The organism is Paenibacillus sp. FSL K6-1566 (genome assembly GCF_038050475.1).
Taxonomy (GTDB): domain Bacteria; phylum Bacillota; class Bacilli; order Paenibacillales; family Paenibacillaceae; genus Paenibacillus_AQ; species Paenibacillus_AQ lactis.
This window is the reverse complement of the sequence record NZ_JBBOSR010000001.1, coordinates 4,084,187-4,199,529: the sequence shown is the minus strand read 5'-3', so window position 1 is coordinate 4,199,529 and position 115,343 is coordinate 4,084,187. Positions and strand designations below refer to the sequence as shown.

Sequence of the window (115,343 nt, the reverse complement as noted above, 5' to 3'; positions counted from 1 at the left end):
AGTGTTCTCATATCAATCACCTCACGAAAACTTATTTCATGATATTTGCATTATAATTTGCCAATCTTAAAATAACCTTAAATTCATAGAATTAATCAGCATCAATTTTATGAGATTGACAGTTTTGTGAACAGTCCGATCTGGCCCCATTGGAGGCGGAAATCCATTATAATTGATACACAATTAGTTCATAGGGAGCATGCATAACCACCCAAAAATAGGAAATGGGGATTATGTCACAAATTGACAGAGCGAACCCCAGAATGATATAGTTACAATAATGTAACTATTTTTTATATCTTATGATATAGGTGTTTCGGCTTTACGCATGGAATATTCAAGGAATGATGTTGAATTCGAAAGGCAGGGTTGACCGGATGATTCTTACCGTAATCAGCGGGCGTAACGAAGAAGAATGGTTTGATATCGATGTTCCAGACGAATGCTCCATCGAACGGCTGGTCGAGCTGCTGGGCTTGCGTTTGTTTCATGGACCGTCGGGGGACGGAATTCAATATATATTGGAAGCGAAGTTTCCTGAAGGCTTGTGGTTCAAGGTTGAAGGCCGTTCAAGCCTTGTCGAGGCAGGGTTGAGAGAAGGTTCTTACATCCGCCTGCAGCGGGCATATTCCACCACCACGGAGGAGGCGCCCGTCTATGGCAGAAGATCGTTGTTTCAAGAAGGCTGAATTTGGGTAAATAACCCCTTGGTTTTGGTTGAAACATGCTAGATCAACAACATACATAATTAATGAACCTACCAGATGCTCTCGATTAGGAGGAAAGTGACATATGAACGTGTTATATCAACGTTCGCCGCGTATTAAACCGGCTTTACCCGATGAAGACATGGAGATTTTGAGGCCGCCGTCCGAGCCCAGCAAGCCTTCCTTCTCCTTGATCTCGATCATAATTCCGATCATAATGACGGCTGCGACGATCGGATTCTATGTATATATCAGCATGAGTGGGAAAATGGGGGCTGGGAGTCCTTATATCGTGCTGTCCATTATGATGATGCTGACCTCATATACCCTTCCGTTCTTTATGTACCTGAGCAACAAGAAGTCGTATCAGAAGAAGCTTGAGGAGCGCAATCAGAAGTATCGGGCCCAGCTCGAGCTCCATCGCGAGGAGCTTAAGGAGCGGCAGAAAGAACAGGTTGAGACGCTGTTCGATATTCACGGCGATCCCGACGTGTGCTTTCACGTTGTGAAGAACCGCAGCAGCAATCTGTGGGAGCGTTCCCCGGAGGATTCGGATTTTCTTGAAGTGTGCGCCGGCAAAGGGCAAGTGCCGTTCCGCATCCGGGTCAAGACGCCCCGTGCCGACGGGTATGACAAAGACCCGCTGATTGAAGCTGCAGAAGGCTTGGCCTCCGAGTTTCAAACCGTCGAGGATGCTTCGATCGCGCTTCCGTTATTCGAGTCGAAGGTGATCGGAATCGTAGGAGGAAGAGACCAGGTCTTGAACACGCTGAGGGTTCTTATGGCACAGTCAGCTGTAAGGCACTCACCTGATGAAGTAAAAATTGCAGCCTTTTATGAAGAAAAGGAGTCCACCGAGTGGCAATGGCTGCGGTGGCTTCCGCATACATGGGACGATGACCGGTCAAGCCGCTATTTGGCGGACCGCCGGAGCAGCGCCCACCAGCTGGCCGACGAAATCTTCACGCAGCTGCATCGCCGCAAGAACAATCGGTCTGAATACGGTAACAAGTCGATCGTGACACCGGCCTATGTCGTCATTTTGTCCGGCACTCACCTTATCGAGGAAGAGCCGCTTTTGCCATTGCTTATGGAGGATGGCGAAGCCATCGATGCGGTAACGATTGTCCTGTCCGACCGCAAGGAAAGCCTGCCGATGCACTGCCAGCTGATCGTGGAGGTGGGACGCGACCAAGCGGAATATACGGTGAAGAAACCGGACGGCACGGTGTCCCGTCAAGCCTTCCAGCCCCATCATATCAGCCGTGAACAGATGGAGGCCTTGGCGCGTTATATGGCGCCTATCCGGCTGAAGCGCTCCTCTGCATCGGATATTCCGAGCATCCTCCCTCTGTTTGAAATGATGGACATTCAGTGCATCGGGGATTTCGATGTTTACCGTCGCTGGCAGCAAAACCGCTACCCGGACACGCTGCCGGTTCCAATGGGCGTCCGCGCCGGAGGCAAGAAGATTAATTTGAATCTTCATGATAAAATAGAGCGTCAGGGACATGGGCCCCACGGATTGATTGCCGGAACGACAGGGTCGGGGAAGAGTGAGGTCATTCAATCGATCGTGGCTTCGCTGGCCGCTGAATTCCACCCGCATGATCTTGCGTTCATGCTGATCGACTACAAGGGCGGGGGCATGTCCAATACGTTCGTGAACCTGCCGCATGTCGTGGGTACCATTACGAATCTGGACAACAATCTGATCGAGCGCGCAAAGGTATCTCTTAAGGCCGAGCTGGTGCGGCGTCAGAAAATATTAAATGATGCGGGCAATCTCCAGCATATCGACGAATATTATAAGCATCTCCGCAACCGTCCGGGCGAACCGCTGCCGCATCTGGTCATCATTATTGACGAATTCGCGCAATTAAAGAAGGATCAGCCTGAATTCATGGACGAGCTTATCAGTATCGCTGCGATCGGGCGGACGCTCGGCGTCCATCTGATTCTTGCGACCCAGAAGCCGGCAGGTGTCGTGGATGACAAAATCTGGAGCAACTCCCGTTTCCGTATCTGTCTCCGTGTTCAAAGCGAGGGGGACAGCCGGGATATGCTGAAAATACCGAACGCAGCCTGGATCAACAAGCCGGGTCGGGGGTATTTTCAGGTCGGAAGCGACGAGGTATTCGAGGAGATGCAATTCGCTTGGAGCGGTGCTCCTTATGTAGAGGAGATGGACTCCGATGGCGCGATCGTGATCCGCGAGGTGCGCCTGAACGGAAAAACCGAACCGCTGCTTGCTTCCGAACACAGCGCGGGAGCTCAACAGGAGCAGCCGAAGCAGCTCCAAGTATTTATCGACCATTTGGCCCAAGTGGCCGAGCGGCAAGGAATTGAACGGCTGCAGGGCCCATGGCTGCCCCCGCTGCCTGAGACTCTGGACCTCGACACGGTCATGGCTGACGTGGAGGAGCCGATGCTGGGCGCAGCGATTGGCCGCAGACCGCTTGAGTCTTATGTAGGAACGGTGGACGATTTACCTAATCAATGCCAGCGTCCGCTGGTCCTCAATTTGGAGCAGGGGCATTGGGCCGTATACGGCATGCCTGGACTTGGGAAGACCACCTTTATTCAGACGATGCTGATGTCGCTGGCTCGGCGCTATACGCCTGACGATTGGCATGGCTACGTTGTCGACATGGGCCGTATGATGCGGGACTTCACCGTGCTGCCTCATGTCGGTGCGGTTATGACGGCGGAGGAAGAGGACCGGATTAAACGCCTGTTCCGTTATCTTGCCAAAATCGCGGGTCAGCGCAAGGATATGATCGCGGAAGCCGGGGTGAAGACGGTCGCTGCATACCGCAGAGCGTCGTCCGAGCCCGTGCCTCAGCTGATCGTTGTCATCGACGGGTATTTGAATTTCCGCAATACGTACACGGAAGAGAACGATATGCTCGAGTATTTGCTGCGTGAAGGCGGCAGTCTTGGCATTACGTTTGTTATGACGGCAAACCGGGTGTCGGATATGTTCGAAAAGGTGCGGAGCAATATTGCCCATGCGGTTTCTTACGAACTGGCCGATCCGGCTGATTATTACTATGCCGTAGGCCGGCCGGCGAAAGCGCCAAGCCAGCTTCCGCCAGGCAGGGGGCTTGTGAAAGGCCAGGTTCCGCCGCTGGAATTCCAGACGGCTCTGCCGGCTCCGGGACAGGAGGAGGGAGACCGCTCTTCGGCGCTTCGCCAGCTCATCCGTGACATCGCGAAGTCCTGGCAAGGCGAGGAAGCACCTCCGATTGAATCCCTGCCGGAACAGATCCCGCTCCATCAGCTGCTGAAGGTGGACGAGCCGTTCGAACGCGGCGGGATGGATCCATATGAGGTTCCGGTCGGCGTTGCAACGGACGACTTGTCGCCATTTACGATCAACCTATCGGACGGACCTCATTTCATCGTCGCAAGTCCGATGGAGGGCGGCAAAACTTCATTCCTGCTCAGCTGGATGCTGGCGCTTGCCTACTATACGCCGCCGGAGGCTCTCGAAATATATACCGTGGATACACGGTACGGGAGCAGCGGCCTGAGCCGGTTGAATCATCTGCCGCATGTCCGCGGTCATGCCGAGAATGAAGAGGAGCTTGCTTCCGTGATCTCCGGCCTGCATGAGCGGATTCAGGGCAGGTCCAAGGACAGCGAAGATCCAGCCATCGTGCTTCTTATTGACGATGCCGACGTGCTGAGCAAGCAGCTTAACGATTTTACTTTGAAGGATCAGTTGTCAGCCATTGTAAGGCAAGGGCGGGACCGGAATGTCCATGTTATCGTGGCCGGCGTGCCTGCTGACTTTCCGACATACGGCGTCGACTGGTTTACCGATATAAAAGCGGCGCAAAATGGGTTTTTATTCGGAACCCTGGATTCGAACGATTTATCCTTCTTTAGAATTCCTTTTTCCGAATCTGCGAATAGTCCTGGAGGACTAAAGATTCTTCCTCCGGGACAAGGGTACTATGTAAAACGCAAATTTTCCAGAATAAAAGGCGCAATTCCGTTTCATGAAGAGTGGAATGCCCAGAGATGGGTCTCAGAAATTCGCGACCGATGGCATGTTGTAGTTTGAGGGGAGGTGGCTCATAATGTTGACAATTCATGCTTCCAAACAAGAAACAATCACTCTGAACGATAAGGAATTTTTCTTCTTGGCTGGAATTATCGGATCGGACAGATTGCTTGGCGTTGAGGATCCCTTTGTCGGGTACTTAACCGAAGAAATTGCAGAGGAATGGGAAAATGCCAAACAATCTTTGTTAAGCAAGCAATACTTGATACAAGAAGAGGGCGGGGAATTGTCAATTCCTCCTGAAGTGTTTTCGAGAGTTGCTATTGCGGGACTTGCGGAGCGTGCATGCTGGTTGAAATACGAAACTCAGGTTAAGTCATTTGAAGGATATCTGCATGTTACCGACGAACGAGTAATACAAGTGTGCAGAAGCAGCGAAGACAACCGGTGTTATATGCTTAGCGAGCTCGGGACGATTGAACAGGCTTGTGATCAGTTGGTCGAGGATCTTGCGCTCAGCGATCACAACTGGGGAGATATCCCCGCACTCCTGTTAAGCCGGAAGGAGTTCGGCGACATCTATACCTCGGCACCCCTGCACAGCGGGGAAGAAATCGGTGATCGGCTGGCCCGGTTAACCGATGATGCGGAAGGATCGATCGCACTGGCCAAATGCATGAAGAACAAAATTTCCTCGGGGGAGCTCCAGCTGTCGATTTGGAACGGAACCAGCTGGGAGAGTCAAAATGCAGCGTTTATTGTGAATGAGTCCATGAATTGGCTTCTGCGAATGAGCCTGGAGGGAGACCAGGACTGGCTTACCGCAGCGCCAGCAACCAAAGAGCAGTTTCGTCATATGCTTCTCATGTGGCTGAAACAGTAACAGAGCCCGTATGAAAGGTGAGGACCAATGCGTATTTCTGTCGAGCCGGAATCACTCCGGACGTTAAGCCGTCAGCTGCAACTCAGTGGCGAAGAATACTTTGCGATGACGAGAAGATTGGGTCAGGCGATGAATTCGCTGATATGGGAAACTTCTCTCAAAGCGGCGGTTATCGATGAGTGGCAGTCTGCCCAGAAGCTGGGGGAGCATCTGGGAGCCCTTCTAGTTCAGCTGGGCAAGCATCTTCAAAACAAAGCGGATCAATTTCAAGAAACGGATCACCAGTACCACAGCATTTTGGAGCATGCGATCATCACGGTATCCCCTACGGCGCTGTTCTCTGCTTCCGGTATGGAAGACCGTGTCTCCATACTGCCCGAGCATAGCTCGGTCTCGGTCATTTCGAATCCGAGCTCGGTGGCAGCCGCTGTCGGGATGACGAGCGAAGAGAAGGGGAATTCGGTGAAGCAGGCCGCACTGGCAGGTCAAAGCTGGACTTTTACCGATCCTTCTTCCCTCAGCATAGCCAATTGATTTCCAAAACTTAGGACGAACGGATAAAGATTAGGTTTCAACTTGGGACGTATAGGGTAACTGGAAATTAGGTCTGAGGACATTTTGATAAACCTAGGCCTGTAGGCTAAGATGTCAAGTGTCACCAGAAATTGAATTTCAAGGAGGTTACATACATGGCAGGTCGTATTTTAATTACGCCAGAACAGGTAGAACAAGTAGCAAATCAATTTAAGCAGAGCGGTGAGCAAAGTCAGCAGATCGTTAACAGTCTGACCCAATCCATCAACGGAATGGAAGGACAATGGGACGGTATGACAAAGCAGCGCTTCTTCCAAGAATTCCAGGAAGCAAGCCGTCTGATGCAATCCTTTGTTCAGACTCTTGACAGCATCAGCAACGAGCTGAGAGCGATCGCTCAGAAATTCCGTATGGCTGACGAATCTCGTTAATCCATACAAGGATCTTTTGTTTTATAATAGATTCATAGGGCAGATAAACCGGGTGCCAGACAGCCCGGTTTTCTTGCAATCCAGGATCTTTATATAGTGAAACCCGCCTTCAGAAGGCGGGTGATGGTGTTTAAGAGAGGGTGATTGTTCGTGACTTTTCAGCCTAACCCTGGCGACGGAATCGTAATCAATGGTAAGGCCTATACGGTAGGACAGCATCCTGCCGCTCCCGGCGTAGCCTATGCCCAAGCAGGAAGGCAGGGAATTGTATACCAGCTGATTCCTGTTGACGGTGAGATTTATCAAGCCAAAGCGCTCAAAGTCTTTTTTCCTAAATTCAGAATTCCCGCGATGGTATATCAATCCGAGCATCTGGGCAGCTATCAAGAAATGCCGGGTTTGCGGGTATGCAACCGTGAGGTGCTCACTCCCGAAAGAAACGGAGATTTGATAGCAGAATACCCTGATTTGCTGTATGCGGTCATTATGCCCTGGGTCCATGGATGCACCTGGTTCGATGTGATCAGTGATCAGCGGAATATCGGGCGTTCTGAAAGTCTTATGCTTGCCAAGGCGCTGGCCGCTATCGGCTCAAGCATGGAGCAGCGCGGATTGGCGCATTGTGATCTGTCTGCGCCTAATGTCATGCTTCCGTTTTTTTCGGAAGTGAAGCTGCCGGAAGGAGCAGCCGCCGTAGAGCTTGTGGACGTGGAGCAAATGTACAGCCCCAAGATGGACCGCCCGGACGTCCTGCTTGCAGGGTCCCCGGGTTATGCCGCTCACCGGACGGTGCACAGCGGTTTGTGGAGCGCGTATGCGGACCGGTTCGCAGGCGCTGTCATTATCGCGGAGATGCTGGGATGGAGCGATCCGGCGATCGTCAACCGTGCCTGGGGCGAAAGTTACTTCGACCAGCATGAAATGCAGACGCCGTGCGAGCGATATTTCCTGTTGAAAAAATCGCTCGGTCAACGCTGGGGCTCCCGGATCGCCGACCTGTTCGGCAGAGCTTGGGACAGCCAGGACCTGAGCAGCTGCCCGACGTTCGGCGAGTGGCTGATCGCCTTGTCCTCCGTAAGCGAGGAGGAGGTGCAGGAAGCCCCGCCGGCTGCTGCGGCCGTTGAGGTTGCAGATACGAATACGCAAGAAAAGCCAGCCGAATCGCCTTCCGGAAGTCCTGCAGAAGTGCCTGCTGAATTGATGGAATCGCTGGGCATCCAGCCTGGAACCCGGGAAGTTAACGACAATGTGGTTTCCCGCCTGTTTCATCAGGCCCGGGACTTGGAGGCTGCGGGCAATTTGTCCGGGGCGCTCGAAATATTTCGTTCGGCCTATCATTTTGTTAAGAAGGACAGTCCGCTTGAGGTGGAGCTTGCTGCAGCGATCGCAGGTCTGGAGAAGGAGCTGTTTCCTCCGGAGGACCCTGGTAAAAAAGGGCTAAAGGCGCTGCTGACCTCCCGCAAGTTCATGATCTCCGCGGCTGCGGCGATTGTTATCCTGGCCGGGTCGGCCTTGACGGTTAACCAGATCCTGGCGGAGAAGGCGGAGAGCAAGCAGCTTGAGGCTCAGCGTCTGGCCGAGCAGCAGGCCAAGGAACAGGCGGAAGCTGCACGCAAGCAGCAGGAAGAGGAAGCGGCGAAGAAAGCCGAGGAAGCTCGGAAGGCCGAAGAAGCGAAAAAGGCCGCGGAAGAAGCGAAGAAGGCAGAAGAAGCCAAGAGGGCGGAAGAAGCCGCGAAGAAGGCGGAAGAAGCCCGCAAAGCCAAAGAAAAAGCGGAGCTTCAGGCCAAATACGAGAGGCAGGCAAAGTATGAGGCCTACCTCGCATCGCTGGAGGAGAAGAAAAAGAAGCAGGAGCTTCAGGAAAAGTACGATAAACAGGCGAAATACGAAGCCTATCTTGCTCAGCTGGAAGAGAAGAAGAGAAAAGCCGCGCAGGAGGAGGCCGCTGCCAAAGCGGCTGCCCAGGCTGAGGCGGAACGAAAAGCAAGAGAGCAAGCTGCTCGGGCGGAACAGCTGCAGAAGCAGCGCTCCCAAAATATTGTGGAGCTGGTGGCGTTATACAACAAAGCGTATAATGCGCAGGTCGCGGGTAATAAGGACCGCGCCAAAAACTTCGCCCGTCAGTTCATGACCCTGTACAACAAGGATGCTGCTTATAACCGGACGGTTGGCAGTATGATCAGCCGCCGCAACAATTTGAACAAGTTCTTAGAGGACGACAGCTTCTGGATACCTAAGCTGTAGGAAACATTAACTGAAGAATTAGCAGGGGTGAAGGTTTCGCGATGAACTATACCATACAAGCATCACAGCGCACGCCCGCGCTCATTATATACCTGATCGATATCAGCGCATCGATGAATATGCTCATGGAGGACAAGAGGCGGATCGACGTCGTTTATGAAGCTTTGTCTCTAGCCATCCGGCAGATGGTATTCCGTTCAACGAAGGGGAACCGGCTTACGCCGCGTTACCGGATTGCGATCCTGGCATACAGCGATGATGTATACGATTTGCTGGGCGGCATCAAAGGCATCGATGAAATTGCGGCCATCGGCTCCCTGCCGGATTTGACGCCGAAGCGGTTCTCCGATTCGGCAAAGGCTTTTTCACAAGCAGAGAAAATATTGCAGATGGAAATTCCGAATATGCAGGATTGCCCAGCACCGCTCGTGTGCCATATGACCGACGGTGTTTCAACAGGCGAGGATCCGGAGCCGATCGCACGCCGGATCATGAGCATGAGTGTTCCGGACGGCAATGTGCTTGTGGAGAATATCTTTATTTCCGATCATCTGATGAGCCAGCCGATCACGGAACCGCGCCGCTGGAAGGGGATATTGCCGGACACGCCGCTTGAGGACGAGCACGCCCGCAAGCTGAAGATGATGTCTTCGGCACTCCCCGAGAGCTATCGGGAAATGCTGGTGGAGGCGGACTATCAGCTTAGTCCGGGTGCATTAATGATGCTTCCCGGCACCTGCTCGGAGCTCGTGTCCATTGGATTCCAGATGTCGGCAGCGACACCGGTAAGGTAACGCTATGAAGCGGTCATTTGCAAACGCAGAAGTTTGGAGCGGACGAAGGAAAAGGGCGCGGTCAACCACCTATTATTATGAGAGCAAACAGACCGGGGAGGAGCCCTTGACCCGGGTGGAAGAACAGTTCATTTGCCGGTACGCTTACGGCAGAGCTGCGGAATCGGTCATGATGTCGGAGAGAGGCCAGGATTTCATGGCTTTCGCGATCGATCGGGACGTCTGCCGGTTCGTGCTGTGCGACGGAGTCGGCTTAAGCTACCGTGGCGATGTCGCTTCCCAGCTCCTCGGACGGGGGCTGATGGGGTGGCTTCATTCGCAGGATGAGCTGTCGCAGCCAGCCTTGGAACGCAAGCTGTTTGAGCTGACGCAGGAGGCGGAGCGGGAGATGCGCAGCCTGTCCGTCGATGCCAAGGCGCCCAAGCTGCTGCGTGAGGTGCTGGAGGAGAAGCAGCGAATGGGCAGCGAGGCGATGTATGTGTGCGGACGGATCGAGCTGCCGAGCCGGTTCAGGCGAAAAGGCAGGCTATGGCTGGCATGGCAGGGGGATTCCCGCTTGCGGCTGTGGCAAGGACAGCATGAAATTTCGCCTATATTCGGCGACCGGTTTCGTACGGCCGAGCGCTGGTCATCCAAAAGCGGACCGGTGGGCGGGAAGCCCCATGTGTACCAATGCCGATTGGAGCATGACTCGGGCTATCGACTGCAAATGTACAGTGATGGTCTGAACGACCTGGACCCGATGAAGGAGCCGATACCGGATGACCAGGTCCAAGTGCTTATGAACGCATTGCATACAGGCGGGCTGGAGGATGACGCTTCGTTTCTGGAGATTATGTGGTAGGGATCAGCAGGATAACATAATAGCATGATAGCTGGAGAGCAGGAGGTGTTTCCGAAGTCGTCGATTTAAGCAGACTTTGGAACAGCTCCTTTTTTCGCCGGGAAAGCCCACCGCGCTTGGTTCTCGGCTTTACAGAACGGTGCGTTAGCTAACCACATGCCACATGCGTAACAAAAATCGCCAGCACTTGATCCAGCGACTTACAACCGTGTCAAATCTTCTTCGCTCTAAATGGTTCTCCCTGTTCATTCCATTTTGGTCGGAGCCGTGAATTTCATGGTATTGGCAAAATTATCGAAATGCGGATTATAAAACACGCTCTTTTGGGTAATCTTGTGACAGACGAACCTACGAGGTTATGAGATAAAGGAGCGTGGATGAAGATGAATGAAGTTCAGGGAAGCATGCATGGGAGAACAGCGATCATTACGGGAGCAGGATCGGGGATCGGGAAGGCAGCAGCCGTCAAGCTTGCGCTCATGGGGGCGAATGTTGCCCTGTTCGATCTGCTGGATGAGCGGACGAACAAGGCGGAGGCGGAAATCAACGCCCTGCGCGAGGGATCCGCAAGAGCGTTCGATGTGGATATTACCGATCCGGACCGGGTCGAGAAGGCTGTGCTTGAGACGGTGGAAATTTTCGGAGGAGTGGATATCGTATTTGCAAATGCAGGGATTAACGGCGTGCTCGCTCCGATTGACGAAATGAAGCTCGAGGAATGGGAGAAAACGTTGAAAGTGAATCTGAACGGTACTTTTTTGACGGTTAAATACGCCCTTCCCCATCTGAAAAAACGCGGTCAAGGCAGTATTATTATCACTAGTTCGGTTAACGGCACGCGGACGTTCTCGAATTTCGGGATGAGCGCATACAGCACCACCAAGGCAGGACAGGTGGCGTTTGCCAAAATGGCTGCGCTAGAGCTGGCGAAGTTCAAAATCAGGGTCAATGTGATCTGTCCGGGAGCGATCGCCACGAATATCGACCAAAGCACGAAGAAGAAGGACAACCTGGACGAGATTACGATTCCGGTCGAGTATCCGGAAGGAAGCCAGCCGTTGGCGGACGGTCCCGGACAACCGGAGGAGGTTGCGGATCTGGTCGCCTTCCTTGCCTCCGACCAATCCAGACATATTACCGGCGCCCAAATCTTTATCGATGGAGCGGAATCCCTCCTCTGACAACCAATATTCATGATTTCGGCTTGGAATCCTAAACCTGCTGGATTATGATAGAATATATATCTGAAACATGTGGCTGCGAGCATGGGAGTTAAATGCTTTTAAGGCGTTTTTGAGGGAGTATGGAAAACAGAGGGGGCTATTATGGGGATCTTTTCCAGGTTGGCGGAACAGAAGATCGAGGAAGCGGTTCGCAACGGAGAGCTGGACAATTTGCCGATGGCCGGCAAAAAGCTCCCGGTTGATGATTTATCCCATATCCCGGAGGATCTTAGAATGTCCTACCGAATTATGAAGAATGCGGGGTATGTTCCGGAGGAAGTCAGCTTGAGGAAGGAATGCATCCGCCTGTATGATTTGCTCTATGCTGCACAGCATGATGGAGAGCAGGAGCAGCTGAGACGCAAGCTGAACGAGAAGCAGCTGAGGCTGCAGATGCTGCTGGAGCAGCGTGGGCTTGGATCGAGCGGTGCGTTCATGCAGTACGAGTCCCGTATCAGGGAACGACTGGTAGATGAATAGAAACAGCGAAGAGATGGATGTAAAAAGCCAATAAAAGCCAATAAAAGCCAATAAAAGCCAATAGACGGTTTATATAAAGCATGCGCCAGCTGCCATTCGGCCTCGAATGACGACTGGCGCTTCTTGTTGTGCCTGCTTTATTGCAGGTTGGGCATCGGAGCAAACAGCATCTTCAGAGCATCATGGGTCAGTTTGATCGGCTCCGGCGTAATTTGAGCCATATCAAAGCTTTGGACCAGCTCGGATGGTGAAACCGGCTCTGGAGAGGGAATCAACCCGGCAGCCCAGGCGAGCCATCCGACGATTCGCTGAGGCTGGATCCCTTGTCCCCGCAAAAAGGACAGGCTCAGTCCACGGTTCCGTTTGGCCAGCCGCTTGCCCTCGGCATCTACGATCAAGGGAACGTGGGCAAAGCGCGGAGGCGTGTAACCGAGAGCTTCGTACAAAAGCAGCTGCCTGGGGGTAGAATCAAGCAGATCAGCGCCCCGCAACACGTGGGTGATCCCCATCAATGCGTCATCAACAACGACGGCAAGCTGGTAAGAGATCATCTCATCCGCTCTGCGGACAACAAAATCGCCGCTCTTCTCGAGCGGATAGACTTGGGGGCCGACGATATCGTCGGTGAAGACAATCGCCTGCTCGGGAACCTTCATACGCAGGGAAGGCTTCTTGTGCTGCTCTTTGCGCAGCGCTTCTTCCTTCGTTAAATGCCTGCAGGTGCCTGGATAGCGGCGGCCTTCGGAGGCCAAGCCATGCGGCGCGCTTGCAGCAGCCATAATGTCAGCGCGGCTGCAGTAGCACGGATAGAGCAGCCCCGCCTCCTTCAGCTTCGCGAGCGCGCTTTCGTACAGCGTCTTTCGTTCGGTCTGGATATACGGCCCAAAGCTGCCCCCGACATCGGGCCCTTCGTCCCAGTCGAGACCGAGCCACATCAAATCCCGCATCAGTTCATCAACGAGCTCTTCGCGCGAGCGCTGTTCATCGATATCCTCGATCCGAAGAATATAGCGTCCGTTCAAACTTCTCATCTGCAGCCATCCTAATAACGCGGTGAGTGCGTTGCCGATATGCATCTTTCCCGACGGCGTCGGGGCAAAGCGTCCGCGGCATATAGTTTCTTGCTGCATCATTTTCACCTTCTTGACTGCATCTTCTTTAAAATATCCGAGGGAGATGTTTTAATATAATGTATTGTAGCTCAAATGGGCGTTGTGTTTCCAGAGTAGGCTTGCTAACCGATAGACTCGCGTCCTATTGCGAAACAAGAACAGGGAGAGCAAATTATAGAAAGAGCAAATTTTATGCGAATGATGGAGACGAGTTAAAAATGAACAAACTTCCCATACATCAAGTATTACCGCAATTAACCGCTGTTCTCGGTGAGCGGAATGCTGCCGTTCTGATTGCGGAACCGGGGGCGGGCAAGACCACACAAGTTCCGCTGGCCTTCCTGAAGGCGCCGTGGCTGCAGGGCCGGCGGATCATCATGCTTGAGCCGCGAAGACTTGCCGCCCGGTCCGCAGCCCGATACATGGCTTCAGCGCTAGGTGAGCGGGTAGGCGAGACCGTCGGATACCGGGTGCGGATGGATAGCCGGGTAAGTGACCGGACCGTGATCGAGGTCGTTACGGAAGGGATCCTGACCCGAATGCTGCAGGAGGATCCCGAGTTGTCCGGTACCGGCATGATTATATTCGATGAATATCATGAACGAAGCCTGCAGGCGGATACCGGCCTTGCGTTTGCGCTGGAATCGCAGTCCGTTCTGCGCGATGACCTGCGCCTGCTCGTCATGTCGGCTACGCTCGAGGCAGAGCCTGTAGCCAAGCTGCTGGGGGGAGCACCTGTTATTGTGAGCGAGGGCCGCTCTTATCCGGTTGCAACCAAATATTTGCAGACTTCACGCCTGGAGGAATTACATAGAGGAGCAGCTCGGGCCATTCAGCTTGCGCTTTCGGAGCAGGAGGGCGATATCTTAGTCTTTCTTCCGGGTGCTAGGGAAATTAGGCGTACAGCAAACGAGCTGCAGCAGGCCAATCTAGGAGGCGACATCGTCATTCGCCAATTACACGGTACGCTTTCGCCAGAGATGCAGGATGAAGCGATAAGGCCGGATCCGGCTGGGAGGCGCAAAGTGGTGCTGTCGACCAGCATTGCTGAGAGCAGTATAACGATCCAGGGGATCAAGGTGGTCGTCGATTCCGGATATACCCGTACCGAGGTCTTCTCACCGCGCACCGGTCTTCCGCAGCTGATCACGAGACGGCTTTCCAAAGCTTCCGCCGACCAGCGAAGAGGACGGGCCGGGCGAATATCCGCCGGCGTTTGTTACCGGATGTGGAGCGAGGAGGAGCACCGACACCTTCCTGAGCATACCGAACCGGCGATCCGAGAATCGGATTTGGCGCCGCTCGCGCTGGAGCTGGCAGCCTGGGGGACTCGGGACCCGCTGCAGCTTGCATGGCTTGACCCTCCGCCCAAGGCGGCGTTCGCACAGGGCCAGGAACTGCTTCGCCAGCTTGGCGCGTTGGACGAGTCGGGACAAATCACGGATCATGGGCGTAGCATGGCTCGCCTGGGTATTCACCCGCGGCTGGCCCACATGCTCCTTCGGGGAAAGGAGCTCGGCGAAGCTGCTTTGGCTGTGCGTCTTGCGGTGCTGCTTCAGGAGCGGGACATATTCCGTCCGCAAGCATCAGCCGCGGATCAGGACATTAGGTCCCGCCTCGAGCGGCTGGATCAATATGAACGCAGGGGCTCTGGTAATGCCGGTCCCGAAGGGGTTGATGATGCTGCTCTGAAACGGATGCTTCAGGAAATTACGAAGCTCCATTCGGAGCTGGGCATTCCCGACGCTGGCGTCCTGCGGACCGATCGATGCGGATTGCTGCTCTCATTTGCCTACCCGGACCGAATTGCCAAGAGCAGGGGAACGGGCAGCTATGTGCTTCGGACCGGCCGGGGGATCAGACTGGCCTCGGTCCAGCAGCTAAGCCGGGCGTCCTATATCGTCGCCGCCGTCATTGATGATCAGGGACCGGACGGCTTAATTCAACTTGCGGCTCCGCTGGAGGAAGAGTGGCTTGAGGAGCACTTCCGCGACGAAATGGAGCTGATCCGGGAAGTAAGCTGGGATCCGGCGTCCGGCAGCGTGCGGGCTAGGCAGCGTCTGATGCTGGGCGCAGTTCTGATTCGAGAACAGCCGTATGAAGGTGTAACCGAGGAAGACCGGTCGGCCGCCGTTCTAAATGCTATCCGCCGGGAAGGGCTGGGACTTCTTACGTGGACCAAAGCGGCTGTCCAGCTGCGCGAGCGGATGGCCTTCATGAAGAGGCATGACCCTGCCGGAGCGTGGCCGGATGTAACGGACGAAGCCTTGCTTGCCAATGCGGATACCTGGCTGCTGCCGTACCTGGGTGGTGTTCGAAACCGCCATGATTTAAGCCGCCTTGGCCTAGCGGGACTTCTGTCCCATTTGCTGGGCTGGGACATGAAGCAGGAGCTGGAGCGCGAGGCACCGACACATATTCAGGTTCCCAGCGGATCCACAATACCGGTGGATTACAGCGATCCGGACAAGCCCTATTTGGCAGTCCGGCTGCAGGAGCTGTTCGGGATGAAGGAGACGCCGCGCATTGCCGGAGGCAGGGTTGCGCTGACGCTGCATCTCTTGTCGCCGGCTCATCGCCCCGTTCAAGTGACCTCGGATTTGGCGAGCTTTTGGTCCAGCGGGTATTTCGAGGTGAAGAAGGACTTAAAGGGAAGATATCCTAAGCACTACTGGCCGGATGATCCGCTTGAAGCTACCGCGACGAATCGGACCCGTCCCAAGCCATCATAATGCATCATAAGGCATCAGCCGGAAATGTCAGACGTTTGGCTACCGGGTTCATCGGGTAATGATAAGAAAATAACCTGATGAAGGAGGCAATGGCATGGAGAGAAAAGTAGCGGGCGTGTTTCGGTCAGAGCAGGAAGCGGCGCAGGCCATTGAACGGCTTCAGCGAAACGGGATTCCGAGCGATGCGATTTCGATCATTACGAAGGACCAACGGGACGCGGACCAATTAGCTGAGCAGACGGGCACGATGGCACCTGAAGGTGTGGCTGCAGGTGCGGCAACCGGAGGAATTCTTGGCGGCACCGCCGGCTTGCTCGCTGGCCTTGGCGCCTTGGCGATCCCGGGCATCGGACCGATCCTCGCTGCGGGCCCCATTGCCGCAGTGTTAACCGGCGCGGCGGTAGGAGCCGGAACCGGGGGCCTGGTCGGCGGCTTTATCGGCCTTGGCATACCCGAGGAGGAGGCAAGGGAGTACGAGTCCTATGTTGAGGAGGGGCGTATTCTGGTGCTTGTTGATGCCGATCAAGAGAATACAGGCATTTACGATATCTTCCGTGATTCGGATGCGATGAATGCGGATCGATATGGACAGGCCGGTCCCGAGGTTGATGCTTCCTTACCCCCGCGCGGAACGAATCTATGAAGTGAACTGAAAGGATCTTTTGAAGTGATTTAAAGGAACTGTCCCCTATGTGGATTATTCTGCTGGTGGACAGTTTTTTTATGTTAATTAAGGGTTGAAGCTCATCTTAATTGGCTGCTGTTTGCGGATATTCGGGATATGCAAGGGAGACTGCGAGCAGCGGGCATGCGATGGGCAGCCATCTGGAACTTATTGGATTGGCTTCGGACGTACCCGCTCCCTTAGAATAAATGAGGTCAGCAAAGAATTCGAATTGGGGGGAGCAGCTATGGCTAGAGAACGAATACCCGAGGTTGAACGATTGCGGGGCATCGCCTTTTTGGCTGTCGTGCTTCAACACTCGATTGCCCATTATTCGATTGCACCCGGAATGACGGTTAATGACGGCATCTTGATGGCGATTCTGCTCATGGCCACCAAATTTGCAGTCCCTGTGTTTGTGTTTATTACGGGTTTAGTGCTATTTTACAACGATCGTGGACATCTTCATTATGGTCGCTTCATTAAAAAACGCTTTGGCGATATCTATATTCCATTTGCTGTGTGGACTGTCGTTACAATTTTGATGAATTCGGGATTTAACCCGTTTGTTTTGGAGGATTGGAAGCATCTGGGCTATGTTCTGATCACCGGGAAGTCCAGCTCGCATTTTTGGTACATCATCATGCTGTTTCAGATGTATCTGCTGTATCCACTATTTCGTCCTGCCTTCCTTCGCGTGAAAGCACAGGAGAGCCGCCCCATCGGTTTCTTGCTTCTGCTCCTGTCGGGAGGGCTGTATTTATGGCTCATCAGCGGGATTAGCGAGATCGGCCAGTGGATGGGAAGCCTTCAGATTCCCGTTTGGAGTGAACTGTTTACGACTTATGCGGACCGGAATGCGCTATACTACTTTTTTTACTTTACGCTAGGAGCCGCCGCCGGGTTGTATCAGCAGGAGTGGAAGGGATGGATTCGCCGATACCGGAAGCTGAACTGGCTCGTTTTTGCCTTTTTGTTCGGATGGATGCTCATCCAAGCGGTGTCTGAAATCCGGGGGGCACAAGGCGGTATTACCTTCTATTCGCTGTCTTTGCTTCGGCCGTCAATGGCGTTGTTTTTGATCAGCTCGATCATCGTCATGTATGATGCGGCTGGATGGATCTGTAAATATGGCGGGGAGATGCTCAACAAGTCGCTGACCTCCATCGGCTTATACTCATACGGGGCGTACCTGATGCACCTTCTGACACTGCGTCTCAGCTACAGCGTGGATGAAAGCCTGCTGCTGCTCGCGCCACCTTCTGTTCGAATCGCCGCTTCATGGTTCATAAGTGCGGCGGCCGCATATGGGGCTACCTATGTGCTGTCGAAGCTGCCTTTTGGAAAATGGCTGGTCGGATTGTCGGGAAGAAAGGGACGCTCGCAGCCGCATCCCCCGGATATGCCGCGCCGGCTCAAGCCGAATGCTCAGGCTGGGCAAGCCCCCGGCGTTTAGTTACGCATCCCGTGGTATATAGTTCCTCACACGTATAAAACGAGAAATAACTGCCTGGGGGCAGCGCATCTGCGGGGCGCCACCAGCGCTCTGCCCCAACCCAACGTCGCTCACAAGTTCCTTTTAAGGGACTTGTTTGCCGTTCCGGCGCGCCCACGGCTCGTACAAGTCCTTTTAAGGGACTTGTTTGCCGTTCCGGCGCGCCCAGGGCGCTCACAAGTTCCTTTTGGGGACTTGTTTGCCGTTTCTGCGCGCCCAGGGCGCTCACAAGTCCCTTTTAGGGACTTGTTTGCCGTTTCGTGGCGCAAACGGCCCCTACAAGTCCCTTTTGGGGGCTTGTTTGCCGTTCCGGCGCGCCCACGTCGCTCACAAGTTCCTTTTAGGGACTTGTTTGCCGTTCCGGGGCGCCCACGGCGCCCACAAGTCCCTTTTGGGGACTTGTTTGCCGTTTCGTGGCGCCAACGGCCCCTACAAGTCCCTTTTGGGGACTTGTTTGCCGTTCCGGCGCGCCCAGGGCGCCAACGCCCCTACGGTTCCCACAAGTCTCAAACCAGGCCTTGCTTACCTCGGCCAACGGCCCCCAGCGCACCAACCAACCAAGTACCGAACTACCTGCTTGCTCGACCAACCAGTAATTAAGCAACCAAGCAAGATAATAAGCAACCGAGCAAGCAAATTGAAGACAAACCATGACCTAACCAGCTACCAAGTTAACATGCAACCAAGCAAGCAGGCGATGTCTGTGACGCGAGAACCAACGTGATCCGAACTACCGACCTAGATGCAAACCATAATAATTTCAACATATGAAAAATTCACAATAGTGAGATGCACAAATTACATCCTCGCATCAGCCCTCCCCAATCCCTACTCAACACGTTTCAATCCACCTTATTTTGGTTAAAAGAAGGGGATGCCTCCTATTGTGCAGACTGGGAAACTGTGGGTTATAATGGAAAATAAGAAAAACGTCTATCGAGGTACTCTCAATGTAGACAGACCGCGTTTAGCGGTGGTTTTTCTTGAGATATCAGGCAGCAGATCCTTCGAAGCTTATACTTTCTGATATCTTAACAAACGGGAAGAGAACCGGACAGTAAGGAGGCATTCGAATGGCTTTTATGATCGCGCAGCGTGCTTTTATCAAGGTTTATCTTATTACGATGGTAGAGCAGCAGCGGGGATACGGATATCAGATGCTGGAGGAGCTGCGCCAGCAATTTAAGGATCATGGCTATTCGCCGCCGCAGAGCGAAATCTACCGTGCACTGCATGAGCTTGTACAAGAAGGCGTGCTGTATCGCACGAAGCAGCTGAAGGGCAATGATCCGCGTGTCGATTTTCAAGAAATCGTGCTCTACCATTTCACCGACGAAGGAGTCGAGAAGGCCAAGCTGTATAAAAAGCAGGTCAAACAAGATCTGGATCGATGCCTGGGAATTCTTCATAAAGCGGTCAGCGATAATTTTGGATAGTCAATAGTCACGAACATCAACGATGATCCGAAGGAGGAATGGCCATATGAGCAGGAAATTGCGATTCGGAATTATGAGCACCGCTCGGATTGCACGAAATGCCATGATACCTGGCATCCTGAAATCGGAACGCTGTGAGGTGAAAGCCGTCGCAAGCCGCAATAAAGAGAAGGCGGCCGAGCTCGCCAAGCGCTATCATATTGATCGACATTACGGTTCCTACGACGAGCTTCTGCATGACCCCGATATTGACGCGGTTTACATTCCGCTGCCCAATCACCTTCATAAGATATGGAGCATTAAAGCTGCTGAGGCAGGAAAGCATGTGCTCTGCGAGAAGCCGGCTGCATTGACTGAAGCGGATGTCAGGGAAATGGCGGAGGTGGCCAAAGCCCATGATGTTCTGTTTGCTGAAGCGTTCATGTACCGCTATCACCCGAAGCATGCACGTGTACGCGAAATAATTGAGAGCGGTGAAATCGGTGAGCTTAGAGGCATCCACGGCTCGTTTACTTTCAATAATGCGAGTGATAAAGGAAATGTCCGCTACAGCCAAGAAATGGGCGGAGGCTCGATTTACGATGTGGGGTGCTATCCGATTTCGGCTGCCCGAATGATCTATGGCCAGGAGCCTCGGGCCGTGACGGCCCACGCATTTTTCTCCGAAGAGCATGACGGCGTGGATATGATGGTGCATGGCATGATGGAGTTTGGAAGCGGGCTTGGGCTGACCTTCGAATGCGGGATGTGGACGTATTCCAGATGTTCGCTTGAGATCTCGGGAACCGAAGGAAGAATTGAGCTTCCTTGCGCATTCGGATGGGAACGCATGGAGCATATGTCCCAAATCTGCATTCATACCCCGAAGGGGAGCCGGGAAGAGAAGGTCGGCATATACAACCATTTTGCGCTGCAGGCGGATGCCATGGCTGCCGCGGTTATGGACGGTAGGCCATTGCCTTATGGACCTGACGATTCAATAAGGAACATCCGGGCGATTGAGGCCTGCCTTCGTTCCGCGCGAACGTCGTCGCGTATCGAAATCCCGCCGGTAGAAGACAAGCCATTCCATGCATAATCAATAGATTTACATTCTTAAACCGCTGCATTGGCGGTTTATTTTTTTTGCCTATTGCATTCTTCTCCACAATCGATAAAATAAACTTAACGATAAAAATATTTTAACGGATCCAAAATTTTTAACGTTGCCATTAAAGCGATTATTTTGCTTTTAAAAGGATTTTCTTGTGCTTTTAAAAAGATTTCTTGTGTTTTAAAAGGATTTTCTGGTGCCTTTAAAAGGAATTTCTTGTCCCTGTAAAAGATTTTTACGATGCCTGATTTAAAAGGGAAGTTATCAATTCGAAATCGAAGAGGAGAAAAAGTATGCAAAATGCCGCCGTGTTAGAAAAGAGAGGATTCAGCCAGCTTCTGAGCCATAGGCCGTATCTGTTGTATTTGACCGCCCAAGCGGTTACGCGATTTGGTGATTCGTTGGATTCCATCGCATACAGCTGGATGGTCTATATGCTGACAGGATCGGAGCTCTTAATGGGGTCGTTGTTTGCTTTTAATTTTGTGCCCGGGCTGCTGTTCAGTCTGTTTACCGGAACATTCGTCGATCGATGGGTGAAGAAGCGTGTACTCATCGTGATTTATCTGGGACGTGGTATCATGGTGTCCATTACAGCGGTTCTATTTGCCTTCGGACTCCTTGAAGTGTGGCATTTGTTCTTCATTACGTTTATCAACTCCACGCTGGAATGCTTTTCAAGACCCGCGGAAATGTCGATCGTGCCGAGACTGCTTCCTCATGATAAGCTGATGACCGGCAACTCCTTCTCCACATCGATCAGCCGCAGCGCCGAGTTAATCGGATTATCCGCAGCGGGGGCCCTCATCGCCCTGATCGGAATTTCGGGAACCATCTTGATCGATGCTTGTACCTTTATCTTCGCGGCGTTGATCATCGCATTCATGCCGAATCCGGAAGCCGCTGAGGCAGCAGCAGAGAAAAGCGGAAGTCCTGCGGTTACTGAACCGGCGAAGAGGTCAGTGATCGGTGATATCCGGGAAGCGCTTGCCTTCGTCAAACAGCACGCTTTGCTTCTCATCACAACGGTGCTTGCAATGATCAACAATTTCTGTCTTGCACCCTTGAACGTGCTGCAGCCCGTGTACGTCAAAGAAACGCTGGGGGTAGGCGCAGGGGGAATGAGCGTATTGGGGAGTTCTCTTCTGATCGGGATGGTCTGCTGCGGCATCTGGATGGGACGCTACGGCAAGTCTTTCAAAAAGAGCACATTGATCATAGCAGGCTCCATTCTGCTTGGCCTTAGCTACTTCGCATTAGGCATCCCGGGCAATCTGCCGGCATTTCGGCTCGAAGCGGCTGCTGGATGTATGTTCCTGGCGGGCGTTGCCGTAACCATCTTAAATACTCCCATCTCGACTTACATCATGGAAGTGACGCCGAAAGCCCTCCTTGGGAGAGTCGGTGCGCTGATGTCGGTACTGTGTACGGCAGCCATTCCTGTCGGCAGCTTTATCACAGGGGTCATAGCGGAGCACCAACCGCCCCCAATCTTGTTTATGATTATGGGGATCGTCATGATGCTGCCCGTCATGTTTCTGCTCCGCAAGAAGAGCTTCCGTGCGATCTAGGTGACGATCTAAATGAATGACACGCTTTGTAATTTCGAGCTTCTAGGCCTATAATGAGAGGAACGAAATTTGCAAAGCTGAGGTGTTCGGTGTGGAGAGCAAGGATTTGACGACACTGGAAGAAATAAAAATATATTCGGATCCATATCGACTCCAAATTTTGAACGTACTTAACAAAATGGGCCGTCCGGCCACCGTTAAGGAAGTAGCGGACCGGATGGGGGATGTGCCCGCCAAAGTTCATTATCATATGAAAAAGCTGGAGAAAATCGAGCTGGTCAAGATTGTCTCGACCAAAGAGATTAATGGTATCATTGCAAAATACTACGAGCCATTTGCTGGTGCGATCCGGATCAAGCGCGGCAACGATACGGAAGAGCCGGTCATCAAGGAGCTGATCCGCTCCGAGACCAATAAGCTGCTGTCGGAGCTGTTCAATCAGAACAGGGAGCGGTTCTTTAAATACCTCAACAACGATGAAGAGTCAACTTCGATGCTGACGAATACGACGCTGTATATGACCGAAGATGAGGCCAGAAATCTGTTCAAGGAGCTGGATAAGCTGCTGGAGCCTTATAAAAATAAACGCAGCGAAGCGGATCAAGAATACGAGTTTTTTGCCACGAATATCCGTTCCATTGAGTAATATACCACAGCACAAAAGCTGGCACCTGTAGACCGTGCAGGTGTCAGCTTTGTCTTCTAATGCGGGAAAGATCGGCATAACCTAGTTCTTGTAATCGTCTTGTCCGGGTTTTACGGACATGGCCGGCGAAGTGGACGTGCCGTAATCGTTCACGGCGTCCCAAGCATCGGCGTCATCAAACCTGCCGCTCATACGCTGCCGGTTGATGCCTGCGCCTGATGGCGGAGCTGTCATGACATCCTCTTCAACCGGGCGGTCATCCGATAATGCCCGATTCGGTGCATGGTCGATGCAGTAGGCCGTGTAAGGCACTGCTTCCAGCCGTTGAAGCGGGATCTCTTGGCCGCATACGGTGCAATGCCCATACTCGCCGCGTTCCATACGAGCCAAGGCTGCATTGATTTGTTCCAGCTCCATGTGCTGCGATTCCTCGATGGCCAGATCGCGTCCGCGTTCGAACACTTCGGTTCCGGTGTCGGCCGGGTGATTGTCGGCGGCACTGAGCTCGCCGGTAGAATCCCGAAGGGATTCCCCGGATACGGAATCCGGATCGGAGAGCTGTTGCTCCAGACGCGCTTTGTCCTGAAGCATGCGCTGCTTCAATTGCTCATATTGTTGTTTCGTCCTGGCATTCATGATAGTCGCTCCTCTCGATCTGATGAAATGCTTCTTGTATGACAATACCCGAAATCGGGCCTGAACAATCATTTGGGATGATTCACGGCATGTCCATTCGTTTTTGGAACTTTCTCCAAAAAAGCCCCGGACAGTTTTAATCACGACGGCGAATATGATATAAAAAAAGATAGGGAGATACCGATTGCTTAAGTAGCCGTACCAATATTTGGAGGTAAATCACAATGGATGAACACATGAAACGCCGATTGGATAAACAGAAAAAGTTATTCCGGCAGCTTGGCATTCAACTGGACGCTTTGTCTATCCATGAGAAAGAATTCTCAACCAAGCTGCGTGGATACGACCAGCAGGAGGTGGATACCTTCCTGGACGAAGTGATCAAGGATTACGAACGTTTTTATGCTACGATCTCGGATCTTATGGATAAATGGCAGGAGCAGCAAATTATTATCAGGGATTTGAAGGCGGGAGTAAAGCCCGAGCCCGAGCGGCCCTTGCTGGATCCTGTGGAACTGGAAGAGACGGTGGCCAGACTGGAGGCGGACTTACGCATCCTGAAGAAGCAAATCCGGCCGGAGCAACGCTTTTATATTGACTAAGGGCCACCCCCGGCGGTCAGCATCAGCTTGATCCTGCTGTGACGCCCATGGTCTAGATTTTCCTTACATAATACGAATACTTTTCATGAAAAGAACCACAAACAGCCGATGAACGGCTATTTGTGGTTCTTCTTGTTGGATCTCGGGATGAAGAGTGCGGGGGGCGCCGGCGCTGATGAGGCTTGCGACTCCCGGACTTCAGGCGGGCTCATAAGCGGGACCGGTGATGGCAGCGGGTGTTCCTTGACGGGATGCTTCTCGGCGGACAACCCGTCGTGTGAAGACAAGCTCCATATCCTTGCCGCTTCCACCTGATGCGGGTTGCTCGTCCGGTAAACAAGCAGAAGAATGGTACCTGAAGCAAAGCCCGTAATCCAGTGAAGCCATCCGATCGGAGCGTGAGCCACTTGTCCGGACGTCAACAAATATGAACGCTCCTGCATTCTGTCCGGATCGTGGAGATGGTAGCTGATTTCTCCTTGAATCACGTAGCATAGCTCATCGGTATCCGGATGCCAGTGGGGAGGAAGGCCGCCGCCGCGATCCAGATGAATTTCGGACATGGCCATTCCCCGCAGCAGCGGAAGCTGCGCCGAAGATACGTCCGCACGCCCCCTTCCCGAAGGGCTTTCGGCAATACGTCTCGGATGGTAAACATGCCTGGTTGGAATCATGTCGCTTTCAGGCGAATGATGGTTGGTCACACGAATAAGCCTCCTTATGCGCAACAGCCGAAAGAGCGGCTGGAACACGGCCAGCATGGTTTACAGTGGCTGCGAACGATCTAAATCTGACTGCCTACGACTAAAGTAACATTGCCGTTTTCCAAGCAGGTTTTGCCTTGTAAACCATTTTCATAACAATTACTATGATGATAGGGACAGACTTATTCTGATGAAGATGGGGGAGATTGGCTGTTTGTCGAACAACCTGAAAATCAACATACGCATCAAGATCGTTTTAGGATACTTGCTGATCTTACTGTGTCTGGGAGCCTTTTTATGGATCGTCTCGGATCGCATCTCCTCCTTGCAGCAAGAAGCGGATTTTATCGAGCAGCATGACATCGAGGTCCACAATCTAACGCATGAGATCGAGAAGAATATGCTGGAGATGGAAACCGGCCAGCGGGGGTATGTCATTACAGGGGACGAGGATTATCTCGAACCGTTCAATAATGCGTTAACCGCATGGCAGATCAACTACAATAAGCTGTACCAGCTAATTAGCGACAATGCCGAGCAGGCGAATCATCTCGAGAATATCAAGGAAAACATCAAGGAATGGATACAAGTAGCAGGCCAACCGGCCGTTCAATTGAAGCAGCTTGGGCACGATGAGGAAGCCCTCCACTTCTTCATCAATGATCCCGGACAGCAAGCGATGGATTCGATCCATGACATGTTCTTATCCTTCCGTAAAACGGAGCGTGAGCTGACCGCCGCCCGCATCGATGACATGAGACATAGCAATACCAATCTGCTGTATACGATGTATGCATTATGGGCAGGGGCTGCTTTCATTACGATCGGGGCCGCCTGGTTCGTCTCCAAGAGCATTGTAAGGCCAATTTTGCAGGTGACGCATATGATTTCGGATATCGTCAAGGGAGGCAGTCTCGCGCAGCGAGTTCAAGTTCATTCCCATGATGAGGTTCGCAAGCTGGCGGATACGACCAATGAGCTGCTGGCGTTGGTCAGCAGGCAAAATTGGGCGAAGGACCATGTCAACGTCATGTCCACACTGCTGCAATCTGCGGATAAGGTGGAGACGGCCTCCCGTTTTTATATTCATAAGCTGGCTTCTATTCTAAATCTGCCGTATGGTGCGGTATTTATCGTTCGCAAAGGTCCGGAGCTGGTCAAGGCAGCCGCATTCGCTGATCCTGACGGTGAACCGTGGGATAAGGTGCGAGACCGCTTCCTCCCTGGCGAAGGCTTGGTAGGGCAGTGCATGCTGGAGAAGCGGATGATCATCCTCGATGATATTCCTCCAAACTATGTGCGGATCGAATCCGGGCTTGGCGATGCGGAGCCCTCCACGCTGCTCCTGGCTCCCGTTCTCTTCGAGGATAAGGTGCTCGGCGTGATTGAGCTGGCCATGTTCCGGCCGCTTGATGCGCTGGAGATGCAGCTGCTGGAGCAGTTAACCCATCAGCTGGGCATCTCGCTGAACTCGATTCGCAGCAAAATGGAAATCCAGCAGCTGTACCATGAATCGCAGACATTGAATGAGGAGCTGCAGAGCCAGACCGAAGAGCTGCAGACCCAAACGGAAGAACTGCAAACCCATACGGTTGAAATGCAGCTGCTAAACGAGAAGCTCGCAACCCAGAAGGAAGCGGCGCTCATTGCCGCGCAAGAGCTGGAGAATTACGCCAAGGAGCTCGAGCAGAGCTCGAAATATAAATCGCAATTTTTGGCGAATATGTCGCATGAGCTTCGAACACCGCTGAACAGCATGCTCATCCTCTTGCAGATTTTATCCGAGAACAAAAACGGAAACTTAACGGAAGAAGAGCAGCACTATGCTTCAGTCATTCATAACTCAGGCAGTGAATTATTGAACTTGATCAATGATATCCTCGATCTATCTAAGGTTGAGGCAGGCAAGATGCAGATTGATATGGATTTGGTCAATCTCACGGAGCTTCCAGAGCAAATGAGGGGATATTTCGCCAAAAGCGCGGAGTCGAAAAATTTGGACTTCGTGATCGAAATGGACGACGACTTACCGGATATCATCTACAGCGACGGGCTGAGACTGCATCAAATTCTTCGTAATCTGTTGTCCAATGCAATCAAGTTTACCGAGAGCGGCCGTGTACGACTGCACGTGTCGAAGATGAACTCCATCGTGACTTCCGATTTCATGATCACCGGAGAAGCGATTGCCTTCTCGGTGGAGGATACGGGAATCGGTATTGCCTCGAATCAGCTTCATTCGATCTTTGAGGCGTTTCACCAAGGGGAAGAGATGACGGCGCGCAAATTCGGAGGGACGGGTCTCGGACTCTCGATTTCCCTTCACCTGGCCAAGCTGCTGGGCGGTTATATCACCGTCGAGAGCGAGGAGGGCAAGGGGAGCACATTTATTTTATACCTTCCGCTCGTAACGGATTCCGAGACGGTCGAAAGCCTCTTTATTATGCCTGAGGCTGCTGCAGCCCGGAGTGAGGAGATTCTGCAGGACTATCAGACGACCGGAGTCAAGGAGCCGGAATGTCTAAAGGAACTAGAGCACAAAACCGTGCTGATCGTGGATGACGATATCCGCAATGTGTACGGATTGACCAATGCGCTTGAGAATCTTCACATGACCGTATACACGGCTCAGAACGGATATGAATGTCTGGAGCTTCTGGAAAAGCATCCGGAGATCGATTTCGTTCTGCTCGATATCGTCATGCCGGAGATGGACGGAGTGGAGGCATTGAAACGAATTCGAAGCAATCCCGATTGGGCGGACCTGCCGATCATTATTATGACCGCAAGGGCGATGGACCGGGATCAGTATCTGGGATACGGGGCGAACGGTTATATTATGAAGCCGGTACGTATGGAGAAGGTCGTTGCCGCAATCAAAGAATTAACCGGGGACCAAGGAGCCTGAAGGCGCCGGGCTCTAATCGTGTCCGGGGCCTTCAGAAAACATGTGCGTTCTTGTCGCATGTTGACGAATGCATTGCGCTTGATTTATGATGGAGTCATAACTAGACGGTAGACGGCGTGTTACCTTAACAGGGCATGAGCCAAGAAGAGACATCCTTCGGGGACGTCTTTTCTTGGCTTATTTAATATGCTGCCCATGCATCCTTTCGAGGCTCTTTTGTTAAACTTTAAGGAAAGGGGGAAGTCTATGAGCGGGCTCGAATCGTTTACGGTTATTCGCGTCATCGGTAACAATGTCGTCATGGCAACCGGCGGCAAGAAAGAATCCGAATATGTGATCCTTGGCAAAGGAATCGGTTTCGGGATCAAAGCTGGAGCGGAAATTTCTGCAAGCGATTCCCGGATCGAGAAGCTTTTTAAGCTGGAAGACCGCGAGCAATGGAGCCAGGCCCATCATTTGCTCGAGGAATTTGATCCGTTGGTGATGGACATTACCGATCAGATTCTGAATATGATTGTGCAGGAATTCCCGGGTACTTTAAACGACAAGGTCTACTTGGCTTTGCCAAGCCATATCCAATTTACCGTCTATCGGATCCGAAAAGGGATGGATATCATCAACCCTTTCCTCGAAGAGACCCGAATCAGCTTCCCTAAGGAATACGAAATTGCTGTCAAAGCGGCAGAGCTTATCGGACAGGCCTTTCATATCACCGTACCGGAGGATGAGATTGGTTTCTTGACCTATCACGTTTATTCGGCGGTCAGCCATGTGCCTGTAGGCCATCTCGTGAAGGCTTCCAATGTGGTGGGTGCACTTGTGAAGCAAATCGAGACAAAGCGACGGATCCGATTCGACCGGGGAAGCATGGATTACGTGCGGCTGCTTATGCACCTTCGCTTTTCGGTCGACCGTATATTGAATCAGGATGTAAATGTCGATAACCCGTTTGCGGAGCAGATCCGCGCAAAATTTGCGGATGAATATGAATTGGCCAAAGAGCTTGCTGCCATGATGGAGCGGGAGCTTGGCAAGGAAGTGCCGGAAGCGGAGGTCTGCTTTTTGGCCATGCATCTTTATCGCCTGTTTACGGGCCGATTGCAGCAGAAGAATCAACTCAAGGAGGAATCATAATGTTTGGTTGGAAGAAGAAGAAGACCGCTACTGCTATTCAGGTGAAAGCTCCATTATCCGGAAAGGCCGTTCCGTTGTCGGAGGTGCCGGATGAGGCGTTTGCAGCTGGACATATGGGTAAGGGCATTGCAATCGAGCCATCGGAGGGGCGTTTGATCGCTCCATTTGACGGAACGGTGGCGCATGTCATTAAAACGAAGCATGCGGTAATGCTGGAAGATCCAGCAACCGGCTTGCAGTATCTCTTTCATATCGGCATTAACACCGTCGGTTTGAAGGGAGAGGGCTATACCAGCCATGTGAATGTCGGGGATTCGGTGAAAGCCGGCCAAACGCTGATTGAATTCGATATCGAGGCCATCAAGGCGGCGGGTTATCCAACCGTGACTCCGATCATTGTTACGAATGCTGATGAATTGTCGGCTTCCGTGGAAGGACATACAGGAAATGTGACTGCAGGCACGGATCCCGTACTCAGCATCACCCTTAATTCCTAAAAAGAATATTTTTGTTATTGACAATATGGGAAGCCTGAATTAAGATTACAACATCAAATGAATACGTTTTAAGGCGTGTTACCATGGACATGGGCATGAGCCAAGAAGATGTGGACGATATTGTATATTCGTCAATCTTCTTGGCTTTTTTTGTCGGAATTGAATTTCATGCTGCCTTAAAATGATGAATACATGAGGCTTGCGAGGAGGAGGATTTACCCGAAGTTTTTTCTTTCCAGGATGGAAGGGGAAAAATAATTGTTCATTCGACGCATTATGTAAACGTTTTCAGAACAATGCTAAATTATTGAAGTTGAAAGGATGATTGACATGCTGGCTAAATTGCAAAAGCTGGGTAAGTCTCTTATGCTGCCGGTGGCCACATTGCCTGCAGCAGGGATTTTGCAGGGGCTTGGATTGATCGACTATCAAAAGGATATACCTTTGGGAGCTCTCGGAGCTTTTCTGAATCAATATGTAACTCCGTTCATGACTTCCGGGGCCCTTGCGATTTTGGATAATCTGCCGATTATCTTTGCGATCGGGGTTGCGATCGGATTCGCCGGGGACGCTGTTGCGGCTCTTTCCGCCCTTATCGGGTACATGGTGCTAACGAGAGTGCTGGAAAAAGTTCCGCTGCAAATGCCGTTTATACCGGATGACGTGAAGCTGAATATGGGCGTGCTTGGCGGATTCTTTGTCGGTCTGTGGTCTGCCTACCTGTATGGCAAATTCCACAAGATTAAAATGCCGGACTGGCTAGGCTTCTTTGCAGGTAAACGCTTTGTTCCGATTATCACGGCAGCCTCCACGATGGTGCTTGCGGTGCTGATCGGCATGATTTGGAGCCCAATCCAGGATGCCATTTCCGCCTTCGGCAACTGGGTTGTCGGTCTTGAAGGCATTGGATCGTTCATTTTCGGTACAGCCAACCGCTTGCTGATCCCTCTGGGTCTGCACCACGTATTAAACTCCATCGCCTGGTTCCAGATTGGGGATTACACCAATGCCGCGGGCGAAGTCGTTCACGGCGACCTGTGGCGTTTCTTTGCGGGAGATCCGACGGCCGGGATGTTCATGTCCGGTTTCTTCCCGATCATGATGTTTGCGATGCCTGCTGCGGCACTGGCCTTTATTCATACAGCCAAGCCGTCCAAACGCAAGCTCGTCGGCTCGATCTTTATCGGTTCGGCAGTAGCATCGTTCCTGACGGGGATCACCGAACCGCTTGAATTTGCGTTCATGTTCGTTGCTCCGGTATTATATGTGGTGCATGCGATTTTGACAGGTCTTTCCGGATTGATCATGTACGTCCTTGATGTCCATCTGGGCTTCTCATTCTCGGCGGGCTTGATCGACTACCTGGTGAATCTGAAGCTGTCTACCAACGCATGGCTGCTCCTGCCGGTAGGCTTGGCTTTCGGCGTGGTATACTATCTGCTGTTCAGAATCCTGATCGTCAAGCTGAACTTGAAAACGCCTGGACGCGAGGATGATGGCGAGGAGACCGAAAGCGCTGAAGGCGCAGGAGGTGCGGTTGCCGGTAATGACAGCCAGGCTGCCAAGGTGCTGGCTAACATCGGCGGCGAGGACAATATCGTTAGCGTCGATGCTTGCATCACCCGGCTTCGTCTTGTGGTTAAAGACGACAAGGCCGTGAACGACTCCGCTTTGAAAACGCTCGGCGCAGCCGGAGTCATGCGACTCGGCCAAGGTGCGGTTCAGGTTGTGTTCGGACCGAAATCGGAACAACTGAAGGATGAGATCAAAAACATGACAGGGAAGTAACTTGATGAATGAAGCACCAAAGAAGCGGGGGGAGTTAACCCGCTTCTTTTTATATATTCAAAGCTCCACGGTATTCACTTCTCTGCGCTCCCACCAAGAGAGAAGACTTTCATTAACATCAATCTTACGTAAACATCAATCTTATGCAGGGATGCCCGATTCATTTCCCGCTTGTCCTCCAAAAGCTCATCTCGGATGTGCTAACCCCATCGATGTTAAAACTCACAAATGCTTAAGATTGCCCCGATTTTCGACCACGGTCGTTATGCGCAGCTTGAAATCCAGGTTGGGATAGTATCCTGATCTCCAATCCTGAAGCTGTTCCCGAGTCAAGTGCTTTCTGAAGTATTGTCCCAAGGCCAATATATCGGCTTGTTCTTTTTGCGTTTTCCGAAACATCTTATTCAGCCTGAGGGTGAGGAGCTCTTCGAGTTTTTCTTTGATCTGCGTTTCTGTCGGATGTCCCCTGGAGTCCAGAATGGTAACCTTCAGCCTGAGATGGCTTCGAAGGTAAGGCTTGCCATCCTGAAGCCAGCTATGATGGGATAGCCGGTTGCTGGTGATTTGAACGGTGGCGCTATCCATGACCTCGATTTTGCCGAATGCGCTTTTTCCATAAAAGGCGTTGGCCACAAGCGTTTCATCGGTTCCGATTTGGCCTGTCATCCGTCCATTTTTGATGATGGCAGCGCCCAGGCATTCGATGCTTGTGGATTGGCCGGAACGAATGATCGGGACGATCACATCATGCGTATAGGAATGAATGCTTCGAAACATTTGCCATACGCGCGTGTCGGCCAATTGGGGGTTCCAGCCGGCATTTTTCTCGAAATAATCATAGATGATACTGCCGTTTTGCTCCGATTTCGCTTCCATGTCTGAGAAGAATTGATCCAGGGGTTGATCGCTGATGGCTAACAGCGTTTTGGAGGAGATATCCCTGGAGCGGTTAAAGGCGGATATAATATCCTCCATCCCTCTGCGGGCAACGTTTTTATCTGCAATAACGATCTTCAAATGCAGAAGATCCACCTGGGTCTCCATATTCATGCTTATATCATCGATGATGTCATTGATCGTGTCGCCGGTTTCCGAAACGATGTTGACCGAGCTCGTTTCATTCGTTGCCGGAATGTCCAGGAACACCTTATATTGATTCTCTTCAGTTAACGAAATGCCCATGATGACCGGAAGCGACCGATGGTTGATGTCCTTGGTATCCCAGCAGCCGGCAAGCAGGGGGACCGCTCCTACCAGTAATAGAATGAGCTTGATCGCCGTGCGGGGCTTAGCCGGGTTGTCCATATGCGAGTTGTTTATATCCGACTTATTCATATTAAGTAACCTCCGTTGTGCGGCTTGCTTTATGCTTGTGCCGCCATCCGATGATGAACGTGATCAGTGGAACGATCAGAAAAATATACATCCTGAGAGGTATGATCCACCCTTGCAGCTTCTTCAGGAAATCCCAGTTGGGAATAGCCATGGAAATGGCAAACAATCCGGCAGTCAGTACAATCAACAGGTAGAGATTCGGGATAACCGGAATTGCACGCTTCGTAAGCGTCAAGAGAATCCATAGCGTGACTCCCAAGTACAGCATGGCAAACGCCATCAGGCTCAACAGGAAAAAAATCGTGATCCGATCGAACAAGAGCCATGTAATATTCACGGTGTCGATGGTCATGAGCATGGGGAACTCGTACAATTCGGCGGTTGCTTGCCCAAAGGTCAGGAGCGGCAAATATACCGATAACAGGAACATGGGAAGCAGGAGGAGGCAGCCCAGCATCATTTTTTTTAGACTGATATGTATGGACGGAGGTAACAGCCCCAGAAAAAAGAAGCCGCCTGCATACACGAATAAACTGACCAGAAAATCGGGCTTGATTAAGAAATGGAAGGTCTGCTCGCGATCTATGATCGGCAGCAAATAATACCAGTCCACATTTTGAAAGCTGAGGCAGAGAACAAACAAAATGGGGAACGAAAACAGGATAACCAAGAGGACCCCGGTGCGTGCCATGCTGGCCATTCCTTGCCAGGCCATAAGAAAAGCAATGCCGATCAATAGCAGCTGGATCGCCCATAACGGCGTGCTCGATAAAAAGACCAAGGTCAGCATCTCCGAATACGCTCTCAGCGTTATGATGATCGCTATGCCAAAATAAAAGAAGACGGGAATCAACAACAGCCAAGTGAAAAAGGTTCCGGTGCTGCGGAACATATCCACGACGTTCTTCTGGGCAGTCCAGGTGAGCCCCTTCAGATAAACGTAAAGTGCAGCGGTATGGAGCGCATAGCTTATCCCTATTCCGATCCAGTGTCCCATGTCCATGGCTGTAAACAGATCGGACGGATAGAGAAAAAAGATAAGCCCCATATGACAAACGACGTATAAAATGGTTGCCTAATAACCGCTCTTATCCATTTCGCTCATCCTTCTTATTGAATGCAGGGAACGATAAGTAAGGAATGCCCATGCTTGTTTGTTGACCTAAGTAAGCACATACGACAACGATCCCGGCGAGAAGACCCAGCATGCCGTAGATGGCGGATAGGATAATCAGCACATATTTGAACACGCGTAAAGTCACCGAGTTCTGAAATCCGACAACCGTAGAAGAAGCAATGGTTGTGCCTGCCAGAACGATAATCAGCAGATTGCTGACAAGTTTGGCGGATACGGCGGCCTGGCCCAAGATAATACCGCCAACCATCGTAATGGTGGGGCCGACGCTTTTGGGAAGACGCACACTCGCTTCCAGAATGAGCTCGAGAACAATGAGAAGCAGGAGTGTCTCGACAAAGGCAGGATAAGGGACATCCTGTCTGCTGTTTGCAATCGATAAGGCCAGCTGAAGTCTTAGAACCTCGGGATTGACGGATACCAGGGCAACATATAATCCGGGAATGATCGTAGCGATCAAGGCGCCAACGATTCTTAAGAACCGGATCAGGTACATGAAGGGGAGGGCGTAATTATAATCATCCTTCAAACAGAACATATCCATAATGAGACTAGGCAAAATAATCGCGAAAGGATAACGGTCTATCATGAGTACGATTTTGCCCTGTTGAAGGGAATGGGCCGCATTTTGCGGCATTTCCGTCATGTTGAAGTTGGGGACGAACGACCATGGGTTCACGCCCAGAATGTTCCCGAGCTGCTGAATATGATCAACCTCCTGGTCCCGTCCCGCCTTGATTTTCGCTTGAACGGAATGCAGTAACCGGGGGGCGACCCGATTCTCATGATAAATTAACAATAATGACTTAGGGCAATTCTTCCCGACTTTATAGGTCTCCACTTGCATGGAGCCTCCGGAGCAATGCTTTCGCAAAATGCCGATGTTCGTATTGATATCCTCCTGAAAAGCGCTGCTTGCTCCGTAAAGCGTATTTTCGGTCTCGGGTGAAGTAACGGAACGGGTGACATTTTTGGATATCGGAAGGACGGCGCTGCAAGTCCCGGACTTGGGTTCGAATAGGATCAGATTGCCCTTTATGATTTCAGGTACAATCGCTTCCAGCTTAGGCTCAATAAGCTTGCCCAATATTTTCAGAAGAGCAGCGGGCTGGAGTGAAGCATGGACCAGGTTTGAGGTTTGGGTTTGAAGGGACGCGATGCTCTGGGGCAGATCAACCAAAGAATCCAGACCGATGATCTGAACTTCATATTGCAGCAATCGAATTTCAACATGGAAATAATCGGCGTTTTCTTTAAAATAGGCAGCCAGGCTTTCTTTAAGTTCCATACCGAGATCACTCCCCCCGTCAAAACGATTAATAGATATCATTTCCATTGCAGCCACCAGTTTATGCATAATCCGCGTGTTGATGCACTCTACAGTCTTGGGGTAAGAAGCTGAGGCTGATCCCGAAAGCGAGGGAAAGCGCGAGAAATTCAAGCGAAGAGCCGATATGAAATGCGAGAAACCCTGTGCTTGTAAAAAGTGCAGGGTTTCTATAGCGGTTAAAAGCTACAAGATTTAAATTTTTGCTTCTATAATATATATCCGTTTTACCGGTTTATATTTTTGCGCTGACCCCAATAGCGAAGGCTTACTTGAACGTCAATCTCACGCAGCGATGCCTGATGCATTTCCCGCTTCTCTTTCCTCAGCTCGTCCCATAGCTTGGGATCGGCTCGGCGAAGCTGAAGGCCTAATTGATAGGGGTCGGCATGAATGGCTGCGGTTTTCAGGAAGGTATTCCGAATCTCCTCGCGGAGCGAAGCCTCAGTTAGCTTCTTCATTTCGCCAATGCGAGTCTTCTGATAAATATTTTGGACCATTCCATCAACGTTCAATTTGATCCGGTAATAGACCTCCTCTCCTTCGCGTATGATCTCAATGGCGGATTTCGGATTCTCCAGGTAGATGCTGCCAGCCGCTTTGATTCCGGAAAATACGACCAGGGAAGCGCGTGTCTCGGGCGTGGAGAGCCAGCGGATACCGGCGAGATCGGAACGTTGCATCCATCCCTTCAGGGTCTGATGCTGTATCAAAAATGCGCCGTTAACTTCAAGCAGCGGATGCTGCTTTAAATTTTCCGTCCAGTTTGCCGTGGTAATCTGGAGGGAAGGAAGAACGACGGTAGCCGCATCTTCACGATAGAGACGGATAAAGTTCACGAATTGGATCGGGCGGATGAACGAGAATTGCCGATAGCTCTCCTGCGGCTCATGGAGCAGCGAATGCAGCGGAGACAATTGGAAAAAAGGCGACACGGTAAACAGATCCTCCATCGAGTCCTTGGTTCCGTAGATCCATTTGGTATAGCGGATCTCTTGCGACCGGTCCGTCATATCGAATACTTGGGACAACCGTTCGGGCACCAGTACAGACTCGCCAAGCACCAACGCCGTCACATGCCCCCAAGAAATCCGCTGCTGGTTTGCCGTGTAAAGATCGATCAGCGCATCCGAGAGCGTGCTTCCGGTTCCCCTGCCGACCCAAATCGGTGCCGTTTCGGTCTGTTTTGTTCCTTCCTGTCTGGCAATCGTCGCAAAATCAAGCATCTGAACATAGATGATATACTGATCTTCCTTGTAATCGATTCCGAGCGCGGTAATATAATTGATGTCCTGGACCTCTTTGTTGTCCCAGCAGCCGGCAAGCAGCACGGACATGATGATGAAGAGGCAGAGAAGCTTCTTCATATCGCCCCGCCTTTCTTCCGTTTATCAGGGAGTCTCATCAGGTTTCGCACGACCTTGGACAAAGAGAACGGGGAGAAGGGAGCCAGAAAAGGCTGTCCGAACGGGCGATGGTGAGCCATATATTGGACGATAAAGAATACCGATACGAAGAAGCCGAATAGGCCGAGAATGGCAGATAAACCAAGGATGAAGTACCGCATAATCGTCTGTGTGACGACGAAATCCTCGTTGGTATGGGTTGAGCCGGCCACAAAGGACAGCGCACCGATCACCGTCATGGTCGGGGAGAAGAATCCGCCCCGTATCGCTGCGTCCCCGATAATGATGCCGGAAACGACCGTAATCGTTGAAGCGATCGGAGAAGGCATCCGTATGCCGGCTTCCCGAAGCAGCGTCAGCAGAAACAGAATGATCAGCATTTCGAATCCGGTTGGAATCGGAAGGCCGAGCCGGGTATTGGCGATCGTAGCTAGGAGCGGGAACGGGATCTGGTCTTGATGAAAGGACACAACCGTGATATAGAATCCCGGCAGCATGATGGAAATCAGAAAACCCAGCAGCCGTAGCAGTCTCCATGGAAAGACGTAGTAGTATGGCATTTGGGGATCCTCGGTCGCGAACAGAAGCTGCATGAGGCTGGCCGGCGCGACCAGAACGACCGGACTTCCCTGCATGATGATGATCAACCTGCCGCGCGTCAAGGAATCATAGGCCCGATCCGGCCGGCCGGTATAATCGAACATCGGCAGCACGCTGTACCGGTACGGAGATATATGCTCAGCCAGCTCTGCGATGCCGGTAGGCGATTCCCCATTGAACGATTGAAGCTTCTTGGTAACTTCATCCACCGTCTCAGGGATGACTTTATCTTTGAGATACATGATTCCAATAGAGGTTTTACTCCGGTCACCCAGCTCAAACACGGTAAAGACGAGATCTGTCGTTTTCATGCGCTTGCGTATGAGGGCTACATTGGTGTCCAATTCCTCGACGAATCCGTCCTTTGGGCCTTTGATCGAGGTTTCGGAGGAGCTTTCCTCCGGGGATCTTGAAATATTATTCGCCGCGCTAAATGAATACAGCTTATCGCTGCTCGGGAAATACAGCGCTACATCCCCTGAAAAAATATGATCTACAAGTGCATCCTCATCCGTTACTTGTTCCAGGCTAAGCTGCATTTTCAGCTCGGAGGGATCGAAGGCTTTGTTCTGATCGCTGCAAGCTTTCCATTTATCGTTGATGACGGGCAGAATGATTTTGGAGATCAACGCCGTGTCGCTCATATAGACGTTATAGACCAATATGGCCCAAGGCTGCTTGGCATCGTCGATACCAGGGAACGTTGAAATAAGGATATCGTCGCAATCGGCAAATCGTTCTTGTAGACTTTCCAAGGTTATCATGAAGAATTCTCTCCTTTCGCTGAGCTGTGATGCGGTTGTCTTCGAATCAGGAGGAACATGAGTACGCTCAGTACGGTGAGGTAGATGCTGGAGATCGGCAAGAAATAGTCGGCCATGACATAGTACATCTTCAGATTACTGATGGGCGATGCGCAGAGAATGATCATTAGCAAGGAGACTGCCAGTATACCGACGCTTCGCTTCGAAGGCGGCAGCAGCGTCTCGCACAGCAAATAAATCGATAGCGAGATGGAAATATAGGCTCCGCTCAGCCACTGGAAGATGGACAGAAAGTCGACATGCTCAACGAATTTGCCGAGCTTTACGAGGCGCCACTGCTCATAGGCCGGATAACGCTGCAGTTTCATCTCTTCAGGTCCGAATTCCGCAATGCCGCCTATCGTGGGACCGAATGTCAAGAACACTAGTACGGCGTGAATCGCAAGCACCGTCAGGAAACGAGGCTTTTTCTGAAGATACGGCCGAAGAAACAGGATCAATATAAACTGCGACAGCCCCCCGAACATGACCGGCAGACCCTTGAGGACCGGGGTGAAGCCATGCTCAAGTACCGGCATCAGATAGTGGTAGTTCTTCACTTTAAAATTTGCAACGGATACAAATATGCCAAGAAGTACGACGATGGGCAGCAGAATTCCCGCAGAGATGCCGACTGTCCGTAATCCTTGTCGCGCGGTTACCAGACATAGCAAGACCAGAATCAGGGACGTGGCGATGACGGGAGTCTGCAGCAAATAGGTGGATTTCGTCCAGTCGATCACTTCCTTGAGCGTGTAAAAGGCAAACGAGATGAAGTACAAAGCCGACATGCCCATGATAACCATTCGTGCACCCTTGCCGCTGCTCTCATCGATCGCCTGCCGGATGGTGCGGTCTCCAAGCTTACGGATAATGCCGTAAATCAGAAGCACCCATGGAAGAAACAAAACGGCGGAAACAAGAATCGTGATCCAGGCGTCCCGCCCCGATGTTTCAATGAGCACCGGAATGATCATGACGTGGTTCGTCAAGCCGGCTGTCAGCATCATCATCATAAATGCCTGATTCGTTGGAATTCCGCTTCCCCCTGACATGCTCATCCTCCTTACCGGCTTTTATACGGCTTAGAGTTCTCGGGAAATACCCAAAATATGCGATCTCATCCAATCATGGAGGGGGAAAAACGTCAATAGGCTGACCCTCTTGGAAGCCATAAATAGGGCGAGCGCCCGGTACATAAAGCCATTCGCAACCCTGCATAATAAGGTAAGCTTTTGTAGGACTACAAGATTGGGGGATGCTTGTGTGAGCAGAGGAAGGAAGTCAAGAAACAGAAAAGGCACGTTGAAATGGTGGCAGCTATCCCTCTTAGGCGTAGCATCGACTATCGGGACAGGTTATTTCCTTGGATCGGCGCTTGGTATCCGGGTTGGCGGGCCGGCGTTTCTCATCTCGATCGTGATAGCCGCCTGCGCCACGTATCTCGTATTCGATATGCTGGCACGAATGACGGCGGATGACCCGCAGCCGGGCTCCTTCAGAACATACGCAAAGCAGGCTTACGGCAGATGGGCGGGATTCTCGACCGGATGGATGTACTGGTGCGCGGAGGTGCTGATTATGGGGAGTCAGATGACGGCGCTATCCATCTTCTCGCGCTTCTGGTTTCCGGACATCCCGATGTGGATATTCGCTTGCGGCTATGCAGTACTCGGGTTGTTTGTCATATGGATCGGCAACAAGGGCTTTGACAGGCTGGAGAATGTGCTGGCCGTTCTGAAAATTGCGGCGATTGTCATGTTCCTGGCAATTGCCGCTGCGGCATGCTTCGGATGGCTTCGCGGAGGGGCAAGGCCGCAGCTTCCGGCGAGCTGGGGAGATTTTTTCGCAGCAGGGGGAAGGGGGCTGTGGGCATCCCTGATCTTTGCTTTTTACGCATTTGGGGGAATCGAAGTGATGGGGGTGATGGCCGTACGGTTAAAGAACCCGAAGGAGGCGCCGAAGTCAGGAAAGATCATGATTTTGCTGCTGTCCATCGTTTATATTATATCGATAGGGCTAGCCGTCATGATGGTGGCATGGAACCGTTTCTCTCCGGCCAAAAGCCCGTTTGTTGTAGCATTAGGGTCGTATAATCTTCCTTTCGTCCCGCATGTCTTTAATGCGGTCCTGATTATTGCAGGATTTTCGACGATGGTGGCATCGCTCTATGCCGTAACCACCATGTTGGTCACGTTATCGGAGGACCAAGACGCTCCGAAGGTATTTGCCAAAAAGAAAACCAGGCGAAAAACACCTGTGTTCGCGCTGGCGCTAACCGCAGCCGGGCTTGCCGTGTCGATCATACTGTCGCTCCTGATACCGGGCAAAATATATGAATATCTTACGACTGCCGCCGGCTTAATGCTGCTGTACAACTGGTTCTTCATTCTGGTTACGGCCGGGAAAATCATCCGGCTTACCGTATGGGGGCATATCAAACGCTTCGCCGGCATGCTGATGATCGCCGCAGGGGTAAGCGGCACCGCATTTCATCCGACGAGCCGCCCGGGGCTGTGGATCAGCTTCGGCTTTATTGTCATGATCGGCATCGTCGTATTGTTCATGCAGAGGGTTTGGAAGAAATCCGCCCAAGAATCCAAGAAGGCGGGCAAGCCCAAGCTGCGTCCGAAGCCTGCCCGTTAGAACAGCACGGGATACAGCAGCGACACCGCACGAATCCCGAAATACAAACCGAATACAACCAATGAGAGGCCAGAGAGCACGGAAATTACCGATATTGCTCTTTGGCTTAAATATTTTCGGAACATGCTGCTCACCATGGCCATGAAGAAATCCCACAAGACGACTCCTGAAATGACGGCAATACTGTAGACGAACAGCTGGCCTGTACCATTATCGGCCGCCGTCTTTGCCAGAATGGAGCCGTAGATCCCGAGCCAGAACAGAATGGTCATCGGATTGGAGACGGACATCAGGAAGCCGGAGACCAGCGTTTTCATAACCGATTCTCCGCCGCTCGTTGAACTGATTGTTACCTTCCTTGCATTGATGATGCTTTCTACGCCTGTATAGATGAGCACGAATGCACCGAACAGCCACAGGAATGTCTGCATGAAGGGGGTGCTCAGGAAATGAACGACGCCCAAATAGACGAGAATCATGTACAGGATATCCGCCAGCACGGCACCGATTCCAAACATCCAGGCATGCCAGAACCCTTTTTTGATCCCTTGGTCGAGCTGGGCTGCATTAATAGGACCAAGCGGCGCAGAGAGCGAGAGTCCCAATAGGATATAGCTGAATATCATGCTCATGACAACGATTTCCTCCCCTATTACGGTACCTGAATTTTCATATGGCTTGTACAGAAGATGGCTCGTACCATTCTATTCACGGGAATGCCCATCTAAGAACATTCATTTGAAAAAAACGAATCAAACGGCTGACCTGAAAACGTGGGGGCCGTTTTAACTTTTGCCGATTATTTTGATTCAGCAGCGGTTTTTGCTAGGATAGTAGGTAGCGATGCCTTCGATACCGTAAAGGGATCGAACCGGCAGTGAAGAGGAGGGAAATCATGAGCAGGCCTTACAAAATCGTCGTGGTATCGGATACCCATATACCCATGCGAAGCAAGCAGCTGCCCTCTCGGTTGTTGGAGGACTTGAAGGAAGCGCAGCTTATTTTGCATGCGGGCGATTGGTCGAGCTGGAATGTCTATGAACAGCTCAGCCGCTATGCTCCGGTCGAAGGCGTAGCCGGCAATACAGATCCGGAGGAAGTTATTTCGAAGCTGGGATACCAGAAGATCGTTGAGGTTCTTGGTCATCGGATCGGAATTGTGCATGGACACGGAAAAGGCGGGACGACGCCAGGACGCGCGCTGAAGGCATTTGAGGGAAGCAACGTGGATATGATCGTATTCGGTCACTCCCATATTCCGTATATGGAGTCGGTTCGGGGCACGTTGCTCTTCAATCCCGGCTCTCCGACGGATAAGCGAAGACAGCCTCAATATTCGCACGGCATCATTCGGGTTGCCGAAGGCCGCTTGGATGCGGGACATGTGTTCTATGACCGTACATAAAGAAGATTCAGTCATATACTGATGGTGAGTGATTCGGTTGCAGGCTTTTAATTCCGGACGTATCGGGTTAATAAATATGAGTCCTTGGTGGATGCAGATGATGCAAGTGAGAGGATGGCTATGGTAAAGGAAGAACAAATCGAGCGAAGAATCCAGATCGGCCTGTCCGGCTGGGGAGACCACGAGAAGCTGTACGATGATGGAGCGAAGGCTTCCGATCGGCTGGGCATGTACGCACGGCATTTTCCGATCGTGGAGATGGACAACTCGTTCTACCCGATTCCCTCCCCGGACCAGATGGACAAATGGGCCCAGACGGTGCCCGGCCATTTCGGGTTCATTGTCAAAGCCTATCAAGGCATGACCGGCCATGCCAGGGGCGGCACCTTATCGAAATATTCCAGCACGAGAAGCATGTTCGACGAGTTTCGGGCTTCGGTCCGGGTCCTTCAAGCAGCCGGCAAGCTGAGAGCGGTGCTGTTTCAATACCCGCCGTGGTTTGGCTGCGAGCGGAAGCATGTGGACATTTTGAAACGGACGCGGGAGTGGATGGAGGATCTGCCGGTCGCCTTGGAGTTTCGCCACCAGACCTGGTTCGCACCTGAATTCCGGGAGAAGACGCTGGATTTCATGCGAAGCGAGGGGTGGATTCACAGCATTGCCGATGAGCCCCAGGCGGGAATCGGATCGGTACCGGCCGTTCTTGCCGCAACCCGCGAGGATGCCGTCATGATTCGGATGCATGGCCGCAACGAGAAAGGGTGGCATACGGGCGGGCAGCCGAATTGGCGGGAAGTCCGTTATTTGTACAGGTACAATGAAGATGAGCTTGCGCAGTGGAGGGAATCCGTGCTGAAGCTGCTTGAGGAGACGAGCCAATGCTGGATTATCTTCAATAACAACTCGGGAGGCGATGCATCCGATAATGCGAAGCAGCTCCTTCGCATGTTTGGAATGGACAGCGGACCGGAGCCGATCAGACAGATGGATTGGCTGGCAGAGGATATTTTTACAGATAAATGACTTTAAATGTAAACGAAACAGGGAACTGGAAGCGGCTGTCCGAAATCGTCATAAAATTGACGCAAATCCATCTGTTTATTAGATCATTATTATATATAAAGGGTATTTTCGGTTCTGAGGTCAAGTGTATTATAATGAAATCGTAACAAAGTGTTTTGCGAATGTAAAAAGTGAAATTCCGTCCATGAACTATCAAAATAATCTGACGGAGGGAGTCAGCGATGAAGACCCTTGACAGTAAGGCAGTGGGACCATGGCAAAAATATCACGGTCCGAACCTGGGGTACATTCAAGATCAGTACGAGAAGTTTTTGCAAGACCCGCAGTCTGTGGAACCAGGATACCGTGAACTGTTCGCCAGCTGGGGACCGCCCCCTGCTTTGGAAAACAATGAAAAGAAAGCGGATTCGCAGGGACAAGGCGTAGGACTTGACCCGCAATTACTTAAGAAGAGCGTAGCCGCAGGTAAGCTGGTATGGAATATTAGAACCTATGGCCATTTGGCCGCCGATATCGATCCGATCGGCATCGGTGGAGAAACGGATACACGACTGCTTCAGCCTGAAAGCTATCAGTTAAGCCAAGCGGATTTGGCGGCCTTGCCTGCCGAGATCGTCTGGGAGGAGGCTCCTGGCGATGTCAAGAATGGTTGGGATGCCATCCAGCGGCTGCTGAAACTATATACTGGAACCATTGCATATGAATTTAGCCACATTCATGATGAAGAAGAACGGAAATGGCTCAATCAACAAGCAGAGTCCGGACGATTCCCGCTTAACTTGAGCGTAGAAGAACGGAAGGAGCTGCTGAAGAAACTGCTGGAGGCCGAGCAATTCGAGGAATTCCTGCACCGTACCTTCGTTGGAGCAAAGCGCTTCTCGGTCGAAGGGAACGAAGCGCTGGTGCCGCTGCTTGACGAAATCGTCCAGCAATTAGCGGAAGTGGATGTCAACTCGATCCTTGTCGGCATGGCGCACCGCGGACGTCTGAACGTGCTTGCGCATATTCTCGGGAAGGACTACACCAAGATCTTCTCCGAGTTTATGCATTCGCCGAATAAGCATCTGGTGCCTTCCGAAGGCTCCATGGGCATGAATTACGGCTGGACGGGCGACGTGAAATATCACCTGGGCGCAGACCGTTACATGAAGAAGAACGAGGCACGCGAGGTTCGTATTACGTTGGCCAACAACCCGAGCCACCTGGAATACGTTAATCCGGTCGTTGAAGGGTACACGCGCGCGGCTCAAGAAACCCGCAGCGAAGCCGGCTATCCGAAGCAGGACGTCAACAAGGCGGTCAGCATTCAGATCCACGGCGACTCTGCGTTCCCGGGCGAGGGAATCGTGCCGGAGACGCTTAACTTCAACAAGCTGCCGGGCTTCCGTACCGGTGGAACGATTCATATTATCGTCAATAACCGGATCGGCTTTACGACCGAAGGGAAGGATTCGAGATCCACGCATTACGCCAGCGATCTGGCGAAAGGCTATGAAATCCCGATCATTCACGTTAATGCCGATGATCCGGAAGCATGTATCGCTGCTGCCCGTCTCGCGAGCGAATACCGCAACAAGTTCAAGAAGAGCATTCTGATCGATCTGGTCGGCTACCGCAAGTACGGCCATAACGAGACCGACGATCCTGAAACGACTCAGCCGCTGATCTACCAGAAGGTGAAGAATCACCCTACGGTCAGCACATTATATATGAAGAAACTGGTTGAAAGTCAGGTGCTGTCCCAATCGCAGGCTGACGAACTGAAGAACGCAGTGGTCGAGGTGCTTAAGGCTGCTTATGAAACCGTAAAATCGAAGGATTCGGTCGATTCGGTTCTGCTCGGCATCAACCCGGCCGATGAGAATTCCAAGAAGACAACGGCTACCAATGTATCCGCTGAACAGCTCCGTGCGATCAACCGCGAGCTTCTGCAATGGCCTGAAGGCTTCACGGTATATCCGAAGCTTCAGCGCATTTTGGAGCGCCGCAGCAGCGCGCTTGACGAAGGCGGGAAGGTAGACTGGGGTCATGCAGAGACGCTGGCCTTCGCGACGATTCTGTCGGACGGCAAGCCGATCCGGATTACCGGACAGGATGCCGAGCGCGCAACGTTTGCGCACCGGAACCTGGTTCTGCATGATGCCGCGAACGGAGATACGTTCTGCCCGCTGCACCGTTTGCCGCAGGCAAAAGCATCGTTTGCGATCCACAACAGCCCGCTTACAGAAGCAGCGGTTGTCGGCTTCGAATACGGGTATAACGTGTATTCGCCGGAGACGATGGTGATCTGGGAAGCGCAATACGGGGACTTCACGAACTGCGCCCAGGTTATCATTGACCAGTTTATCTCGGCCGGTCGTTCGAAGTGGAGACAGAAATCCAGCCTTGTCATGCTGTTGCCGCATGGATATGAAGGAAATGGTCCAGAGCATTCCAGCGCAAGACTTGAGCGTTTCTTGCAGCTGAGCGGGGAAGATAACTGGACGGTTGCTAACCTGACATCGGCAGCGCAATACTTCCACCTGCTGCGCAGGCAAGCGTCACTGACGGAAACGGACGATGCCCGTCCGCTCGTGCTGATGGCTCCGAAGAGCTTGATCCGCAATCCGCGCGTTGCATCGCCGGTTAGCGCATTTAGCGAAGGCGGCTTCCAGAAGGTGCTGGAGCAGCCAGGTCTCGGACAATCGCCGAAGAAGGTCGAACGCCTCGTGCTGTGCTCGGGGAAAGTGGCGATCGATCTGGACGAAGCACTTGACAAGCAGAAGGGCGAAGATCACTCTTGGATTCATATCGCGCGGGTGGAACAGCTGTATCCGTTCCCGAAAGAAGAAATTTCGCGCATTATGCAAAAGTTCCCGAATCTCAAGGAAATTCTGTGGGTTCAGGAAGAGCCGCAGAACATGGGCTCCTGGAGCTTTATGGAACCAAGAATCCGCGAAATCGCGCCAAGCGGCGTAGAGGTTCGTTACAACGGACGCCCTGAACGGTCCAGCCCGGCCACCGGATATCAGGATGTACACGCATACGAACAACAGACGATCATTACGTTTGCCCTTAATCGTAAAACTATAAATCAACAGATCTCATTGGGGAGGTAGCGGCTGTGAGCGAAATTACTGTACCAGCTATGGGCGAATCCATCACCGAAGGAACCATCTTTAAATGGCACGTGAAAGAAGGGGACCGCGTCAACATCGGTGACGTTCTGCTCGAGTTAGAAACGGATAAGGTTAATCTGGAAATTAGCGCGGAGTCTGAAGGCGTTGTGGAAAAAATCCTTCGCCAAGAAGGAGAAAATGTTACGATCGGTGAAGTCATCGGCCAAATCTCTCCACAGGAAGGCGTTAAGCCAGGCGCGCCTGCGCCGCAAGCGGAAGCTCCGGCTGCCGCTCCGGCAGCGGCACAGCCTGCGCAAGAGGCACCTAAGGCACCAGCGCCTGCACCGGAAGCCGGTGGAGAAGGCTCGAATTTGACTGCATCGCCGTCCGCACGCAAGCTGGCTCGTGAGCGCGGGATTGACCTGGAACAGGTACAGGGCCGCGACCCGATCGGTCGCATTTATCACGATGATGTGAAGAACCATACGGAAGGCAGCAAGCCTGCTGCTCCTGCAAGCAAGCCGTCCGCGCCAGCGGCACCAGCTGTGCAAGCGCCGGCTGCGGAATACGGCAAGCCTGTTGAACGTACCCGGATGTCTCGCCGCCGTCAGACGATCGCCAATCGTCTGGTCGAAGCGCAGCACACGGCAGCGATGCTGACCACCTTCAACGAAGTCGATATGACGGCCATCCTGGATGTTCGTAAGCGCCGCAAGGATGCCTTCAAGGAAAAGCATGACGTCGGTCTGGGCTTTATGTCCTTCTTCACGAAGGCAGTTGTCGGCGCATTGAAGAAGTTCCCGCTGCTCAATGCTGAAATTGACGGCGACGATATCGTTGTGAAGAAGTTCTATGATATCGGGATTGCCGTATCTGCGAAGGAAGGTCTTGTCGTTCCGGTCGTTCGCGACGCTGACCGTCTCGGCTTCGCCGAGATCGAGAAGGAAATCGTGAACCTTGCGAACAAGGCCCGCAGCAACACCTTGTCGCTGTCCGAGCTGCAAGGCGGAACCTTTACGATTACGAACGGAGGCGTCTTCGGATCGCTGCTGTCCACGCCAATCCTGAATACACCGCAGGTCGGCATCCTGGGCATGCATAAGATCCAGATCCGTCCGGTTGCCATCGATGAAGAGCGTATGGAGAATCGTCCGATGATGTACATCGCATTGTCGTATGACCATCGAATTGTCGACGGCGCAGAAGCGGTTCGCTTCTTGGTAACCGTAAAAGAGCTGTTGGAAGATCCGGAATCTCTGCTGTTGGAAGGTTAATGCCAAGACAGCGACATCATTGAGAAATAAAGGGCCGCATGGGAAAGTCCATGCGGCCCTATTTTACGCTTATCCGGTGGTTTGTTCTTCAGCAGATGACCATTGCACTCCTATAGATGGCTGCGCCTTTCAACACGTTAGGCATTGTCCTTAAATACAGATGATGCTTATCGTAATGCGGATCGATGTGCAGATATGTCCTCTAAGATGAGGAACCATCCTTCTGATCTTGACCGTTGGAGTCCATGGTGTCGCGAGGATTCCAGTTCTCAGCCTGAGGCTCGATATCCTGATGCTTCTTCACCTTGTCTCGCTGCTCCTTGGAATCGTTCTCCGTGTGCTGGTGATTGCGCACTTCGTCGCCGGTTGATGATTTCATGGGAATACCTCCTTTAAACGAATATAGTATTACATACCCTGTATGGCAAAAGACAAACAGGGAAAAGGCGCTGGCGGAGGGATTTGATTTTCCGCATCCTTGACGTTAACATGTTACAGAGACGAATCGCATGACTAACCGATATCGAGAGGAGATGTCTTCTATGCAACAACAACCACAGCATACATTACTTTTTACAGGCGCTTATGCCGAAGCCGATCAGACCGGTATATGCGTATATGCCGTTGACGAAACTTCCGGAGAGCTTCGGCTGCTTGATGAAGTCTCCGGGATTAAGAACCCGACATTTCTAAATGTTGATCCGGCAGCCAAGCGGCTGTATGCGATCGGAGAAATATCGGACCAAGGAAAGAAAGCAGCCGAGATCGTTACATTCGAGATTCAACCCGATACCGGCAAGCTGAAAGAATTGAGCCGCGTTCGGAGTGTCAGCAGCTCCACTTGCCATATTCAACGGGATGAAGGGAGTTCGTATCTGATCGTATCCAGCTATCACGGGGGGCTGGTCGGCGTTCATCGGATTAACGAGGATGGCACGGCCGGGGAGCTGCTGGATGAGAAAAAGCACGCCGAGCTCGTCCAAGTCCGGGAGGATCAGCAGCCGAGAGCGCATTCGGCATTCTACAGTCCGGACGGTCGATACATATTCGTGCAGGATTTAGGATTGGACAAGATTATGTCTTACACTTTAGACAGTGAGCACGGCGAGCTTCGTTTCCATGGCGAAACCCAGCTTGAGGACGGTGTCGGGCCGCGCCATTTGGCCTTCCATCCGGGCGGTGGCTACGCATATGTCATTAATGAATTGAACTCCAGCGTGACGACACTCCGTTATTCGAGTGAAGATGGCCGTCTGACGCCGCTTGAGACGATCTCGACGCTGCCATCCGATTTCGAAGGTGAAAGCTTCTGCGCCGAAATTGCAGTGTCTAGCGATGGCCGGACGGTGTATGGATCGAACCGCGGGCATGACAGTATCGTGGTGTTCTCCGTTCACCAGGACAGCGGGCTCCTGAGTCCGGTTCAGTATATTTCTACCGAGGGCGGCCATCCGCGGCATTTCAGCCTGCTGCCGGGCGGTAAGCATCTGGTGGCGGCCAACCGGGACGGCAATAACCTCGTGCTCTTTACGGTAGATCCGGAGGACGGGAAGCTTTCCTTCACCGGTTATACCGTTTCCCAATCCAAGCCGGTCTGCGTGAAACCGGCGGTCTTTAACCGATAACAGCAGAAATTGATCGAATTGCACCTCAAATACTTGGGGGATAATACCTGGGATTTTGTTAGATAAGCGCTCTTGCAGGGCAAGGACCTTAAAGGTTCGTTGTCTTTGCAGGGGGCGCTTTTTTCGTACAGGCAAAACGCTACGCTGACCTTAACCGGCTCCTCGGTTGTCGTTTGACGGGATTCAGAGCTCGCCCCGATTGGTTATGTAATAACATGAACACGTAATTAAGGAGGGTGTGGCAATGTCTACGAATCAAAAATTAAAAGGGAAAACGGCAATCGTTACAGGTGCAGGCTCTGGAATCGGCCGTGCTGCAGCCCTTCTGATGGCGGAGCAGGGAGCGAACGTGCTGCTGATCGATATTGATCATGAACGGGTGGAGAAGGTTCGTAAGCAGATTGAGACTGCCGGGGGAGAGGCGATAACCGGCAATTGCGATATTTCAAAAGCGGAGACGCTTAAGGACTGCTTCCAGCAAGCGGCGGAGAAATGGGGCGGCATCGATATCGTTTTTGCCAATGCGGGCATTAACGGTACGAAAGCTCCGATTGAGACCATGGAGCTGGACGAGTGGGATACAACGATCAATACGAACCTGAGGGGAACGTTTGCGACGGTGAAATACTCGATTCCTTATTTGAAGGAGAAGGGCGGAAGCATCATCATTACGAGCTCGATTAACGGCAACCGGGTCTTCACAGGCTTCGGATTTTCCGCTTATAGCACGACCAAGGCCGGGCAGGTAGCCTTCATGAAGATGGCAGCGCTGGAGCTGGCCCGTTATAAAATTCGCGTGAACGCGATTTGTCCGGGAGCCATTGCAACCAATATTGATTCCAGCACCATTGCCAAGCCGGAGCTTGAGGAAGTGACCATTCCGATCGAATACCCGGAAGGGGATCAGCCTTTGGCGAACGGCCCCGGCCAGCCGGAGCAGGTCGCACGTCTGGTCGCATTTCTGGCATCCGACGACGCCTCGCATATTACCGGAACCGAAATTTATATTGATGGAGCCGAGTCTCTGATCCACTGATTGACTGACCAACTTTCCTTAAGCAGGGCATTGGTGATTGAGCTTCTGTGTCCTTTGGATGGAGAGTGAGCATAAAGTTTGTGGGATGAATGTCTGACATTTCGACACGGCATCAACAATTGTTGAGGATTGAGCTTCCTCGATGGAACCACGGACGAATTTGACAATATGGACTTTATTGTCGCATAATAAATAGATATATTGTCAAATAGAATAGTGGTGATATCGATGGGAATCGTCATCGTGGAAGTGTGCGACAGCAACTTGATGAGCGCTTTGGAGCTCGAGCACCTGGAGGAGCTGTATCCCGAGATCGCCGTGCTGCGTGCAGATTGCATGAATCTGTGCGGGCTATGCAAGCTGCGCCCTTACGCGCTGGTCAATGGCAAGCGTGTATTTGCAGCCACGACGGAGGAGTGCATCGAGAAGATTAAGGCAGCCATCGAAGCTGAGTTGGCCATCTACAATGAGATTTAAAGCATCCTAAGCGATGCTTCGTTATATGATATATTCAAAAAGGGCATGTCGCTCATTCCAAGCGACATGCCCTTTTCTTATAAATACGGGAACTTTAGGAAGCGTGATGGCTTGCAGCAACAATCTCTTCGCATTCTGCGGAGCAGCAGCTATTATGGAGCTCTTCGCACTCCTCGCAGCAAATATGCTGCAAATGGCATGCATCGTTGTCGCAGTTGATGTAACGGTCCTCAGGCTTGCCGCAGTGATGGCATTTCCCGACGACGATATCTTCATCGGTGCGGTTGATCGGAACTGAAATGCGCTCATCAAAGACGTAGCATTTTCCGTCGAACAGCCGGCCTTGAACTTCAGGATCCTTCCCATACGTTACGATTCCGCCGTCCAGCTGGGCAACGTCTTGGAATCCTTCCTTCAGCATGAAGCCTGTCAGCTTCTCACAGCGGATGCCGCCAGTGCAGTACGTCAGGATGGTTTTATCCTTATGCTCGGACAGATTCTCCCGAATCCACTCCGGAAACTCCCGGAAGGACTGCACATCCGGACGAATGGCGTTGCGGAAGTGACCGATATCATACTCGTAATCATTGCGGCCGTCGATGACGATGACATCCTCCCGTTGAAGGTACTCGAAGAATTCCTTCGGCGACAGGCGCTTGCCGCTGATGACGTTCGGATCCAGCTCATCCTCGACACGGAAGGTCACGAGTTCCTTACGATGACGAACGAACATTTTTTTGAACGCGTGCCCTTCGGAAGGGTCGACCTTAAACACCATATCGGCGAACAGCGGGTTGGCGTGCATATCACGCATATATTGCTCGGTCTGTTCAATCGTACCGGACACGGTACCGTTGATGCCTTCGGCTGCTACCAGGATACGGCCCTTGAGGCCCAGCTCTTTGCAGTACTGCAGATGCTCATCCTTGAAGGCTTCCGGGTCCGGGATCGGCACGAATTTATAATAAAGCAAAATTTGATATTGCTGTGAATCGGACATATTTTCATCACCTGTTCTGTTGATAGTTTAAGCCAAAAGCATACTTATTGAATTGTAGTTGAATTCAGACCACTTAGTCAACTTAAATGTATAGAAAGTTTGCCATGAATTGTGAATTTTAGGGTTTCAAGAATGCTGCAAAGCGGTTATGATGAAGGGGCAGGAATGCGAACACTTTCATTAATTGGAGGCGTGAACAGCATGGTACATATCGAACAAAATGCGCTCGTGTTGTTTCAAGGCGACAGTATTACCGATTGTGGTCGGAATTATGAGGAGCCTAGCAGTTTGGGGCAAGGATATGCACTGATGGCTGCGGCCCGGTTGAGCATGGAGCAGCCTCAGAAGCGATTGCGGTTTGTAAATCGCGGCATCAGCGGAAACCGGGTTGTTGATCTTCGGGGACGATGGGAGGAAGATTGTATACGGCTCGATCCGACTTGGGTTTCGATTCTTGTCGGCATCAACGAGACGGGCAGGAGATACAGGCAGGGAGAGCCTACTTCGCTCGAAGCTTATTATGAAGGCTATAGGGAGCTGCTGTTTCAGACCCGCGAGCATACCGGCGCCAGATTGATTCTTATGGAACCGTTTCTGCTGCCCGTCACGGAGGATAAGAAGGAGTGGCGCGAGGATCTGGATCCGAAGATTGCGGCGGTGCGTGAGCTGTCGCGTGAGTTTGAGACGCTGTATGTGCCGTTAGACGGTATTTTCGCTGCAGCAAGCTCCACAATCGAGATGACCTATTGGGCCGAAGACGGCGTGCATCCAACTCCTGCAGGTCATGCGCTGATTGCTCAGTCCTGGCTCGCTGCGATTCAGGGACGTTCGATGTTATAAGGCTGTTTACCCACTTCGAATATAAAGGCATTGTTTATGATACAACGTCCCCGGAGAATAGCGCTCCGGGGACGTTTCATTCTTTCGACAGCAGATGCCCCGAGAGTAAAGAAAATCCTGATTGACGAATGTGTTTGGATACCTTTACAATGGTTCATAATAGACCGTTGTTCAATTGGTGCGTCCTATTTTTTTACTTTAATGCTTTTGCCAATAAAAGCGGCGATGCGTTGTCGCTTTGTGTCGAAGCTTAGATGACGAAAACGAACGGGTCATTCATGAGAGAGGGGATTCATTAGATGAAGAGAAAAATGTGGGTATCACTTGCATTGTCGGCGCTGCTCGTGACGGCAGTCGGCTGCGGGGACAAGCAGGAAGGCGGAAGTACGGCGACAGGAAGCGGCGGCGATGCCGAGAAGAAATCTTACAGCATCGCGATCTCGCAATATGTGGAGCATCCGTCCTTAGACGCAACTCGGGAAGGAATTCTGGCAGCGCTTAAGGATGCCGGAATTTCGGAAGAGGATAAGACGCTGAAGCTTGACTATAACAATGCTCAGAACGATTCAACGAACAACCATACCATCGCTCAGAAGCTGAAGGATTCGAAAGCGGATTTGGTTGTGGCGATTGCTACGCCATCCGCGCAAGCCGTGGCAAACGAAGTGAAGGAGAAGCCGGTCCTGTTTGCAGCGGTTACCGACCCGCTGGATGCGAAGCTGGTCAGCGACCTGCAGAAGCCGGGAGGCAACATTACCGGAGCTTCGGACACGAATCCTGAGGCGACAAAGCAGCTGATGAATTTTGTTAGCACGCATTTCCCTAATGTGAAGAAGATTGGTTTGATCATCGATGAAGGGGAAGCGAATGCCGTTGTAATGGCGAAAACAGCGGAAGAGGTGCTTGCCGAACATGGAATCGAATTGGTGAAGGCTTCCGTCACCAATACATCGGAAGTGAAGCAGGCTGCCGAATCTCTCGTCGGTAAGGTGGATGCATTCTATATTACGCTCGATAACCGGGTTGTAAGCGGTGTGGACACGATTATCCAAACCGCCCAACAGAATAAAATTCCGTTCTTCTCCAGTGACCGCGACACGGTGGAGAAGGGGGCTTTTGCTACCGTTGGCTTCAAGTATTATGACCATGGATATCAGGTTGGTCAGATGGCGGTAGAGATTTTGAAGAACGGCAAGAAGCCGGCTGACATGGAAATCACGAAGCCCGACAAGCTGGATCTGATTCTGAATGTGAAGGCTGCGGCGGACTACGGCATCGAGGTTACGGACGCCATGAAGCAGGAAGTCAAAGACCCTGACAACAACATCATTGAGTAATTGTAAGGCGCGGAGTCTTGAGCCCGCGCCTTCCTTAATCATAAAGGAGGTCAAGACATGTTGGAATTCCTGATGAGACTGGATGGTCCGATTGAATTAGGTCTGTTGTATGCGCTGATGGCACTTGGCGTTTATATTACGTTCCGCATTTTGGATTTTCCGGATCTTACGGTGGATGGAAGCTTTACCATGGGGGGCGCGATCGCAGCCGTACTGATTACAAACGGCACCAACCCTTGGCTCGCAACGTTGGTTGCGATTGCCGGCGGGATGGCCGCGGGGGTATGTACAGGGCTCCTTCATACGAAGGGCAAGATTAACGGATTGCTGTCCGGGATTATTATGATGATTGCTCTTTATTCCATTAATATGCGGATTATGGGTAAGCCGAACATCTCCCTCAGCCAGGAGGATATCGTGTTCGGCTCCATCGATCCGATTTATGTCATGCTTGTTATTGTGATTATCGTGAAGCTATTGCTGGATGCGTTCTTCCGCACGGATCTCGGTCTTGCCCTGCGGGCAACGGGGGACAACAAACGCATGATCCGCAGCTTCGGCGCGAACACCGATACAACCACGATTCTTGGGCTCAGCATTTCCAACGGCCTGGTTGCCTTTTCGGGGGCCGTCGTTGCCCAGCAGTCCAGCTTTGCGGATATCAGCTCGGGGATCGGGATGATTGTAATCGGTCTGGCATCAGTAATTATTGGTGAAGCGATCCTCGGGAAGGGCTCCGTATTCCGTACGACACTTGCGGTGGTATGCGGTTCGATTATTTACCGGATCGTCGTTGCGGCTGCCTACGAAATCCCTTGGCTTGAAGCTTCTGACCTGAAGCTGATTACCGCGGTTATCGTAATTGTCGCGCTTGTGCTGCCGACCGTGCAGCGGTCGATGAGGCAGCGCACGCAGGCGAAGAAGCGTTCGACCGAGCTGCTGACCGCTCAAGGCAAGTCGGAAGGAGGTGCCTTCTAATGCTGCAGATGAATCATGTATCCAAGCTTTTTAACCCCGGAACGGTGGATGAGAAGGTCGCTCTCATGGATGTGAACCTTCATCTAAAGCCCGGCGATTTCGTTACGGTCATCGGAAGCAACGGTGCAGGCAAATCCACATTAATGAACATCATTTCCGGTGTGCTGAGGCCGGACGCGGGGGAGGTCCGAATTGACGGCAACGACATCGGCCACCTGCCCGAGTTCCGCCGCAGCCGCTGGATCGGCCGGGTGTTCCAGGATCCGATGGCAGGCACGGCACCGCATATGACGATTGAAGAGAACCTGGCGATGGCATTAAAGCGCGGGAAATCCCGCGGACTTGGCATCGGGGTATCTGCATCGAAGCGTACGGCGTTCCGTCAGTATTTGGAGCGGCTGGGCATCGGCCTGGAAAATCGACTTCGCGCGAAGGTAGGCATGCTCTCGGGCGGTGAACGCCAAGCGCTCAGCCTTCTGATGGCGACGTTCACGGAGCCGCAAATTCTGCTGCTTGACGAGCATACGGCGGCGCTGGATCCGGCCCGCGCGGAGCTGATCACGCGCATTACCGACGAAATCGTTCGGGATATGAACCTGACGACACTCATGGTGACGCATAATATGGAGCAAGCGATCCGCCTCGGTAATCGCCTCATTATGATGGATAAGGGCCGAATTATTCTCGATGTGGACGAGCAGCGCAAGCAATCGCTGACCGTTGAGCAGCTGCTCGGCGAATTCGAGCAGATCAGCGGCCACAAGCTGGCGGATGACCGGCTTGTGCTGGGTTAATTGTAAGCAAGTTTTACAGAGTTCGGGCTTGTCCCCGGATATTTCAATATAGAATACAGGCGTTTTTCGGTCATGCCGGGAAACGCCTGTTCTCTTTTTTGATAGGGGAACCTCCAGGAAATACTTGAATCTTTAAATATTTTCTCTTATTTTCGAAACCAAATGTCAAATAATGACGTAAATAAGTATTGACCGGTGTAATATTAATCAATATGATAGCTATATACAGCAATATCCTAATATTTGGTTGCAACCCCGGAGGTGGTGTTAGCTTGGAGAAATTAACCACGATTCGCGAACAGTTAGAAGAGCATTTGCGCAAGCATGGGATGACAATAAACCGGTTTGCAGATTTATCGGGGGTGAACAGCGGCACGCTCAGCAACATCCTGAACGGGAACCGACCAATTTCGATGCAGCAGCTGGACCGGATCACGTCCGGGATGGGACTTCCCGATGGTTATTTCTACGATCTGTACATAGATGAATGTATTTTTCATGCCACGCCCGATTGGCGGCGGCTGGGCCCCTTCCTTCTTCGCTGTGCCGAGCTGGACAAGCTGGATTGTCTGGACCGTGCGATCCGGATGACGATGGATAACGTCGCGTATGCCCCGATGCTGTTCGACATGGCGGAGACATTGTTTCAAGAAGGGAAGAATGAGGCAGCCGCCATTTTATATCAATGCGTTGCCGAGAGCGAGAAGTTCCAGCATTCCGAACGGCTGGCTCTTTGCCAGTACCGGCTTTTTATGCTCAGCTTGTCGGAGGACCAGGAGGCGAATCTGCAAGCGGCCGTGTCTTTTGAGCCGTATATTGATCGGTTGGATGAAGGTTATCAGTTGGATGCTTATGTGAAGTTAATAAATGTGAACTTATCATTGAATCGTTGGAATAAAGTTAAAAACTTAGCGGAGAAAATGTTGCAACAGGCAATGGTTCAATATAGATACAGCAAATCCTCTAAAACTACAACTGTTCGAAGAAATAGAAGACAGCCACTTATTTTCTATATTCTATATGCCTACCTGTCCTTAGAGAATTACTACAATGAAGCTAGGGATTATGAAAAAGCGTTGCACTTCGTTTCTTTATATCATGACCCAGATTGGGTGATTGAACCAAACGCAGAGGATACCAAAATTATTGAACAGTTTAAGGAATGGGCGATAGCTAACCGTTACTTACACAGATTAAAAGCTGGACATGTTGAAGTGTTATCAGAATATGTGGAATATATTTCACAGAGAGAAGATGAAATATTTACTGCGATATGCAATATTATGATAATCGCAAATCTAAATAGGTTCAACGTAGACCATATTTTAGAGAGATTTAAAGAGTACTTAGTATTCAAAGAACAAAGAAATCAAATATCAAAAGTTAGTAATCAGGTGACATTCAGCAGATTTGCACGATTGTTAACTGAACTAGGCATTTACTATCTCAGCACCCAAAAATATAATAATGGGATAGAATATATACTTAAAAGTCTTGAGAATTGTATTGCAATTAATAGTAGTAATGGTATGCTTAGATGTATGGGGATATTTGAGGAATTTCGTCAATTTGCTACAGACGAAGCTCAAAAGCACTATAAAAAACTTGTTAGTGAGGTGCAAAAATTAAATGATAAAAAAATTGGTTTGTCTATTAGCTATTTGTAGCGCCTTAGTTATTATAGCTACCCCTTCTGCCCTTACATATGCTGATAAAAGTGAGATAATTACGATACAATCCAGTGGAAATCATGGCATTGGGAGTGAGTAAAGCTTAAGGGAAAAGACACTTTCGTTAAATCGAGGGTGTCTTTTTTTGTCAAAACACAGTCTACTCTTATTAATACATGAATTGACTTCTGAAAAGATTATATCAATAATACTAGTGAATACATTTAATGACTATTGGTTCTTATTTAGGGGTGTTGTTGCTTGAAAACGACAGCCACGATTCGCGGAGAAATCGATAAATTTCTACATCATCATCGTTTAACCATTAATCAATTTGCAAGGCTTTCAGGAGTGAATAGCGGAACACTAAGCAGTATTCTTAATGGACATCGCCCTATGTCTATGCAGCAGTTGGACAAGATTGCGCATTGTATGGGGTTGGAAGATGGGTATTTTTACGACATGTATATCGATGAGGTTCTATTTCATTTAACAACTGACTGGCGTCGATTGGGCCCGTTTCTGCAGCGCTGTGCAGAGTTAGATAAGCTTGATTCCCTGGATAAAGCCGCCCGAATGGCAATGGATAATGTCTCTTATGCACCCATGCTATTTGAGTTGGCAGAATCGTTTTATCATTCAGGAAGAAACGAAGCATCAATGCTGCTATATGAATGTGTGGCCGAGAGTGAGAAGTCCCAACATTCTGAACGCTTGGCCCTGTGTCAATACCGAATATTCACACTCAAATTAAGTGATGACCAAGAGAAAAACTTACAGGCAGCAGTGCAATTTGAACCCTATATAGATAAATTGGACGAACGCTATCAACTTGATGCATACAAGAATCTATTAAACACCTATTCGGCATTACACCGATGGGGGGAAGTTGAGCGTTTAAGCAGGAGAATGAGACAAGCAGCTAAAATGCTTTACTCTGAGAACAGGAATGCACACCAGGTGCAAAATTATCCCAATAAGCCAGTCATTTTTTATACTTTATATTCTTATCTTATGGAATCCCATATTTACAAAGAGCGAGGAGAGCTTGATAGAGCATTGGAATTGATATCGTATTATGAGAATTCAGATTGGGTGGATAATCCAAGTCAAGAAGAACTTATTATTACGGATCAGTTTTCCGAGTGGGCTAAAGCGAATAGATATTTGTATCGATTACTAAGTGGACAGCCTGACAGTCTGAACGTGTACGTAGAGTTTATAATGTCAAATGAGGACGAGATATTTCCTGCTCTTACACATATCATGATAGCTGCTAATCGCCATCATCTTCAAGTGGATCATATATTGGAGCGTTTCAAAGAGTATATTGCTTACCAACCGCGAAAAAGCAGGATCGGCACCGTTGATGAGCAAGTAAACATTAATAACTATACCCGTTTGTTGGCAGAGCTTGGTATCTATTATTTAAATGCTAAGCGATACGAGCCAGGCTTAGCATACATCGTGGATAGTCTGGAGTATTCTATTCGGATGCGCAGCGAAAAAGGAATGCTGAGATGTATGGGGCTGTTCGAGCAGTTCCGCCCCTTTGCCTCGCCCGAGATCCAGCAACGATATCAGGAGTTAATCAACGAGGTACAGAAATTATCGGTGTATGCCTGGATACCCGTATTATAGTCAACCTGTTTGAAAGCTAAGGGGAGGGGAATAAAACAAATTAAAATGTAACTCAATCAATCCGTGTCTATACCTTACTATTAGCCTGGGGTATATTAAATAATAGAATGTAATGTATATTTTGGGTGGAGCTTGGGGGTGTTGTTGCGTGAAAACGACAGCCACGATTCGCGGAGAGATTGAACGTTTTATTAATGAGCACGGAATGACGATCAACCAGTTTGCCAAAGCTGCAGGTATTAATAGTGGAACGTTGAGCAGCATTATAAATGGTCGTCGGCCATTATCAATGAAGCAGTTAGACCGGATTACTTCAGTCATGGGATTGGGAGAGGGACATTTCTATGCAATGTATATCGATGAATGTATCTTTCACTCTACGCCGGACTGGCGTCGCTTAGGCCCGTTTCTGTACCGCTGCGCGGAGCTTGATAAATTAGACTGTCTTGATACGGCTGTCCGGATGACGTTGGATAACACTACCTATTTGCCATTGCTATATGATCTAGCGGAAACGTTTGTGCAAGAAGCGAAATATAAAGCAGCACTGTTGCTGTATGAATGCGTTGCTGAGAGCGAAAAATATCAGCATTCCGAACGCTTAGCCTTATGTCATTACAGACTATTTAAACATCGCATTGAGAACAATCAAGAATCAAATGGGCGAGCTGTCGTACTCTTTGAACCTTACATAGAACGTTTAAACGAAGCGGATCAGTTGGATGCGTATGTACATGTCATCAATGTAAGTCTTCCTCTCGATCGATGGGATAGTATTCGAAATCTCGCGGAGAGGATGGGGAAAAAGGCCCGAATTCAATATGATAACGGCAACTATTTGGATACGGATTCGGGTAAACCCAATCAGCCAATCATTTTTTATGTGCTGTACTATTATTTGGTCTTGGAAAACTATTATGCTCATTTAGAAGATTATGAACGCGCCCTTGAATATGTATCACTATATGACTTCCCAGACTGGATCGTTAATCCTTCTGATGAAGAACGCAAAATTTTAAATCAATTCCACGAGTGGGCCATTGCTAATCGTTATTTGTACAGGCTTTTGAGCGGGGATCGAGAAGTGCTGCCTGAATACGTTGAGTATATCTCAACACGAGAGGACGAAATCTTCACGGCCATTTGCAATATTGTATTGGCTGCCAACCGTCATAAATTAAATATCGATCATGTGATAGAGCGCTTCAAAGATTACCTCGTTTATAAATCGCAACGGAACGTTATTGCTCCTGTTAATGAGCAGGTGACCCTAAACAACTATACGCGCTTATTGGCTGAGTTAGGCATTTATTACTTGAATGCCAAGCAGTACGAGCGCGGATTAGCCTATATCGTGGACAGTTTCGAGTATGCGATTCGGATTCGAAGCGATAAGGGGATGCTAAGATGCATGGGGCTATTTGAGCAGTTCCGTTCATTTGCATCGTCCGAGATCCAGAAACGCTATCAGGAGCTTATACGTGAGGTTCAGAAATTATCGGTTTATGCATGGATGCCGGTCGTATAGTTGGTACGGATATCTACAAAAAAATGTAGACGGTAGCGCAATTTACGAATTGCGCTTAATTTTTTCTTAAGATTGGGTTCAAGAGGAGGGGGATTATGAAGGGCAAAAAGCAGATGCTAACTCTAGCAGTTCTATTTGTTACTGCCTACGTAATATTTGGAGTATGGATTGCTCAGGATACGAAAATTATTCTGGAAAAGGCAATGAGCGGTGTCCCTGATTATTCGCATTATATGAACCAAACAGCCTTCCAAACGATAAATCTCCAATCGAACGTGGAATGACGGCAAGTCATTTTGAATTCGATAAAGAATTACATGACGTGGGGGCTATTTTTCCGGTGCATTTCTTTTTCATTTCTAAAGTCTTTGTAACTCAGCAATATGAAAATGCTCATTTTGGTTTCAAGGAACCCGTCCGTTTGGATCTAAAGCTAACTTCGGGGGAATGGTATGCAACGAATGCTCACATCCGTCCTTAATCTTTATTGACGCTACGAAAATCTTGCCAATCAAGCTTTCTCATTTGCATTACTATTGATTTCAAATATACTAGCAGCGTCGGATAACAGTGAGTTGGTCAGGTTCTGGGGGTGTTTTTGCTTGAAAGGAACGACTACGATTCGTGGAGAGATTGAACATTTTATTAAGGAGCGCGGATTAACGATCAACCAGTTTGCCAGGGCAACAGGAATAAACAGCGGAACATTAAGCAGCATTATAAATGGTCGTCGTCCACTATCCGTGAAGCAGTTAGACCAAATTACTTCAGTCATGGGGTTGGAAGAGGGGCATTTTTTTGAAAGATACATCGAAGAATGCATCTTCCACTCTACGCCAGATTGGCGCCGCTTAGGCCCGTTTCTGTACCGTTGCATGGAGCTTGATAAATTAGACTGTCTTGATACGGCTGTCCGAATGACGCTGGATAACACCACCTATTTGCCCATGCTATATGAGCTGGCGGAAACGTTTGTGCAGGAAGCAAAATATAAAGCAGCCATGTTGCTTTATGAATGCGTCGCCGAGAGTGAGAAATATCAGCATTCAGAACGCTTAGCATTATGTCAATACAGACTATTTAACCATCGCATTGAGAACAATCAAGAATCAAATGGTCAAGCAGTTGTCCTGTTCGAGCCTTACCTAGAACGTCTAAATGAGGCTTATCAGTTGGGAGCTTACTTACGGGTTATAAATATTTACTCTTCCCTTAATCAATGGGACAATGCCCAGAGACTTGCTAAAAGGATGGGGGAAAAGGCTCGAAAACAATATGATAACGGTGAGCATTTTTTAGGTGCGGATTCGGATAAACCTAATCAGCCAGTTATTCCTTATGTGCTGTACTCCTATATGGTTTTAGAAAATTATTATGCTCATTTAGGGGATTATGAACGCGCCCTACAATATGTATCGAAATATGATTTCCCTGAATGGATCGTTAATCCTTCAGAAGAAGAACGCAAATTTTTAAACCAATTCCACGAATGGGCAGTTGCTAATCGTTATTTGTATAAGCTGCTAAGCGGGGATCAGCACGTGCTTCCCGAATACGTGGAGTATATCTCAACAAGAGAGAACGAGATCTTCATTGGACTATGCAATATTGTATTGGCAGCCAATCGCTTTAAGATGCAAATTGATCAGGTGTTGGAACGTTTTAAGGATTATTTGGTGTACAAATCACAGCGACATCAAATTGGAATAATAAATGAACAGATGACCCTTGATAACTACACCCGCCTATTAGCCGAACTAGGCATTTATTACCTGAATGCCAAGCAGTACGATCGCGGATTAGCCTATATCGTGGACAGTTTCGAGTATTCGATTCGGATTCGGAGCGATAAGGGCATGCTAAGGTGCATGGGGCTATTCGAGCAATTCCGTTCATATGCTTCAGCAGAGATCCAGCAGCGCTATCAGGAGCTTATACGTGAGGTTCAGAAATTATCGGTTTATGCCTGGATGCCGGTCGTGTAACCCGTGTAAAAATGACTTGGAACCTTGCTCTTCATTCGTTGTGACAGACGGGCTGCCCATCCGATGGATGCAGAAGTTTGTTATGATCGGTAGCCGAAAGGAAGGGTTTGTGATAAAATCGGATAAGTTTATTTTTACATATCGTTGGAGTGAGGAGTCTTATCATGTCTACTACATCATTGGTCGAAAAGAACTCCGTGTCCTCAGGACGCCGCTGGTTGATTTTTGCAGGCATTATTCTGATTGCAATTAACCTCCGTGCAGCGATCACGTCCGTAGGGCCGTTAATCGGCATCATCCGGGATGATACCGGGATTTCGAATACATTGGCCGGCATGCTGACCACGCTGCCGCTGCTGGCATTTGCGCTGCTGTCTCCGATGGCGCCGGCTATGGCTAGAAAATGGGGATTGGAGACAACCCTGCTCCTGAGCATGGTGCTGCTCATGTTCGGCATCGGAATCCGCTCTTTATCCTCACCGGTTACATTGCTGCTCGGCACTGCCTTTCTCGGTATGGCCATAGCGGTGGGAAATGTGCTGCTGCCTAGCCTGGTCAAACGCGATTTCCCGCGTCAGATCGGATTGATGACCGGTACCTATTCGGCATCCATGAACCTGCTGGCCGCCGTAGCATCCGGTGTCAGCATTCCGCTTGCTACCCAGGCCGGACTCGGATGGCAAGGCGCCTTGCTGGTATGGGGAATCCTGGCGGTGATCGCTACAGCGGTGTGGGTCATCGAATGGCGAAGCAGTGACCGGAAGGCAGAGATTCGTTCCGAACAGGGGAAAGCACCGAATGTGCTGCGTTCTTCGCTGACTTGGTATGTCACCTTTTTCATGGGATTGCAGTCGTTTACGTTTTATGTCAACGTCTCCTGGATGCCGGAAATTTTGCGAAGCCAAGGCATGGATTACAGCGGTGCCGGGTGGATGCTCTCGATTCTTCAGTTCGTCAGCATACCGTTCTCATTCATTATTCCGGTACTGGCCGGCCGCAACCCGAATCAGCGCTTGCTGGTGACGATTTCGGCGATTTGCATGCTGGCGGGGTATCTCGGCTTATTGTTCGGATTAACGTCGTTGAATGTGCTGTGGGTGATTCTGGTCGGTATTTCGGGCGGTGCGAACTTCAGTCTGTCGCTCATGTTCTTCACCCTCCGCACCCGAACCGCTCAGGAGGCGGCTGCCCTGTCGGGCGTGGCTCAGTCCCTTGGTTATTTGCTCGCAGCGGTCGGGCCGATGCTCATCGGCTTCCTGCATGATATGACCACCGGCTGGAAGGTGCCGCTTATGATTTTGTCCGCCGTTGTTGTTCTTCTGTTCTTGTTTGGAATGGGCGCCGCCAAGCCGGGATACCTGAAGGTGCGGGGAGAGCAAGAATAGAGCGGAATCGATTGGGTTTGGTGCGAAAAAGATAGATTTTTCTGTGCACATGTAAAACGAGACTTCAGGAGTAAAAAGCTTCACGACAAAGCATGTTCATCTGCTCCATAAGCCCTTGCAATAAATAGGTCAGCCAGACATTTCTGGCTGACCTATTTATTTCGTATGATCGTTGGAGCATCCAATCCCACGGATATAACCCCCCATGAAAAATACATTTTACACAGCGTTTACATAAATCTGTAGATGGTAACGCCGCATCTGATATATCCTAAAGGTTGACCAACAAAAAAGAGGCATTGAAAGAGCTTGGAACGTCCTGGGATGGGACAGCCAAGGATCTGTTATATGACCGTTGACCAAGGGGAGAGAAGTGCGATGAACATGGAGAAGCAGCAGACGGAGAACCGGCTTGCCTATGACACGCAGCAGGGCCGATGGCGCGCAATTCGCGAAACCTGGTGGACCGCGCTGCAGCTTGGATTAACCTCATTCGGAGGTCCGATTGCCCATCTTGGCTATTTTCATACAACCTATGTAAGACGGAAGCAATGGCTGGACGAGAAATCCTATGCAGACCTGGTCGCGCTGGCGCAATTTCTGCCCGGCCCTGCCAGCAGCCAGGTAGGTATCGGCGTGGGCGTCATGCGTGCCGGGCTATGGGGGGGAATCATTGCCTGGCTTGGATTCACGCTCCCATCGGTTGTCATGCTGATGCTCTTTGCTTATTTAATGGAGGCTTTCGATCCCGGCGCGGCAGGCTGGATCCAAGGTCTCAAAATCGTGGCGGTTGCGATTGTCGCACAGGCCGTGCTCGGAATGGCCGGAAAGCTGGCCTCCGGTCCGATCCGCGCTGCGGTTGCTTTTGCCGCCATGTCCGTTGTGCTGCTCTGGACCTCTCCCGTCGCCCAGGTATCAGTGATTGCCGCTGCGGGAGTCCTAGGCTGGTGGATCTTCAGGAAGAAGCAAGGGGAGGAAGAGGCGGCACCGAAACAGGCGGGAATTCCGATCAGCCGGACGACAGGGCTGGTATGCCTTGGTCTGTTTCTAATCCTGCTGCTCGGCTTGCCGGTCCTGGCCAGCTTGTCCGGCAGCACCGGGATTGCTGTTGTTGACAGCTTCTACCGCTCCGGATCGCTGGTATTTGGCGGCGGGCATGTCGTGCTGCCGCTTCTTGAGAGCGAGACGGTAGCGAACGGATGGATGACCAAAGAGGAATTTCTGACCGGGTATGGGGCAACGCAGGCGGTTCCGGGACCCCTGTTTACATTTGCGGGTTACCTGGGGATGCTGATTCAAGGCGTGCCTGGAGGCATACTGGCTACGCTCGCTATCTTTTTGCCGGGATTTCTGCTCATCGTCGGCGTCATGCCTTTCTGGAACGCGATCCGAACCCATGCGAAGCTCCAGGGGATGCTGACGGGGATGAATGCGGCGGTTGTAGGCATCTTATTGGCTGCACTATACCACCCGATCTGGACATCCTCGATTGACGGATCGATTGAATTTGTCATCGGTGCAGGTTTGTTCGCCATGCTGATGTTTTGGAAGTGCCCGCCTTGGGTGGTCGTGCTTGCCGGCGCGGCAGCCGGGCAGCTGCTGCTGTAACCCCAATCGGTTCGCTCCGGTAAATATCCTCACGGCTTCATTCAGCGGAATATCATCGCAAGCTCTGGACGTAAGTCCGGAGCCTATTTGCTGTTACATTGTAGGCTCTGGACCTAAGTCGGGAGCCTATTTGCCGTTGCAGGAGTATTTCTTGCCGGATTGGTTAAATATGTAGGGTGTATCAGTAAGAATTAAGGGCCAACAACTTCCCCCGCAGCTTGATGGAAGAAACGAAGCAAATCTGAATCCGGTATAGAAAAGAGTGGATGGATACGATGAACAGCACGGACGTGAAGGATTGCATCATTGTTGGAGGCGGCATTGCAGGATTACAGGCTGCGATCCAGCTTGGGCGGTATTCCGTCTATTCGGTTGCGGTCATTGACCGCGGAACAGGACGGTCGGTCATCTGCAGGAGCTATCATAATATTCTTGGCTGGCCAAAAGGCGTATCCGGTCGGAAGCTTAGGGAGCTTGGCCGAGCGCAGGCCGAATCGTACGGCGTGAATTTTATTGAAGATGATATTCGGCAGGCGAACAGGCTTGGCGATTATTTCGAGTTAACCGGAAAAGACGGGACTGTATACAGGGCGAAGACGCTCCTGCTAGCAACCGGCCTGTCGGACCGCTTCCCCGACGTTCCCGGACTGCTGGAGACGCTGGGCAGTACCGTCTATGTATGTCCGGACTGTGACGGATATGAAATTCAGGACCGGAAGACCGTCGTACTGGGAACGGGCGAACCGGGAGCTAACATGGCGCTTTTGCTGTCCGAGAGAACCGGCGATATGACGTACGTCAATCATGAAGGTAAGCCAGCTTCCGCAGAACTTATGGAGCGGCTATCGAAACGAGGGATCTCTTATATCGAGGAGCGTGTAACGGAGGTGAAGTGCAAAGCGGATGGAGTAATCTCGTCCATTGAGCTGGCGAACGGGCAATCCATCCCGGCCGAACGCGGCTTTATCGCCTTTGGCGGAAACCGGATCCATTCCGATCTGGCAAGGCAGCTAGGGGCCGAGCTGGAGCACAATCAGCATGTCAAGACGGATCCGAGGTCCAAGATGACCAATGTCAACCATCTGTGGGCCGCAGGGGATATCGGGGTTCATTCCGAATTGTCCACCGTAGCAATGGGAGAGGGCGCTACGGCGGCGATTTGGATCAATAAGGAGCTTCGAAAAATAGCCGACCCGAGTGGAAATGAACATTAAACGAATTCGGTGAATTACCTTGCTTGTTCAAGTAATTTGCCCATAAACCCGCCTCTTGAAATGGGAATCTCCGACGAACTCCCGCCAAGAGGCGGGTTTATTAGGTCAAGCCGAAACGGGTGATATGGTCCTCCAGCTCATATTTTCGCAGCAGCTCCGTCTGCTTCGGACCGATTAAGTCGAAATGCGGGTAAGGCTGGCGATCATGAATATATTGCGGGTTCAGACCGTTGGTCAAGCACCAGTCTTCAAGACGGCGGAGGTCCGAGCATCCCACCTTCGTCACGGTATGAAACTCAGGGAAGCGCTGATCATACCAGAAATGCGTCAAAAATGCGATTTCTCCCCGAGACACCTTTTGCTTCCATTGCTGCAATTCTTGTTTGGTAATGCCGAATGCCATGATGGTCTCATCCTTGTAAGAGTATTCATGCTTCCCATTATACCAGCATATACTTCACTGCACCTAATGCATTCTATGGCTGTATTGAACATGATCCGGCAAAACGCGATGCAAGCCGCGAAAATGACGGATGTGAAGAGGGGGAAGCGCCATGATTCTGGAAACCGCTGTTCTGCATATCAAGCCGGGGTTGGCTAGTGAATTCGAGAGTACCTTCCGGACGGCTTCAGCCGTTCTGTTGACCAAAAAGGGATATGTCGATCATGAGCTTCACAAATGCGTGGAGAATCGGGACGAATATATACTCCTGATCCGTTGGACGGGGATCAAGGACCATCTGATCGGCTTCCGGGGCCATCCGGATTACAAGACGTGGGTTCAGGCTTTAGAGCCTTATTATGCGGATCCGCCGCAGATTAAGCACTATATCGATATCCGCGTGGACGGCAGGGAGCAGGCGGAGCAGGAATTGGCCGAGCTCGCGGAAACCGGCGATGATCAGACGGTATATGGTTCATAAGGTTCACGAAGTCCAGCTAATACGAGTTTAGGAACTTCGGCTAATTTTACGGCTCGAACAGGAATCCAGGCAGCTGATGACGAACTTTGATGGATATGCTTATAACATAAGGAGTGATTACCATCATTACCGATTTTGATTCCGTTCGACGCTTAAGAGACGAGATCCGTGCCAACGTAACCAAGGTTATTGTAGGCAAGGAGCAGCTCATTGACAGGCTGTTCATCGCGATGGTGACCGCAGGCCATGTGCTTCTCGAGGATGTTCCGGGCACGGGGAAAACACTGCTGGCCAAATCCTTATCAAGATCTGTCGACTGCACGTTCAAGCGAGTACAATTTACGCCGGACCTGCTCCCTTCGGATTTGAGCGGCATCTACTTCTATAATCAAAAAATATCTGAATTTGAATTTCGACCAGGCCCGCTGTTTACCAATATCCTGCTTGCGGATGAGATCAACCGGGCTACGCCCCGCACGCAGGCCAGTCTGCTGGAATGCATGGAGGAGCGCCAGATCAGCATTGACGGCGTGACGCATGCGCTGCAGGAGCCGTTTCTGGTTATCGCGACCCAAAATCCGCTGGAGCAGCAGGGAACCTTCCCGCTGCCGGAAGCGCAGCTGGACCGTTTCCTGTTTAAGCTGAGCATGGGATATCCCTCCGCCGAGGAGAGCGTCGATATTCTAAAACGGTTCAAGGAACAGCAGCCGCTGGAATCGCTGACGGCGGTTGCCGCTTCAAGCAGCCTGATTCAAGCACGGCAAGTCGTCAACAAGGTGCATGTGAGCGACGAGCTGTTATCTTATATCGTAAAGCTGGCCGAGCAATCCAGAGCCGACGAAGCCGTAGTCGCAGGCGTAAGCCCAAGGGGCTGCCAGGCACTGCTTAAGGCCGTCCAGGTTCAGGCCGTTCTTGAGGGCAGAGCGTTCGTAACGCCGGACGATGTGAAGACGCTCGCTGTGCCGGCGTGGGCCCATCGTTTGCAGCTGCGCGGCGGCGTCAGAGGCCGGAGCTTGACGGAGGCGGCGGAGGATGTCATCAAGCGCTTGCTGACACAGGTACCGGTACCGACGGAAGCCGGCATCGCGCCTTAAGGGGGCTCGCGGATGGGAGCTTACTGGATTTTGCTGATCGCCGCTGTGATCATTTTTTTGCAGGGCATGCTCTTCAAGCGAACGGCGCTGAAAAAATTGACCTACAGCCGATCATTTAAGGCGTCATCCTGCTATGAGGGAGATTCGATCGAGCTGATTGAGACGATTGAAAACCGGAAAGCGCTGCCGGTTCCCTGGCTGCGGGTTGAATCGCAATTTCGGACAGGCCTTGCCTTTGAGAGCCAGCTGAATCTGAATATTAGCGAAGGACAGTACAACCAGAATCATAAGAGCTTCTTCAGCCTTCTTCCCTGGACCAAAATCGTGCGCAGGCACCGCATCACGGCAAAGCAGCGCGGCGTGTACCGGCTTGGAACCGTCTCCATGACGACGGGCGATCTGCTGGGGATCCAGTCCGTCGTGCAGAGCATGACGCTTCCCGGCGGGATTACGGTGTATCCGAGGCCGCTCGACGTCTCAGAGATGGAGCTCCCGGTACGAACATGGATCGGCGAGCTGCTGGTCCGGCGTTGGATTATGGAGGATCCGTTCCATATCTCCGGCGTGCGCGAGTACCGCAGCGGCGATCCGATGAAGGACATTCAATGGAAAGCCACCGCCAGGACGGGCAGCCTTCAGGTATACCGGCGGGACACGACCGCGGATTGCCGCCTTATGATCTACTTGAATATTGAAGACCATGAGGGGATGTGGACCAAGGTAACGCGGCCGGAGCCGATTGAATACGGAATTCGTCTGGCGGCCGGTATTAGCGCACACTTGCTCTCGCAAGGCATCGAGGTTGGATTCGGTACGAACGGGGCCGTGGTGGATGGAGAGGAGCAGGACATGCTTCTCCCTGCAGCCGGCGGCGAAGCCCAGCAGGATTTGATCCTTGAACTTCTTGCGAAGCTTGAGCTCACCCGTAAGCTGTCGTTCCATGATTATCTCCTGTCCATGCTGGATCGCCAGGAGGAATCGGTGGATATGATCTTGCTCACGACGTATGTAAGTCCCCGGCTGGAAGCATTGCTTGAGCGCTTTAGGATGAAAGGCCACTCCGTCGAGGTTGCGCTCCTCGAGGACGGGATGATCGTGGCAGGCAAGGAGGTGTCCGCATGAGGATCCGCGGATTCGGGTTGCTGCGGGCTTTCTTTAACAGCCTGGTAGAGTGCATCCTTTATTTCCCTGTGCTTTTCATTCCCGCCTATTACCTGTTCCCCGATTCCTTGACATGGCTTTGGCCGGCTGCAGCATGGGGAGCATATCTGATCGGCTATGCCGGCAGTGCCTATCTTCGCTTGAACCGGCAGTTCAAAGCAGTGATGTGGGCCGCTGTAGTATCCATCGCCTTGGGGGGCTGGATATTAGGCATAGACATCCTTCTGGCTTATGCGATTCCGGTACTATTTACAGCCAGCTATCGCGGAAGCCGGATGGAGCAGATCGATTGGAGCAGCATGTTTCCCGGAACCTATTACCTGGTCGGCCTGATCCTATACGGCGCCAGCAGCTTCGTGCTGGCCTTCATGGATTCATTCCGGACGGGAATACCGGTTCTTACTTGGTTCGGAGCAGGAGCATTGGCACTTACGCTGCTTATCGTAAATCAGCAGCTGGTGCTGGACGAAACGCTTCCGGGCAAGGATCAGCCTGTGCTGGAACGACGCGTGCTTCGATATAACCGCTCATTCGTCGTGGTGCTGCTTCTGATCATCGCAGCGATCGCTTTTCTTCCCCAGCTCCGTCATTGGTTCGAGGAGATGGCCCGGGGGCTGACCTCTTGGTTATCGGGACTGTTTAGTGCAGGTCCGGAGACACCTCCGGAATCGCAGGCGACGCCTCAACCGCCGCCTGAACTCCAGCTGCCCGACAGCGAGCAGAAGAGACCGAGCCGGTTCATGAAATGGTTGGAATCGGCGCTGGTTTACGGCGTATTTATCGCGATTGGAATCGGCCTTATGCTGCTTCTTTTGAGATTTGGGAAGCATCTGCCAAAGCTCCTCGGGATCCTCTCCAAGTGGATGAATCGGATGATGTCCCGGCAAGAAGCCCAAACGTCGCTGGGGTATGAGGATGAGGTCGAGGATATCGAGCATGAACGAGCCGGGCAGCGGCTGCGGCGGGCTCTCGGCAGCATGCGTTTGTCCAAGAAGGATCGCGGCGAAGAGCGACATGATCCGAATCAGATCATCCGCCAAATGTACCGCAGGATACTTTTGCAAAGCATCCGGGAAGGGTATAATTGGAAGGCAGCCTTAACGCCCCGGGAAACGGAGAACGATCTTAAGGATTGGCAGGAACATTCGCGGGAGCGGATGCCCGAGACCTTGGTCGAGCTCTATGAGAAGGCCCGTTATGGTAATCGGTCCTTAACGGAAGAAGAGGTGCAGCGGCTGCAGCACAGCAGGAAGAGATGAGGAGTGAAGAGCTTGTCCGTACAGAAAGAGAGCAATGCTGTTATCGATTATGGAGATCTGTCAGTAACCGGCGGCGTATCGGTGTTCTCCAAGGAATTTGATCAATTATTTTATTATGACGGTGACGATCTCGGCCTGACCTATCGTCCGCAGGAGAGCCTATTCCGCCTCTGGGCGCCGACGGCAAGCGAGGCCTATGTGTTAGTCTATTCCGATTGGAAGACAACGGAGGCGGACCGTTATGCGATGACCCGCGATGTATCGGGAACATGGCTCCTGCGGGTGAAAGAGGACCTGAAGGGCCGATTCTATACCTATCAGGTTCGCATTGGTGAGCAATGGAATGAAGCCATTGACCCTTATGCCAAGGCCGTAGGCGTTAACGGCGACCGCGCTTATATTCTAGACATGTCGACAACCAATCCGGAGCGCTGGACCGAAGCGAAGCCTAAGCTTGAAAGCGCTGTGGATGCCGTCATTTATGAACTGCATGTTCGGGATTACACGATCCATCCAGACAGCGGAGTTCATCTTAAGGGAAAGTTCGCAGGGCTGACCGAAGCGGGCACAAAAGGACCCGAAGGAATCCGGACGGGACTTGATCACATTGTGGAGCTCGGGGTTACCCATGTGCAGCTGCTTCCCGTATTCGATTACGCAACGGAAAGCGTGGACGAGACTCGGCTTGATGAGCCGCAATATAATTGGGGCTACGATCCGAAAAATTACAATGTGCCCGAAGGTTCTTATGCCTCGGATCCTTATGTGCCGGAAGTTCGGATTCGCGAGTTCAAGCAATTGGTCCAAGCGCTGCATGATCGCGGACTCCGGGTCATCATGGATGTGGTGTATAACCATGTGTACGATGGTTACTTAATCAACTTCACGAAGCTTGTGCCAGGTTATTATCTACGTTATAAGAAGGACGGCAAGTTTTCGAACGGCTCGGGCTGCGGCAACGATACGGCAACCGAGCGGCCGATGATGCGCAAATTCATTGTGGAATCCGTCCTGCACTGGGTCAAGGAATACCGCATTGACGGCTTCCGCTTCGATCTGATGGGCCTAATGGATGTAGAGACGATGAATGCAATCCGCGGAGCGCTTGATGAGATCGATCCGTCGATCATCATGATCGGGGAAGGCTGGGTCATGGACACCGAGCTTGCGCCGCAGCTGCGCGCCAATCAGCAGCAGGCTGACCGGATGCCGAGAATCGGACATTTTAACGATGGGTTCCGCGATGCGGTTAAGGGCGATATTTTTAAATATCAATACAAAGGCTTTATTAGCGGAGGAACTGGGCTCAAGGACCGGGTGAAGCAGGGTGTTGCCGGTGGTATTTCGTATTCGGCGGATATACGGTCATTTGCATCCGAGCCTGACCAGAATGTGAATTATGTAGAGTGTCACGATAACCATACGCTCTGGGACAAAATCCAGCTCTCCACGGCTGGCGAGAGCGATGATATTCGCCGGGACATGCACCGGCTGGCATCGGCCATCACGCTCACCAGCCAAGGGATTCCGTTCATTCATGCCGGTCAGGAATATTACCGGTCCAAAGGCGGGGTCGAGAACAGCTATAATGAGCCGGATGAGGTGAACCGCCTGGATTGGCGGCAAGCAGCGGAGCATCAGGACGGCGTCAAGTATATTCAGCGGCTCATCCAGCTGCGCAAGGAGCGTCCGGCATTCCGGCTGCGGGATGCGGAAACGATTCGTAAGCATCTGCGTTTCGAGGCTTGTCCGGAGCAGGCGATCGCCTTCACGCTGCGAGATCACGCCGGCGGCGATCAGGCCCGGCATCTCTATGTTCTCTATTATGCCGGCCGAAACGAGGCTACCTTAAGTCTGCCGGAGCTTGGAGAATGGACCGTCCTCTTAGGGGAAGAGACGATCAAACAGCTGTCCCCGACAACATTGACTGTGGATGGGATCGGGGCCGTTATTCTTTCCTGCTGAAGTACGGAAAGAGCTTAAGCGATATTACCAATAAATGAGCAATGCCCGATTCTACGATCATCTGATATGCTGAGATAATCAGATGATAGAATCGAGGCGTACCACTTGAAGAAGTATTTCCTGACGTTATGTGTTTTGCTGTTACTGGCAGGCGTGATTCATCCTGTTCAGGTATCGGGACTTGGGGCTCCAAGCCAGCCCGCGTTTCATGATATCTCCGGAAGCTACGCAAAGGAAGCGATCTTGCGTTTGGCGAAGCGGGGGATCATAAGCGGGGACGGCAATGGAGCTTTTTTGCCGAAAAACCACATCTCCCGAGCCGAATTCACGGCGATGCTGACAAGGCTGCTGAAGCTGTCACCCGTGAACAATGACCTGTCCGCGTTCCGGGATGTACGGCCTGCTGCCTGGTATTACGGCTATGTGCATGCTGGACTGAACGTATCGATCGTGCAGGGGAGCGGTGCATATTTCTATCCGAATGCGCAGATTACCCGGCAGGAGGCTGCCGTCATGATGGTCCGGGCGATGAAGGAGAGCGGTAAAGGCAGCGGGAGCAGTGCCTGGAGATACTCGGACTCGGGCTCCATTGCCGGTTGGGCCCGGAGCGCCGTAGGACGAGCAACGGAAACGGGATGGCTGCAGGGAGGCGAGGGCCGGTTCAGACCGCTGGATCCGATTACCCGCGAAGAGACCGCCATGCTGCTGGACCGCGTCCTTCGTACGGGCAACGTCCAATCCGTGCTGGACCGCCAAGAAGGAGCAAGCGTACGAATGGGATGGCTGTATAACGGAACGACCAGCCAGTATATAAGCTATGCTAAGAGGGCTGGACTGAACGTTCTCGTGCCGCGATGGTATTACCTGAACGCCTCTGGTAAGCTGTCGGATAATACGGATACGGCGCTGCTGAATTGGGCGCATAAGAACGGCCGTGAAGTGTGGGCGATGATAGGAAACCGGAGCAACGCCGAGATGACGCATCAAATCCTTAGCAGCGCCACGCTCCGGCAATCGGTGATCAGCAGCATCGCTGCCAATACCGTGAAGTATGAACTGGATGGAATCAACATTGATTTTGAGAATGTGATGCCCCAGGATCGTGAGAATCTGACGCTGTTCGTTACGTTATTATCTGCTGAGATGAAGCGCCTGGGTGCCAAGCTGTCGATTGACGTATCCCCGGATCTAAACACGGATTGGACGGCGGCGTTCGATTATGCGGCACTCGGCAGGCAGCTGGATTATCTCGTGCTGATGAGCTACGACGAGCATTGGGGCGGCTCGCCCAAAGCAGGCTCCGTATCGTCCATTTCTTGGTCGGAATCTGCATTACAGCGGCTCCTGACCCAGATTAGGGCGAATCAAGCGATTGTCGCCTTTCCGTTGTATACGAGGGACTGGAAGCTGGCCTCCAGCGTTTCCTCCGAGGATATCACCTTGGTGGAGCAGGGCCGGCGAATTCGAAGCTTTCAGGCTCCGATATCGTGGAATGCGGAAGCGGGACAATATGAAGCGGAATACCGCTCTGGCGGCGTTCAGCATCGGATCTGGACAGAGGACGCCCGTTCCTTGTCCGTGAAGCACCTGATGGCTTCGGCGTATCAAGTTGCCGGCTTCGCCTACTGGTATCCGGGAGCGGAGACCGTTGACGTCTGGAAGGCGATCCCGAACGCCCAGCGCTATGCTTCCTATTCTTTCTATATTCAATAGGTGTGCACTTCTTAAGCAATGGCTGGAAGTTAAATGAATAGTCGTCCGGGTAAGCCGGTTAAGGTTCACTTTGCGACAAAAGGCTGTATCTTGGCAAGCCAATGCCTGCTAAGATACAGCCTTTTTGATGTTTAACGAGATGCGGCTCACTACACAAACGTATTCATAATCTTACCAAACTGCCGGCAAAAAGGCGGTCAAAAAGAACAAAATCACGTATGCTTTTGAACTTTTTGACTATTGACGTTCAGGATTGCGGCGTCTCAGACCGGCGAGGCCAGCAAGACCGATTAATCCCAGCCAGCCCCAGTCTGTATCGTTGTCACGTGTAGCATTTGCGTTATAACTGTTGGTGTTCACGTTGTTGGCATTCACATCGTTTGTGTTCATGTTGTTATTATTCGCAAAAGCTGGAACCGCAAGAACGAGAGCCAAGCTTAATCCGGCTAAGAATGAAGCGAGGATTTTCTTCATTGAGGTGCAACTCCTTTCCGTTAAAGTTGATTTATTTAGTGGAGGACAGGTACCAGAATTATGTTGCCCTTTACAAAGGGGATTATTCTTTGCTTAGAAACAAGAAAAATATTTTCAAATATCAGAGCAAGCCCGAAATAATCAGGAATAACGTAAAAAAAAAACCGAACCAAGCTCGGGAAAGAACTTGATTCGGGGGAGTCTGGTTTCGATCATTGTAATTCATTAATCGGTCGAGCCGTCGCCAAGGAATCCGGTCTTGAAAATATTCAGCAAATATTCAAGCGTAATCGGATCGCTATAAGTGGCAGCCTCCGTATCGATTTCAATGACATGTCCGTTTTTGACGGCCGGGATGCCCTTCCAAATATCGGTCTTCATGAACGCGGTATCGGCTTGCGAGTTTCGGCTAAGCACAATATAATCTCCCGCATAATCGGAGAGCACCTCTTGCGACAACGCAAAATATCCGGGGCCGAGGGCATCCTTCTCGACTTTTTCAGGCATTTTCAATCCCATGGCCTGATACAGGATTTCGGTGCCTCGCGCCCAGTTATTGCCGAATACGTAGAAGTTCTTGGCCGAATCGGTTTCAAACACGGAAACGGAGACATCATCGCCTTCCGTCGCTTTGATTTCGCTGCCGATTGCTTCCGCACGCTGCTTGAAATCATCGATCCATGCCTGAGCTTCCTGCTCCTTGTTGAGGAGCTTTCCGATCTCAAGCTGCTGGGATAAATAGTCCAGCTTTCCCCAGGTAAAAGCAACGGTAGGAGCGATTTGGCCCAGCTTATCGAGATTCTTCATTTCGGTGCCGGCAATGATCAGATCCGGATCCTGTTCGATAATCGTCTCGAGGTCCTCCTCCGAAACGACGGTTACGCCCTCCAACTTGTCCTTGAACAACGGATTCGCATTCGTCCACTGATCGACGCCAACCAGCGGTACGTCGAGCGAGAGCACGTTCGGTGCATACGTCAACGCTACGATCCGTTTGGGATGGGCAGGAACCTTCACGGGACCTTTCTCAGATTGGTACGTGATCGTCTCCTCGGATGGATTGGCGACCGTCGTCGTGTCCGCATTCTGAGTGTTATGAGTGTCCTGATTATTTTGAGTCGATGAGGCTGGCGTTCCTGAATCAGAGCCGCAAGCGCTGAGGATCACTAAAAGCAAAACGATAAAGGGAATGAACAGCTTGTTCTTCATTTCGATTCTCCTTGTATGTAGAATAATAACAGCAAACTAAACGATAATGATTATCATTTTCATATATGAGATACTGTAAAGGATCGTTTGCCGACTGTCAATCCATAATTTTCAAATCAGGGTAACAACAATTAAGCGAGTAAGAAATCTTTAGGCAGGGGGAACAGCATTTTGCTTGCAAAGGGAATTTTCCATGATACAATAATCGAAATTCAATGGAAAATATGATAAAGGGGAGTAGACGGACATGGGAGGGAATGTGGAGCAGCGGTTGGCGGAGATGGGGATCGTTTTGCCTGCGGCTAGCGTACCTGCAGCGAAATACGCCAATTACGTAATCGTAGACGGAATAATGTATGTGTCCGGGAAAGGTCCTGCGGGTCATCCGAGAGGCAAGCTGGGGGTAGATTATACGACCGAGCAGGGATATGCCTTCGCCCGTTCCGCCGGCATCGAAGTGCTGGCCGTATTGAAGGAAGCTTTGGGCTCTCTCGATCATGTGAAGCGCGTAGTCAAGGTCCAAGGGTTTATCCATGCTTCTCCGGATTATGAGGAGCATCACAAGGTGCTGAACGGCTTCTCTGATCTAATGGTTGAAGTGTTCGGGGATAACGGGAGTCATGCACGGTCCGTCTTTGGTGCGATATCCCTTAGGGACCAACTACCGGTGATTGTTGATTCCATGTTTCAGGTGGAGGTCTGATTGGGACGGCGGTCAAACTGATGGCATCCCGAGAGCCTAAACCCGGGAGCCGTTAAACTTTCATCAGCCAATCGCACATGCGATGAACCGCCGCTTCATGCTGCGGCGGGGGAAAATGATGCTTCAGATCCCGGTAGAAATGGGTCTCCACCTGCCGGCCAAGCTCCGCGAGCCTGTCCGCCATTCGATAGCTGTGCCCGATAAGGACCTGCTCGTCGAGGGTCCCGTGGACGATTAGCACCGGGATCTCAAGCTGCTCCGCGTAATGCAGCGGAGACCTAGCGAGATAACGCTCCGGCACTTTGTTCGGAGAGCCGCCGATAACCCGTTTCATCATCCGTCTGAGGTCGATCCGTTCCTCATATGTTTGGGCCAGGTCCGATACCCCGCTCCATAGAATGAGCTTCGCAACCACTGGCGAGATAACCGCTGCCTTGGCGGCATTGATCGCACCCCGGGAGAAGCCGAGCAGATAAATCCGGGCCGGGTCGATCCAAGGTATGTTCCTGAGCCAATCGATTGCGTTTACGACGTCCATCGTATCGGCTCCGCCGAACTCATCCCGCCCCTCGCTGCCTTCGTTTCCGCGATATGCAGGGGCGAAGACCGCGAAGCCGTGCATCGCGAACTCTTCGATCCACTTCAGGCGCACCGCTCCGACGCGGCCGATTCCGCCCCTGCAATAGATCAGGAGGGGAAGCTTGCGGGTTGATCCGCCAGGATGTTGAAATTGTTTATCCGGGCGCCATGAGCAAGCCAGTGTGCCTTTGACCGAAACGCCGGGCTGAGTACCGGCTATGTCAGCCATAGACTGGCTAATCGCATGGGGAAGCTGAGGCGGAAGACCCAGGTAACCCTTAACATGAAGCGCTTCGGAAAGATAATCAATATGATAAATCATGATGAATCGACCTCCAGCTGCAACACAATACAAACGGTTTTTAGTAATTTTTCGTACACCCGTGCTTACGTTTTTTTTCGAATAACCGTTTCTTCAACATTCTCGTTAGTATAGTATTTACCGCAGAAAGAAATCAATATGTTTCGATCCAATCCGGCAGTGGCCGGCAATCCGCGAGAGCAGGGTTTTGATGAAGATGCATGGATCTGGATGGCAACTTTTACAATTTGCACAATCTTGAATCCTATGCTATATTAATTATCCGGACAGCTAGTCCATTTATAAGATGGCGGTCGTGGCGAAGGGGTTAACGCACCGGATTGTGGCTCCGGCATTCGTGGGTTCAAGTCCCATCGATCGCCCTTTATATTATACATAAGCGCCAGGCCCTCTTTTTTTGCATCCTCCAGTGCTGTCAGTCCGCATGGAAGATGGTATAATGATGAGGAAACCGAGGTGAGTGAATATGGCTAAAAAGAAACGGAACATGCCCGCTCCAAGTGCTTCGCAGGCCGACAAGCCGGCAACGTTGAAGGATCTTCTGAACCCAGAGCTGCTTCAGAAATTGAAGGAAACCTCCGAAACATTAAAGGCCTCGGAGGCTGAGCGTTTGGAGAAAGAAAGACAGGAGCGCGAGGCCGCCCGCGCAGCGGAGCAGAAGCGCCGTGATAACGATTTTGAGTATTTGCTGGAGAACAGTGATATGGACTGGAAACGATATAAATGACAGGTGGACGATAGCCATCTTTTTTACGATCAGAAGACCGAATTTGCCTTTCCCTTATGTGGTGATACAGGACTTTTCTTGCAGTAATCCAGAAAGAAAGTTACAATAAGTAAGTAAAATACATGCTTGCAGGGGGTAAGACGATGAAGGTTGAGATTTGGTCGGATTTTATGTGTCCGTTCTGTTATATAGGAAAGCGTCGTTTCGAGAATGCACTGGCCTTATTTCCGAATAAGGATCAGGTCGAGGTGGTTTACCGGAGCTTCGAGCTTGATCCGGACGCTTCGTATGAGCCGGGCGTGTCGATGGATGAATTGCTGGCTTCAAAATACGGGATGAGCATTGAGCAAGCCCGGGCGGCGAACGCCAACGTTACGCAGCAGGCGGCAAGCGTCGGCCTCACGTATCACATGGACCGCATCATTCCAGCGAATTCCTTCGATGCCCATCGACTGGTTCATTTTGCAAGTCAGCATGGAAAAATGAAAGAGATGACAGAGCGGTTGTTCTACGCTCACTTTACAGAGGGCGGCAATCTGCAGGACCGCTCCTTGCTGGCCGATCTGGCCGCCGAGGTTGGTTTGTCGCGGGAAGAGGCAGATGCGGTGCTTGATGGAGACGCATATAGCTCGGAAGTACGCGCTGATGAAGCGGCTGCCCACCAGCTGGGTATTCGCGGGGTGCCTTTCTTCGTGCTCGGAGGCAAGTACGGCGTATCCGGCGCACAGCCGCTTGAGGTATTTACGGACGCTTTGGAGAAAGCCTACCGTGAAGCCCATCCGCTTGTGATGGTGAACGAGAAGGATGCGGGGATATGTGCCGACGGATCCTGCGATCTGCCCGGCAGCACGAAATAAATAGGTGATAGACAAACAGCCTGAGGATGCATAGCTCGTATGATCTTCAGGCTGTTCTCTTATCGCCGTCCTATCACAGATCGATGGAGGTTATCATGGACGAGCTCCCAACGAAAGAGGTAATCTTACATATTCAGCGCTCCGAAACGGAGTACATGCACGATCGGATGGATGCCATTGCAAAGCGGCCGGGCAACCCGGAGGGCGTCCTGATCGAACGGTTCGGCCATGCGTTGTGCCTGTACAGCAAGACCATGCCGTGGCTTTCCTTTAACACCGTAAAAGGCATTCAATCGGAGGACATCGGCCATCTGGATGCCATAGTTGATTTCTACCGGTCGAGGGATCGGAGATTTCAGATCGAGATCGTGCCCTCCACGGCAAATGAGGAACTTTTGAAGGCGCTTGCGGAACGAGGGCTGTACCAGTCAGGGTTTCATAATTCGATGTATATGCATCCGGTCAACATGGAAGAAGAGGCGGATTCGGCTATCGAGATCCGGCATGTCACCGAGCATGAGTTCGAGCGGTATGCGACGATCCATTGCCGGGGAACCGGACTTCCTGATCAGGGGATTCCGTCCGTGGCCGCAAATAACCGGGTGCTCGCAGCGCGGAAAGGCTGGAGATTTTATCTTGCCTATGTGCAGGATGAGCCTGCCGCGGCTGGTGTGATGTACATAAATGAAGGCATAGCCTCTCTAACTTTCGGGGCGACGCTGCCCGAATATCGCAGGCACGGACTGCATCGGCTGCTCCTTCGCCATCGGATTCGGATCGCCCAGCAAACGGGCTGCAGCTTAGTCGTCGGCCAGTGCGGGTTCTTGTCACAAAGCCACCGCAATATGGAAGCGGTCGGTATGCGGCTCGGATATGTCCGGACGACGTGGACGGAAAGGTAGGACCTGGGGGATAGCTACAGGATACGATCCTTCTTCCAGACCGGCAGCCTAATTTGCGGGGAGGTTTTGTTTGTTAGTTTGTTGGTTGGTTCGATGGCGTGCAGCAGGCCGGGAAAGGAAAAAGATTGAGCATGCAGGACATAAAGTTTCTGAATATCGATTATTTGTATCAGGGTACGGAGAAGCAGAGGCAGGCCGCGCTCGTCATGGATGACCTGAGGCTGTTTGCCCATCTGGCACCGTATGATCCGATTCTCGTTGGCACGATCCCTATTGGCATCGACATCCCGGGAAGTGACCTCGATATCGCCTGCCGCGTTACGGACTTCGCTGCATTTGAACAGACCATCCACGAGGTTTTCGGACATCTGCCGGATCTGTCGGTCGATAGCCGAAACGTTAATGGCATGGATCGCATCGTGGTCCGCTTCCGGTACAAAGGCTGGATGTTCGAAATATTCGGCCAGCCTGTGCCGACGAAACAGCAGAACGGATACCGGCATATGGTCGTAGAGTATCGGCTGCTTCAGCTGATAGGCGAAGCCGGAAGAGAACGGATTATCGAACTGAAGCAAGCGGGAATCAAGACGGAGCCGGCTTTTGCGGAGCTGCTGGGAATTCCAGGCGATCCTTATGCAGCTCTGCTGGACATGTATAACTGGTCGGATGATAGACTAAACGGATTTTATCATAAATTATTAGCGAGGGAGAGGAACGAAGATGAGTGAGAAAGAACAGCTGCTCAGCGAATATGGGGAATGGATCGATCGGGTAAAGGAGCTTGCAGATCGGGATGAAACGTTGTGGAGCACCCCGCTGGCCGAAGGCAAGTGGACGGTTCGCGAGGTTGTCTGTCATATTTTCAGATGGGACGAATACTTTTTCGCAGAGGCGATTGAGAAGATTGCGCGCGGGGAAGCTCCGACCTCTGAACACTTGAACTATGACGAGTTTAATGAAAATGCCAGAGATTATGCGAAAGCAAGCACAACCGAGGATTTGGTCCGCCAGACGATTGCAGCGCGGGAGCAGCTGATCGAAGCGATCCGGTCCATGCCGGAGGATGTGTACGACGGGGATTACACGGATAAAGACGGTCATCCGTTTAAGGTCGCGCAGTTTATGAAGGATTTTATTTGGCATGACAAACATCACCTAAGACAGCTGGAGCTGATCGGATAAGTGTAAGCTGATTGCTGGACTGACACCGGCTCCCTGAAAAGCAAGCTAATCCTTATATAGATTCAGGGTCGGTATTGATTTATACTATAGGCAACTGACGATAGAAATGAGTGAACGCAATGCCGACGGGTTATTTGGATATCACGTCTTATTTTACGGAGAGCAACCTGGAGTGGTTTCTGGAGCAGTTCAGAGCGCTTGGCCCTTTGCCGGGGATCCTGCTGACCTTCATGAAATCCTTCGTTCCGCCAATGCCGACGATTGTGATCGTAGGGGTGAATGCCGCCGTATACGGGTTATGGGAAGGGTTCCTGTATTCTTGGATCGGCATGATCGCAGGCTGCCTGACAACCTTTCTCCTGGTGAGGAAAATATCCGACAGCCGCTTTCTCGCGCGCTGGGCAGCCAAGCCCAAGGTACAGCGGGGAATGCGATGGATTCAGAAGAACGGGTTCAGTTACGTGTTCTTGCTCGGCATTTTACCGGTCGGTCCGTTTGTCGCCGTTAATATTGCCGCCGGTCTGGCGAGAATGCATATCCTATCCTACCTGCTGGCCGTAACATTAGGAAAAGGCATTATGGTATTCTGCGTATCCTATATAGGTGCGAACCTGTCCGACATTGCAGCCGAGCCGTATAAGCTTGTCGGCGTTCTGGCCTTTATCGCTCTATCCTTATGGGGGAGCCGGCGGCTGGAAAGCTATTATGTAAACAGTCATGCGAAGAAAGCGGAGCATTCTCCCGTTACCGACCTGAACAGCGAAGCACCTTGATGTTGTCATGCGGTTAGCAGGGGATTGAACCATCGTGATCGGTGCATGCACGGCCCAGAGATGAGATAACCTACGCCGATGGTGTGCGATTACGGGATATCATAGAAGTGTTAGAAGGCTTCCGGCTGGTCCGGAACTGTCCACGCTGATCATAGTATGAGGGGAGGGGTGCGTGATGGCCAAGCTGGGAAGCGCCATGCTGGAAATCGTCCGAATGATGGTCTTATTCATGCTCGGTACTGCGATCGTAACGAATATCGAACTGGCTGTTTTGCAGTCATGGGTGTTATGGAAAGACTATTATATCCTGTTCCTGTTCTTAGGGAATGTGCTTGGGTTTATGGTTCTGTACCGTAATCGTCTGCAGTTTGGCGGATGGTACCGCTCCAAGGCCACGCAGCGGAGAATGTCCCGCCAGATGACAGCTGTGACGATTACCGCCGCAGCCGTTATGATTGCGCTGCCTGTCATTCTGGATTTACTTGGGCGTTTAGCATAAAGGAATATGGTATGTAACCAACAAGCTCCATTCATTCGCTTTGGAATGAATGGAGCTTGTTATGTGTTGATGAGATGTGAGTTACAGCTTTTTGCGTTTATACAGCGTAACGATAAGACAGGCCGCAATGAGAAGGAGGATGGAGATCACGGTATAGACCAGCTCTTGCATATTCCCTTGCTCCTGGTCTTGACTGCTGTTCCAATCCTGCAGTCCCATGCCCCGGCCGCCCGGCATTCCGCCGCCCATCCCGCCGCCGAATTCGCCAAAGCGATTCGTTTGCTGCTCCTGATTGGCATTCGGCTGCCCGGTTTGAGCGTTGGTGTCCGGGGCTGACGCATTCCCGGGCACCGCTCCTTGGGCAGCTGCGTCCTGTTGGAATGGTTGCTGGGCTCCTTGCTGCGACTGCTGAAGTTGCTGAGCTCCTTGTTGGGATTGCTGTGGCGTTACCAGCGAGGACTCCTGCTGGGCTTCTTGCTGTGATTGCTGCTGCGACAGCTCCGGTGTTTGTTCACCAGCCTGCGCCTGCGATGCGGGAACGGTGTTCTTGTTATCGGCCGTGCGATTTGCTGCGGCTGCGCTATCGGCCACCGTGTTTGTCGCCGTGTTGCCGGAGCTGTTAGCGGTTATCCCGCGATCCACTTGCGGTGTCACGTCCTGTCCGCCGTTGGCACCTTCAGCAGCGCCCGGGCCATTCTGCGGTATACCGCCGTTGGTATCGTCAGCAGCGCCCAGGCCAGTATCGCTCTTAGCAGCCCCCGCATTATCCTGCTCCATATTACCGCTGGCTCTGTTTGCAGTGCCAGCGGCATCCTCGGGCATACCGCCGATACCGCCAGCAGCACCTGCTTCACCCTGCGGCATGCTGCCTGCAGGATCTGCATCGCCCGGCCGCATGCCGCCCGCACCGCCCTGGCGCATGCCGCCCAAGCCTCCGGGACCCATGCCGCCACCGCTGCCGCTGCCGTCTCCGGAAGAAGGGAGCGTGCCGTCCAGCTGCTGCTGGATATTCTCCGTTGATTGCTGGACGAATGTGAGCAGGGCAGGCACGGCTTCCTCGTACTGCTCGTACGTATAGAAAGGCCGCGGATCCTGCTGCACGTGCTCGGATATCAGCGCCTTGAGCTGTTCCACGCGCTTCGCGAACGTTTCCTGCTTGAGGTATCCATCCAGCATGTCCTGAAGGATGGCGTGATAGCGCTCATTGTATTCATCCACCTCCAGAAGCTTCGCAACGAGCGGCCGCTCGGCTACGGCCCCTTGGGTCGGTTCGTCGATCAGGATGCCGGAACCGCCGAACCCTCCAAAGGCCATGTTGTAGTCCCAAGGGAGAATGGAGAAGACCCCCTTATTCTCATATAAATAATAATTCTGTTTGTTCATGCCGAGATAGCTGTCCATATTCGATGCGGCCACATTTAGGGCGATATACTTCAACGCCTGGTCCACATCAAGAACCTGCTCGTAATCGGAACCGTTATTCAGCTCATCCAGCATGTCGATCAGAACGTCGTCATTGGAGGATTTGGACTTCATTTCTAGGCCCGTGTACGAATCCGGATCCTGACCGAGCCAGGTCAGATCGCTGCCGGCGCCGGTCATGACGCCCTTATACAAGGCACCGTATGCATTCCCGAAGTGGCGCTCCAGATAAGAATCGCCGATCTGCTCGACGGCAAGGTAGAATCCCCAAAGCTCGCCGTTAATATAGACATTGACGTACGAGAAGCCAGGCGTTGGCAGGCCAGCGGATGCCGCCAGCTCGTAGGCGAGAAATTCTCTCATGTACGTTGCGTCGCTGTAGTTGTTGTTGAGATTGATTTTGCTGATCCCGTCCAGCGTTTGATTCACATATTCATCGAAGGACAGCTTGAAGCTATAACGATCGGAGTCGGAGTTGACCACGCTCCGCAAGCTCAAGTTGCCTTTGGTCCGAATGCCGACATGTTCGAACTTCTGCCCGTTATAATCAACCGACGCCTCTTTATACTCCTCCGCTTCAGCATTGTCGATCATATCCGCAAAATCCGCTTCATCGATCGTAATCTTCACATCGATGACCTGATCCTTCGGGAACACCGTGGACACGCTCTCCTGCGCGGCTGGGCTCCCATCCTCCGCCTTATTTGCTTGGCTTGCACCGGGTGCCAGCCAATCCTGACAGCCGGATAAGAGAAGCATCAAGGCCAGCAGAAGGGACAGGGGAGCTGCGGCATATTTTGTTCTCATATCAAGACACCACCTGTCTTAGGATACATAATCGCCGCTGTAGCTGATCAGGACCGCGTTATGGACGCCGGGGAGTCCGGACAGCTTGTTGACGAATTCGCCCTCGGCATCCTTCAGTCTGACTTCCACCGTCAGCTCGATGTTCCCGTTTGAAACGGTTTTTTGCTTCAGATTGTAACGTTTTACCGCTTCGGCGATGCGAGTGCGAACCGCCTGCTCGCTCTGCTCGTCTTGGCAATGGACGACAAGAAGATAGGGGGTGTCGACTGACGCTTTTTTTATGAAGAAGAACAGAATGAGGCCTACGACCCCGGAACCGATCGCCGCCAGCGTATAGAAACCTGCGCCGGTTACGATGCCTGCAACAGCTGCCCAGAACAGAAAGATCAAATCGGTCGGGTCTTTGATCGGGGTCCGGAAACGAACGATGGACAGCGCGCCGACCATACCGAGCGAGAGCACGAGATTGGAGTTGATGGCGATGATCACAACCGCCGTAATCATGGTCATTCCGATCAGGGACACGTTGAAGCTCTTCGAATAGAGCACCCCGCTGAATACCCGTTTATACAGCAGATATATAAACAATCCGATGACAAAAGCGATGGCGAGCGTAATCAATATTTTGGCGATGCTGATATCGGATGCGAAGTTCTCGAGGACGGATTTTTTGATAATATTAGAAAAGTTGGTCGTTTCGTTAGACGTTGCATTCATGAATTATTGATCCTCCCAAGCGTTATACTTTAAAAATTTTCGGCAAATAACGTATTTCGATGCGGACTGGCGCTGAAGTCCCTCCAGCTGCAGGGCAATCTTGATGTAATCCGGTATATACTCGTCATACTTGACTTCAAGAATAATCAGATTCTCATCAATAGCCTGGATCGGCAGCAGCTCCCGGTTGAACAGATCCACCGAGTGGAGCCCTGTGCGCAGCTCCTTGTCGAACGTGATCCGGACATTGCCGTTTGCGCATACGTACGGTTCACGGACATAATCGACGATGACCTTCGGGCGCAGCAGGTTATGCTTCATCTCGTGATAGAGCTCCATCATCAGAGGCTTGTCCGGCTGGTACAGACATTCGTAATCCCCCGCCATAATCCGGTCCGTCATCTCCCGGGTAAGGGGCTCTTTCAGCTTCGCGATGTAGTCGCGGAACTTTATCTTTTTCTCAAAATGGATCACGTCGTCCCTCACGTTATAGATGCGGATCCGGTATTTTACGCGGTCCCGGACGCCGGCCAGCTTCTCGTGCAGCGCCTTATTATTGATATCGTCGAAATACAGGCTTCGAATATGGTATTCTCCGGACGGTCCCGCATGGTTATCGTGACGGATCAAATGGTTCAACCGCTGCCGGATGATCCGGTATTGATGCATGTTGACAAAAAACTTCAGTTCATTCCGGTATTTCAATCCTTTGTTCATGCTTCCACCTCATTTCTGTCAGTTCGCTTATTTGCTTCTGAAACCATGCTATCAATCGTTTCTGATTTCTGGCTTAAATCCAGCTGAATGTAAACTGAGTGTTTTCGTGATGTAAAGCGTGCTCCATTTGTCGAACAGGTATGGTAGGATGAAACTAGAAAATGAAAGAGGATAGGGCGATGTGAAATGCTATACTATGTGGCGGCCTTATGGATCGCGGCAATCGTGCTGCTGGCGAACCAGCCGCGGCAAGAGGTGAATCGCTGGGCGGCTTTCTTCTTATTCAGCTCAGGCGTAGGCGGCTTAACCGAAATCCTAGAGCCGGACGGCTTTATACCGGCTTCATTTGAGCCGATCATTCAAAGCTTCAATCATACGATGTCGCCTTACGGGGTGCTCGTATTTTGCATCGTGTACACCCGGCAGCAGATCAATCCGGTCAAGCTGCGCTACTTCAAGCTCGGGCTGCTGTTGCCCCCGCTTGTAACGGTACTCCAAGTCATCGTTTCTCCTGAGCATCGGATCGATTTCGGGCTGCTGCTTGTCTGGACAGCTCCGTACTATTTCATATCGTGCTATTTATTAATTCGGGCCTATGTACAAGAAATGAATCCGAACAGACGCAGAAGTCTGCTGATCACGGCCATGATTATGGTCCCTACGCTGCTGGGCGTGATGCTACTGATTAATGTCGGGAGCCTCTTGTATCCCGGTTATGATTTCTTTCAATATGTATCGCTGCTGATCGTATATTCGTTCGTCGTCGGGTTGATCTGCGTGTTCGTGTATGGTGTGCTCGGCATGCGGCTGAAGGTTGAACGGGATCCGATAGACCGTACGATGCAGGCGGTTTCGACGGGAACCTCCCTGCTGAACCACACCCTCAAGAATGAAATCGGAAAAATCGCTCTGAGCACGGAAAATGTGAAGCAAATGTTGCAGCCGAACCAAGGGACTGCGCTTGAGCAGCTCGGGATCATCACACAGGCGTCGGAGCATCTCCTTGCCATGACGGAGAGGATTCAGCAGCAAACGAAGGAGCTCGTCCTGAAGGCGCAGCCGGTTCGGCTGGATCATCTGGTCAAGGAGCTCTTGCAGCGCGAGCACGAAATGCTGCGCAGTCATGGGGTTGAGGTCAAGCTCCACATCCGGCAGCGACCGTGGCTGCTGATCGATCCGGTTCATGTTACCGAGGCGGCGGGCAACCTGCTGCAAAATGCAGTCGAGGCTACACCCGGGGCCGGGGTGATCGAATTGACGGTCGATGCCGGACGACGGGGCGCGGTGGTCTCGGTCAAGGATTATGGCAACGGTATTCCGGATGGGCTTCAGGCGCGGGTATTTGAACCTTTTTACAGCACCAAGAAGGATCGACGAAGCAATTACGGATTAGGTCTTTCCTACGCATACCATGTGATGATAAAAAGCGGGGGATCGATAGGCCTGGAGAGCCGCCAGGGGGAAGGAACCGAAGTGTCCCTGTATTTCCCCCGCCGGGTGTTGGTACGACTGGCAGGAAGGGGAGAGGAATGAGCCCGATACAAATTTTTCTGGTTGAAGACGATCCCGATTGGATCAAGGCGATGACTGTTTTTCTGAACGGACAGGAGGACATGCTGGTAGCGGGGGCCGCCCAGACGCCGGAGCAGGCAGCCGCCATGGCACGCGTCCTTTCGTTTGATGTTGTGTTGATGGACATACAGCTCACCCCGGGACAGCTGGACGGCATTTACACGGCCGCCGACATTTTGGAAATCAGGCCGCAGGCCAAGGTGATCATGTTAACCTCCATGGATGACGAGCAGACGATCACACAGGCCTTTACGGCAGGAGCCGTGCAATATATCGAAAAGGCGAGGTTCAAGGAGCTGCCGGGGGCGATCCGCGGTGCCTTGCTGCATGCCGGTCCGATGGAGGCGCTGCTGAAGGAATTTTCCCGGTTGAAGCGGGAGGAGCAGCTGCGGGGCTTAACACATGCGGAACGGGAGGTATTCGAGCTGATGGAGAAAGGGTACACCCATGCGCAGATCGAGCATAAGCTGTTCAAATCGGAAAGCACGTTAAAGAATCAAATTAATAAAATCCTGAAAAAGCTTGGCGTAAAGAGCGGCAAAGAAGCCGTTGAAAAGGTGCGGCGAAAAGGGATCATAAAGGATCGTTAGCGGTTAGGCGAACGCCCGGTGCAAGGTTTTGAGCCAAAAACATAGCGTATTTATTGTGGGGGGTACTACGAAACGTAGTACCTTTTTTGGTTGTGGTTCTATGAAAGTCGGAACTAACGGGAAAGTGGATTCGGCTGTATGCTGAATGCATGAATACCCGGTGAACGAAAATGCTGTTACGCCGGTAATGAAGCTGGTATGGAGGAGTCTGAGCATGAAGAGAAAGCCGATCTATGTGGAGATTGATATCGAGTCGGATCTCGATACGCTGTGGAAGCATACGCAGCGTCCGGAGCTGCATCAGCAGTGGGACGTGCGGTTCTCGAGCATCCATTACTTGCCTAAAGGCGATTCCAAGCATCAGCGGTTTCTATATAAGACCCGAATCGGATTCGGTCTTACGATCACCGGAATTGGGGTGACCCATGCGTTTTCGCGACGGGAAGACGGGGATCGGATGTCAGTGCTGCGTTTTGGCTCTGATCAGAACATATCTTTGATCCGCGAAGGCAGCGGATACTGGCGATACCGGGATGGAGGGAGAGGGGTCATAACCTTCTCGACCCAATACGATTACAAGACACGATTTGGCCTGATCGGCGCTTGGTTTGACCGGCTGGTGTTTCGTCCGATGTTCGGGAAGGCTGCAGCCTGGAGCTTTGACGTGCTGCGGCTGTGGCTGGAGAGGAGCATTCCGCCTGCCGTGTCGATCCGGCAAACATGGATCCATGCTTGCAGCGTATTGACGCTGGCACTGCTGTGGATCTACGAAGGATTGGTGCCGAAGCTGCTGTTCCCGGAGGGCGGGGAGCTGGAGATGCTGCAGCACATCGGCTGGTGGAGCGGTCAGGAACGCGCAATCCTTGGAATGCTGGGCGTTTTTGAGATATGTATTGGCTTGATCAGCCTTACATTTCATAAGAGCCGATGGTGGTACAGGCTCGAGTCCGTCCTGCTGGCGGGACTGATGCTGGGAGCGCTCATCCCGGAGCCTGCCTGGCTTAAAGCACCGTTCAATCCGCTGCTTCTGAGCGGCACGATGCTCGTTCTATGTCTGCTTGCCTCCTGGTCTTCGACAGATTTGCCAAGTGCTTCCCGATGCTTGCGGGAGCCGGGCACTCCAAGGACAAGCAAGGTGCGGCAAAAGGAGGAGAGAGCCCATGATATCCATTTATGAGCAGGCGCTAGGCCGGGAATTTCGGAAGCTTCATCCCAAAATCCAGGAGAGGTTCGGGTTCGGCAGCAAGGATATGGTGGCCTCGATCGGCGAAGGGACTATGGATGAGATTTGGTATGCCCGCTGGGCAAAGCTCCCGCTCTACATCGGAACGGTGCGCCACATTATGTTCCCTGAACGGGGACTCCATATCCCGTTTCGGATTGAGAACTACGCCTATTTGGATCGTTACGGACGAGAGACGGTGACTTGGTGCAGAAGCTTTCAATTTCCATCGGGCATTAGAAGATTTGACGCGACGATGATTTACAGCCAAGAGCGAAACGGCATCGTGGATTATCTGGGAAGCAAGCAGCATTTAGCGGTAGACCTTGAAGTGTCGGTCAGCGGTAATGGCGGAATATGTATTCGCTCAGGCGAGCAGCGGTTCTACGAGGGGTGGCTTGGGTTTCGCTTTCCGGCGGGACTCACGGGAACGGCCGACGTGTGCGAATGGTATGATGACCGGCATCAAACCTACCGGATTCGGGTGGATGTGTTTAACCCGCTGTTCGGGCCTGTTTTCCGCTATCGCGGAAGCTTTCAGGCCCGATTCATATCGACGCGGGGCAGCGGCGTTCCTTCGCATGTCAAGCCGCTGCGCGAAGAAGCTAGAGCGTAGACGCGGCGGATTCAGGCACCTTCTTACGCTTAGGCTCCCGGAACATGCGGTAATACAGAAACGACGAGAAGACGTAAAGCGTGCCGGTGATGCAAAAGGTGATCGCATAACCCCAATAGCTGCCGTAGGTGGTAACCAAAGCGGACTGCACCGGGCCCATCGTCGCCCAGCCCATCATGAACGCCGTCTGGGTCACGGAATTTGCGATTCCGCGTTTCTCGTCCGGTACCCGGTCGATCAGAATGGAGGATTGGATCGGGTTGGCCGCGTTCATCAGTGCTTGACGGAACAGGAATCCGATGGACGCCACGATCAGGATGTTGGTAAAGCCGGTCAGCACCAGGAAAGGCAGGGACATGACCTGGAAATAGACGACGGCCCGAACGGCGCCGACCCGGTTAACCAGCGTAGGCCCGATCAGCATGGATACGATCGTCATCACTTGTCCCAGGGAGATCAGAATGCCGACCGCCGAGAGCGATACCGAGAACCGATTCGTGAAATACAGATTCAGATACGGCACGACGAGGCCCGAGCCCAGCCCGATCAGCAGCTGGGCCAAGGCGAATTGACCGATGATTCTATAATCTTCGCGGTGTGCTGTCTTACCGGAACCGGCCGCTGCAGGCTGCAGTGAAGGCTTGTCTTTCGTGAAGGACGGCTGCTGCTTCGGTACCGTTTCCTGGTCGGGATGGACAGGCTGCGGTTCCTGCGGTTCGAGTGATTCCCACTTGTCGGTTGTAAATAGCAGCGGAACGAAGGCAGCGAAGGTGGCAACGCCCCCGATGAGCAGTGCGAACTTCAAGCTGCCGACTTTGTTCATGCCCAGCGCCTGCAGGGCATCGGCCAGGAATCCCCCTCCCATGCTGCCAAGCACCTGGGAAGCAAGCACTAGGGAGGCGTGAATGCTGAAGATGCGCATGCGCGCCTGCTTCGGCGTGTTTTCCGCCAGAAAAGGAATGGCGAGCACCTGGAAGAACGAAGCGAACAATCCGGTGTATATTGCCAGCCCCATTAAGCTGAATTCGCTTTCAAAGAGGGAGCGGGCGATCAATCCTGCACCGCTGAGCAAAGCGCCGAGCACCAGGATCCGTTTGCGGCTGGTGCGGTCTCCGATCAAGCCGATCGGGATAAACATCAGCGCGGTAGCCAGGGATTGAACGCTGACTACGGTACCGTTCATGGAATCATTATAGCCGAGGCTTTGTATGTACAGATTGTAGAGCACGCTGAACATGCCTGTACCGAACTGGTACAGCACATTGGCGAGGAAAAAAAGCTTAATATTACGCGGCCAGGTTCGCAGCTCATTTGCTGACCGTTGTATAATTCCCATGATGATACCCCCTAATTTTGACAGCAGCAACCTCTATATTTTAGCAGGTTCGCTTCATAGGAGGAAGAAGAGATTGTAGGAGAGTCAGAAAACAGTGCCCATATTATGGTAAAAAGCGAAGCCGCTCAGGGCGCTGCTGACGGAAGGCAGTGTCGAAAATCCATCCGGGCCGCCTGGAGGTCTAAAGAACATCAGATGAATCCCGATAGCATCCAGATGGATCGCATAGTATCCAGGCAGATCTCGATAGTATCCAAGTGGATCGCCGTTATATCAAGGATGCCCTTCTCGTGCCGGAGATGAAAGGCGTTGTGTCTTCATGAAAGCACTCGGGGTTATTCCGAAATACCGTGTGAAGGCACGGGAGAAGGTAAACAAATCCGAATATCCCAGGGATAAGGCGGTATGCGTAATGCTGGTGCCCTCGGCGGATAACAGGCGGGTTGCTTTTTCCATGATCAACTGCTGCATGTAGCGGGACGGGGAGATGCCGTACCTGCGGGTAAACGCTCGGGTGAAATGACTGCGATGAACGCCGGCCCAAGCTGCGAGCTGTTCCACGGACAAATTCTCCGTGCAATGAAGCTGCATATACCCGGGGATGGATTCAAGCCAGTCGCACGCAGCCGAAGAAGAGGCTGAGTTCCGGTGCCGGTTCGGATCGATGCTGTGGATCAATTGAAAGCCCAGCGACATCAGCTGAAGGCTATGGTCCAGCTGGGGCTGCCGGAGCAATCGTTGAATCTCCTTGATGACAGCCAAGGCGTTGTCCCCGAATGCATGTTGACGATAGGGCCGCTCCGCGCATAACTCGACATGCTTCAATATGGATGGCATTTGCTCGCCCATAAAAGCCGTCCAGGTGATCGTGGTAGACGGCTGGTCGCAATCCTTGACGTACGTATAGACCGAACCGGGGAAGAGGCAGAACAGATCCCCTTCCGAGAGGGAGACGCTGCTGCCGTCCCAACAGAATCTTACCTTGCCGCTGGCAACGAAATGTATACTATAGAACTCGACGGACCGGGGACCGACTTTTTCAGTGAAAAAGGGTTGAGAACCGGATTTGTATATCCATAAACCCAATTGAGTTTCAAATGAAGCCGGGTTGTTAAAGTATTCTTCTCTGGATGAGTGAAGGTTATTAAATGTCATGGTTCCTCCTGCCGGCTATGCCTCAGCCATTTCTTTTGTTATTTCAAACTATGCAACATATTGTATAACGATTGCAAGAATTGAGCATTCCGCGCAGTCCTGCCAAAGGTTACGATGATGAGGTACAAGTCATGCATGGTAGAGGTGAATGGAGACATGAAACAACCGAATTTTATCGTTATTTATTGTGATGATCTAGGTTATGGGGACCTTGGATGTTATGGATCCGATACTGTGACAACCCCAAATCTGGATAGTTTGGCGGGTGAAGGCATTCGTTTTACGAATTGGTATTCCAACTCTCCGGTCTGCTCTCCGTCAAGAGCCTCTTTATTGACAGGTAAATATCCGGCCCGAGCGGGAGTAGGCGAAATCCTGGGGGCAAAGCGCGGATTGGATGGACTTCCCTCCACCGAAGTGACACTGGCGAAGGCGCTCAAGCCCGCGGGGTATCGAACGGCATTGTATGGAAAATGGCATCTTGGCGTATCCGAGGAAACCAGTCCGAACGCGCATGGGTTTGATGAGTTTTTCGGATTTAAGGCGGGCTGCATCGATTTTTACTCGCATATTTTTTACTGGGGCCAAGGCCATGGCGTCAATCCTCTGCATGATCTATGGGAAAACGAAACGGAGGTTTGGGAGAACGGCCGGTATATGACAGAATTGATCACGGAACGTTCGGTTGATTTCATCAAGCGATCTCGAGAGCAGGAGGATCCGTTCTTTTTGTTCGTATCGTACAATGCGCCGCACTATCCGATGCATGCCCCGAAGGAATACATGGACCGGTTTGCTCATTTGCCTTGGGATCGGCAGGTCATGGCTGCCATGATTGCCGCGGTGGATGACGGCGTGGGGGAGATCGTGAAGGCCCTGAAGGCTGCCGGTTGTTACGAGAATACGGTCATCTTCTTCTCCAGCGATAACGGACCGTCCTCCGAGAGCCGGAACTGGCTCGACGGAACGGAAGACGTGTATTACGGCGGGACCGCGGGAATCTTTCGGGGACATAAAGCAAGCCTGTTCGAGGGCGGAATCCGTGAACCTGCCATACTGAGCTGGCCGAACGGATTGGAAGGCGGACAAGTACGCGATGAGGTTGGAGTTATGATGGACATCGTACCGACCTTTCTGGATCTGGCTGGCGTCGATCCAGCGACAGGACCGCTTGAAGGCGCAGAGCTGGATGGAAGCAGCCTGAAGGAAATGCTGCTAATGGGCGAGCCGTCGCCGCATAAGCAATTGTTCTGGGAGTACCAAGGCCAACTGGCCGTTCGGGAAGGCGATTGGAAGCTGGTGCTGAACGGGAAGCTTGATTTCGAGCGCCTGGTGCCGGATAAGGTTCATCTGTCCGATCTGTCGAAGGATCCCGGGGAGCGCTCCAATCTGGCGGATCTTCACCCTGAGATCGTGGAGCGGCTAAGCCGGGACGTTCAAGCTTGGTATGAGGAAGTAGAAGCAAGTAGATCATAAGCTTGGCTGTAAAGTGTATCAATGAAGTCCTAGTGGTCGTGCAATGAAGCCCCGGTAACGGGGCTTTTTCAATTTTGACGACAGCAGGTTTTATTTTCCGAATATTTTTTAATAGAGCGAAATGGGGCAAAGGTAAGTATAAATCCTCCGATCTGGCAATATAGGCTGATCCATTGTATTTCGTTGAAATAATAGACATAATAACAAAATGTCTATATAATCAATATATGATTAACATGATGCTCAATATATGAAAAGTGGTGGTTGAATTGGATCATACGGAACGATTTTGGAATGCGTCGGTCGATGAATTGAAGCGGGGCTATGTTGAGGACGAGGCAGGCTTCATGTGCCTGTTATGCGGTAAATCCGTCGAGAAGGGGATCATTTACCCCGATCATGACAAGCTGTATGAAGCTGAACGATACATGAAGGTTCACATTCAGCGTGAGCATGGCTCGGTATTTCAATATTTGTCGGGCTTGGATAAAAAATTGACAGGGCTGACTGAGCATCAAAACCGGCTGCTGCAGCTGTTTTATCAAGGGAAGAGCGATAAGGAAGTCCAGCAGGAGATGGGGATCGGCAGCGCGTCCACGATCCGAAATCACCGGTTTGCGCTGAAGGAGAAGGAACGCCAGTCGAAGGTGCTGTTGACCATGATGGAGCTGCTTAAAGAGAAGGATAATCATGCGCCGGCGATCGTGGAAATTCCGAAGCAAGCCCGAATGGTCGATGAACGCTATAACGTAACGGAGGAGGAGCGGCAGGCGATTTTGGCAAAGGTGTTTCCGCACGGAACTCAAGGCCCGCTGAAGACCTTCAAGCTTAGGGAGAAGCAGAAGTATGTCGTGCTTCGGGAAATCGCGACTCGCTTTGAGCCCGGCAGGGTATACACTGAGACGGAGGTTAATGATTTGATCGGCCGCGATAATCCCGATTACGTTACGATTCGTCGTTATTTGGTCGAATACGGCTTTATCGACCGGAAGGATGATGGCAGTGAATATTGGCTGACGACATAGCTGGTCACGTTGGTGGGCAGTTAACAGGAACAATCAAGAGCCGAACAGCCAGCTTGTACTTATGGTCTAAGGCTGTAGCATCGGGAAGCTTAGAGCCCGGGTTGTTAGAGGCAGTGCAGTAATACAAGAGGAGGCAAGGTAACAATGAACCGTAGAGCGGAATTGACGCAGATGTACAAGGAAATCAAGATCATCGCCGGTGTCTACCAAATCCGGAACAAGGTGAATGGAAAGGTGTTTGTCGCGGGCACGCCGAACTTGAAAACGATGAACGGCAAGCGCTTTGAACTGCAGATGGGAACCAGCTATAACAAAACGCTGCAGCAGGAGTGGAACGAATTTGGCGAGGATGCGTTTGAATTTGAAATTTTGGAGCAGATCGAGCCTAAGCCGGGCGTCTTCTTCGATATGAAGGACGCGGTGAATAAGCGGGAAGAGCATTGGATTCGGAAGCTTGAGCCGTTTGGCGAAAAAGGATACAACCCGCCGCCTAAAAATAACGGATAAGAATAGGGACCATTCCACGACAATCCTGCAAAACCGCGAATGTCGATTTTGCAAAAATACGAATACAGTGGAGATATTCCTTCCATTTGCATGCGCAGCTATGGTGAGATATGATGGGTTCAGCGGCTTAAATCGCTTCCATAACTATTTCATAAATACGAAAGCGAGACGTGAACAACATAATGAGATCCATAGCATGGGTTACCGACAGCACAAGCACGATCGATCCCGCGTTCGCCCGGGACCATCATATCTATATTGTGCCCTTGCGATTGATTCTTGGACAAGAAACGTATCGGGAAGGCATTGATGTGACGGCTGAAGCCTTTTACGAGAAAATGAAGGATGAACCCAAAGTCAGCAGCTCACAGCCTCCGATCGGGGAATTCATCGAGTTATACGAATCCCTGAAGGGAAAATATGATGATGTCATTGCGATCCATTGCTCGTCCGAGCTGAGCGGGACATTGCATTCGTCGATCCAGGCTGCCGAAATAGCTGAGGTACCCGTGGTAGGAATAGATTCGAGAGCAGGAGCCTTTCCGCTCCGCGAGATGATACGATCCGGCATTGAGTGGCACAAGCAGGGCGATACCGTACAGACGATCAAGGAGAAAATCCAGGCCTTGGTCCATAATATGTCCTTCTATCTGATCCCCGCCAGTCTTCACCGGCTGCACAGCAGCGGCAGAGTATCCGGGACGCAGCTGCTTCTGAGCAATCTGCTCCGGATCCATCTGTTGCTTCGGTTCGAAGAGGGCAAAGTGATTGTGGAGGATAAGATCCGCACGTTCAAGAAGGCCAGACAGCGAATGCTGGAGACGTTGAAGCATGAGATTCAAATGATTAAAAAGGTCTGCATTATGCATGCGAACAACGAGGAGGAAGCGGAGGAGCTTCGGAAGGAAATCAGCGGCGCGCATCCGAGCGTGAAGACGGAAGTCATGACGTTCATCCCGGTCGTCGGCGTTCATGCCGGCGAAGGAACGATCGCGATGTCCTGGATTCGGCATTATCCTGCATAATCATTGACATATTATTGGTAGAGCCTGCAGAAGTTAACTGCAGGCTCTTTCCTGCTTCACGGCCGCAGTTTGTTGCTGCTGTTCATGCGAAAGTGCGCATATGGCGGATTTCCTCTGACATGGAAAGAGCGATACCGCCTGCAGGAAGCTGTCAGCGGTTCGAATCCGTACGCCGAGCATGCATCCATACTAGGATGGGTAATGGCTTTCGAGAGATTCGAATCCGTGGAACAAGTTGTATAGGTAATAGGCCAAGTTTGAGCCGGATGTGAAGAAGACGATCAATGAGCGAAACAGGGAGGAGTGACCCATTGTGAAGATTATCATTACGCAAGCCGAAGCGATGGAACGGAAAATATGGGATGACGTTATGCTGATGTTCGGTCTAAATGAGGACGACAAAATCGCCGACACGGAACAATTCATTTTGACGGAGGAACAGGCCAGGCAGCTGAACCTGATCGGTTAGGAAAAAGGAAATTGAAGTTTCGGGGCCGAATAAATACGTAGCAAGGTTTATAAAAAGGGTGGTGGCTCTAAGAAGATGAAGCAGTTAATGAAACATAAGCAAGCAGGGATATGGGCGATCATTCTGGTCATGATCTTGATGCTGCCGGCTTGTCAAGGCGGAGCAGGAACCAATATGCCGGGAAGCGGATCTGCGGATTCGGCATCCGGGAATGGACAGCAGCAGGAAGGCGACGCCGCCAAGCCGCCTGCTGAACACGAGGAGCAGGGTGGGCCCGCAAGTAACACGGGGGCTTCGGATTCTGAAGAGGAAGGGGATCCGTCCAAGGAAAGCGGGGCAGCTTCAGACCCTGCAATGGCTGCCGCAGCCGCACAGCTCTCCAAAATGACAGACAAAGAGAAGATTGGCCAGCTTGTCATGGTCGGGATCGAGGGTACGCGCATGGACGACGTCGCCCGCAAGATGCTGGATTCCTACCACGTCGGCGGGTTTATTTTCTTTAAGGATAATATCGCTAGCACCAGCCAAGCCGTAACGCTGCTTAACGAGCTGAAAAAGGCGAATGCGTCTAATCCGGTGCCGCTATGGCTGAGCATTGATGAGGAAGGAGGGCGGGTCACCCGCTTCCCGGAGGAATATGTCAAGCTGCCGTCAAGCGGAAAGGTGGGGAGCGGGAATGACCCCGACGTCACCCGTCAGGTCGGCGAGCTTATTGGACGGAAAGTAGGCTCGATCGGTATAAACATGGTCTATGCGCCGGTGCTTGATGTGAACAGCAATCCGGACAACCCGGTGATCGGGGACCGTTCCTTCGGTGAGACGGCAGAAGAGGTGGGCAGGCAGGGCATTGCTTCCATGAAAGGGATTCAGGAAGCGGGCGTCGTGCCGGTCGTGAAGCACTTCCCGGGCCATGGCGATACCTCAGTCGATTCCCATCTTGGGCTTCCTGTCGTAACTCATGATATAAAGCGGCTGCATGAGCTGGAGATTGCGCCATTCCGTAAAGCGATCGAGCAAGGCGCAGACGTTGTGATGGTCGGGCATCTGCTTATGAGGGCGATTGATGAGATAACGCCGTCCTCCTATTCCAAGGCGGTCATCACGGATCTGTTAAGGCAGGAGCTGGGCTTTGATGGTGTCGTCATCACGGACGACATGACAATGGGTGCCATTACGAAGAATATCGATGCCGGCGAGGCCGCGGTAAAGTCGATCTTGGCCGGAACCAATATCGTCATGATCGGACACGATTATGCACAGGAGGAGGCTGTCATTCAAGCCATCACGGAGGCCGTGGAATCGGGCGTGATTTCCGGGGAGGTGCTGGATGAACGCGTGCTGGCAACCCTGGCGCTCAAGCAGCGGTACCAATTGAACGACGAGCCGGCGGACATGCCGGACATCGAACGGTTAAATGAGGATACGAGGGCAGTGCTGAAGGAGATAAAGTAAGCCTTTTCTCCTTCAGCGTCAAGCCAAGGCAGGACAGGGGGACTGATTTCGTCATGATCCGGTCTTGGCCCGTTCTCGCCATCCTTATGTACTTGAAGAACATCCGTGAACATATACTACAACAGGCATTCCCGGGATTGAGCAACGAATGCCCCTTTGGATCTCCCGGTACGTATTTCAATCAAAAAAGGCAACCTCTTCAAAAGAGATTGCCGTGCTGGAACTAGAATATATTAGAAGTTGAAAAAATAGGCGTAATATGATAGAATGAAGGATAAATAATTATTAGGTAGATGTCATAATGACCTAATGATAGATTAGCACAAAATTATAGGATTGTCAACAGGGGGGCATAGAATGGAGAACCGTCAGAGTGCGGATTTTGCATTGGATCGTGAGGTAGTGGATGCGGAAAAAGCGGCTAATTCTCCCGCGGAGGATTTTGCAGTTCATGATGACCTCTCCCTTCCGCCAGGCATCAAGATTAGCGATCCGGTTCGCATGTACCTGAAGGAAATCGGCCGTGTTCCCCTTCTCTCAGCCGATGAGGAAGTGGAGCTGTCCAAGCGTATCGAGGAAGGCGATGAGGATGCGAAGCGACGTCTGGCGGAAGCCAATCTTCGTCTAGTCGTCAGCATTGCCAGACGTTATGCAGGTCGGGGCATGCAGTTCCTTGATCTGATACAGGAAGGCAATATGGGATTGATCAAAGCGGTGGAGAAGTTTGACTACTCCAAAGGCTTCAAGTTCAGCACCTATGCGACATGGTGGATTCGGCAGGCGATTACCCGCTCGATTGCCGACCAAGCGAGAACGATTCGAATTCCGGTTCACATGGTAGAGACGATCAATAAGCTCGTCCGTGTATCCAGACAGCTTCTGCAAGAGCTTGGGCGGGAGCCGTCACCGGAGGAAATTGCCAAGGAGATGGATATTACGCCGGAGAAGGTCCGGGAGATCCTCAAAGTTTCACAGGAGCCTGTATCGCTCGAGACGCCGGTTGGTGAGGAGAGCGATTCGAACCTGGGGGATTTCATCGAGGATCAGGATGCGCTGGCGCCAGCTGACGCTGCCGCCTTCGAGCTGCTTAAGGAGCAGCTTGAGGAAGTGCTCGATACCTTGACGGATCGTGAAGAGAACGTGCTTCGGCTTCGCTTCGGACTTGAGGACGGGCGGACCCGAACGCTTGAAGAGGTCGGTCAGGTATTCGGCGTTACGCGCGAGCGGATTCGACAGATTGAAGCGAAGGCGCTCCGTAAGCTTCGTCATCCGAGCCGCAGCAAGCGTCTCAAGGATTTCCTGGAGTAATCGATCGTTTCGTTCACGAAGTGGATCAACACCCCTTGATTGCAGTGCGCGCGCTGCAGTCAAGGGTTTTTTTATGGACTCATGCTTGTGACCCCTCCGATTGACACCAACCGACGAGTTGCATCATAATTATGTAGCATCCCCACAGGCAGGCGATTATCCGCTGTGTGAAAGTGAAATGATAGGGAGTGTCTAAGATGACTTTACATAAATCTGCAATTGATCGATTGTGCAAGCGCCATGTTCCGTTATCCGATTATTCAACTTACGGGGTCGGCGGCTTGGCGAATTATTTGGCTATGCCGGAGACTTCAGCAGATCTTGCGGAGCTGCTGCAGGATTGCAAGCGGCTCGGAATGCCGTGGTATATATTCGGCATGGGCTCCAACATCCTGTTTCCGGACGAACCGAATAAGGACATGGTGTATATTTCCTTGAAGCGGCTTGTCGAGCTGGCGGTCAGGGATGACAAATGGTATGTGGCGTCTGGAACGCCGATGTCGCTCTTGTCGCTTATGGGCTTGATTGGCGGGGGCGATTCGCTGGACTTTACGTTCCTGCTGCCGGGCTGCGTCGGGGCAGGCATCTATATGAACGCTAAGTATAATGCCAGCCAAGTATGCGACATTCTTGATACGGTTTATTATATCGACACGATGGATCCGGGGCTCAGCGTCCGTTCAATCCCGGCTTCGGAATGCCAATTCGCTTACAAACAGTCGATATTCCAGCACCATCCATGGATTATTATCGGGGCAGATCTGAACACGCCGGTCAGCTCCGAGGAGCAGATCAGCTCTACCGCGCTGCTGTTGCAGGAGTGGAAGACGAGAGGAAGTCACCCATCCTCGTTGCCGTCGTTCTTCTCCTTCTTCCTTGGCGAGGTTCATGCGCTCGCGGGAAGAGGCATACCGACCCCGCAGTCGATGCTCGACATTATCAAGTACCGGACAAGTAAACGGCATTTCGATTACCCTTCCTGCGGCTCCGTATTTAAAAATAACTATGATTATGGAGTTGCCATCGGCTCCTTGGTGGATCAGCTGAATTTGAAGGGGACGGAATACGGCGGGGCGATCATTTCCCCGCATCACGGCAATATGATCCTGAATCAGAATCATGCCAAAGCGACGGATATATTATATTTGATGAATGTCATTACAGAGGCGATTCATCAACGGTTCGGTTTTATTCCAGAGCCTGAGATTGTCTTGGTGTAAAAGGGACCATTCAAAAATTCTCTGTAAAGTCATTGGAATAAGGAGCATTTAACGCTATAATCAGATAGGTGACATCTGTTTATGGATTTAAACGGTTAATCTAGGATGTGAAAGGGGAATAACCTATGGCTAAAACATTGATCTTTGGACACAAAAATCCGGATACGGATACGATTTGCTCGGCAATCGCTTATGCCGATTTGAAGAAACAGCTCGGACTCGACGCTGAACCGGTACGTCTCGGCGAAGTGAACGGAGAGACCGCTTATGCGTTGAAATACTTCAACGTCGAAGCACCGCGTCTGGTAGAGACCGTTGCGAATGAGGCTCAGGACGTCATTCTTGTCGATCATAATGAACGCCAGCAAAGCGCTAGCGACATCGAACAAGTTCGGGTGGTTGAAGTTATCGACCATCATCGGATCGCCAATTTTGAGACAAGCCAGCCGCTGTACTACCGCGCTGAGCCTGTCGGCTGCACCGCTACGATCCTGAACAAGATCTACAAAGAGAAGGGCATTGCAGTCCGTAAGGAAATCGCAGGGCTGATGCTGTCCGCCATTATATCCGATTCGTTGCTGTTCAAATCTCCAACCTGCACAGAGGAAGATGTTGCTGCTGCCCGCGAGCTCGCGGAGATTGCAGGCGTCGATGCGGAAAGCTACGGACTCGACATGCTGAAGGCCGGTGCCGATCTGAGCGACAAAACGATCGAGCAGCTTATTTCCCTTGACGCGAAGGAATTCAGCATGGGCGCAGCGAAGGTTGAAATCGCCCAAGTGAATGCGGTTGACACAAACGACGTTCTGTCCCGTCAAGCAGAGCTTGAAGAGGCCATTCAAGGGATTATCGCTAAGAAAAACCTGGATCTGTTCGTGTTCGTTGTTACAGACATTCTGAATAACGACTCGATTGCGCTCGCGCTTGGCAAGGATGCCAAGGCGGTTGAAAGAGCCTACAATGTGTCGCTTTCGGATAATAAAGCGCTGCTCAAGGGCGTTGTATCCCGTAAATCGCAAATTGTTCCCGTGCTTACCGAAGCTTTCAATCAATAATACTTATGTTAAGGCCTGTCCCTGCTGAACCATTGGTTCGGCAGACAGGCTTTTTTTGTTGCGGACAGCGCGGCGGATGTGCATTCACCGTCATTGAAATGCGAAGGTTGAGATATTGTAATGAATTTACACCGCTTTGACATCCTTTTTGGCGCGATGCTCCGTATAATCGTAGTATGAATCATAAATAGAGGATTGTTTCAATCTCACGGAATTCGGGTAATATACGGTGAGAAAACGATCTTTCACACTTAGTAATGTTGAGGGAGCGATGAGAAGTATGAAGAAGACGGCTTGGAGATTGGGAGCGTTGATGCTGCTTGGTTTGTTCATGATCCATTCGGTTGGCGTAGCCTCGAGCAACAATTATGAGCCGGTTCCGAAAGCTTCGAATCAGGAGGCTGCCTATATCAATGCGCTTGAGGTGAAAGACGGACAGGTCTATCTGGAAATCGATCCGATTGAATGGTACGAAGGCGAGGAAGCAAACGCGATCTTCCGAGAGCGGGAGCAAGACCCGGAAATGACCGAAGCCCCGGACGGCTATTATATTGTTAATGATACGGAAGAGCGGATTACATTGCCCGTAGCGGGAAACGCTGAGGTTCGCCTGCAGCTGTATGATCATACCGGACGGTATGAGGATGCCCAGGTCGTGTGGAATCAGCAGGTCAGCCTCGACAAGTTCACCGATATCTATCGAAAAGACGATATTGTGGATATGAAATGGTTCCCGTTCCACATCACGGTGGAAGACGGCGAGGTCGTGAAGATCATCCAGCAATATGTGCCGTAACTTGGGCCTTGAAGGCCCAAGAAGGCTTTATGAGTACATCCGGCTCGTCCTGGGATCAGATCAGCGCTGCACTGAACCTTTTGCCTAGTCCATATCTTGAGGGTGAATAAGGTCTTGTTTATTAATATCGCTATTTAACCAATTTGAGATAAGCTTTTGAGTGTATTCTAAATCTTCTGCATCAAGGTCATAGTACCAGGTGGTTCCTCTCGTTTTTCCCCGGCCTTGTAACATGTGGTTCTCAAAATCAGGCGGCGTATCATTTAAATAAACAGTTTCAGCCAATTTCAGGATCAGATCAGGGTCCATGTTAGTGGTGAAATTGGACCCCGCAATATCGATTAATTCAGGAACTTTAGCGACGTTCTTGAAATCTAAAATTTTGTTCGTAACGGCTCTAATAAATATTCGCTGCCGCTCGGTACGTTTAAAATCGGAGTCCTCTCGGTAACGAACGTAACTTAAAGCATCAAGACCGTCATACATCGGTTGGTTAGGCTCTATCCTTAATTTTTCATGCTTCGGGTTCTTATTTTCAATTACTTTGGTTATCGGAAGCTTTACACCTCCAATTGCGTCCACAATGTCTATAACTCCTTTAAAATTCACTGTAGCGTAATAATCGACTCGGTTCTTGAGTAAGGACGCAACTGTGTCCATACTCATTTTTTCTCCGCCATGAGCATACGCAGAGTTGATTTTTGATTTTACATCCCTGCCTATTATTTCAGTATATGAATCCCGGGGGATCGAGACTAATAGGATTTTGTTATCTTTAGGTCGAATTACGGAATATATGATCGTATCTGATCTGCTGGGCTCTTGATCACGCTGATCAATCCCCATTAGGAGCAAGGAAAAGGGTTTACCTTCATAGGCGTGAGTATTTCTAATCTCGTACCCAAACGGTTTGTAGGAATTGTCTAACGTTTCTTTGATATCTTTTTTGAGCAGTGTATTAAAGGCAAGCAACGATAATTCTTTTCTGAACAGATATCCAGCGCCGACAAGCAGGATGAGTATGATGAGCGATATCCCGATCCGTTTCTTGATATTGATTCTGCTGCGGCCCTTAAGCCTCCTCCTTGACACCGTTCTAGGTTCCAGTTCCATATAACGTTACAACTCCTCAATAAATAGTTTTGAAAATGAAAATGGTTAACGGATGCCGAGTAGAAGTTGATCCCGTGAAGAAGGGGTCGAAGGGTTTGCCAATATATCATTCGATCGATTTGAGAGAAGTAAATCTCGGCATTATATCCCTATTCTAGTTTAATTTCCAGAAAAATCAACAAACTTCTTGGTAGATTTGCAATGCTGTCCCTCAATGACAAGAAGTGCCGCTGCATGCATAGCGACACTTCTTTGTTATATTATTTGTTTTTGACTCGGATCGCCGGCATGGACTAAGAGTCCTTGCGGCCTGGATGTGCGGGCGGCGCCAGCTTTCCATTAACGACATCGCTGACGAACTGCGGAAGCTTCGCCTTATGCTCCGAATATTCTTCCTTGGAAATTTTCCCTTCCGACAGTTTTCGGTCAAGATGCTTTGTAAATGCCTGAACCTGCTGATCGATCACGGACTGCACGGCTACTCCTTGCTCCTTCGCCAGCTGGGCAAGGGTTTTACCGGACCGGAGGGATTCCTTCAATTGGTCATCCGACAGCTTCAGCATTTGGGCAAGCTCATGCTCGGCGGCAATCATTCTTCCTTGGCGATGATGTACCCGCTGCTTCTTCCACCCGCCTTTGGCATCGAGAAGTCTGTCGGCAGCCGCGGAGTAATCAATGGATTTACCGAGCTGCTTCGGGTGTGCCGCTACTTTCTCCTTCAACATCTCGACGAGCTTCGCTTTTATATCCTCTCTGGAAACCCCTTGCTCTTTGGCAATTTCAGCGAGCGAGGAGGTCTTGAGCTTGTCCCGCAGAACCTCTGGCTCTAGCTTGAGATAATCGGAGATGGCTTTGAACATGCGGCCGGGTTTATGCTGACCGTGGCCGTCTTGCGCGGCAGGGCGAGAAGGAGAAGAGGCCTTATTCTCATTACCTGCAGGCTCCTGCGCCCATGTCGTGCCGGGCAGATAGGCGAGTCCCATGACGATGGCGATCGTCATCAAGACAAGTCTTCTGGTGAAATTCAAATATTTACGGTTCATATAGGTTACCGCCTTTCTGGATGTTTGGTGTAACGTTCGTCATTGTTTCCCGTTTTGCTGAGTTCATCATTAAAATAACCTTAATATAGGATGAAAATACATAAATTTCATTATTTCGACAATGTTAATGAAGCTTCTGTGAACCTATCGACTCTTTTCTGCTAATATGGTATTATGGTGTCCTGATAACGCACTAAAGCAAAACGCAGAAATTTTCATATTGCACGGATCACCGATATCCTGAATATGGCTGCATGAATTGTCACAAGGGGGATTTATACATGAAAAAATTGGCGTCATTATTGGCAGGATTGGTTATCCTAATGACTGTGATCGGGTGTTCAAGCTCAGGAGGCAGCTCGAATGAGCTGGTGATCGGCATCGACGACAAATTTGCTCCGATGGGCTTCCGGGATGAGAACAACGAAATCGTCGGTTTCGATATTGATTATGCGCGTGCCGCTGCAGAGAAGATGGGGATGGAGGTAAAGTTCCAGCCGATCGACTGGAAAGCGAAGGAATCGGAGCTGATGAGCGGACGAATCGATCTGATCTGGAATGGTTACACAATCACGGATGAGCGCAAGGAGAAGGTGCTGTTTACGAAGCCTTACCTTGAGAACAGCCAAGTCGTAGCAGTGCTTGAAGGTTCGGAAATCAGTACCATTAGTGACCTGGCCGGCAAGAATATCGGCCTGCAGTCGCTTTCGTCCGCAGCTGATGCGCTCAGTGCGAATGCTATCCATAGCCAAGTGAAGGACATTTCCGAATTTCCGGACAACGTGCTTGCCTTAAGCGATTTGAAGAATGGCCGGGTGGATGCCGTCGTGATTGACGAGGTCGTTATGAAATATTATATGTCCAAGGAAGAAGGCACCTATAAGATTTTGGAAGAAACTCTGGCGCCTGAACAATATGGCATCGGTGTGAAGAAGGGCAACGAGGAGCTGCTGAACAAGCTGCAGAAGGCTTTGGATGAGCTGAATGCCGATGGTACCGCCGCCTCGATATCTAAAAAATGGTTTGGCGAAGAAAAGGTATTGAAATAATTCGCAGAACCAAGATGATGTAAGCAGTCTTTTCATAGCAAATGATCAAGAAACCGGACTTTGACCCAAGGCTCCGGTTTTGTTGACGACATTAATGAAAAACTCTGAATTTGAGTTTTCATAACGGGAGTATAGTGATCAACATGAATTTGGATTATATCATTCAGATCGGCAAGCCGATGCTGGAGGGCGCACAGACAACGATACTGCTGTTCTTCATTGCCATCATTGCATCCATCCCGCTCGGCTTTGCCTTAACGTTAATGGCGAGAAGTTCGGTGAAGCCGCTCGCCTGGTTTGCGGGAGTTTATATCTACGTCATGCGGGGCACGCCGCTGCTGCTGCAGATGCTGTTCATCTGCTTCGGCCTGCCTGTGCTGCCGGTCATCGGGGAGTATCTCGTTTTTGATCGTTTTGTTGCGGCATGCTTGGCCTTCGTGCTGAACTATGCCGCCTATTTTGCCGAAATTTTCAGAGGCGGCCTGCTGTCCATAGATAAGGGACAGTATGAAGCCGCACAGGTGCTCGGCCTTAGCAGATGGCAGACGATGGTCAGAGTCATCCTGCCGCAAATGTTCCGCGTGGCTCTGCCGGCCGTTTCGAACGAATCCATTACGCTGATTAAAGACACCGCGCTGCTGTATGCGGTGGCGGTACCGGAGCTGCTTCATTTCGCGCATACAGCCGTCAACCGCGATGTTACCATCATGCCGTTTGTGATTGCAGGCATCATTTATTTGCTGATGACGCTCGTACTTACGCTGCTGTTCAAATACCTCGAACGACGATTTAAATTTCAATAGAAGGAATGGCTGCTATGGCGATTATTGAAGTATCCCACATGAAGAAATCATTCGGACAGCTGGACGTGCTGAAAGACGTCAGCTTCGATATACAACGGAACGAAGTCGTGGCCGTTATCGGCCCCTCCGGCTCGGGAAAGAGTACAATGCTTCGGAGCCTTGTCCATCTGGAAGAGATCAATGGCGGATCGATCAAGGTCCAGGACCAATATCTGGTGAAGGACGGGACATATTCCGCTCAAAAACAAATCAAGACGATCACTTCCCGCATGGGGATGGTGTTCCAGCACTTTAATCTGTTTCCGCATCTCACCGTTCAAGAGAATTTGGCGCTCGCACCGAAATACGTGAAGAAGGAATCGAGGGATGAAGTGGCAAGAAGGAGTGCTGCATTGCTGCAAAAGGTCGGCCTTGCGGATAAAGCGGGTGTCTACCCGGCGAACCTGTCCGGGGGGCAGAAACAGCGTGTCGCCATTGCGAGGGCGCTCATGATGAGCCCCGACATCCTGCTGTTCGACGAGCCGACGTCGGCGCTCGATCCCGAACTGACGGGGGAAGTGCTTGAGGTGATCCGGCAATTGGCCAGGGAGAATATGACGATGATTATCGTTACCCATGAGATGGGATTTGCACGGGATGTAGCGGACCGGATCCTCTTCATGGATCACGGACAAGTGATCGAGTCGGGAACGCCGGAGCAAATCTTTCATCATCCGAAAGTCGATCGAACCCGGGAGTTTCTTAACCGGGCGATGCGTTAACCAATATAGACCTGCTGCACTTACAGGACCACATCGTCCTGCAGGTGAAGCAGGTTTATTTTTTGGGCGAAAAATATGTAATTTTAGTGAAAGCGTTTAATTTCCGGGTTGACGAATGGAGAAATGCCCGATATCATTGTTTTAAAGAAATATGAATTGATTCATATAAATATTTATAAAAGTACAGCGAGGAGCGAGTAACCAATGAGTCATGTTATTACGATTAACGCCGATGTGTCGCATGGAACGATTAACCGCAATATTTACGGGCATTTCTCCGAGCACTTGGGACGCTGCATTTATGAAGGGATCTGGGTCGGCGAAGATTCGAAGATTCCTAACACGGAAGGAATCCGAAATGATGTATTGGAAGCTCTGAAGAAGCTCAAGATTCCGGTACTGCGTTGGCCGGGCGGCTGCTTCGCGGATGAATATCATTGGAAGGACGGCATCGGACCGCGGGAGAACCGCAAGCGGATGATCAATACGCACTGGGGCGGCGTGGTCGAGAATAATCATTTCGGTACCCATGAGTTTATGCGGCTGTGCGAGCTGCTGGAATGCGAACCATACATATCGGGCAACGTCGGAAGCGGCACGGTTCAGGAAATGTCGGAATGGGTCGAGTATATGACGTTCGACGGGGTGTCTCCGATGGCTGAATGGCGTAAGGAGAACGGCCGGGAGAAGCCTTGGAAGCTGAAATATTTCGGCGTGGGCAACGAGAACTGGGGATGCGGCGGCAATATGCGTCCGGAATATTATGCGGACCTGTATCGCCAGTACCAGACCTATGTCCGGAATTACGGTGAGAATCAGGTGTACAAGATCGCCTGCGGCCCGAACGTGGACGATTACCGCTGGATGGAGACGGTCATGAGGGAAGCCCATCCGTTTATGGATGCGATCAGCCTCCATTATTACACGATTCCGGGCGAATTCTGGACGGGCAAGGGCCCTGCGACCGGATTTACGGAGCAGGAATGGTTTACGACCATGAAAAAGGCGCTCCATATGGATGAGTTGATTACGAGACATTCCGCGATTATGGATCAATATGATCCGAACAAGCGGATCGGTTTGATCGTAGATGAATGGGGAACCTGGTATGATGTGGAGCCTGGAACGAATCCCGGCTTCCTGTATCAGCAAAACACGATTCGGGACGCTCTCGTTGCCGGCTTGACGCTGAACATCTTCCATGAGCATAATGACCGTGTCGTCATGGCGAATATCGCACAGATCGTCAACGTGCTTCAGTCCGTCATCTTGACGGAAGGAGAGAAAATGCTGCTGACGCCGACTTACCATGTGTTCAATATGTATAAGGTGCATCAGGACGCGGAACGTCTGGATGCCCACATCAGCGGCTCCGAATATGAAATGGACGGCGAAAAGATTCCGCAAGTCTCCGTCTCTGCATCCAAGGATGCCGAAGGGAAAATCCATGTCAGCCTGTGTAATGTAAGCCATGATTCGCAGGCGGATGTGTCCGTTGCACTCCGCGGTCTTGCCGGACCGATCTTCAAAATCAAGGCTGAGCAGCTGGCCGCAGATTCGCTGGACGCCCATAACACCTTTGAGGAACCGGACGCGCTTACGCCGTCGACCTTCAGTGCCTATGAAGTGGAGGAAGGCATCCTTCACGCGAAGCTCGCTCCGATGTCCGTGACCGTCTTCGAAATTACGGCGGGGTAATCCGCATGGCGGATAACCGATGCAAGGGCTGCCGCGACGATTATGTCGTCGACAGCAAACAGATTGAGCGTGTGCTGGCGTCCCCGATGTTCCGCTCGGACCGCTGCGTCTCCGACAGCGAGTATGAAACTCGCCTGCATGCCTGCATGTCATGCCCGAAGCTGCAAGGCGGCACCACATGCCTGGTATGCGGCTGTATCGTGCAGATCACGGCAAAGCTGAAGGAGAAGCGTTGTCCATATCCCGGAGAAGACCGATGGTCGGCTGAGGCCGTATCTTGACGCTTCCCGGTACATTAGCCTGCTTCCCGTGTATTAAACACGGGAAGCAGTTTTTTTTAATGGAAGATTTCCTCGTCACAAGGGACCTGAGGTTTACAAATTCTGACGGCCGATGATATGATTTTAAGATACATATTGAGACTTAGGGCTTAGGAATGGAGGCTGCAATGAATAGAGGAATCTTCGCCTGTTACTGGACCGCTCATTCCGGCACTTCGCTGGCCGATGTCGTGTATATCATGGCGATCACGACATATATGTACCAGGAATCGGGCTCTGCATTCATCGCCGCGCTGTTTCCGCTGCTCAATGCAGCAGCCAAATTCGTGGCGGGATTCACGGTGCCGCTTCTTATGGAAAGGTACCCGTTTGCCAAGCTTCTCACTAGGCTGCAGCTTGTAAAAGCGTTGCTCGTTACCGCGCTTGTGGTGTTTTTTCCATACATCGCTCCGCACGTTTATCTGCTGTGCATCTTGATCCTGCTGATCGCCTGCGCTCACGGCTGGGGGACTCCGCTCCTGCAGTCGATCGTGCCGCGAATCGTGCCGTCGGACCGGCTTGTAAAGGCGAACAGCTCCCTGTCGGTGACGGAGCAATCGCTGCAAATTGCGGGCTACACCTTCACAGGCTTCCTGGTGACCCAGATCGGGCATCAACCGACGTTAATCATTACGGCCATCCTGATCTGGGTATCGGTGATCAGCCTGCTGCTTGTCACACGGGTAATGCCAGGTGACGATTCGGGCCCGCGGCGTGCGAAGCCGAATCGTAAGGCGATTCTTGAGGGGTGGTCGTATTTATGGCGTATCCCGACGCTTCGTATCGTAACGCTTATGGATATGATTGAAGGCGTTGCCGGAACGATCTGGGTCGGTGCCATTACCTTGGTTTACGTGAAGGAAGTGCTGCATCAAGGAGAAGCATGGTGGGGCTTTATTAATGCAAGCTATTATGCGGGCGCGATTCTGGGCGGTCTGCTGACGGTTCTGTTCTCATCGTTTATCCAGAAGCATTTGATCGCTTGTATGGCTGCAGGCTCCGCCGTGTTCAGCCTGCTGACGCTGTGGTACGGGCTGAACAGCATTCCGATGGTTGCACTCGTGCTGTGTATCGGAATGGGACCGGCGTATCAGCTGAGGGACGTTGCACAGCAAACGGCTTTCCAGACGAGCATCGAGCCATCCATGCTGCCGAAGGTATACGCATCGCGCGGCATTCTGCTTTCAACGATTACGAGCATTTCAATCGCCGTCATCGGTCTGATTGCGGATACGCTCGGCATTCGGATGGTCTACATCATCGGTGCCGTTTGTATTGCGGTTTCAGCCGGGTTGTCTTTCGTCATCGTAAGTATGCAAAAGAAGCAGACCCAAGCGGTGGACTCAAGCGGGAGAACGGCTTAGCAAGAAGATTGAAGTTTATTTTGGCGCTGTGGAAATCCATTATCAAGAACAAGAAAGCTGCACCTGATATCCGGACAAACCGGGATATCGGTGCAGCTTTCTTAATGTTGATTTCCTATTATGAGGGGCACGATGGCCGGAGTATGCTTGGAATGCTGCCGCTGCCGATCTTCGGGCAATCGGCCGTTGGCTGCTCGGTTGTAACGCAGCTTACACCTAGCGCTTCTTGGTAAATAATGAATCGACGGATAGCAGGCTGCTGCCGCTCAGCGCAAGATGGGCCGCCATGGCAAGAAGCGCAACGTCGAGCTCGTAGCCGTTCAGGAATCCCATCCCGAGCTTGGCCTGCACGATGGCAACAATCAGCACGATTCCTAGAACAACGGAAGCGATGCGGGTGGCGAAGCCCAGAATGAGAGCGGTTCCGCCGACGATTTCGATTATGGCGACAACCGAAGCCATGAATGCCGGAATGCCAAGGCTCTCGAAGAAGCCCTCGATATTGCCGATGCCACTCCCGAATTTATCCAGCCCATGGGCCAAGAAGATAATCCCTAGGACAACCCTTATGATCAAAGTGCCTGCAGAAGCATAGCTTTTCATTTTGAGTCGTTCACTCCTTTTTTAGACGTTTTGACCGTGACTATGACGGCGCCAAACCCCTAGTAATGTTATTAGCTAACTTTTCGTATAGGAATAACAATACGTTGTATCATACAGACTCATCTATTCATTGTCAAGTAACTAACTAAAAATCACTTAAAGGAGAAATGTTCAGCGGGAAGCGGCTCAAATCCAGAGTTTTTGGCTTGCTTGATTTGGAAGACACATCCTAATAACGAATAGCCGCTCTGCCCGTGAAGCGTCATGAAGGGACGGTACCGCGCTGCCGATCTCCCGGGTAATGCGGGGGCAGTGTCAATGTTAGGTACGGGGCTTATAATCGGTCGGCGATTGTCCGGTCCAGCGGCGAAACTGTCTCGAGAAATGGCTTGCTGAACGGAAACCGAGCTTGTCGGCGATGGCATAGACCGGCAGGTTAGTCGTTACCAGGAGTTCCTTAGCCAGGTTGAGCTTCTGCCTGCTGACATACTGCCTTGGGGACATGCCATAAATCTTGGTGAACTGCTTGCTGCACTGGCTGCGGCTCAGATTAAGCTCCCGAGCAACGCGGCTGACCGAAGCATCCCCGGATAATCCCGACAGCAGCTTCTCTTCGATGGCATGTGCTACATCGGCGGTCATCGCTGATGCTGGGCGAGGAGCCGCCGATGAAGGGGCTTGGGAAGGAAGCGCAGGACCCAGCACGGGGGAATTTAGAAGCATAAGCACCTCATGTATGATCAGCAGGGTGTAGGATTGCAGAAGCAGCCGCTCTTCGAACGAAAGCTCGTGCTGGAGCTGACCGGTCTGGTCGGAGATCCCTTCCTTGATGTTCAGACTCCGCGGGATAATTCCCTCCAGCTTTTTTACATATTCGCCGAGCTTGGTCCGTTCTCCCACGGATCTCGGAAAATGGCGGAACGGCGCAGCGGACAATCTGCTCCGAATGTCGGTATCGTCCAGATCAAAATGTACATTGAAATAACCGTACGGCCTGCTCGAACGGTTCGAAGATTGATGACGCACCCCCGATTTGATCAGCAGCCATTCGCCTTCCCGCAGCGTGAAGCGGTCCCGGTGGATTTCCTGTTCAACCTCGCCCTCCATGCAATAGAGAAGCTCGAACAGATGGTGATGATGTCTCGGATAGTGCCACCCCGGCGGTTGATGATCGAAATGGCAGCCTGTTACCTGCAAGGTATTGATCATATTGGGGAATCGGAATTTAATATCCATGGGAACCGGGACTCCTTTATCGAATGAATCAGCGTATCGTGTAATCTATCATATCATATGGATAGGCGGATCCTTGCGAGAAAATGGCACAAATGGTATAGAAGATGCTCCATTTGGAGATTGAGTGAGCCGTTCTTTTCATAGATGATACGTATGTAGAATCAAGTATCGGAAAACGGAGGGGATGTTTCCATGACACAATTGAAAGCGGTTAACCAGCAGTTTGTTCTTGGAGAGGAAGCGATTCAAATCTTATCGGGCGCGATTCATTACTTCCGTGTTGTGCCTGAATATTGGGAGGATCGGCTGCTGAAGCTGAAAGCATGCGGCTTGAATACGGTCGAGACTTATGTACCATGGAATTGGCATGAGCCGGATGAAGGAAGGTTCAATTTCTCCGGCATGGCGGATATCGAAGCCTTCATCACGCTTGCGGGGAAGCTGGGGCTGCACGTTATCGTCAGACCGAGCCCCTACATCTGCGCAGAGTGGGAATTCGGCGGGCTGCCGGCATGGCTGCTGCAGGATCCGCATATGCAGCTTCGCTGCCTGGATCCGAAGTTCCTGAAGAAGGTCGATGCCTATTATGACGAGTTAATCCCGCGTCTGGTGCCGCTCTTGTCCACGAACGGCGGACCGATCATTGCCGTCCAAATCGAGAATGAATACGGCAGCTATGGCAATGATACGGCATACTTGAAGTATCTTCAGGAGGCATTGATCGCAAGGGGCGTGGATGTGCTGCTGTTCACTTCGGACGGTCCAACTGACGGCATGCTGCAGGGAGGAACCGTTCCGGGTGTAACGGCCACCGTCAATTTCGGATCCAGGCCCTCCGAAGCGTTCGCCAAGCTGCGGGAGTACCGGTCCGAAGATCCGCTGATGTGCATGGAGTATTGGAACGGCTGGTTTGATCATTGGATGAAGCCGCACCATACGCGGGATTCGGAGGACGCAGCGTCGGTGTTTGCCGAAATGCTGGCCCTTGGCGCATCCGTTAATTTTTACATGTTCCATGGCGGGACGAATTTCGGATTTTACAATGGCGCGAATTATCATGACAAATACGAGCCGACCATTACAAGCTATGATTATGATGCGCCTCTATCGGAGTGCGGCGATGTTACACCGAAGTATGAGGCGGTCCGGCAGGTGATTGCAAAGCACCAAGGTGTGGAGCTCGGGGACTTGCCGGCGCTGCCTGATCCGGTGCGGAAGAAGGCATACGGGACGGTCAGCATGACTTCCTATGCCGATCTGCTTGAGAATTTGCCGGTATTGGCCTCCAGCGAGAAGCACCGAACACCGGTGCCGATGGAGCTGCTTGGTCAAAACTACGGTTTTATCGTATACTCCACAAAAATTTCCGGTCCGCGGCAAGGCGAATCCCTGCATCTGCAAGAAGTGCATGACCGAGCCCAGGTGTTTCTCGATGGCGTATACCAGGGGACCGTGGAACGCTGGAATAATGCGCCTATTTCTTTGGACATTCCAGCAGCAGGCGCCAAGCTGGACATCGTTGTGGAGAACATGGGGCGCGTCAATTATGGTCCCCGCTTGAAGGATTACAAAGGGATTACCGAAGGCGTGCGGATGAATAACCAGTTTCTGTACGATTGGAGCATTTCCTGCTTGCCGATGGATCATCTGGAGGCAGTGCCGTTCGGGCCGTTGCCGGCGCCTAATGCAGGGCGGAAGGACCGTCCGGCATTTTATAAGGGAGAATTCCATGTGGAAGATCGGTTGGACACGTTCGTTCGACTGGACGGCTGGGTGAAAGGCGTCGTCTGGATCAATGGGTTCAATCTTGGGCGATACTGGGAGCAGGGACCTCAAGCGACGCTTTATCTGCCCGGTCCGCTTCTGAAGAAGGGAAGCAATGAAGTCATCGTATTCGAGCTGCATCACACGGATAAGGCAAGCATCGAACTGGTCGACAAGCCGGATTTGGGCTAATACGAGCGGAAATGGCAGCAGGAGCTTACGCGTAATGCCATGAAACGGTCAATCGAAAAAAAGAGGATGTCCCCTGGTGGACGTCCTCTTTTCTTGTGTGCGCCCGGCATGGGCGATAACTCGGCGGTGAAAGCCTGTTTAAACCAGCTGCTTACGGTTCTTCAAGTATCGGTACAGCACAATGCCGAACAGCGAGCATATCAGGGCGCATAAGCCGATAAAACCGTA

104 protein-coding genes, 1 tRNA gene and 1 pseudogene (2 of these 106 running past the window's edge) are annotated in these 115,343 nt (G+C 51.6%); 79 read left to right on the top strand and 27 right to left on the bottom strand.

Annotated elements, in window-relative coordinates; genetic code table 11:
- On the bottom strand, positions 1-11 hold the 5' end (the start) of the coding sequence (locus NST08_RS18395; protein ID WP_007128632.1) for a hypothetical protein. It extends 229 nt beyond the left edge of the window; the window shows 11 of its 240 coding nt (coding positions 1-11); its start codon is at positions 9-11; the stop codon falls past the left edge of the window.
- Positions 12-377: 366 nt separating this feature from the next.
- On the opposite strand from NST08_RS18395, the gene NST08_RS18390 reads away from it, so the two are divergent.
- The 10 genes from NST08_RS18390 to NST08_RS18345 all read left to right on the top strand — a co-directional run bounded on the left by NST08_RS18390 (position 378) and on the right by NST08_RS18345 (position 12,152).
- On the top strand, positions 378-689 hold the full coding sequence (locus NST08_RS18390; RefSeq protein WP_007128631.1) for a hypothetical protein: 312 nt from the start codon (positions 378-380) through the stop codon (positions 687-689).
- Between the two features lie 103 nt (positions 690-792).
- On the top strand, positions 793-4,779 hold the full coding sequence (gene essC, locus NST08_RS18385; protein ID WP_341342131.1) for a type VII secretion protein EssC: 3,987 nt from the start codon (positions 793-795) through the stop codon (positions 4,777-4,779).
- 16 nt (positions 4,780-4,795) lie between these two features.
- Complete coding sequence (locus NST08_RS18380) at positions 4,796-5,602, top strand: hypothetical protein (RefSeq protein WP_007128629.1); 807 nt, start codon at positions 4,796-4,798, stop codon at positions 5,600-5,602.
- A gap of 27 nt (positions 5,603-5,629) precedes the next feature.
- The gene (locus NST08_RS18375; protein WP_007128628.1) at positions 5,630-6,136 is read left to right on the top strand and encodes a WXG100 family type VII secretion target; all 507 of its coding nucleotides are present in this window, start codon (positions 5,630-5,632) and stop codon (positions 6,134-6,136) included.
- 155 nt (positions 6,137-6,291) lie between these two features.
- The gene (locus tag NST08_RS18370; protein ID WP_007128627.1) at positions 6,292-6,567 is read left to right on the top strand and encodes a WXG100 family type VII secretion target; all 276 of its coding nucleotides are present in this window, start codon (positions 6,292-6,294) and stop codon (positions 6,565-6,567) included.
- A gap of 150 nt (positions 6,568-6,717) precedes the next feature.
- Positions 6,718-8,811: a hypothetical protein gene (locus NST08_RS18365; protein WP_341342130.1), complete on the top strand. Its 2,094-nt coding sequence runs from the start codon at positions 6,718-6,720 to the stop codon at positions 8,809-8,811.
- A gap of 41 nt (positions 8,812-8,852) precedes the next feature.
- Positions 8,853-9,605, top strand: a complete 753-nt coding sequence (locus NST08_RS18360; protein ID WP_007128625.1) for a vWA domain-containing protein — start codon at positions 8,853-8,855, stop codon at positions 9,603-9,605.
- A gap of 115 nt (positions 9,606-9,720) precedes the next feature.
- Positions 9,721-10,449, top strand: a complete 729-nt coding sequence (locus NST08_RS18355) for a hypothetical protein (protein ID WP_244152662.1) — start codon at positions 9,721-9,723, stop codon at positions 10,447-10,449.
- Positions 10,450-10,826: 377 nt separating this feature from the next.
- On the top strand, positions 10,827-11,630 hold the full coding sequence (locus NST08_RS18350; RefSeq protein ID WP_210095105.1) for an SDR family oxidoreductase: 804 nt from the start codon (positions 10,827-10,829) through the stop codon (positions 11,628-11,630).
- A gap of 144 nt (positions 11,631-11,774) precedes the next feature.
- Positions 11,775-12,152, top strand: coding sequence for a DnaJ family domain-containing protein (locus NST08_RS18345; protein ID WP_341342129.1), 378 nt, complete (start codon positions 11,775-11,777; stop codon positions 12,150-12,152).
- A gap of 137 nt (positions 12,153-12,289) precedes the next feature.
- Here NST08_RS18345 and gluQRS read toward each other — a convergent pair whose 3' ends face one another.
- Complete coding sequence (gluQRS, locus tag NST08_RS18340; protein ID WP_341342639.1) at positions 12,290-13,282, bottom strand: tRNA glutamyl-Q(34) synthetase GluQRS; 993 nt, start codon at positions 13,280-13,282, stop codon at positions 12,290-12,292.
- A gap of 200 nt (positions 13,283-13,482) precedes the next feature.
- Here gluQRS and hrpB point away from each other — a divergent pair, with 200 nt between their 5' ends.
- The 7 genes from hrpB to NST08_RS18305 all read left to right on the top strand — a co-directional run bounded on the left by hrpB (position 13,483) and on the right by NST08_RS18305 (position 22,901).
- Positions 13,483-15,996 (top strand): ATP-dependent helicase HrpB, encoded by a 2,514-nt coding sequence (gene hrpB, locus NST08_RS18335; protein WP_341342128.1) that lies wholly within the window; start codon positions 13,483-13,485, stop codon positions 15,994-15,996.
- Positions 15,997-16,090: 94 nt separating this feature from the next.
- The gene (locus tag NST08_RS18330; RefSeq protein WP_007128619.1) at positions 16,091-16,639 is read left to right on the top strand and encodes a general stress protein; all 549 of its coding nucleotides are present in this window, start codon (positions 16,091-16,093) and stop codon (positions 16,637-16,639) included.
- A gap of 268 nt (positions 16,640-16,907) precedes the next feature.
- The gene (locus tag NST08_RS18325; protein ID WP_341342127.1) at positions 16,908-18,116 is read left to right on the top strand and encodes an acyltransferase; all 1,209 of its coding nucleotides are present in this window, start codon (positions 16,908-16,910) and stop codon (positions 18,114-18,116) included.
- 1,112 nt (positions 18,117-19,228) lie between these two features.
- Positions 19,229-19,591 carry a helix-turn-helix transcriptional regulator gene (locus NST08_RS18320; RefSeq protein WP_007128617.1) on the top strand — a complete coding sequence of 121 codons (363 nt, stop codon included), beginning with the start codon at positions 19,229-19,231 and terminating at the stop codon, positions 19,589-19,591.
- 46 nt (positions 19,592-19,637) lie between these two features.
- Positions 19,638-20,669: a Gfo/Idh/MocA family protein gene (locus NST08_RS18315; RefSeq protein WP_213616994.1), complete on the top strand. Its 1,032-nt coding sequence runs from the start codon at positions 19,638-19,640 to the stop codon at positions 20,667-20,669.
- A 308-nt stretch (positions 20,670-20,977) separates the two neighbouring features.
- Complete coding sequence (locus NST08_RS18310) at positions 20,978-22,255, top strand: MFS transporter (RefSeq protein WP_341033038.1); 1,278 nt, start codon at positions 20,978-20,980, stop codon at positions 22,253-22,255.
- Between the two features lie 106 nt (positions 22,256-22,361).
- Positions 22,362-22,901, top strand: coding sequence for a winged helix-turn-helix domain-containing protein (locus NST08_RS18305; RefSeq protein WP_244152653.1), 540 nt, complete (start codon positions 22,362-22,364; stop codon positions 22,899-22,901).
- An 81-nt stretch (positions 22,902-22,982) separates the two neighbouring features.
- On the opposite strand, the gene NST08_RS18300 is transcribed toward NST08_RS18305, so the two are convergent.
- Positions 22,983-23,537 carry a TraR/DksA C4-type zinc finger protein gene (locus tag NST08_RS18300; protein WP_341342126.1) on the bottom strand — a complete coding sequence of 185 codons (555 nt, stop codon included), beginning with the start codon at positions 23,535-23,537 and terminating at the stop codon, positions 22,983-22,985.
- Between the two features lie 224 nt (positions 23,538-23,761).
- Between NST08_RS18300 and NST08_RS18295 the strand changes: the two genes are divergently transcribed.
- Positions 23,762-24,139, top strand: a complete 378-nt coding sequence (locus NST08_RS18295) for a DivIVA domain-containing protein (protein WP_007128612.1) — start codon at positions 23,762-23,764, stop codon at positions 24,137-24,139.
- Between the two features lie 116 nt (positions 24,140-24,255).
- Here the strand turns inward: NST08_RS18295 and NST08_RS18290 are convergent, their stop codons facing one another.
- On the bottom strand, positions 24,256-24,843 hold the full coding sequence (locus NST08_RS18290) for a cupin domain-containing protein (RefSeq protein ID WP_007128611.1): 588 nt from the start codon (positions 24,841-24,843) through the stop codon (positions 24,256-24,258).
- A gap of 214 nt (positions 24,844-25,057) precedes the next feature.
- Here NST08_RS18290 and NST08_RS18285 point away from each other — a divergent pair, with 214 nt between their 5' ends.
- The 4 genes from NST08_RS18285 to NST08_RS18270 all read left to right on the top strand — a co-directional run bounded on the left by NST08_RS18285 (position 25,058) and on the right by NST08_RS18270 (position 31,170).
- The gene (locus tag NST08_RS18285) at positions 25,058-27,751 is read left to right on the top strand and encodes a CHASE3 domain-containing protein (RefSeq protein WP_341033039.1); all 2,694 of its coding nucleotides are present in this window, start codon (positions 25,058-25,060) and stop codon (positions 27,749-27,751) included.
- 246 nt (positions 27,752-27,997) lie between these two features.
- Entirely contained in the window at positions 27,998-28,885 is an 888-nt protein-coding gene (locus NST08_RS18280; protein ID WP_007128609.1) for a BglG family transcription antiterminator, read from the top strand.
- A complete protein-coding gene (locus tag NST08_RS18275; RefSeq protein ID WP_007128608.1) occupies positions 28,885-29,382 on the top strand; it encodes a PTS sugar transporter subunit IIA in 498 nt (165 codons plus the stop codon). The genes NST08_RS18280 and NST08_RS18275 overlap by 1 nt, the downstream gene beginning before the upstream one ends.
- Before the next feature lie 330 nt (positions 29,383-29,712).
- The gene (locus NST08_RS18270) at positions 29,713-31,170 is read left to right on the top strand and encodes a PTS transporter subunit EIIC (protein ID WP_007128607.1); all 1,458 of its coding nucleotides are present in this window, start codon (positions 29,713-29,715) and stop codon (positions 31,168-31,170) included.
- A gap of 222 nt (positions 31,171-31,392) precedes the next feature.
- On the opposite strand, the gene NST08_RS18265 is transcribed toward NST08_RS18270, so the two are convergent.
- The 6 genes from NST08_RS18265 to NST08_RS18240 form a co-directional block, all read right to left on the bottom strand.
- Entirely contained in the window at positions 31,393-32,505 is a 1,113-nt protein-coding gene (locus tag NST08_RS18265; RefSeq protein WP_007128606.1) for a Ger(x)C family spore germination protein, read from the bottom strand.
- Between the two features lies 1 nt (position 32,506).
- Positions 32,507-33,553, bottom strand: coding sequence for a GerAB/ArcD/ProY family transporter (locus NST08_RS18260; RefSeq protein ID WP_341342125.1), 1,047 nt, complete (start codon positions 33,551-33,553; stop codon positions 32,507-32,509).
- Between the two features lie 40 nt (positions 33,554-33,593).
- Positions 33,594-34,928: a spore germination protein gene (locus NST08_RS18255; protein ID WP_341033040.1), complete on the bottom strand. Its 1,335-nt coding sequence runs from the start codon at positions 34,926-34,928 to the stop codon at positions 33,594-33,596.
- Between the two features lie 266 nt (positions 34,929-35,194).
- Positions 35,195-36,334: a Ger(x)C family spore germination protein gene (locus NST08_RS18250; protein WP_341342124.1), complete on the bottom strand. Its 1,140-nt coding sequence runs from the start codon at positions 36,332-36,334 to the stop codon at positions 35,195-35,197.
- A complete protein-coding gene (locus NST08_RS18245) occupies positions 36,331-37,737 on the bottom strand; it encodes a spore germination protein (RefSeq protein WP_341342123.1) in 1,407 nt (468 codons plus the stop codon). The genes NST08_RS18250 and NST08_RS18245 overlap by 4 nt, the downstream gene beginning before the upstream one ends.
- Positions 37,734-38,831 (bottom strand): GerAB/ArcD/ProY family transporter, encoded by a 1,098-nt coding sequence (locus NST08_RS18240; RefSeq protein WP_210095099.1) that lies wholly within the window; start codon positions 38,829-38,831, stop codon positions 37,734-37,736. Before NST08_RS18240 ends, NST08_RS18245 begins: the two co-directional genes overlap by 4 nt.
- A 211-nt stretch (positions 38,832-39,042) precedes the next feature.
- On the opposite strand from NST08_RS18240, the gene NST08_RS18235 reads away from it, so the two are divergent.
- Positions 39,043-40,422, top strand: coding sequence for an amino acid permease (locus NST08_RS18235; protein ID WP_210095098.1), 1,380 nt, complete (start codon positions 39,043-39,045; stop codon positions 40,420-40,422).
- On the opposite strand, the gene NST08_RS18230 is transcribed toward NST08_RS18235, so the two are convergent.
- Positions 40,419-41,054: a LysE family transporter gene (locus NST08_RS18230; protein WP_210095097.1), complete on the bottom strand. Its 636-nt coding sequence runs from the start codon at positions 41,052-41,054 to the stop codon at positions 40,419-40,421. The genes NST08_RS18235 and NST08_RS18230 overlap by 4 nt on opposite strands.
- Positions 41,055-41,317: 263 nt before the next feature.
- Between NST08_RS18230 and NST08_RS18225 the strand changes: the two genes are divergently transcribed.
- From NST08_RS18225 to odhB, 4 genes are all read left to right on the top strand, one after another.
- A complete protein-coding gene (locus NST08_RS18225) occupies positions 41,318-41,827 on the top strand; it encodes a metallophosphoesterase family protein (RefSeq protein WP_210095096.1) in 510 nt (169 codons plus the stop codon).
- Positions 41,828-41,947: 120 nt separating this feature from the next.
- Complete coding sequence (locus tag NST08_RS18220; RefSeq protein ID WP_341342122.1) at positions 41,948-42,850, top strand: DUF72 domain-containing protein; 903 nt, start codon at positions 41,948-41,950, stop codon at positions 42,848-42,850.
- Between the two features lie 221 nt (positions 42,851-43,071).
- Positions 43,072-45,948, top strand: coding sequence for a 2-oxoglutarate dehydrogenase E1 component (locus NST08_RS18215; protein WP_210095094.1), 2,877 nt, complete (start codon positions 43,072-43,074; stop codon positions 45,946-45,948).
- A gap of 5 nt (positions 45,949-45,953) precedes the next feature.
- On the top strand, positions 45,954-47,222 hold the full coding sequence (odhB, locus tag NST08_RS18210) for a 2-oxoglutarate dehydrogenase complex dihydrolipoyllysine-residue succinyltransferase (protein ID WP_341342121.1): 1,269 nt from the start codon (positions 45,954-45,956) through the stop codon (positions 47,220-47,222).
- 202 nt (positions 47,223-47,424) lie between these two features.
- Here odhB and NST08_RS18205 read toward each other — a convergent pair whose 3' ends face one another.
- Positions 47,425-47,601 carry a hypothetical protein gene (locus NST08_RS18205; protein ID WP_210095092.1) on the bottom strand — a complete coding sequence of 59 codons (177 nt, stop codon included), beginning with the start codon at positions 47,599-47,601 and terminating at the stop codon, positions 47,425-47,427.
- A 163-nt stretch (positions 47,602-47,764) separates the two neighbouring features.
- On the opposite strand from NST08_RS18205, the gene NST08_RS18200 reads away from it, so the two are divergent.
- The 3 genes from NST08_RS18200 (at position 47,765) to NST08_RS18190 (ending at position 50,360) form a co-directional block, all read left to right on the top strand.
- Entirely contained in the window at positions 47,765-48,847 is a 1,083-nt protein-coding gene (locus NST08_RS18200; protein WP_210095091.1) for a lactonase family protein, read from the top strand.
- A 244-nt stretch (positions 48,848-49,091) separates the two neighbouring features.
- On the top strand, positions 49,092-49,883 hold the full coding sequence (locus NST08_RS18195) for an SDR family oxidoreductase (RefSeq protein ID WP_210095090.1): 792 nt from the start codon (positions 49,092-49,094) through the stop codon (positions 49,881-49,883).
- A gap of 228 nt (positions 49,884-50,111) precedes the next feature.
- Positions 50,112-50,360, top strand: coding sequence for a DUF1450 domain-containing protein (locus NST08_RS18190; RefSeq protein ID WP_028406770.1), 249 nt, complete (start codon positions 50,112-50,114; stop codon positions 50,358-50,360).
- Positions 50,361-50,454: 94 nt separating this feature from the next.
- Here the strand turns inward: NST08_RS18190 and trhO are convergent, their stop codons facing one another.
- Entirely contained in the window at positions 50,455-51,360 is a 906-nt protein-coding gene (gene trhO, locus NST08_RS18185) for an oxygen-dependent tRNA uridine(34) hydroxylase TrhO (protein ID WP_210095089.1), read from the bottom strand.
- Positions 51,361-51,561: 201 nt separating this feature from the next.
- Here trhO and NST08_RS18180 point away from each other — a divergent pair, with 201 nt between their 5' ends.
- From NST08_RS18180 to NST08_RS18125, 12 genes are all read left to right on the top strand, one after another.
- Positions 51,562-52,200, top strand: coding sequence for an SGNH/GDSL hydrolase family protein (locus NST08_RS18180; protein WP_210095088.1), 639 nt, complete (start codon positions 51,562-51,564; stop codon positions 52,198-52,200).
- Positions 52,201-52,499: 299 nt separating this feature from the next.
- Positions 52,500-53,537, top strand: a complete 1,038-nt coding sequence (locus NST08_RS18175; RefSeq protein WP_210095087.1) for an ABC transporter substrate-binding protein — start codon at positions 52,500-52,502, stop codon at positions 53,535-53,537.
- A 57-nt stretch (positions 53,538-53,594) separates the two neighbouring features.
- A complete protein-coding gene (locus NST08_RS18170) occupies positions 53,595-54,515 on the top strand; it encodes an ABC transporter permease (RefSeq protein WP_007128586.1) in 921 nt (306 codons plus the stop codon).
- Positions 54,515-55,309 (top strand): ABC transporter ATP-binding protein, encoded by a 795-nt coding sequence (locus NST08_RS18165; protein ID WP_210095086.1) that lies wholly within the window; start codon positions 54,515-54,517, stop codon positions 55,307-55,309. Before NST08_RS18170 ends, NST08_RS18165 begins: the two co-directional genes overlap by 1 nt.
- A gap of 272 nt (positions 55,310-55,581) precedes the next feature.
- Positions 55,582-56,976, top strand: a complete 1,395-nt coding sequence (locus NST08_RS18160; RefSeq protein WP_007128584.1) for a helix-turn-helix domain-containing protein — start codon at positions 55,582-55,584, stop codon at positions 56,974-56,976.
- 264 nt (positions 56,977-57,240) lie between these two features.
- Positions 57,241-58,620 carry a helix-turn-helix domain-containing protein gene (locus NST08_RS18155; protein WP_040738163.1) on the top strand — a complete coding sequence of 460 codons (1,380 nt, stop codon included), beginning with the start codon at positions 57,241-57,243 and terminating at the stop codon, positions 58,618-58,620.
- Positions 58,621-58,768: 148 nt separating this feature from the next.
- Positions 58,769-60,148, top strand: coding sequence for a helix-turn-helix transcriptional regulator (locus NST08_RS18150; RefSeq protein WP_007128582.1), 1,380 nt, complete (start codon positions 58,769-58,771; stop codon positions 60,146-60,148).
- Between the two features lie 95 nt (positions 60,149-60,243).
- Positions 60,244-60,432, top strand: a complete 189-nt coding sequence (locus tag NST08_RS18145) for a hypothetical protein (protein ID WP_007128581.1) — start codon at positions 60,244-60,246, stop codon at positions 60,430-60,432.
- Between the two features lie 318 nt (positions 60,433-60,750).
- Entirely contained in the window at positions 60,751-62,133 is a 1,383-nt protein-coding gene (locus tag NST08_RS18140; protein WP_341342120.1) for a helix-turn-helix transcriptional regulator, read from the top strand.
- A 164-nt stretch (positions 62,134-62,297) separates the two neighbouring features.
- Complete coding sequence (locus tag NST08_RS18135) at positions 62,298-63,518, top strand: CynX/NimT family MFS transporter (RefSeq protein ID WP_210095082.1); 1,221 nt, start codon at positions 62,298-62,300, stop codon at positions 63,516-63,518.
- A gap of 378 nt (positions 63,519-63,896) precedes the next feature.
- On the top strand, positions 63,897-65,126 hold the full coding sequence (gene chrA, locus NST08_RS18130) for a chromate efflux transporter (RefSeq protein ID WP_210095081.1): 1,230 nt from the start codon (positions 63,897-63,899) through the stop codon (positions 65,124-65,126).
- Positions 65,127-65,401: 275 nt separating this feature from the next.
- Complete coding sequence (locus tag NST08_RS18125) at positions 65,402-66,340, top strand: NAD(P)/FAD-dependent oxidoreductase (RefSeq protein ID WP_210095080.1); 939 nt, start codon at positions 65,402-65,404, stop codon at positions 66,338-66,340.
- Positions 66,341-66,440: 100 nt separating this feature from the next.
- Here NST08_RS18125 and NST08_RS18120 read toward each other — a convergent pair whose 3' ends face one another.
- Entirely contained in the window at positions 66,441-66,743 is a 303-nt protein-coding gene (locus NST08_RS18120; RefSeq protein ID WP_028406288.1) for a hypothetical protein, read from the bottom strand.
- Positions 66,744-66,894: 151 nt separating this feature from the next.
- Here NST08_RS18120 and NST08_RS18115 point away from each other — a divergent pair, with 151 nt between their 5' ends.
- From NST08_RS18115 to NST08_RS18090, 6 genes are all read left to right on the top strand, one after another.
- Positions 66,895-67,263, top strand: coding sequence for an antibiotic biosynthesis monooxygenase family protein (locus NST08_RS18115; RefSeq protein ID WP_007128573.1), 369 nt, complete (start codon positions 66,895-66,897; stop codon positions 67,261-67,263).
- A gap of 113 nt (positions 67,264-67,376) precedes the next feature.
- A complete protein-coding gene (locus NST08_RS18110) occupies positions 67,377-68,357 on the top strand; it encodes an AAA family ATPase (protein WP_007128572.1) in 981 nt (326 codons plus the stop codon).
- 12 nt (positions 68,358-68,369) lie between these two features.
- A complete protein-coding gene (locus NST08_RS18105; RefSeq protein ID WP_210095079.1) occupies positions 68,370-69,479 on the top strand; it encodes a DUF58 domain-containing protein in 1,110 nt (369 codons plus the stop codon).
- Positions 69,476-70,777: a DUF4129 domain-containing protein gene (locus tag NST08_RS18100; RefSeq protein WP_210095078.1), complete on the top strand. Its 1,302-nt coding sequence runs from the start codon at positions 69,476-69,478 to the stop codon at positions 70,775-70,777. The genes NST08_RS18105 and NST08_RS18100 overlap by 4 nt, the downstream gene beginning before the upstream one ends.
- A gap of 12 nt (positions 70,778-70,789) precedes the next feature.
- A complete protein-coding gene (pulA, locus tag NST08_RS18095) occupies positions 70,790-72,742 on the top strand; it encodes a type I pullulanase (protein ID WP_007128569.1) in 1,953 nt (650 codons plus the stop codon).
- Between the two features lie 105 nt (positions 72,743-72,847).
- Positions 72,848-74,455, top strand: coding sequence for an S-layer homology domain-containing protein (locus tag NST08_RS18090; protein WP_007128568.1), 1,608 nt, complete (start codon positions 72,848-72,850; stop codon positions 74,453-74,455).
- Between the two features lie 237 nt (positions 74,456-74,692).
- On the opposite strand, the gene NST08_RS18085 is transcribed toward NST08_RS18090, so the two are convergent.
- Both NST08_RS18085 and NST08_RS18080 read right to left on the bottom strand, forming a co-directional pair.
- Positions 74,693-74,929 (bottom strand): WGxxGxxG family protein, encoded by a 237-nt coding sequence (locus tag NST08_RS18085; protein WP_007128567.1) that lies wholly within the window; start codon positions 74,927-74,929, stop codon positions 74,693-74,695.
- 225 nt (positions 74,930-75,154) lie between these two features.
- Positions 75,155-76,138 carry an iron-hydroxamate ABC transporter substrate-binding protein gene (locus NST08_RS18080; RefSeq protein WP_007128566.1) on the bottom strand — a complete coding sequence of 328 codons (984 nt, stop codon included), beginning with the start codon at positions 76,136-76,138 and terminating at the stop codon, positions 75,155-75,157.
- Between the two features lie 247 nt (positions 76,139-76,385).
- Here NST08_RS18080 and NST08_RS18075 point away from each other — a divergent pair, with 247 nt between their 5' ends.
- On the top strand, positions 76,386-76,841 hold the full coding sequence (locus tag NST08_RS18075; protein WP_007128565.1) for a RidA family protein: 456 nt from the start codon (positions 76,386-76,388) through the stop codon (positions 76,839-76,841).
- 52 nt (positions 76,842-76,893) lie between these two features.
- Here NST08_RS18075 and NST08_RS18070 read toward each other — a convergent pair whose 3' ends face one another.
- Positions 76,894-77,742: an alpha/beta hydrolase family protein gene (locus tag NST08_RS18070; RefSeq protein ID WP_213616978.1), complete on the bottom strand. Its 849-nt coding sequence runs from the start codon at positions 77,740-77,742 to the stop codon at positions 76,894-76,896.
- A gap of 289 nt (positions 77,743-78,031) precedes the next feature.
- Here NST08_RS18070 and NST08_RS18065 point away from each other — a divergent pair.
- From NST08_RS18065 to NST08_RS18030, 8 genes are all read left to right on the top strand, one after another.
- Positions 78,032-78,104, top strand: a tRNA-His gene (locus NST08_RS18065).
- A 104-nt stretch (positions 78,105-78,208) separates the two neighbouring features.
- Positions 78,209-78,469, top strand: a complete 261-nt coding sequence (locus NST08_RS18060; RefSeq protein WP_007128563.1) for a YqkE family protein — start codon at positions 78,209-78,211, stop codon at positions 78,467-78,469.
- Between the two features lie 143 nt (positions 78,470-78,612).
- On the top strand, positions 78,613-79,326 hold the full coding sequence (locus NST08_RS18055) for a DsbA family oxidoreductase (RefSeq protein WP_007128562.1): 714 nt from the start codon (positions 78,613-78,615) through the stop codon (positions 79,324-79,326).
- Positions 79,327-79,421: 95 nt separating this feature from the next.
- A complete protein-coding gene (locus tag NST08_RS18050) occupies positions 79,422-80,228 on the top strand; it encodes a GNAT family N-acetyltransferase (protein ID WP_007128561.1) in 807 nt (268 codons plus the stop codon).
- A 131-nt stretch (positions 80,229-80,359) separates the two neighbouring features.
- Positions 80,360-80,956, top strand: a complete 597-nt coding sequence (locus tag NST08_RS18045; protein ID WP_007128560.1) for a DUF4269 domain-containing protein — start codon at positions 80,360-80,362, stop codon at positions 80,954-80,956.
- Complete coding sequence (locus NST08_RS18040; protein ID WP_210095077.1) at positions 80,949-81,410, top strand: DinB family protein; 462 nt, start codon at positions 80,949-80,951, stop codon at positions 81,408-81,410. Before NST08_RS18045 ends, NST08_RS18040 begins: the two co-directional genes overlap by 8 nt.
- A 119-nt stretch (positions 81,411-81,529) precedes the next feature.
- Complete coding sequence (locus tag NST08_RS18035; RefSeq protein ID WP_007128558.1) at positions 81,530-82,183, top strand: TVP38/TMEM64 family protein; 654 nt, start codon at positions 81,530-81,532, stop codon at positions 82,181-82,183.
- Between the two features lie 175 nt (positions 82,184-82,358).
- A complete protein-coding gene (locus NST08_RS18030) occupies positions 82,359-82,682 on the top strand; it encodes a hypothetical protein (protein WP_251537280.1) in 324 nt (107 codons plus the stop codon).
- An 81-nt stretch (positions 82,683-82,763) separates the two neighbouring features.
- Here NST08_RS18030 and NST08_RS18025 read toward each other — a convergent pair whose 3' ends face one another.
- The 3 genes from NST08_RS18025 to NST08_RS18015 are packed head-to-tail and all read right to left on the bottom strand — an operon-like array spanning position 82,764 to position 86,345.
- A complete protein-coding gene (locus NST08_RS18025; RefSeq protein WP_341342119.1) occupies positions 82,764-84,911 on the bottom strand; it encodes a CotH kinase family protein in 2,148 nt (715 codons plus the stop codon).
- Between the two features lie 18 nt (positions 84,912-84,929).
- Entirely contained in the window at positions 84,930-85,628 is a 699-nt protein-coding gene (locus NST08_RS18020; protein WP_341342118.1) for a DUF4956 domain-containing protein, read from the bottom strand.
- A 3-nt stretch (positions 85,629-85,631) separates the two neighbouring features.
- A complete protein-coding gene (locus tag NST08_RS18015; RefSeq protein WP_213616974.1) occupies positions 85,632-86,345 on the bottom strand; it encodes a polyphosphate polymerase domain-containing protein in 714 nt (237 codons plus the stop codon).
- A 186-nt stretch (positions 86,346-86,531) separates the two neighbouring features.
- Here NST08_RS18015 and NST08_RS18010 point away from each other — a divergent pair, with 186 nt between their 5' ends.
- The 4 genes from NST08_RS18010 to NST08_RS17995 all read left to right on the top strand — a co-directional run bounded on the left by NST08_RS18010 (position 86,532) and on the right by NST08_RS17995 (position 90,345).
- Positions 86,532-87,878 carry a sensor histidine kinase gene (locus NST08_RS18010; protein ID WP_341342117.1) on the top strand — a complete coding sequence of 449 codons (1,347 nt, stop codon included), beginning with the start codon at positions 86,532-86,534 and terminating at the stop codon, positions 87,876-87,878.
- Positions 87,875-88,507, top strand: coding sequence for a response regulator transcription factor (locus NST08_RS18005; RefSeq protein ID WP_007128552.1), 633 nt, complete (start codon positions 87,875-87,877; stop codon positions 88,505-88,507). Before NST08_RS18010 ends, NST08_RS18005 begins: the two co-directional genes overlap by 4 nt.
- 214 nt (positions 88,508-88,721) lie before the next feature.
- A complete protein-coding gene (locus NST08_RS18000) occupies positions 88,722-89,684 on the top strand; it encodes a DoxX-like family protein (protein WP_251537287.1) in 963 nt (320 codons plus the stop codon).
- Entirely contained in the window at positions 89,668-90,345 is a 678-nt protein-coding gene (locus NST08_RS17995) for a DUF4166 domain-containing protein (RefSeq protein ID WP_213616972.1), read from the top strand. The genes NST08_RS18000 and NST08_RS17995 overlap by 17 nt, the downstream gene beginning before the upstream one ends.
- Here the strand turns inward: NST08_RS17995 and NST08_RS17990 are convergent.
- Together NST08_RS17990 and NST08_RS17985 are read right to left on the bottom strand one after the other, a co-directional pair.
- Positions 90,335-91,681, bottom strand: coding sequence for an MFS transporter (locus NST08_RS17990; protein WP_251537289.1), 1,347 nt, complete (start codon positions 91,679-91,681; stop codon positions 90,335-90,337). The genes NST08_RS17995 and NST08_RS17990 overlap by 11 nt on opposite strands.
- Positions 91,682-91,954: 273 nt before the next feature.
- The gene (locus NST08_RS17985) at positions 91,955-92,836 is read right to left on the bottom strand and encodes an AraC family transcriptional regulator (RefSeq protein ID WP_210095070.1); all 882 of its coding nucleotides are present in this window, start codon (positions 92,834-92,836) and stop codon (positions 91,955-91,957) included.
- A 156-nt stretch (positions 92,837-92,992) separates the two neighbouring features.
- Between NST08_RS17985 and NST08_RS17980 the strand changes: the two genes are divergently transcribed.
- From NST08_RS17980 to NST08_RS17935, 10 genes and pseudogenes are all read left to right on the top strand, one after another.
- Positions 92,993-94,312 carry a sulfatase-like hydrolase/transferase gene (locus tag NST08_RS17980; protein WP_210095069.1) on the top strand — a complete coding sequence of 440 codons (1,320 nt, stop codon included), beginning with the start codon at positions 92,993-92,995 and terminating at the stop codon, positions 94,310-94,312.
- Between the two features lie 269 nt (positions 94,313-94,581).
- On the top strand, positions 94,582-95,337 hold the full coding sequence (locus NST08_RS17975) for a DUF2087 domain-containing protein (protein WP_007128546.1): 756 nt from the start codon (positions 94,582-94,584) through the stop codon (positions 95,335-95,337).
- Between the two features lie 144 nt (positions 95,338-95,481).
- The gene (locus NST08_RS17970; protein ID WP_007128545.1) at positions 95,482-95,844 is read left to right on the top strand and encodes a GIY-YIG nuclease family protein; all 363 of its coding nucleotides are present in this window, start codon (positions 95,482-95,484) and stop codon (positions 95,842-95,844) included.
- Between the two features lie 182 nt (positions 95,845-96,026).
- Entirely contained in the window at positions 96,027-96,869 is an 843-nt protein-coding gene (locus NST08_RS17965) for a DegV family protein (RefSeq protein WP_210095067.1), read from the top strand.
- Between the two features lie 313 nt (positions 96,870-97,182).
- On the top strand, positions 97,183-97,338 hold the full coding sequence (locus NST08_RS17960; RefSeq protein ID WP_186311147.1) for a hypothetical protein: 156 nt from the start codon (positions 97,183-97,185) through the stop codon (positions 97,336-97,338).
- An 87-nt stretch (positions 97,339-97,425) separates the two neighbouring features.
- On the top strand, positions 97,426-98,790 hold the full coding sequence (nagZ, locus tag NST08_RS17955; protein WP_341342116.1) for a beta-N-acetylhexosaminidase: 1,365 nt from the start codon (positions 97,426-97,428) through the stop codon (positions 98,788-98,790).
- Between the two features lie 369 nt (positions 98,791-99,159).
- Positions 99,160-100,098, top strand: a pseudogene (gene rpoD / locus NST08_RS17950) (RNA polymerase sigma factor RpoD); the annotation flags it as partial.
- A gap of 197 nt (positions 100,099-100,295) precedes the next feature.
- Positions 100,296-101,318 carry a UDP-N-acetylmuramate dehydrogenase gene (locus tag NST08_RS17945; RefSeq protein ID WP_210095064.1) on the top strand — a complete coding sequence of 341 codons (1,023 nt, stop codon included), beginning with the start codon at positions 100,296-100,298 and terminating at the stop codon, positions 101,316-101,318.
- Between the two features lie 125 nt (positions 101,319-101,443).
- Positions 101,444-102,373, top strand: coding sequence for a manganese-dependent inorganic pyrophosphatase (locus NST08_RS17940; protein WP_028406260.1), 930 nt, complete (start codon positions 101,444-101,446; stop codon positions 102,371-102,373).
- A 280-nt stretch (positions 102,374-102,653) separates the two neighbouring features.
- Positions 102,654-103,169: a hypothetical protein gene (locus tag NST08_RS17935; RefSeq protein WP_040738154.1), complete on the top strand. Its 516-nt coding sequence runs from the start codon at positions 102,654-102,656 to the stop codon at positions 103,167-103,169.
- Between the two features lie 84 nt (positions 103,170-103,253).
- Here the strand turns inward: NST08_RS17935 and NST08_RS17930 are convergent, their stop codons facing one another.
- Positions 103,254-104,282: an LCP family protein gene (locus NST08_RS17930; RefSeq protein WP_210095063.1), complete on the bottom strand. Its 1,029-nt coding sequence runs from the start codon at positions 104,280-104,282 to the stop codon at positions 103,254-103,256.
- Positions 104,283-104,575: 293 nt separating this feature from the next.
- The gene (locus tag NST08_RS17925) at positions 104,576-105,325 is read right to left on the bottom strand and encodes a hypothetical protein (RefSeq protein ID WP_341342115.1); all 750 of its coding nucleotides are present in this window, start codon (positions 105,323-105,325) and stop codon (positions 104,576-104,578) included.
- A 281-nt stretch (positions 105,326-105,606) separates the two neighbouring features.
- Between NST08_RS17925 and NST08_RS17920 the strand changes: the two genes are divergently transcribed.
- The 7 genes from NST08_RS17920 (at position 105,607) to NST08_RS17890 (ending at position 111,553) form a co-directional block, all read left to right on the top strand.
- Positions 105,607-106,374, top strand: a complete 768-nt coding sequence (locus NST08_RS17920; RefSeq protein WP_028406257.1) for a transporter substrate-binding domain-containing protein — start codon at positions 105,607-105,609, stop codon at positions 106,372-106,374.
- A gap of 143 nt (positions 106,375-106,517) precedes the next feature.
- A complete protein-coding gene (locus NST08_RS17915) occupies positions 106,518-107,177 on the top strand; it encodes an ABC transporter permease subunit (RefSeq protein WP_028406256.1) in 660 nt (219 codons plus the stop codon).
- Between the two features lie 14 nt (positions 107,178-107,191).
- Entirely contained in the window at positions 107,192-107,938 is a 747-nt protein-coding gene (locus NST08_RS17910; protein WP_341342114.1) for an amino acid ABC transporter ATP-binding protein, read from the top strand.
- Between the two features lie 204 nt (positions 107,939-108,142).
- Positions 108,143-109,636, top strand: a complete 1,494-nt coding sequence (locus NST08_RS17905) for an alpha-N-arabinofuranosidase (protein ID WP_341342113.1) — start codon at positions 108,143-108,145, stop codon at positions 109,634-109,636.
- Between the two features lie 5 nt (positions 109,637-109,641).
- Positions 109,642-109,917 carry a DUF6171 family protein gene (locus NST08_RS17900; protein ID WP_007128531.1) on the top strand — a complete coding sequence of 92 codons (276 nt, stop codon included), beginning with the start codon at positions 109,642-109,644 and terminating at the stop codon, positions 109,915-109,917.
- Between the two features lie 167 nt (positions 109,918-110,084).
- The gene (locus tag NST08_RS17895; protein WP_341342112.1) at positions 110,085-111,320 is read left to right on the top strand and encodes an MFS transporter; all 1,236 of its coding nucleotides are present in this window, start codon (positions 110,085-110,087) and stop codon (positions 111,318-111,320) included.
- A 20-nt stretch (positions 111,321-111,340) separates the two neighbouring features.
- Entirely contained in the window at positions 111,341-111,553 is a 213-nt protein-coding gene (locus tag NST08_RS17890) for a hypothetical protein (RefSeq protein ID WP_341342111.1), read from the top strand.
- Here NST08_RS17890 and NST08_RS17885 read toward each other — a convergent pair.
- Both NST08_RS17885 and NST08_RS17880 read right to left on the bottom strand, forming a co-directional pair.
- Positions 111,537-111,923: a DoxX family protein gene (locus tag NST08_RS17885; protein ID WP_341342110.1), complete on the bottom strand. Its 387-nt coding sequence runs from the start codon at positions 111,921-111,923 to the stop codon at positions 111,537-111,539. The two genes, NST08_RS17890 and NST08_RS17885, sit on opposite strands and share 17 nt — an antisense overlap.
- Positions 111,924-112,244: 321 nt before the next feature.
- Complete coding sequence (locus NST08_RS17880) at positions 112,245-113,159, bottom strand: AraC family transcriptional regulator (protein ID WP_144878758.1); 915 nt, start codon at positions 113,157-113,159, stop codon at positions 112,245-112,247.
- Positions 113,160-113,351: 192 nt separating this feature from the next.
- Here NST08_RS17880 and NST08_RS17875 point away from each other — a divergent pair, with 192 nt between their 5' ends.
- On the top strand, positions 113,352-115,115 hold the full coding sequence (locus NST08_RS17875) for a glycoside hydrolase family 35 protein (protein WP_341342109.1): 1,764 nt from the start codon (positions 113,352-113,354) through the stop codon (positions 115,113-115,115).
- A 138-nt stretch (positions 115,116-115,253) separates the two neighbouring features.
- Here the strand turns inward: NST08_RS17875 and NST08_RS17870 are convergent, their stop codons facing one another.
- Positions 115,254-115,343, bottom strand: the end of a protein-coding gene (locus NST08_RS17870) for an MFS transporter (RefSeq protein WP_028407261.1). Its footprint extends 1,164 nt past the window's final position; the window shows 90 of its 1,254 coding nt (coding positions 1,165-1,254); its start codon lies beyond the right edge, outside the window; the stop codon is at positions 115,254-115,256.

Excerpts from the sequence above, each read along its gene's own strand:
- NST08_RS17990 (WP_251537289.1), bottom strand. The coding sequence starts at position 91,681 with ATGGGAATTATACAACGGTCAGCAAATGAGCTGCGAACCTGGCCGCGT.
- NST08_RS18320 (WP_007128617.1), top strand. The coding sequence starts at position 19,229 with ATGGCTTTTATGATCGCGCAGCGTGCTTTTATCAAGGTTTATCTTATT.
- NST08_RS17925 (WP_341342115.1), bottom strand. The coding sequence starts at position 105,325 with ATGAACCGTAAATATTTGAATTTCACCAGAAGACTTGTCTTGATGACG.
- NST08_RS18180 (WP_210095088.1), top strand. The coding sequence starts at position 51,562 with ATGGTACATATCGAACAAAATGCGCTCGTGTTGTTTCAAGGCGACAGT.
- NST08_RS18070 (WP_213616978.1), bottom strand. The coding sequence starts at position 77,742 with ATGATTTATCATATTGATTATCTTTCCGAAGCGCTTCATGTTAAGGGT.
- NST08_RS18015 (WP_213616974.1), bottom strand. The coding sequence starts at position 86,345 with ATGAACAAAGGATTGAAATACCGGAATGAACTGAAGTTTTTTGTCAAC.
- NST08_RS18080 (WP_007128566.1), bottom strand. The coding sequence starts at position 76,138 with ATGAAGAACAAGCTGTTCATTCCCTTTATCGTTTTGCTTTTAGTGATC.
- NST08_RS17915 (WP_028406256.1), top strand. The coding sequence starts at position 106,518 with ATGAATTTGGATTATATCATTCAGATCGGCAAGCCGATGCTGGAGGGC.
- NST08_RS17885 (WP_341342110.1), bottom strand. The coding sequence starts at position 111,923 with ATGAAAAGCTATGCTTCTGCAGGCACTTTGATCATAAGGGTTGTCCTA.
- NST08_RS17965 (WP_210095067.1), top strand. The coding sequence starts at position 96,027 with ATGAGATCCATAGCATGGGTTACCGACAGCACAAGCACGATCGATCCC.
- NST08_RS18390 (WP_007128631.1), top strand. The coding sequence starts at position 378 with ATGATTCTTACCGTAATCAGCGGGCGTAACGAAGAAGAATGGTTTGAT.
- NST08_RS18345 (WP_341342129.1), top strand. The coding sequence starts at position 11,775 with ATGGGGATCTTTTCCAGGTTGGCGGAACAGAAGATCGAGGAAGCGGTT.
- NST08_RS18145 (WP_007128581.1), top strand. The coding sequence starts at position 60,244 with ATGAAGGGCAAAAAGCAGATGCTAACTCTAGCAGTTCTATTTGTTACT.
- NST08_RS18205 (WP_210095092.1), bottom strand. The coding sequence starts at position 47,601 with ATGAAATCATCAACCGGCGACGAAGTGCGCAATCACCAGCACACGGAG.
- NST08_RS18105 (WP_210095079.1), top strand. The coding sequence starts at position 68,370 with ATGGGAGCTTACTGGATTTTGCTGATCGCCGCTGTGATCATTTTTTTG.
- NST08_RS18250 (WP_341342124.1), bottom strand. The coding sequence starts at position 36,334 with ATGAAGAAGCTTCTCTGCCTCTTCATCATCATGTCCGTGCTGCTTGCC.
- NST08_RS18120 (WP_028406288.1), bottom strand. The coding sequence starts at position 66,743 with ATGGCATTCGGCATTACCAAACAAGAATTGCAGCAATGGAAGCAAAAG.
- NST08_RS17875 (WP_341342109.1), top strand. The coding sequence starts at position 113,352 with ATGACACAATTGAAAGCGGTTAACCAGCAGTTTGTTCTTGGAGAGGAA.
- NST08_RS18165 (WP_210095086.1), top strand. The coding sequence starts at position 54,515 with ATGCTGCAGATGAATCATGTATCCAAGCTTTTTAACCCCGGAACGGTG.
- NST08_RS18075 (WP_007128565.1), top strand. The coding sequence starts at position 76,386 with ATGGGAGGGAATGTGGAGCAGCGGTTGGCGGAGATGGGGATCGTTTTG.
- NST08_RS18295 (WP_007128612.1), top strand. The coding sequence starts at position 23,762 with ATGGATGAACACATGAAACGCCGATTGGATAAACAGAAAAAGTTATTC.
- NST08_RS18220 (WP_341342122.1), top strand. The coding sequence starts at position 41,948 with ATGGTAAAGGAAGAACAAATCGAGCGAAGAATCCAGATCGGCCTGTCC.
- NST08_RS18275 (WP_007128608.1), top strand. The coding sequence starts at position 28,885 with ATGTTTGGTTGGAAGAAGAAGAAGACCGCTACTGCTATTCAGGTGAAA.
- NST08_RS18280 (WP_007128609.1), top strand. The coding sequence starts at position 27,998 with ATGAGCGGGCTCGAATCGTTTACGGTTATTCGCGTCATCGGTAACAAT.
- NST08_RS18265 (WP_007128606.1), bottom strand. The coding sequence starts at position 32,505 with ATGAATAAGTCGGATATAAACAACTCGCATATGGACAACCCGGCTAAG.
- NST08_RS18035 (WP_007128558.1), top strand. The coding sequence starts at position 81,530 with ATGCCGACGGGTTATTTGGATATCACGTCTTATTTTACGGAGAGCAAC.
- NST08_RS18370 (WP_007128627.1), top strand. The coding sequence starts at position 6,292 with ATGGCAGGTCGTATTTTAATTACGCCAGAACAGGTAGAACAAGTAGCA.
- NST08_RS17945 (WP_210095064.1), top strand. The coding sequence starts at position 100,296 with ATGACTTTACATAAATCTGCAATTGATCGATTGTGCAAGCGCCATGTT.
- NST08_RS18315 (WP_213616994.1), top strand. The coding sequence starts at position 19,638 with ATGAGCAGGAAATTGCGATTCGGAATTATGAGCACCGCTCGGATTGCA.
- NST08_RS18000 (WP_251537287.1), top strand. The coding sequence starts at position 88,722 with ATGAAGAGAAAGCCGATCTATGTGGAGATTGATATCGAGTCGGATCTC.
- NST08_RS17980 (WP_210095069.1), top strand. The coding sequence starts at position 92,993 with ATGAAACAACCGAATTTTATCGTTATTTATTGTGATGATCTAGGTTAT.
- NST08_RS18050 (WP_007128561.1), top strand. The coding sequence starts at position 79,422 with ATGGACGAGCTCCCAACGAAAGAGGTAATCTTACATATTCAGCGCTCC.
- NST08_RS17880 (WP_144878758.1), bottom strand. The coding sequence starts at position 113,159 with ATGGATATTAAATTCCGATTCCCCAATATGATCAATACCTTGCAGGTA.
- NST08_RS17895 (WP_341342112.1), top strand. The coding sequence starts at position 110,085 with ATGAATAGAGGAATCTTCGCCTGTTACTGGACCGCTCATTCCGGCACT.
- NST08_RS18190 (WP_028406770.1), top strand. The coding sequence starts at position 50,112 with ATGGGAATCGTCATCGTGGAAGTGTGCGACAGCAACTTGATGAGCGCT.
- chrA (WP_210095081.1), top strand. The coding sequence starts at position 63,897 with ATGAACATGGAGAAGCAGCAGACGGAGAACCGGCTTGCCTATGACACG.
- NST08_RS18055 (WP_007128562.1), top strand. The coding sequence starts at position 78,613 with ATGAAGGTTGAGATTTGGTCGGATTTTATGTGTCCGTTCTGTTATATA.
- NST08_RS18215 (WP_210095094.1), top strand. The coding sequence starts at position 43,072 with ATGAAGACCCTTGACAGTAAGGCAGTGGGACCATGGCAAAAATATCAC.
- NST08_RS18020 (WP_341342118.1), bottom strand. The coding sequence starts at position 85,628 with ATGAATGCAACGTCTAACGAAACGACCAACTTTTCTAATATTATCAAA.
- NST08_RS18060 (WP_007128563.1), top strand. The coding sequence starts at position 78,209 with ATGGCTAAAAAGAAACGGAACATGCCCGCTCCAAGTGCTTCGCAGGCC.
- NST08_RS18330 (WP_007128619.1), top strand. The coding sequence starts at position 16,091 with ATGGAGAGAAAAGTAGCGGGCGTGTTTCGGTCAGAGCAGGAAGCGGCG.
- NST08_RS18115 (WP_007128573.1), top strand. The coding sequence starts at position 66,895 with ATGATTCTGGAAACCGCTGTTCTGCATATCAAGCCGGGGTTGGCTAGT.
- NST08_RS18040 (WP_210095077.1), top strand. The coding sequence starts at position 80,949 with ATGAGTGAGAAAGAACAGCTGCTCAGCGAATATGGGGAATGGATCGAT.
- NST08_RS18100 (WP_210095078.1), top strand. The coding sequence starts at position 69,476 with ATGAGGATCCGCGGATTCGGGTTGCTGCGGGCTTTCTTTAACAGCCTG.
- NST08_RS17905 (WP_341342113.1), top strand. The coding sequence starts at position 108,143 with ATGAGTCATGTTATTACGATTAACGCCGATGTGTCGCATGGAACGATT.
- NST08_RS18240 (WP_210095099.1), bottom strand. The coding sequence starts at position 38,831 with ATGTCAGGGGGAAGCGGAATTCCAACGAATCAGGCATTTATGATGATG.
- NST08_RS18170 (WP_007128586.1), top strand. The coding sequence starts at position 53,595 with ATGTTGGAATTCCTGATGAGACTGGATGGTCCGATTGAATTAGGTCTG.
- NST08_RS18245 (WP_341342123.1), bottom strand. The coding sequence starts at position 37,737 with ATGATAACCTTGGAAAGTCTACAAGAACGATTTGCCGATTGCGACGAT.
- NST08_RS18255 (WP_341033040.1), bottom strand. The coding sequence starts at position 34,928 with ATGGAACTTAAAGAAAGCCTGGCTGCCTATTTTAAAGAAAACGCCGAT.
- hrpB (WP_341342128.1), top strand. The coding sequence starts at position 13,483 with ATGAACAAACTTCCCATACATCAAGTATTACCGCAATTAACCGCTGTT.
- NST08_RS18260 (WP_341342125.1), bottom strand. The coding sequence starts at position 33,553 with ATGGGGCTTATCTTTTTTCTCTATCCGTCCGATCTGTTTACAGCCATG.
- NST08_RS18380 (WP_007128629.1), top strand. The coding sequence starts at position 4,796 with ATGTTGACAATTCATGCTTCCAAACAAGAAACAATCACTCTGAACGAT.
- NST08_RS18195 (WP_210095090.1), top strand. The coding sequence starts at position 49,092 with ATGTCTACGAATCAAAAATTAAAAGGGAAAACGGCAATCGTTACAGGT.
- NST08_RS18350 (WP_210095105.1), top strand. The coding sequence starts at position 10,827 with ATGAAGATGAATGAAGTTCAGGGAAGCATGCATGGGAGAACAGCGATC.
- NST08_RS17995 (WP_213616972.1), top strand. The coding sequence starts at position 89,668 with ATGATATCCATTTATGAGCAGGCGCTAGGCCGGGAATTTCGGAAGCTT.
- essC (WP_341342131.1), top strand. The coding sequence starts at position 793 with ATGAACGTGTTATATCAACGTTCGCCGCGTATTAAACCGGCTTTACCC.
- NST08_RS18325 (WP_341342127.1), top strand. The coding sequence starts at position 16,908 with ATGGCTAGAGAACGAATACCCGAGGTTGAACGATTGCGGGGCATCGCC.
- NST08_RS17940 (WP_028406260.1), top strand. The coding sequence starts at position 101,444 with ATGGCTAAAACATTGATCTTTGGACACAAAAATCCGGATACGGATACG.
- nagZ (WP_341342116.1), top strand. The coding sequence starts at position 97,426 with ATGAAACATAAGCAAGCAGGGATATGGGCGATCATTCTGGTCATGATC.
- NST08_RS17920 (WP_028406257.1), top strand. The coding sequence starts at position 105,607 with ATGAAAAAATTGGCGTCATTATTGGCAGGATTGGTTATCCTAATGACT.
- NST08_RS18230 (WP_210095097.1), bottom strand. The coding sequence starts at position 41,054 with ATGAGCATGATATTCAGCTATATCCTATTGGGACTCTCGCTCTCTGCG.
- NST08_RS18030 (WP_251537280.1), top strand. The coding sequence starts at position 82,359 with ATGGCCAAGCTGGGAAGCGCCATGCTGGAAATCGTCCGAATGATGGTC.
- NST08_RS17930 (WP_210095063.1), bottom strand. The coding sequence starts at position 104,282 with ATGGAACTGGAACCTAGAACGGTGTCAAGGAGGAGGCTTAAGGGCCGC.
- NST08_RS18005 (WP_007128552.1), top strand. The coding sequence starts at position 87,875 with ATGAGCCCGATACAAATTTTTCTGGTTGAAGACGATCCCGATTGGATC.
- NST08_RS18270 (WP_007128607.1), top strand. The coding sequence starts at position 29,713 with ATGCTGGCTAAATTGCAAAAGCTGGGTAAGTCTCTTATGCTGCCGGTG.
- NST08_RS17900 (WP_007128531.1), top strand. The coding sequence starts at position 109,642 with ATGGCGGATAACCGATGCAAGGGCTGCCGCGACGATTATGTCGTCGAC.
- NST08_RS18300 (WP_341342126.1), bottom strand. The coding sequence starts at position 23,537 with ATGAATGCCAGGACGAAACAACAATATGAGCAATTGAAGCAGCGCATG.
- NST08_RS18025 (WP_341342119.1), bottom strand. The coding sequence starts at position 84,911 with ATGAGAACAAAATATGCCGCAGCTCCCCTGTCCCTTCTGCTGGCCTTG.
- NST08_RS17935 (WP_040738154.1), top strand. The coding sequence starts at position 102,654 with ATGAAGAAGACGGCTTGGAGATTGGGAGCGTTGATGCTGCTTGGTTTG.
- NST08_RS18045 (WP_007128560.1), top strand. The coding sequence starts at position 80,360 with ATGCAGGACATAAAGTTTCTGAATATCGATTATTTGTATCAGGGTACG.
- gluQRS (WP_341342639.1), bottom strand. The coding sequence starts at position 13,282 with ATGCAGCAAGAAACTATATGCCGCGGACGCTTTGCCCCGACGCCGTCG.
- NST08_RS18200 (WP_210095091.1), top strand. The coding sequence starts at position 47,765 with ATGCAACAACAACCACAGCATACATTACTTTTTACAGGCGCTTATGCC.
- NST08_RS17970 (WP_007128545.1), top strand. The coding sequence starts at position 95,482 with ATGAACCGTAGAGCGGAATTGACGCAGATGTACAAGGAAATCAAGATC.
- NST08_RS18375 (WP_007128628.1), top strand. The coding sequence starts at position 5,630 with ATGCGTATTTCTGTCGAGCCGGAATCACTCCGGACGTTAAGCCGTCAG.
- NST08_RS17985 (WP_210095070.1), bottom strand. The coding sequence starts at position 92,836 with ATGACATTTAATAACCTTCACTCATCCAGAGAAGAATACTTTAACAAC.
- NST08_RS18225 (WP_210095096.1), top strand. The coding sequence starts at position 41,318 with ATGAGCAGGCCTTACAAAATCGTCGTGGTATCGGATACCCATATACCC.
- NST08_RS17910 (WP_341342114.1), top strand. The coding sequence starts at position 107,192 with ATGGCGATTATTGAAGTATCCCACATGAAGAAATCATTCGGACAGCTG.
- NST08_RS18360 (WP_007128625.1), top strand. The coding sequence starts at position 8,853 with ATGAACTATACCATACAAGCATCACAGCGCACGCCCGCGCTCATTATA.
- NST08_RS18125 (WP_210095080.1), top strand. The coding sequence starts at position 65,402 with ATGAACAGCACGGACGTGAAGGATTGCATCATTGTTGGAGGCGGCATT.
- NST08_RS18175 (WP_210095087.1), top strand. The coding sequence starts at position 52,500 with ATGAAGAGAAAAATGTGGGTATCACTTGCATTGTCGGCGCTGCTCGTG.
- NST08_RS18085 (WP_007128567.1), bottom strand. The coding sequence starts at position 74,929 with ATGAAGAAAATCCTCGCTTCATTCTTAGCCGGATTAAGCTTGGCTCTC.
- NST08_RS18310 (WP_341033038.1), top strand. The coding sequence starts at position 20,978 with ATGCAAAATGCCGCCGTGTTAGAAAAGAGAGGATTCAGCCAGCTTCTG.
- NST08_RS18135 (WP_210095082.1), top strand. The coding sequence starts at position 62,298 with ATGTCTACTACATCATTGGTCGAAAAGAACTCCGTGTCCTCAGGACGC.
- trhO (WP_210095089.1), bottom strand. The coding sequence starts at position 51,360 with ATGTCCGATTCACAGCAATATCAAATTTTGCTTTATTATAAATTCGTG.
- NST08_RS18010 (WP_341342117.1), top strand. The coding sequence starts at position 86,532 with ATGCTATACTATGTGGCGGCCTTATGGATCGCGGCAATCGTGCTGCTG.